Source organism: Micromonospora humida, from assembly GCF_016901255.1.
Taxonomy (GTDB): domain Bacteria; phylum Actinomycetota; class Actinomycetes; order Mycobacteriales; family Micromonosporaceae; genus Micromonospora; species Micromonospora wenchangensis.
On the sequence record NZ_JAFEUC010000010.1, the window covers coordinates 171,647 to 284,948 of the forward strand.

Annotated in this window: 108 protein-coding genes (2 of these 108 cut by a window edge); 48 read left to right on the forward strand and 60 right to left on the reverse strand. The window is 72.4% G+C overall.

Going from position 1 to position 113,302, the window contains the following annotated elements:
* On the reverse strand, positions 1-5,498 hold the 5' portion of the coding sequence (locus tag JQX11_RS20785) for a type I polyketide synthase (protein WP_204926630.1). Its footprint begins 952 nt before the window's first position; only the first 5,498 of its 6,450 coding nucleotides appear in the window; the start codon lies at positions 5,496-5,498; the stop codon falls past the left edge of the window.
* Between the two features lie 346 nt (positions 5,499-5,844).
* On the opposite strand from JQX11_RS20785, the gene JQX11_RS20790 reads away from it, so the two are divergent.
* Genes JQX11_RS20790 through JQX11_RS20800 form a run of 3 tightly spaced genes read left to right on the forward strand, consistent with a single transcriptional unit; the run spans position 5,845 to position 8,365 of the window.
* The gene (locus JQX11_RS20790) at positions 5,845-6,666 is read left to right on the forward strand and encodes a glycosyltransferase domain-containing protein (RefSeq protein WP_204926631.1); all 822 of its coding nucleotides are present in this window, start codon (positions 5,845-5,847) and stop codon (positions 6,664-6,666) included.
* Positions 6,663-7,361 carry a class I SAM-dependent methyltransferase gene (locus tag JQX11_RS20795; protein WP_204926632.1) on the forward strand — a complete coding sequence of 233 codons (699 nt, stop codon included), beginning with the start codon at positions 6,663-6,665 and terminating at the stop codon, positions 7,359-7,361. The genes JQX11_RS20790 and JQX11_RS20795 overlap by 4 nt, the downstream gene beginning before the upstream one ends.
* 53 nt (positions 7,362-7,414) lie before the next feature.
* Entirely contained in the window at positions 7,415-8,365 is a 951-nt protein-coding gene (locus JQX11_RS20800; protein ID WP_204926633.1) for a hypothetical protein, read from the forward strand.
* A gap of 118 nt (positions 8,366-8,483) precedes the next feature.
* Here the strand turns inward: JQX11_RS20800 and JQX11_RS20805 are convergent, their stop codons facing one another.
* The 5 genes from JQX11_RS20805 to JQX11_RS20825 all read right to left on the reverse strand — a co-directional run bounded on the left by JQX11_RS20805 (position 8,484) and on the right by JQX11_RS20825 (position 12,422).
* Entirely contained in the window at positions 8,484-8,744 is a 261-nt protein-coding gene (locus tag JQX11_RS20805) for a hypothetical protein (protein WP_204926634.1), read from the reverse strand.
* Positions 8,745-8,881: 137 nt separating this feature from the next.
* On the reverse strand, positions 8,882-9,292 hold the full coding sequence (locus tag JQX11_RS20810; protein ID WP_204926635.1) for a hypothetical protein: 411 nt from the start codon (positions 9,290-9,292) through the stop codon (positions 8,882-8,884).
* A gap of 216 nt (positions 9,293-9,508) precedes the next feature.
* Positions 9,509-10,183: a hypothetical protein gene (locus tag JQX11_RS20815; RefSeq protein WP_204926636.1), complete on the reverse strand. Its 675-nt coding sequence runs from the start codon at positions 10,181-10,183 to the stop codon at positions 9,509-9,511.
* A 135-nt stretch (positions 10,184-10,318) separates the two neighbouring features.
* Positions 10,319-10,900 carry a TetR/AcrR family transcriptional regulator gene (locus JQX11_RS20820; RefSeq protein ID WP_204926637.1) on the reverse strand — a complete coding sequence of 194 codons (582 nt, stop codon included), beginning with the start codon at positions 10,898-10,900 and terminating at the stop codon, positions 10,319-10,321.
* A gap of 13 nt (positions 10,901-10,913) precedes the next feature.
* Positions 10,914-12,422: an MFS transporter gene (locus tag JQX11_RS20825; protein ID WP_307826279.1), complete on the reverse strand. Its 1,509-nt coding sequence runs from the start codon at positions 12,420-12,422 to the stop codon at positions 10,914-10,916.
* Between the two features lie 121 nt (positions 12,423-12,543).
* Here JQX11_RS20825 and JQX11_RS20830 point away from each other — a divergent pair, with 121 nt between their 5' ends.
* Complete coding sequence (locus JQX11_RS20830) at positions 12,544-12,933, forward strand: YybH family protein (RefSeq protein ID WP_204926638.1); 390 nt, start codon at positions 12,544-12,546, stop codon at positions 12,931-12,933.
* A 24-nt stretch (positions 12,934-12,957) separates the two neighbouring features.
* Here the strand turns inward: JQX11_RS20830 and JQX11_RS20835 are convergent, their stop codons facing one another.
* From JQX11_RS20835 to JQX11_RS20845, 3 genes are all read right to left on the reverse strand, one after another.
* Complete coding sequence (locus tag JQX11_RS20835; protein ID WP_204926639.1) at positions 12,958-13,842, reverse strand: fructosamine kinase family protein; 885 nt, start codon at positions 13,840-13,842, stop codon at positions 12,958-12,960.
* The gene (locus tag JQX11_RS20840) at positions 13,839-14,483 is read right to left on the reverse strand and encodes a hypothetical protein (protein ID WP_204926640.1); all 645 of its coding nucleotides are present in this window, start codon (positions 14,481-14,483) and stop codon (positions 13,839-13,841) included. The genes JQX11_RS20835 and JQX11_RS20840 overlap by 4 nt, the downstream gene beginning before the upstream one ends.
* An 84-nt stretch (positions 14,484-14,567) precedes the next feature.
* The gene (locus JQX11_RS20845) at positions 14,568-15,806 is read right to left on the reverse strand and encodes a hypothetical protein (protein ID WP_204926641.1); all 1,239 of its coding nucleotides are present in this window, start codon (positions 15,804-15,806) and stop codon (positions 14,568-14,570) included.
* A 118-nt stretch (positions 15,807-15,924) separates the two neighbouring features.
* Here JQX11_RS20845 and JQX11_RS20850 point away from each other — a divergent pair, with 118 nt between their 5' ends.
* On the forward strand, positions 15,925-16,389 hold the full coding sequence (locus tag JQX11_RS20850) for a DIP1984 family protein (protein WP_204926642.1): 465 nt from the start codon (positions 15,925-15,927) through the stop codon (positions 16,387-16,389).
* Between the two features lie 223 nt (positions 16,390-16,612).
* On the opposite strand, the gene JQX11_RS20855 is transcribed toward JQX11_RS20850, so the two are convergent.
* A complete protein-coding gene (locus tag JQX11_RS20855; protein WP_204926643.1) occupies positions 16,613-17,200 on the reverse strand; it encodes a nucleotidyltransferase family protein in 588 nt (195 codons plus the stop codon).
* Between the two features lie 43 nt (positions 17,201-17,243).
* The gene (locus JQX11_RS20860) at positions 17,244-17,810 is read right to left on the reverse strand and encodes a kinase (protein ID WP_204926644.1); all 567 of its coding nucleotides are present in this window, start codon (positions 17,808-17,810) and stop codon (positions 17,244-17,246) included.
* A gap of 124 nt (positions 17,811-17,934) precedes the next feature.
* Between JQX11_RS20860 and JQX11_RS20865 the strand changes: the two genes are divergently transcribed.
* The 3 genes from JQX11_RS20865 to JQX11_RS20875 all read left to right on the forward strand — a co-directional run bounded on the left by JQX11_RS20865 (position 17,935) and on the right by JQX11_RS20875 (position 20,271).
* Positions 17,935-18,375, forward strand: a complete 441-nt coding sequence (locus tag JQX11_RS20865; protein WP_204926645.1) for a YkvA family protein — start codon at positions 17,935-17,937, stop codon at positions 18,373-18,375.
* Positions 18,376-18,765: 390 nt separating this feature from the next.
* A complete protein-coding gene (locus JQX11_RS20870) occupies positions 18,766-19,341 on the forward strand; it encodes a hypothetical protein (RefSeq protein ID WP_204926646.1) in 576 nt (191 codons plus the stop codon).
* Between the two features lie 354 nt (positions 19,342-19,695).
* Positions 19,696-20,271: a lytic polysaccharide monooxygenase gene (locus JQX11_RS20875; protein ID WP_232378257.1), complete on the forward strand. Its 576-nt coding sequence runs from the start codon at positions 19,696-19,698 to the stop codon at positions 20,269-20,271.
* A gap of 88 nt (positions 20,272-20,359) precedes the next feature.
* Here JQX11_RS20875 and JQX11_RS20880 read toward each other — a convergent pair whose 3' ends face one another.
* From JQX11_RS20880 to JQX11_RS20890, 3 genes are all read right to left on the reverse strand, one after another.
* Complete coding sequence (locus JQX11_RS20880; RefSeq protein ID WP_204926648.1) at positions 20,360-20,881, reverse strand: PspC domain-containing protein; 522 nt, start codon at positions 20,879-20,881, stop codon at positions 20,360-20,362.
* Entirely contained in the window at positions 20,878-21,201 is a 324-nt protein-coding gene (locus JQX11_RS20885; protein ID WP_204926649.1) for a PadR family transcriptional regulator, read from the reverse strand. Before JQX11_RS20885 ends, JQX11_RS20880 begins: the two co-directional genes overlap by 4 nt.
* Before the next feature lie 92 nt (positions 21,202-21,293).
* A complete protein-coding gene (locus JQX11_RS20890) occupies positions 21,294-21,983 on the reverse strand; it encodes a FadR/GntR family transcriptional regulator (RefSeq protein WP_204926650.1) in 690 nt (229 codons plus the stop codon).
* Positions 21,984-22,171: 188 nt separating this feature from the next.
* Here JQX11_RS20890 and JQX11_RS33155 point away from each other — a divergent pair, with 188 nt between their 5' ends.
* Both JQX11_RS33155 and JQX11_RS20895 read left to right on the forward strand, forming a co-directional pair.
* Positions 22,172-22,306, forward strand: a complete 135-nt coding sequence (locus JQX11_RS33155; protein ID WP_269756914.1) for a hypothetical protein — start codon at positions 22,172-22,174, stop codon at positions 22,304-22,306.
* Positions 22,303-23,103, forward strand: coding sequence for an ABC transporter ATP-binding protein (locus tag JQX11_RS20895; RefSeq protein ID WP_307826280.1), 801 nt, complete (start codon positions 22,303-22,305; stop codon positions 23,101-23,103). Before JQX11_RS33155 ends, JQX11_RS20895 begins: the two co-directional genes overlap by 4 nt.
* Positions 23,104-23,159: 56 nt before the next feature.
* On the opposite strand, the gene JQX11_RS20900 is transcribed toward JQX11_RS20895, so the two are convergent.
* Complete coding sequence (locus JQX11_RS20900; protein ID WP_204926651.1) at positions 23,160-24,017, reverse strand: class-II aminoacyl-tRNA synthetase family protein; 858 nt, start codon at positions 24,015-24,017, stop codon at positions 23,160-23,162.
* A gap of 250 nt (positions 24,018-24,267) precedes the next feature.
* On the opposite strand from JQX11_RS20900, the gene JQX11_RS20905 reads away from it, so the two are divergent.
* The 10 genes from JQX11_RS20905 (at position 24,268) to JQX11_RS20950 (ending at position 35,577) form a co-directional block, all read left to right on the forward strand.
* The gene (locus JQX11_RS20905; protein WP_204926652.1) at positions 24,268-25,509 is read left to right on the forward strand and encodes an MFS transporter; all 1,242 of its coding nucleotides are present in this window, start codon (positions 24,268-24,270) and stop codon (positions 25,507-25,509) included.
* A gap of 806 nt (positions 25,510-26,315) precedes the next feature.
* A complete protein-coding gene (locus tag JQX11_RS20910; protein WP_204926653.1) occupies positions 26,316-26,762 on the forward strand; it encodes a hypothetical protein in 447 nt (148 codons plus the stop codon).
* The gene (locus tag JQX11_RS20915; RefSeq protein WP_204926654.1) at positions 26,759-27,922 is read left to right on the forward strand and encodes a cytochrome P450; all 1,164 of its coding nucleotides are present in this window, start codon (positions 26,759-26,761) and stop codon (positions 27,920-27,922) included. Before JQX11_RS20910 ends, JQX11_RS20915 begins: the two co-directional genes overlap by 4 nt.
* The gene (locus JQX11_RS20920) at positions 27,922-28,158 is read left to right on the forward strand and encodes a phosphopantetheine-binding protein (protein ID WP_204926655.1); all 237 of its coding nucleotides are present in this window, start codon (positions 27,922-27,924) and stop codon (positions 28,156-28,158) included. The genes JQX11_RS20915 and JQX11_RS20920 overlap by 1 nt, the downstream gene beginning before the upstream one ends.
* Entirely contained in the window at positions 28,158-28,898 is a 741-nt protein-coding gene (locus JQX11_RS20925) for an SDR family NAD(P)-dependent oxidoreductase (RefSeq protein WP_204926656.1), read from the forward strand. The genes JQX11_RS20920 and JQX11_RS20925 overlap by 1 nt, the downstream gene beginning before the upstream one ends.
* A 22-nt stretch (positions 28,899-28,920) precedes the next feature.
* A complete protein-coding gene (locus JQX11_RS20930; protein WP_204926657.1) occupies positions 28,921-29,742 on the forward strand; it encodes a PAS domain-containing protein in 822 nt (273 codons plus the stop codon).
* Between the two features lie 256 nt (positions 29,743-29,998).
* On the forward strand, positions 29,999-32,086 hold the full coding sequence (locus JQX11_RS20935) for a molybdopterin oxidoreductase family protein (RefSeq protein ID WP_204926658.1): 2,088 nt from the start codon (positions 29,999-30,001) through the stop codon (positions 32,084-32,086).
* 4 nt (positions 32,087-32,090) lie between these two features.
* Complete coding sequence (locus JQX11_RS20940; RefSeq protein ID WP_204926659.1) at positions 32,091-33,464, forward strand: FAD-dependent oxidoreductase; 1,374 nt, start codon at positions 32,091-32,093, stop codon at positions 33,462-33,464.
* The gene (locus JQX11_RS20945; protein WP_204926660.1) at positions 33,461-34,663 is read left to right on the forward strand and encodes an NAD(P)/FAD-dependent oxidoreductase; all 1,203 of its coding nucleotides are present in this window, start codon (positions 33,461-33,463) and stop codon (positions 34,661-34,663) included. Before JQX11_RS20940 ends, JQX11_RS20945 begins: the two co-directional genes overlap by 4 nt.
* Before the next feature lie 29 nt (positions 34,664-34,692).
* A complete protein-coding gene (locus JQX11_RS20950) occupies positions 34,693-35,577 on the forward strand; it encodes a 2-hydroxy-3-oxopropionate reductase (protein ID WP_204926661.1) in 885 nt (294 codons plus the stop codon).
* Here the strand turns inward: JQX11_RS20950 and JQX11_RS20955 are convergent.
* Genes JQX11_RS20955 through JQX11_RS20970 form a run of 4 tightly spaced genes read right to left on the reverse strand, consistent with a single transcriptional unit; the run spans position 35,562 to position 39,548 of the window.
* On the reverse strand, positions 35,562-36,443 hold the full coding sequence (locus JQX11_RS20955) for an ABC transporter ATP-binding protein (protein WP_204926662.1): 882 nt from the start codon (positions 36,441-36,443) through the stop codon (positions 35,562-35,564). The two genes, JQX11_RS20950 and JQX11_RS20955, sit on opposite strands and share 16 nt — an antisense overlap.
* Positions 36,440-37,474 (reverse strand): FecCD family ABC transporter permease, encoded by a 1,035-nt coding sequence (locus JQX11_RS20960; protein WP_204926663.1) that lies wholly within the window; start codon positions 37,472-37,474, stop codon positions 36,440-36,442. Before JQX11_RS20960 ends, JQX11_RS20955 begins: the two co-directional genes overlap by 4 nt.
* On the reverse strand, positions 37,471-38,511 hold the full coding sequence (locus JQX11_RS20965) for a FecCD family ABC transporter permease (protein ID WP_204926664.1): 1,041 nt from the start codon (positions 38,509-38,511) through the stop codon (positions 37,471-37,473). Before JQX11_RS20965 ends, JQX11_RS20960 begins: the two co-directional genes overlap by 4 nt.
* Entirely contained in the window at positions 38,511-39,548 is a 1,038-nt protein-coding gene (locus tag JQX11_RS20970; protein WP_204926665.1) for an iron-siderophore ABC transporter substrate-binding protein, read from the reverse strand. Before JQX11_RS20970 ends, JQX11_RS20965 begins: the two co-directional genes overlap by 1 nt.
* Before the next feature lie 99 nt (positions 39,549-39,647).
* On the opposite strand from JQX11_RS20970, the gene JQX11_RS20975 reads away from it, so the two are divergent.
* Positions 39,648-41,336 carry an ABC transporter ATP-binding protein gene (locus JQX11_RS20975; protein WP_204926666.1) on the forward strand — a complete coding sequence of 563 codons (1,689 nt, stop codon included), beginning with the start codon at positions 39,648-39,650 and terminating at the stop codon, positions 41,334-41,336.
* Positions 41,333-43,186, forward strand: coding sequence for an ABC transporter ATP-binding protein (locus JQX11_RS20980; protein ID WP_204926667.1), 1,854 nt, complete (start codon positions 41,333-41,335; stop codon positions 43,184-43,186). Before JQX11_RS20975 ends, JQX11_RS20980 begins: the two co-directional genes overlap by 4 nt.
* Here the strand turns inward: JQX11_RS20980 and rpsD are convergent.
* Positions 43,174-43,782 carry a 30S ribosomal protein S4 gene (gene rpsD / locus JQX11_RS20985; RefSeq protein ID WP_204926668.1) on the reverse strand — a complete coding sequence of 203 codons (609 nt, stop codon included), beginning with the start codon at positions 43,780-43,782 and terminating at the stop codon, positions 43,174-43,176. The genes JQX11_RS20980 and rpsD overlap by 13 nt on opposite strands.
* Before the next feature lie 73 nt (positions 43,783-43,855).
* On the opposite strand from rpsD, the gene JQX11_RS20990 reads away from it, so the two are divergent.
* Both JQX11_RS20990 and JQX11_RS20995 read left to right on the forward strand, forming a co-directional pair.
* Entirely contained in the window at positions 43,856-44,590 is a 735-nt protein-coding gene (locus JQX11_RS20990; protein ID WP_204926669.1) for a DUF2470 domain-containing protein, read from the forward strand.
* 283 nt (positions 44,591-44,873) lie between these two features.
* On the forward strand, positions 44,874-45,479 hold the full coding sequence (locus JQX11_RS20995; protein ID WP_307826281.1) for a TetR/AcrR family transcriptional regulator: 606 nt from the start codon (positions 44,874-44,876) through the stop codon (positions 45,477-45,479).
* A 132-nt stretch (positions 45,480-45,611) separates the two neighbouring features.
* On the opposite strand, the gene JQX11_RS21000 is transcribed toward JQX11_RS20995, so the two are convergent.
* From JQX11_RS21000 to JQX11_RS21015, 4 genes are all read right to left on the reverse strand, one after another.
* Positions 45,612-46,208, reverse strand: coding sequence for a toll/interleukin-1 receptor domain-containing protein (locus JQX11_RS21000; protein WP_204926670.1), 597 nt, complete (start codon positions 46,206-46,208; stop codon positions 45,612-45,614).
* Positions 46,205-46,624 (reverse strand): hypothetical protein, encoded by a 420-nt coding sequence (locus tag JQX11_RS21005; RefSeq protein WP_204926671.1) that lies wholly within the window; start codon positions 46,622-46,624, stop codon positions 46,205-46,207. Before JQX11_RS21005 ends, JQX11_RS21000 begins: the two co-directional genes overlap by 4 nt.
* 80 nt (positions 46,625-46,704) lie before the next feature.
* Positions 46,705-47,262 (reverse strand): RipA family octameric membrane protein, encoded by a 558-nt coding sequence (locus JQX11_RS21010; RefSeq protein WP_204926672.1) that lies wholly within the window; start codon positions 47,260-47,262, stop codon positions 46,705-46,707.
* A gap of 183 nt (positions 47,263-47,445) precedes the next feature.
* Positions 47,446-48,963, reverse strand: coding sequence for an MFS transporter (locus tag JQX11_RS21015; RefSeq protein ID WP_204926673.1), 1,518 nt, complete (start codon positions 48,961-48,963; stop codon positions 47,446-47,448).
* A gap of 232 nt (positions 48,964-49,195) precedes the next feature.
* Between JQX11_RS21015 and JQX11_RS21020 the strand changes: the two genes are divergently transcribed.
* A complete protein-coding gene (locus JQX11_RS21020) occupies positions 49,196-49,744 on the forward strand; it encodes a hypothetical protein (protein ID WP_204926674.1) in 549 nt (182 codons plus the stop codon).
* Between the two features lie 83 nt (positions 49,745-49,827).
* Entirely contained in the window at positions 49,828-50,364 is a 537-nt protein-coding gene (locus tag JQX11_RS21025; RefSeq protein WP_204926675.1) for a P-loop nucleotide/nucleoside kinase family protein, read from the forward strand.
* 34 nt (positions 50,365-50,398) lie between these two features.
* On the opposite strand, the gene JQX11_RS21030 is transcribed toward JQX11_RS21025, so the two are convergent.
* From JQX11_RS21030 to idi, 11 genes are all read right to left on the reverse strand, one after another.
* Positions 50,399-50,896: a cellulose binding domain-containing protein gene (locus tag JQX11_RS21030; RefSeq protein ID WP_204926676.1), complete on the reverse strand. Its 498-nt coding sequence runs from the start codon at positions 50,894-50,896 to the stop codon at positions 50,399-50,401.
* A 215-nt stretch (positions 50,897-51,111) separates the two neighbouring features.
* Positions 51,112-52,413, reverse strand: a complete 1,302-nt coding sequence (locus JQX11_RS21035) for an FAD-binding oxidoreductase (protein WP_204926677.1) — start codon at positions 52,411-52,413, stop codon at positions 51,112-51,114.
* Positions 52,413-53,219 (reverse strand): polyprenyl synthetase family protein, encoded by an 807-nt coding sequence (locus JQX11_RS21040; protein WP_204926678.1) that lies wholly within the window; start codon positions 53,217-53,219, stop codon positions 52,413-52,415. Before JQX11_RS21040 ends, JQX11_RS21035 begins: the two co-directional genes overlap by 1 nt.
* The gene (locus JQX11_RS21045; RefSeq protein ID WP_204926679.1) at positions 53,206-54,021 is read right to left on the reverse strand and encodes an isoprenoid biosynthesis enzyme family protein; all 816 of its coding nucleotides are present in this window, start codon (positions 54,019-54,021) and stop codon (positions 53,206-53,208) included. The genes JQX11_RS21040 and JQX11_RS21045 overlap by 14 nt, the downstream gene beginning before the upstream one ends.
* Positions 54,006-55,274, reverse strand: coding sequence for a glycosyltransferase family protein (locus JQX11_RS21050; RefSeq protein WP_204926680.1), 1,269 nt, complete (start codon positions 55,272-55,274; stop codon positions 54,006-54,008). The genes JQX11_RS21045 and JQX11_RS21050 overlap by 16 nt, the downstream gene beginning before the upstream one ends.
* 28 nt (positions 55,275-55,302) lie before the next feature.
* Positions 55,303-57,441 (reverse strand): geranylgeranylglyceryl/heptaprenylglyceryl phosphate synthase, encoded by a 2,139-nt coding sequence (locus JQX11_RS21055; protein ID WP_204926681.1) that lies wholly within the window; start codon positions 57,439-57,441, stop codon positions 55,303-55,305.
* Entirely contained in the window at positions 57,411-58,247 is an 837-nt protein-coding gene (locus tag JQX11_RS21060) for a radical SAM/SPASM domain-containing protein (RefSeq protein WP_204926682.1), read from the reverse strand. The genes JQX11_RS21055 and JQX11_RS21060 overlap by 31 nt, the downstream gene beginning before the upstream one ends.
* The gene (locus JQX11_RS21065; RefSeq protein WP_204926683.1) at positions 58,244-59,440 is read right to left on the reverse strand and encodes a glycosyltransferase; all 1,197 of its coding nucleotides are present in this window, start codon (positions 59,438-59,440) and stop codon (positions 58,244-58,246) included. Before JQX11_RS21065 ends, JQX11_RS21060 begins: the two co-directional genes overlap by 4 nt.
* 18 nt (positions 59,441-59,458) lie before the next feature.
* Entirely contained in the window at positions 59,459-61,231 is a 1,773-nt protein-coding gene (locus JQX11_RS21070) for an ATP-binding cassette domain-containing protein (RefSeq protein ID WP_204926684.1), read from the reverse strand.
* Positions 61,231-62,970, reverse strand: coding sequence for an ABC transporter ATP-binding protein (locus JQX11_RS21075; RefSeq protein WP_204926685.1), 1,740 nt, complete (start codon positions 62,968-62,970; stop codon positions 61,231-61,233). Before JQX11_RS21075 ends, JQX11_RS21070 begins: the two co-directional genes overlap by 1 nt.
* 4 nt (positions 62,971-62,974) lie before the next feature.
* Positions 62,975-63,562 (reverse strand): isopentenyl-diphosphate Delta-isomerase, encoded by a 588-nt coding sequence (idi, locus tag JQX11_RS21080; RefSeq protein ID WP_204926686.1) that lies wholly within the window; start codon positions 63,560-63,562, stop codon positions 62,975-62,977.
* 345 nt (positions 63,563-63,907) lie between these two features.
* Between idi and JQX11_RS21085 the strand changes: the two genes are divergently transcribed.
* The 3 genes from JQX11_RS21085 to JQX11_RS21095 are packed head-to-tail and all read left to right on the forward strand — an operon-like array spanning position 63,908 to position 66,769.
* The gene (locus JQX11_RS21085; protein WP_204926687.1) at positions 63,908-64,993 is read left to right on the forward strand and encodes a polyprenyl synthetase family protein; all 1,086 of its coding nucleotides are present in this window, start codon (positions 63,908-63,910) and stop codon (positions 64,991-64,993) included.
* Between the two features lie 43 nt (positions 64,994-65,036).
* The gene (locus JQX11_RS21090) at positions 65,037-65,972 is read left to right on the forward strand and encodes an NAD-dependent epimerase/dehydratase family protein (protein ID WP_204926688.1); all 936 of its coding nucleotides are present in this window, start codon (positions 65,037-65,039) and stop codon (positions 65,970-65,972) included.
* A complete protein-coding gene (locus JQX11_RS21095) occupies positions 65,972-66,769 on the forward strand; it encodes a glycosyltransferase family 2 protein (protein ID WP_204926689.1) in 798 nt (265 codons plus the stop codon). Before JQX11_RS21090 ends, JQX11_RS21095 begins: the two co-directional genes overlap by 1 nt.
* A gap of 41 nt (positions 66,770-66,810) precedes the next feature.
* Here JQX11_RS21095 and JQX11_RS21100 read toward each other — a convergent pair whose 3' ends face one another.
* Both JQX11_RS21100 and JQX11_RS21105 read right to left on the reverse strand, forming a co-directional pair.
* The gene (locus tag JQX11_RS21100) at positions 66,811-67,509 is read right to left on the reverse strand and encodes a hypothetical protein (protein ID WP_204926690.1); all 699 of its coding nucleotides are present in this window, start codon (positions 67,507-67,509) and stop codon (positions 66,811-66,813) included.
* Positions 67,506-68,186, reverse strand: a complete 681-nt coding sequence (locus JQX11_RS21105; protein ID WP_204926691.1) for an ABC transporter ATP-binding protein — start codon at positions 68,184-68,186, stop codon at positions 67,506-67,508. The genes JQX11_RS21100 and JQX11_RS21105 overlap by 4 nt, the downstream gene beginning before the upstream one ends.
* Before the next feature lie 262 nt (positions 68,187-68,448).
* Between JQX11_RS21105 and JQX11_RS21110 the strand changes: the two genes are divergently transcribed.
* Positions 68,449-69,477 (forward strand): hypothetical protein, encoded by a 1,029-nt coding sequence (locus JQX11_RS21110; RefSeq protein ID WP_204926692.1) that lies wholly within the window; start codon positions 68,449-68,451, stop codon positions 69,475-69,477.
* 144 nt (positions 69,478-69,621) lie between these two features.
* Here the strand turns inward: JQX11_RS21110 and JQX11_RS21115 are convergent, their stop codons facing one another.
* From JQX11_RS21115 to JQX11_RS21125, 3 genes are read right to left on the reverse strand one after another with little or no spacing between them, the layout of a single operon-like run.
* Positions 69,622-70,086 carry a hypothetical protein gene (locus JQX11_RS21115; protein WP_204926693.1) on the reverse strand — a complete coding sequence of 155 codons (465 nt, stop codon included), beginning with the start codon at positions 70,084-70,086 and terminating at the stop codon, positions 69,622-69,624.
* 5 nt (positions 70,087-70,091) lie between these two features.
* Entirely contained in the window at positions 70,092-70,736 is a 645-nt protein-coding gene (locus JQX11_RS21120; RefSeq protein ID WP_232378258.1) for an RNA polymerase sigma factor, read from the reverse strand.
* Positions 70,733-72,046: a S8 family peptidase gene (locus tag JQX11_RS21125; protein ID WP_307826282.1), complete on the reverse strand. Its 1,314-nt coding sequence runs from the start codon at positions 72,044-72,046 to the stop codon at positions 70,733-70,735. The genes JQX11_RS21120 and JQX11_RS21125 overlap by 4 nt, the downstream gene beginning before the upstream one ends.
* A gap of 188 nt (positions 72,047-72,234) precedes the next feature.
* Between JQX11_RS21125 and JQX11_RS21130 the strand changes: the two genes are divergently transcribed.
* Positions 72,235-74,847, forward strand: a complete 2,613-nt coding sequence (locus JQX11_RS21130; RefSeq protein WP_204926694.1) for a CHAT domain-containing protein — start codon at positions 72,235-72,237, stop codon at positions 74,845-74,847.
* Between the two features lie 30 nt (positions 74,848-74,877).
* On the opposite strand, the gene JQX11_RS21135 is transcribed toward JQX11_RS21130, so the two are convergent.
* Positions 74,878-75,660 (reverse strand): inositol monophosphatase family protein, encoded by a 783-nt coding sequence (locus JQX11_RS21135; RefSeq protein ID WP_204926695.1) that lies wholly within the window; start codon positions 75,658-75,660, stop codon positions 74,878-74,880.
* Positions 75,661-75,915: 255 nt separating this feature from the next.
* Between JQX11_RS21135 and JQX11_RS21140 the strand changes: the two genes are divergently transcribed.
* The gene (locus JQX11_RS21140; RefSeq protein ID WP_204926696.1) at positions 75,916-77,616 is read left to right on the forward strand and encodes an aminotransferase class V-fold PLP-dependent enzyme; all 1,701 of its coding nucleotides are present in this window, start codon (positions 75,916-75,918) and stop codon (positions 77,614-77,616) included.
* 77 nt (positions 77,617-77,693) lie between these two features.
* Here the strand turns inward: JQX11_RS21140 and JQX11_RS21145 are convergent, their stop codons facing one another.
* The 7 genes from JQX11_RS21145 to JQX11_RS21175 all read right to left on the reverse strand — a co-directional run bounded on the left by JQX11_RS21145 (position 77,694) and on the right by JQX11_RS21175 (position 84,753).
* Entirely contained in the window at positions 77,694-78,284 is a 591-nt protein-coding gene (locus tag JQX11_RS21145; protein ID WP_204926697.1) for a hypothetical protein, read from the reverse strand.
* Positions 78,281-79,687 (reverse strand): MFS transporter, encoded by a 1,407-nt coding sequence (locus JQX11_RS21150; RefSeq protein ID WP_232378259.1) that lies wholly within the window; start codon positions 79,685-79,687, stop codon positions 78,281-78,283. Before JQX11_RS21150 ends, JQX11_RS21145 begins: the two co-directional genes overlap by 4 nt.
* Positions 79,684-80,484, reverse strand: a complete 801-nt coding sequence (locus JQX11_RS21155; RefSeq protein WP_204926698.1) for an ABC transporter ATP-binding protein — start codon at positions 80,482-80,484, stop codon at positions 79,684-79,686. The genes JQX11_RS21150 and JQX11_RS21155 overlap by 4 nt, the downstream gene beginning before the upstream one ends.
* Positions 80,485-80,591: 107 nt before the next feature.
* Positions 80,592-81,395, reverse strand: a complete 804-nt coding sequence (locus JQX11_RS21160) for a cupin domain-containing protein (RefSeq protein ID WP_204926699.1) — start codon at positions 81,393-81,395, stop codon at positions 80,592-80,594.
* Positions 81,392-81,949 carry an RNA polymerase sigma factor gene (locus JQX11_RS21165; RefSeq protein ID WP_204926700.1) on the reverse strand — a complete coding sequence of 186 codons (558 nt, stop codon included), beginning with the start codon at positions 81,947-81,949 and terminating at the stop codon, positions 81,392-81,394. The genes JQX11_RS21160 and JQX11_RS21165 overlap by 4 nt, the downstream gene beginning before the upstream one ends.
* Before the next feature lie 150 nt (positions 81,950-82,099).
* A complete protein-coding gene (locus JQX11_RS21170) occupies positions 82,100-83,950 on the reverse strand; it encodes a putative bifunctional diguanylate cyclase/phosphodiesterase (protein ID WP_307826283.1) in 1,851 nt (616 codons plus the stop codon).
* Positions 83,947-84,753 carry an SAM-dependent methyltransferase gene (locus JQX11_RS21175; RefSeq protein WP_145920586.1) on the reverse strand — a complete coding sequence of 269 codons (807 nt, stop codon included), beginning with the start codon at positions 84,751-84,753 and terminating at the stop codon, positions 83,947-83,949. The genes JQX11_RS21170 and JQX11_RS21175 overlap by 4 nt, the downstream gene beginning before the upstream one ends.
* A 373-nt stretch (positions 84,754-85,126) precedes the next feature.
* Here JQX11_RS21175 and JQX11_RS21180 point away from each other — a divergent pair, with 373 nt between their 5' ends.
* The 3 genes from JQX11_RS21180 (at position 85,127) to JQX11_RS21190 (ending at position 86,891) form a co-directional block, all read left to right on the forward strand.
* The gene (locus JQX11_RS21180) at positions 85,127-86,230 is read left to right on the forward strand and encodes a sporulation protein (RefSeq protein WP_204926701.1); all 1,104 of its coding nucleotides are present in this window, start codon (positions 85,127-85,129) and stop codon (positions 86,228-86,230) included.
* Positions 86,231-86,335: 105 nt separating this feature from the next.
* Positions 86,336-86,557 carry a hypothetical protein gene (locus JQX11_RS21185; RefSeq protein ID WP_204926702.1) on the forward strand — a complete coding sequence of 74 codons (222 nt, stop codon included), beginning with the start codon at positions 86,336-86,338 and terminating at the stop codon, positions 86,555-86,557.
* Positions 86,558-86,720: 163 nt separating this feature from the next.
* The gene (locus JQX11_RS21190) at positions 86,721-86,891 is read left to right on the forward strand and encodes a hypothetical protein (protein WP_168222526.1); all 171 of its coding nucleotides are present in this window, start codon (positions 86,721-86,723) and stop codon (positions 86,889-86,891) included.
* Positions 86,892-87,003: 112 nt separating this feature from the next.
* On the opposite strand, the gene sigJ is transcribed toward JQX11_RS21190, so the two are convergent.
* Positions 87,004-87,903: an RNA polymerase sigma factor SigJ gene (sigJ, locus tag JQX11_RS21195; RefSeq protein ID WP_307826284.1), complete on the reverse strand. Its 900-nt coding sequence runs from the start codon at positions 87,901-87,903 to the stop codon at positions 87,004-87,006.
* A 265-nt stretch (positions 87,904-88,168) separates the two neighbouring features.
* Here sigJ and JQX11_RS21200 point away from each other — a divergent pair, with 265 nt between their 5' ends.
* From JQX11_RS21200 to JQX11_RS21210, 3 genes are all read left to right on the forward strand, one after another.
* Positions 88,169-88,471: an antibiotic biosynthesis monooxygenase gene (locus tag JQX11_RS21200; protein WP_204926704.1), complete on the forward strand. Its 303-nt coding sequence runs from the start codon at positions 88,169-88,171 to the stop codon at positions 88,469-88,471.
* A 282-nt stretch (positions 88,472-88,753) separates the two neighbouring features.
* A complete protein-coding gene (locus JQX11_RS21205; protein WP_204926705.1) occupies positions 88,754-89,521 on the forward strand; it encodes a hypothetical protein in 768 nt (255 codons plus the stop codon).
* An 81-nt stretch (positions 89,522-89,602) separates the two neighbouring features.
* A complete protein-coding gene (locus JQX11_RS21210; protein ID WP_204926706.1) occupies positions 89,603-89,965 on the forward strand; it encodes a hypothetical protein in 363 nt (120 codons plus the stop codon).
* Positions 89,966-90,016: 51 nt separating this feature from the next.
* On the opposite strand, the gene JQX11_RS21215 is transcribed toward JQX11_RS21210, so the two are convergent.
* A complete protein-coding gene (locus JQX11_RS21215) occupies positions 90,017-90,691 on the reverse strand; it encodes a hypothetical protein (protein ID WP_204926707.1) in 675 nt (224 codons plus the stop codon).
* A gap of 163 nt (positions 90,692-90,854) precedes the next feature.
* On the opposite strand from JQX11_RS21215, the gene JQX11_RS21220 reads away from it, so the two are divergent.
* The gene (locus JQX11_RS21220) at positions 90,855-91,484 is read left to right on the forward strand and encodes a DUF4291 domain-containing protein (protein WP_204926708.1); all 630 of its coding nucleotides are present in this window, start codon (positions 90,855-90,857) and stop codon (positions 91,482-91,484) included.
* A gap of 130 nt (positions 91,485-91,614) precedes the next feature.
* On the opposite strand, the gene JQX11_RS21225 is transcribed toward JQX11_RS21220, so the two are convergent.
* From JQX11_RS21225 to JQX11_RS21240, 4 genes are all read right to left on the reverse strand, one after another.
* Positions 91,615-93,141 carry a hypothetical protein gene (locus tag JQX11_RS21225; RefSeq protein ID WP_204926709.1) on the reverse strand — a complete coding sequence of 509 codons (1,527 nt, stop codon included), beginning with the start codon at positions 93,139-93,141 and terminating at the stop codon, positions 91,615-91,617.
* Entirely contained in the window at positions 93,138-93,662 is a 525-nt protein-coding gene (locus JQX11_RS21230; RefSeq protein WP_204926710.1) for a hypothetical protein, read from the reverse strand. The genes JQX11_RS21225 and JQX11_RS21230 overlap by 4 nt, the downstream gene beginning before the upstream one ends.
* 236 nt (positions 93,663-93,898) lie before the next feature.
* Positions 93,899-95,899 carry an ABC transporter permease gene (locus JQX11_RS21235; RefSeq protein ID WP_204926711.1) on the reverse strand — a complete coding sequence of 667 codons (2,001 nt, stop codon included), beginning with the start codon at positions 95,897-95,899 and terminating at the stop codon, positions 93,899-93,901.
* Entirely contained in the window at positions 95,896-97,332 is a 1,437-nt protein-coding gene (locus tag JQX11_RS21240) for an extracellular solute-binding protein (protein ID WP_232378261.1), read from the reverse strand. Before JQX11_RS21240 ends, JQX11_RS21235 begins: the two co-directional genes overlap by 4 nt.
* A gap of 662 nt (positions 97,333-97,994) precedes the next feature.
* On the opposite strand from JQX11_RS21240, the gene JQX11_RS21245 reads away from it, so the two are divergent.
* Positions 97,995-99,605: a cellulase family glycosylhydrolase gene (locus JQX11_RS21245; RefSeq protein WP_204926712.1), complete on the forward strand. Its 1,611-nt coding sequence runs from the start codon at positions 97,995-97,997 to the stop codon at positions 99,603-99,605.
* 28 nt (positions 99,606-99,633) lie between these two features.
* On the opposite strand, the gene JQX11_RS21250 is transcribed toward JQX11_RS21245, so the two are convergent.
* Positions 99,634-100,227, reverse strand: coding sequence for an ATP-binding protein (locus JQX11_RS21250; RefSeq protein ID WP_204926713.1), 594 nt, complete (start codon positions 100,225-100,227; stop codon positions 99,634-99,636).
* On the reverse strand, positions 100,215-100,808 hold the full coding sequence (locus JQX11_RS21255; protein WP_204926714.1) for a hypothetical protein: 594 nt from the start codon (positions 100,806-100,808) through the stop codon (positions 100,215-100,217). The genes JQX11_RS21250 and JQX11_RS21255 overlap by 13 nt, the downstream gene beginning before the upstream one ends.
* 399 nt (positions 100,809-101,207) lie before the next feature.
* Between JQX11_RS21255 and JQX11_RS21260 the strand changes: the two genes are divergently transcribed.
* Positions 101,208-103,562, forward strand: coding sequence for an AbfB domain-containing protein (locus tag JQX11_RS21260; RefSeq protein ID WP_204926715.1), 2,355 nt, complete (start codon positions 101,208-101,210; stop codon positions 103,560-103,562).
* A gap of 51 nt (positions 103,563-103,613) precedes the next feature.
* On the opposite strand, the gene JQX11_RS21265 is transcribed toward JQX11_RS21260, so the two are convergent.
* The 4 genes from JQX11_RS21265 to JQX11_RS21280 form a co-directional block, all read right to left on the reverse strand.
* On the reverse strand, positions 103,614-104,822 hold the full coding sequence (locus JQX11_RS21265; RefSeq protein WP_372444618.1) for a chitosanase: 1,209 nt from the start codon (positions 104,820-104,822) through the stop codon (positions 103,614-103,616).
* Between the two features lie 238 nt (positions 104,823-105,060).
* Positions 105,061-105,882: an alpha/beta fold hydrolase gene (locus JQX11_RS21270; protein WP_204926717.1), complete on the reverse strand. Its 822-nt coding sequence runs from the start codon at positions 105,880-105,882 to the stop codon at positions 105,061-105,063.
* A gap of 19 nt (positions 105,883-105,901) precedes the next feature.
* Positions 105,902-106,471 carry a DJ-1/PfpI family protein gene (locus tag JQX11_RS21275; RefSeq protein ID WP_204926718.1) on the reverse strand — a complete coding sequence of 190 codons (570 nt, stop codon included), beginning with the start codon at positions 106,469-106,471 and terminating at the stop codon, positions 105,902-105,904.
* A gap of 89 nt (positions 106,472-106,560) precedes the next feature.
* The gene (locus JQX11_RS21280) at positions 106,561-107,304 is read right to left on the reverse strand and encodes a GntR family transcriptional regulator (protein WP_232378262.1); all 744 of its coding nucleotides are present in this window, start codon (positions 107,302-107,304) and stop codon (positions 106,561-106,563) included.
* Between the two features lie 170 nt (positions 107,305-107,474).
* Here JQX11_RS21280 and JQX11_RS21285 point away from each other — a divergent pair, with 170 nt between their 5' ends.
* From JQX11_RS21285 to JQX11_RS21315, 7 genes are all read left to right on the forward strand, one after another.
* On the forward strand, positions 107,475-107,642 hold the full coding sequence (locus tag JQX11_RS21285) for a hypothetical protein (protein ID WP_204926720.1): 168 nt from the start codon (positions 107,475-107,477) through the stop codon (positions 107,640-107,642).
* A 125-nt stretch (positions 107,643-107,767) separates the two neighbouring features.
* On the forward strand, positions 107,768-109,153 hold the full coding sequence (locus JQX11_RS21290) for an extracellular solute-binding protein (RefSeq protein WP_307826285.1): 1,386 nt from the start codon (positions 107,768-107,770) through the stop codon (positions 109,151-109,153).
* A 104-nt stretch (positions 109,154-109,257) separates the two neighbouring features.
* Entirely contained in the window at positions 109,258-110,103 is an 846-nt protein-coding gene (locus JQX11_RS21295) for a carbohydrate ABC transporter permease (RefSeq protein ID WP_307826286.1), read from the forward strand.
* Complete coding sequence (locus JQX11_RS21300; RefSeq protein ID WP_204926723.1) at positions 110,103-111,020, forward strand: carbohydrate ABC transporter permease; 918 nt, start codon at positions 110,103-110,105, stop codon at positions 111,018-111,020. Before JQX11_RS21295 ends, JQX11_RS21300 begins: the two co-directional genes overlap by 1 nt.
* Positions 111,020-112,087 carry an ABC transporter ATP-binding protein gene (locus JQX11_RS21305; protein WP_204926724.1) on the forward strand — a complete coding sequence of 356 codons (1,068 nt, stop codon included), beginning with the start codon at positions 111,020-111,022 and terminating at the stop codon, positions 112,085-112,087. Before JQX11_RS21300 ends, JQX11_RS21305 begins: the two co-directional genes overlap by 1 nt.
* Positions 112,087-113,163, forward strand: a complete 1,077-nt coding sequence (locus tag JQX11_RS21310) for an ABC transporter ATP-binding protein (protein ID WP_204926725.1) — start codon at positions 112,087-112,089, stop codon at positions 113,161-113,163. The genes JQX11_RS21305 and JQX11_RS21310 overlap by 1 nt, the downstream gene beginning before the upstream one ends.
* Before the next feature lie 99 nt (positions 113,164-113,262).
* Positions 113,263-113,302: the 5' portion of an NAD-dependent succinate-semialdehyde dehydrogenase gene (locus JQX11_RS21315; RefSeq protein WP_204926726.1), read on the forward strand. It continues 1,421 nt past the right edge of the window; only the first 40 of its 1,461 coding nucleotides appear in the window; it begins with the start codon at positions 113,263-113,265; its stop codon lies off the right edge, out of view.

Genomic DNA, 113,302 nt, shown 5'->3' on the forward strand with positions numbered 1-113,302 from the left:
GTCACGCCGTCGGTCCCGTACCGCCCCACGACCGCCCGCATCGCCTCCTCGTCGGCCACGTCGACCGCCTCGTACGCCACCCGCACCCCGTGCCGCCGCAGCTCCGCCAACCAGTCCGCGCCGCCGACGCCCGACAGCGGGGTACGCCCGGTGAGCACGATGTACCGGGCCCCCTCGCGGACCAGCCAGTCGGTGACCACCCGGCCGAGGTCGCCGAGCCCGCCGGTCACCAGATAACCGGCGGTCGGGTCGATCCGGACCGGGCGGTGCGGGGCCGGTGCCGGGGCGGACTGCGGCGCGGTCAGCTCCCCGACCGACACCAGCACCTTGCCGACGTGCCGGGCCTGGGCCATGTGCCGGAACGCGCCGACCAGGTCGGTCGCGGGGAAGACGCGGTACGGCAGCGGTTCGAGCAGACCGGCCTGCACCAGGGCCAGGGTCTCGTCGAGGATCGCGCCGAGCCGGCGTGGTTCGTTGAGCCCGAGGTCCACCACGTCGACCACGAAGAACGACGCCCCGCGCGCCAGCAGCCGCAGGTCCAGCCGGGTGCCGTCGACCAGGTCGCGCCGGCTCAGCTCGACGTAGCGTCCCCGGTCGGCCAGCAGCTCCACACTCTTGAGCAGGCCCTCCCCCGCCTGCGTGTTGAGCACCACGTCGACGCCCTCGCCCCGGGTGGCGTCCCGGATCTCGTCGGCGAACCCGGTGCTCCGCGAGTCGGACACGTGCGCGACGCCCATCATCCGCAGCAGCGCGCGCTTGTCCGGGCTGCCGGCGGTGGCGTACACCTCGGCGCCGCGCCAGCGGGCCACCTGCACCGCGGCCAGCCCCACCCCGCCAGTGGCGTGGTGGATCAGCACCCGTTCGCCGGGCCGCACCTGCGCCAGCTGGACCAGCGAGTGGTACGCGGTGACCAGGGCCACCGGCACGGTGGCGGCCTCCTGCGCGGTGAGCCGGGACGGCCGCCGGCGCACCAGGTGCGCGTCGACGCAGAGGTGACTGGCGGCGGGTGCGCGCAGCGAGATCGCCACCACCTCGTCGCCGGGCCGCAGTCCGGCCACGCCCGGTCCGACCCGGGTGACCGTGCCGGCGCACTCGCCGATCACGCTCGCGGGCTGGTCGGACAGGCGCGGATACAGGTCCATGGCGATCAGCACGTCGCGGTAGTTCAGGGCGAGGTGGTCGGCGCGGACCTCCACCTCACCCGGCCCCGGCGGCCGGCGCGGCACCGGCACCAGGCGCACCCCGTCGAGCAGGCCGGGCGAGGTGACCTGGAGCTGGTGGGTGACGTCGGCGTCGTCCGGCCGGGCGGTGGGCATGGGCAGCAGGCGGGCGGCGTACCGCTGGCCGTCGCGCAGCGCCACCTGGTCCTCCGGCCCGGCACCGGCCAGTTCGCGGTCCAACGCGGCGGCGAGTTCGGCGGGTGGGTCCGCCGGGTCCAGGTCGACGAGCACGCAGCGCAGTTCCCGGTGCTCGTGGGCGACGACCCGGCCCAGGCCCCAGAGCGCGCCCTGCCACATCGACACGGTCCGGTCGGCGTCGCGCACCCGGTGCCCGCCCCGGCTCACCAGCGACATCCGGGGCGGCTCGGGCAGGCCGGCGTCGGCGAGCGCCCGCAGCAGCCGCAGGACGCTGCCGCAGCCGAGGCGTTCGGCGTCCCCGGCCGCCTGCTGCGCCGACTGGGAGCCGTCGGGCTCGTCAAGCGTCCAGAGGTGCACCACCTCGGCCGGTGCGAGGCCGTCGAACCCGGCCCGGACGTCGGCGAGCAGCCGCCGGTACTGCGCCGGTGCCGTCGGGTCGATCTCGTACCGGTCGGCCGCCAGCCGTTGGTACCCGCCGCCCGCGAACACCCGGACGTCGGCGGGCAGCGCGTCGCCGACGCCGGACCGGTCGGCGAAGACCAGCCGGCGGTCGGCCGGCCGGGGTGCGTCGGGCAGCGCCGGCAGCGGCTGCCACCGCAGCTCGTGGAACCACCCGTCGGGGTCGCGTACCGAGTCCGGGGGTTGCAGGTACTGCAGGCGCAGTCCATCGATCTCGACGATCACCCGGCCGTCGGCGTCGGCCACCACGAGGTCGCCACAGACCGAGTCGGACCGCCAGGCGGTGACCCCGACGGCGTGCGCCCAGCCGGGGACGCCCGGGTCGGGGTGGATCGTCACCGCGTCGATGCCGCCCAGGACGAACGCCGACGACCGGTCCTCGGCCGGGATCAGCGACGCGAGGACCTGCCCGCACGCGTCCAGCAGCGCCGGGTGGCAGGTGTACCCGGCCGGGTCGACCCCGGCGGGCACCTGGATGCGGCCGAGGGCCTGACCGTCGCCCGTCCAGAGTTCCGCGACGCCCTGGAACGCGCCCTGCCACTCGTTGCCCCGCGCGGCGAAACGGCGGTAGAAGTCGACCCCGGTGAGGTGGTCGGGGCAGGCGGCGCGGATCGCCTCCACCGGCAGCCGGCGTCGCTCCGGCGGCGGGGTGCGGGTGACCGTCGCGGTGACGTGGGTCGTCTCCGCCCCGGTCACCGCCACGTCCCAGGTGTCGGGCCCGCGCGGGGTGAACGTGGTGGACAGCGCGGGCGGCGGCTGGTCCGGACGCAGGAACAGCGCGTCGAGGTAGCGGATGTCGCCCAGCACGGGTGTCTGCCCGGCGCAGATCCCGGCGGCGGCGGTGTGCAGCAGCTCGACGTACGCGGTGCCCGGCACGACCACGGTGCCCTGCACCCGGTGGTCGAGCAGGTACGGCTCGCGGGCCGGGTCGACGACCCGGTCCACGCGGTGCTGGGCCGGTTGTCCGGCCGGGGCCGGGGCGAGCCAGTACCGCTGGCGCTGCCACGGGTAGGACGGGAGCCGCACGTAGCGGGGCGGCGGCCCGCCGACCACCCGGTGCCAGTCGACCGGGCAGCCGGCGCGGTGCAGGGCCGCGACGGTGTCGAGCAGGCTGGCCCGTTCCGGCTCGTCGCGGCGCAGGCAGCCGACGGCGGCGCCGTCGGTCCCGGTCGCCGCCAGGGTCTCCTGGATGGCCGGCAGCAGGATGGGGTGCGGGCTGATCTCGACGAACACCGTGTCGCCCGCTCCGGCGAGGTGTGCCACCGCGGCCCCGAACCGCACCGGTTCGCGCAGGTTGCGGATCCAGTAGGCGGCGTCCCATCCGGACCCGTCGCAGGGGGCGTCGTCCACGGTGGAGTACAGCGGGACGTGACCCGCGTGGGGGGTGACGTCGCCGAGGTCGGCCAGCAGGTCATCGCGGAGCTGGTCCATCTGTGGGCTGTGCGAGGCGACGTCGACCCTGACCTGCCGGCAGAACACGCCGCGTTCGTCGAGGTCCGCGACGATGGCGGCCAGCGCCAGCGGGTCGCCGGAGAGGACCGTCGAGGTGGGGCTGTTGCTGACCGCCACGGACACGAGGTGTTCGTGGCCGGCCAGCGCGGCCTGGGCGTCGGCGGCGGACAGCTCCACCGAGTACATGACGCCCTGCCCGGCGACGCTGCGCAGCAGCCTGCTGCGCCGGCAGATGACCGCACCGGCGTCGGCGAGGCTGAGCGCACCCGCCGCGCCGGCCGCCGCCACCTCGCCCATGCTGTGCCCGACCACGTGGTCGGGCTCGATGCCCCAGTCACGCAGCACCGCGCAGAGCGCGGTCTGCATCGCCCACAGGGTCGGCTGGACGGTGTCGATGGACGCCGGGGCGTCCGTCTCGCCGGTCAGCCGGGCCAGCAGCGACCAGCCGACCTCGGCGCGGATCACCTCGTCGCAGCGGGTGAGGGTGTCGCGGAAGACCGGTGAGCGGGCCAGCAGTTCGCGGCCCATGCCGTCCCACTGCGAGCCCTGTCCGGGGAAGACGAAGACGACCGTGGGCCGGTCGCCGTCCACCGGTGCGGACGCGGTGACGCCCAGCCGGGGGCGGGACTCACCGGCGGCGTACGCCAGCAGCCGCTCGACCAGGTCGTCGGGTGACGCGCCGACGGCGGTCAGCCGGTTCTCGTGGTGGTCCCGGCGGGTGGCCGCGCTGAAACACACGTCGCGCAACGGCAGGTCCCGCCCGTCGCCGCCCGGCCCGAGGAACCGCGCGTAGTCGGCGGCGAGGGCGGTGAGCGCCTCCCGCTCGGGTGCGGAGAGCACCAGGAGCTGCGCGTCGTCCCCGTCGGATGTGTCCCCGTCGGCGGGCGCGGGTGCCGGTGCGGGCCCGGTGTACTCGCCGAGCACCACGTGCGCGTTGGTTCCGGAGATGCCGAACGAGCTGACCCCGACCAGGCCCGGCCGGTCGGTCTGCGGCCAGGGGGTGCGCTCCCGCACCAGCCGTAGCCGCAGCCCCGCCCAGTCGACCGCGCCGGTCAGCTCGGCGGCGTGCAGGCTCGGCGGGATCTCCCGGTGCTGGAGCGCGAGCACCGCCTTGATGACCCCGGCCAGCCCGGCGGCCGCCTCGGTGTGGCCGATGTTCGTCTTGACCGAGCCGACCAGGCAGTGCCCGTCCCGGCCCGCGCCGGCCACCGCGCCGAGGGCGCCCAGCTCCACCGGGTCACCGGCCGGCGTCCCGGTGCCGTGCGCCTCGACGTAGTCCACCAGCGTGGCGGGTACGCCCGCGTCGGCGTACGCCGCGCGCAGCGTCTCCTCCTGGCCGGGCTGGGAGGGTGTGAGCAGGTAGCCGCCGGACTGGCCGTCGTTGCCGACCGCGGACCCCCAGATCACCGCGTGGACGGCGTCGCCGTCGGCCTCGGCCCGGTCCAGCGGTTTGAGCACCAGCACGGCGACCCCCTCGCTGCGGACGAAGCCGTCGCCGTGGGCGCTGCCGAACTTGCACCGGCCGTCGGCGGCGAGCATCCGGGCCGCCGAGAACGGGATCGTCTCCTCGGGGGCGATCACCAGGTTCACCCCGGCGGCCAGCGCCAGTTGGGTCTCCCCGTTGCGCACACTCTGGTAGGCCAGGTGCAGCGCCGCCAGGCTGGAGGAGCAGGCGCAGTCCACCGCCATGCTGGGGCCGCGCAGGTCGAAGGCGAAGGACACCCGGCCGGCCAGGAAGCTGCGCGCGCCGCCGGTCGCCGCGTGCAGGTCCAGCACCGACGCGTCGCTGAGCAGCTGCCCGTACGCCGAGGACATGCCGCCGACGTAGACGCCGGTGCGGGTGGTGGACAGCCGGTCGCGGGTCAGGCCGGCGTCGGCCAGCGCCTCGGCCGCGGTCTCCAGCAGCAGCCGCTGCTGGGGGTCCATCCGTTCCGCCTCCCGGGGGGCCACCCCGAAGTAGCCGGCGTCGAACTGGTCGATCTGGTCGAGGAAGCCGCCCCGGCGGCTGACGATCCGGTTCGGCGTGCCCGGTCGCGGGTCGTGGTAGGCGTCGATGTCGTACCGGCTGGCCGGCACGTCGGTGGTCGCGTCGCCGCAGTCGCTGAGCAGACGCCAGAACTGCGCCAACCCGTTGGCGCCGGGAAACCGGCAGCCGATGCCCACCACGGCGACCGGTGTCCCGCCCGGTGTCCCGGCCCGTGTGTGCGCCGACTCGTCCCGTCCGGTCATCCGCCCCGCCTCTCTCGGCGTCGTGTGCTGGCTGCGCCCCGAGTCTCCCGGCCACCGCTTGGGAACGGCTCGAGAAACCACGGACGCCGGTGGGCAGACCCGCTCGCCTTCCGGTCGGGACCGCCCGGCGCGGGGTTCCGACCGGCGGTGCCCGGCGGTGGCCCCGTCCTTGAGAACGGCTCGACGACAGCTCTCGGACAGGGGCGGGAACGGTGCCGCGGGTCGACAACGACGGTCGTGGATCGATAGTTTGGCAGCCGGTCCGACCCCGGCCCACCGGTCGGGCACCAGGGCGCATCCGGTGCGGTCCAACGGCACGAACCGTCAGCACGATTGGACGCCGACCATGAGGGTCATCACCATCGCCACCGACCTCGAACACCCCTTCCTGCAGCGGCTGCTGGCGCCGTCCTGCGCGGCGGTGGGGCTCGACCTGGTCGTCCTGGAGGGCCGGCAGAGGGGGTTCCGGCCCCGGGACAAGCGGGCGCTGCTCACCGATCATCTGGCCCGGCACGTCCCACCGGACGAGCTGGTGCTGTTCACCGACGCGTACGACACGCTCCTGCTGCGTGGTGAGGAGTACATCCGCACGGCGTACGCGGGCTTCGCGCAGCGGGTCGTGTTCAGCGCCGAGCCGAACAGCTGGCCGATGGGCCCCGTCGGTCTCGCGTTGCACGAGGACCCGCCCGTCGGCCCGTACCCATATCTCAACAGCGGCGGTTTCCTCGGGCCCGCCGGTGACCTCCTCGCCCTGTGCGCGGCGTATCCGGACCCCCCGAGCGGGCGTTTCCCGCTGCTGAACCGGCTGCGGGCGCACCAGGTCGACACGGACCGGCTGCACGGCACGAGCGACCAGTACTACTGGACCCTCGTCCAGCTCCTCGAACCGGACACCGTCGGGCTCGACCACAGGGCCGTCCTGTTCGAGAACTTCGCGCCGAGGGTCACCAACTTCTGCGAGCTGAACCGCTGGACGGACGACTTCCGCACCCACGGCAGGCAGTCGGCAAGCTACCGGCGGGAACGCTCCCGGCTCCTGTCGCGGTTGCGCACGCCCAGCGGGGCGGCCCAGGTGCACTTCGCCTCCGCCCTGGCCAAGACGGTGGTCCTGGACCTGCTCGACGAGGGTCTGCTGCCCTCCTGGCTGGTGGGGATGGTGCCACGGTGACCGCGCGACCGGAGTACGAGCAGCGCCACCGTCCGTCGCTGCAACGCAACGAGCTGCAGCGCAACGACCTGCTGGCCATGCAGGCGCTGGCCCCGCTGTCGCTGACGTACCTGCCGTGGAGCGCGAGCGCCATGCGACCGAGCGGGGTGGTCGCGGTGCTCAACGAGATCATGGTCAACCGTCGGCGGTGCGTCGTCGAGCTGGGCAGTGGAGTCTCCACCTTCTACATAGGAAGGCTGCTACGGCAGCGGGGCGGACACCTGTGGACCGTGGAGCACGACGGGCGCTGGGCGGAACTGCTCGGTCAGGAGCTGGCGCGCGAGGGCCTCGGCGACGTGGTGACCGTGGTGCACGCCCCCCTGACGCCTGTCGAGTCCCGCTGGCCGGACGAGGAGTCGACCTGGTACGAGCAGCACCGCCTCGCGGAGATGACCGCGGGCCGGGCCGTCGACCTGCTCGTCGTCGACGGGCCTCCCGCCTACCAGGCGGCGAACGCGCACGCCCGCCATCCCGCCGGGCCCTTCTTCGGCGCGCGGTTCGCCGGGGACTTCGCCGTCGTGCTCGACGACATCGACCGGGAGGGTGAACAGGACATCATGCGGTGCTGGGAGGAGGAGCTGGGGGTGACGTTCGAGCACCGCCCGACCAATGGCCGGATCGGCATCGGCCGCCCCGGCCCCGCGTTCACGGTGTGAACAGGGCCGGTGTCCCTGCGACGGGCCGGGTCCCGGATGGCTAGCATCGCCCCGTGATCGAGGAGCTGGTCCGGCAGGTGTCCGCCGGTGACGACGAGGCGGTCGAGGAGTTGTCCCTGGTGGCGGACGCCGAGCCGGGCAGGCTGACGCCACACCTGGGCTCACTGCTCGACCACGACGTGCTGTGGCCGGGAAAGCTGTACCGGGCGGCGGACGCCGACGTGGTGCGTCGGATCGTCGCGCGCGTCGACGGAGGGCGGACACCGGAGCAGCTCAACCACCTGCTGGTCGCCCTGGCGCACACCGCCCACCCGCTGGCCGAGGACGCCCTGCGTCGCTGGTCGGCACAGCCCCCGCCCGGCGCGGACACGCTGCACGTCGACATCCTGGACTACGCGCCCGAGGGCGGCTGGACGGTCGACCCGCAGGGCCACCGGCGCGACCTGTGCGGTGACACCGCGTACCGGTGGCTCATGTGTGAGGCACCACGGCGGCCGGACGGGGCGATCTGCCCGTGGTGCGCGTCGCCGCTGTGGACGGCTGCGGACCTCGACCCCGCGGACCCCGCCGTCGGCGTCGCGTTGGCGCACACCGGCTGGTCCGGCCGCCTGGTGATCGAGACGTGCCACTTCTGCGCCTGTTACACGACGCTGTACAGCCGGGTCACCCCGGACGGCGGCACCGGCTGGTGGGCCGGTAACACCCGCCCCGACTATCTCGGCCCCGCCGGGACGGAGGATCCGCCGGCGCTGCTGCCCGTCCCCGGGGAGGTCCGGCAGAGCCCCTACCAGGCCAGCGCGTGGGAGCAGGGCGGCTCGACGCTGGGTGGCCGGCCCGACTGGATCCAGGACGCCGCCCACCCCGACTGCCCCGGGTGCCGGCAGCCGATGGACTACGTCGGTCTGGTCGGCGGCGCGGATCTGGACGAGTACGGCGAGGGCGCCTACTACCTGCACCTGCACCGGCCGTGCGGGTTCGCCGCCGTCAACTACCAGCAGAGCTGACCCGCGCGGTGCCCCGGGGCGGCCACCCGCACCGGGGTGACCGCCCGTTCGGCGTACCGGAGGCGGTGGCCTGCGACGGGCGATGGTCGGGGGTGGACGGTCCGCTCGTCGTCGGGGCTCAGCCCGCGATCGCGGCCCGGAAGTACCAGCCGTTGTACTGGCTGTCGGGCAGGGTGCGGTAGACGCAGCTGTTGGCCACCTCACCCCAGTAGCTGGCGTCGATGCGGTACTGCTCGCACTCCTCCCACGTGGCGAAGGCCCCGTTCCAGTCGAACGGCACGGCGGCGGCCGGGGCCGGCTGGACGGTGAAACTGACGGCGGCCGCCGCGGTGGCGACCACCGCGAGTCGGGTGAGCCGGCGACGCATCGGCTGGGGCATGGGGGGTCCTTCCGCAGGGGTGACGGGACTGTGACCGATCGTAGATCCACAGTGGCCGATCACCGATCCACCGTTCGGGCAGGCCCCGGGAGGCGGGCGCGGGGCGGCCGGGCCGCCCCGCGCCGGCACGGGAGGTGTCAGTCGTGGACTCCGACGTGGAAGTTGAAGACCGCACCGTTGCGGGTGAGGATGAGGTTCCACTTCCCGCCGTTCTTCAACACCACCGGGTTGGAGTTCGGATACCGCTGGAGGAACCAGTCCTCCAACCGCTGCGCCTGCGCGGCGGCGAGCACCCCGACCTCCCCGATCGCCGCCGCGTGGTGCGGTTCCTGGTTGCAGCCGGCGTTGAACCGGTAGCTGGTGTCGCGGTTCCACCGGCCGCTGCCGAGCATCGTGACCGTCACCGGGCCGGATTGCTGGAACGCCAACTGCGGGACCGCGGGGTCGGCGACGACCACGTCGGGTGGCGTCTCCAGGGACGGGAACGGCACGGCCACCGTCTCGATGACGGCCTGCGATGCCCAGTTGAAGTCGACCTCGAACGGCATGCCCATCCTCCTGACCGGGGTGTCCCGTCCGCCGGCCTGTCGCGACGGCACGTCGACGTGACCCATCATGGGTGGTGCCCGGCGTCACATGACGGCCACTGTCCGTGCCCGGACACTGCCGACCAACCGACAGCGTCCGGGCACGGACCCGGTCCCGGCGGGCGGTGGCGACGTCGACCCTCGGTGACGGACCGGTCGTCGCGCCACCGGTCGTCGTCAGCAGGCGGCGCGCTGGCCGGAGTAGTGGACGCCGATCCGGCCGACCACGGTCAGGTCGGTCAGGGCGGTGTCGGCGGCGCGGCTGACGTAGCAGGAGTACCGGTGCTGGTTGATCACCTCAAGGTGGATGTGCGCGCCACTGTCCCCGTTGACCTGGTAGCAGCTGGAGTACCGGAACCGGCCGGTCTCACCGAGCTTGGTCCACGGGCCGACCGAGGCGCCGACGACCACACCGCCGGGCTTGTTGTTCACGTGCATCACGTCCGCCCGGCCGACGACCCCGCCGGTCGTGGTGTCCCGGGCCTCCAGCCCGATCCGGTAGCCGCCGTCGGCGAGGTTGCCGGTCGCGCAGCCCGGACGGACGGTGACCACGGTGACCGCGACCGGGTGCCCGGCCGCCGTCTTGGTGCCGAACGGGGAGACGACGGTGGCCCCCGGGTTGCGGTAGATGTCGACCGCCCAGTCGTTGGTGTAGCCCCAGTTGCCGAACACGATGTGGTGGTCGGCCGGCCCGGACCCGCCGAACCTGTTCCAGGTGGACGAGTCCTGGATCGGCGGGTACACCGCGATCGCGTCGGCGGTGTCGTGCGCGGCGGCCGGGGTCGCCGGTACGGCGACGGCTCCCAGTACGAGCGTGAGTGCGCCGAGCGTACGGGCGATGCGGAACCTCATCGTGCCTCCGAAGGGTGTGCGGAGCGGAACGAAACCACCTCGCCGATCGACGAGAGTGGATGAGGATACCGTCTGCGGCGGGACGTCGACAGCCGCCGACGTCGCGACCGTGACGGGCCGCGCGGGTCGCCCGGCTCAGGGCGTGAGCGTCTCCCACAGGTGCGGGTGCCGGGTCAGGTGCAGCAGCCGTTCCAGCAGTCGTCGGTGGGCCGGGGTGTGCGTCGGGGCCCCCCACAGGGGCGCGCTTCCCATGCCGTCCGCCGCCGCGACCACGAGCGCCAGCACGTCGGCGGGCAGCCCGTCGGCGGCGAGGGCCGCCGCCAGCCGTTCCGCGTCGGCGCGGGCGAGTTCGGCGACCGCGGGCAGCGTCATGAGCTGGGTGACCAGCGCCATCGAGGCGCGTACGGCGGCGTCGTCGTCGGCGGGGGCGACCGACGCGCGCAGGTAGGCCCGGGTCAGCCGTCCCGGTGCGGTGTCCGTGGGGTCCAGCGCGGCGTCGATGCCGGCCTGGAAGGAGGCGAGCTGGTCGCGGGCCAGTTCCAGGATCAGGTCGTCCTTGCTGGCGAAGTGGTAGATCAGGCCGCCCTTGGACACGCCGGCGAAGCGGGCGATGTCGTCCAGCGAGGCGTGGATCCCCCGGGCGCGGACGGCGTCCGCGGCGGCGTCCAGCAGGGCACGTCGGGTGTCCTGCGGCGACCGGCCGGCTGTGCGTCCCACGGCGACACCGTACCTACGGCCGCGTGGGGCGTGGTGAGGGGATGAGCACCCAGGCCAGCACCGCCGCCCCGAGGGTCAGCGCCGCGGCGAGCGACGAGGTGACCTGCACGCCGGTGATGAACGCGTCCCGCGCCCCGGCGGCGGCCTGCGGCGGCAGCACCTGCAACGCCGAGCCCAGCGAGTCACGGACCCGGGCCGCGTCGGCGGCCGGCAGCCCGGACGGAACGCTCACCGCGTGCCGGTAGACCAGCGACAGCAGGGAGCCCAGCACCGCGATGCCCAGCACCACGCCGAGTTCGTTGGCGGTCTCGGTGATCGCCGAGACGGAACCGGCCTTGCGCGGGGGCGCGGCCGAGATGATGGCGTCGCCGGTCAGGGTCATCGCCAGCCCGATGCCGAGGCCGATGGGCACGAGCGCCAACCCCAGCCACAGGTACGGCGCGTGCGCGGCGACCGCCACCCCGGCCAGCCCCGCGGCGGCCAGGCCCAGGCCGAGCGCGATGGCCCGGCCCCGGCCGAACCGGGCCACGACCGCAGCGATGATCACGACGACGACGATCGAGGCCAGGGTCGCGGGCAACTCGGCCAGGCCCGCCTGCAACGGGCCGAACCCCCTGGCGAACTGGAGGTACTGCGAGAAGAAGAACAGCATGCCGACCAGCGCGAAGATGGCGATGACGTTGGCGACGACCGCCCCGAGGAAGGCCGGGTTGCCGAACAGCTCGACGTCGAGCATGGGCTGTTCCAGCCGCCGCTGCCGCCGCACGAACAGCACCCCGGCGGTCACGCCGACCAGCAGGCAGGACACCGTCACGCCGTCGACGCCGGCCCCGACCACGTGCTTGACCGCGTACACCAGCGGCACGACCGCCGCCATGGACAGCACCGCGGAGAGCACGTCGAAGCGGCCCGGTCGCGGGTCGCGGGACTCCGGGAGCAGCAGCAGGCCGGAGACCACCACCAGGACCATCACCGGGACGTTGATGAGGAACACCGAGCCCCACCAGAAGTGCTCCAGCAGGAACCCGCCCACCAGCGGCCCGACCGCCGACCCGGCACCGAAGGCGGTGGACCAGATGGCGATCGCCCGGGTCCGTTCCCCGCTGTCGGTGAAGATGTTGCGGATCAGCGACAGGGTGGACGGCATCAGCGTCGCGCCGGCCACACCGAGCAGCAGCCGGGCCCCGATCAGCGCCGGTGCGCTGGGAGCGAACGCCGCCAGCAGCGACGCCGCGCCGAACGCCACCGAACCGACCAGCAGGACCCGTTTGCGCCCGAACCGGTCGGCCAGGTTGCCCATCAGCACCAGCAGCCCCGCCAGGGTCAGCGAGTAGACGTCACCGATCCAGAGGACCTGTTCCGCGGTCGGTGCCAGGCTCGCGGTCAGCGCCGGAACCGCCAGCGAGAGCACCGTCCCGTCGACGGCGAGCAGCAGCACCGCCGCGGCCAACACGGCCAGCGCCGCCCACCGGCGGCGGGTGGACAGCACCGGAGCGGGAACCGGGGTCGAGGACGTGATCACGCCGGAACTGTACCGACCAGCCGGTACAGTTCGTCAGGGTGACCTGCCACACTCCGGCTGCCGGCCCACCGGAGCGCCGGCAACCCGGGTACGGGGGCCGGTCGGATGGCAGGGTGGGCACATGGACAGCAGGCACGTCGACGACTGGCTCGTCGCCTACGAGCAGGCCTGGCGCACGCCGGGTACGGACACCCTGGTCACGCTCTTCACCGAGGACGCGAGCTACCAGCAGGGGCCCTATCTGACCCCCGTGGTGGGCCTGCCGGCCATCGCCCGGATGTGGGAGGAACAGCGCGACGGCCCCGACGAGGTCTTCCGGATGACCAGCACGGTCGTCGCGGTCGACGGCGACACCGCCGTGTCCCGCCACGAGGTGCACTACGGCGACCCGGTCACGCAGGAGTACCGCGACCTGTGGGTGATGCGCTTCGCCGACGACGGCAGGTGCCGGTCGTTCGAGGAATGGCCGTTCTGGCCGGACCGGCAGCCGCCCGGGGTGCCGCAGCCGTGACGGGATCGCCGGGCCCCGCGCCGGTCAGGCCCGCGACCGGAACGGGGCCAGGGTGGCCCGGATCGTGTCGGCGGCACCCCAGTCGTCGTCGAACTGGGCCAGCACCGCCAGGTGCTGCCGCAGCTGGATGATCGGCATGCGGTCCCGCCAGTCGGCGTCGAGGCCGGTCAGCTCGGCGTAGACGGCGAAGAACCGACCCGACTCCGGTGGGGCCGCCGTGGTCCACAGGTGCGCCAGGTCCACCTCGGCCCACAGGTACGACACCGCCGGGTCGATCAACGCCGCCCGTCCGTCCCCGGTGGACAACACGTTCTGCGACCACAGGTCGCCGTGCGTCAGGCAGGCCGGCCGGTCCGGCAGCAGCTCGGGCAGCCGGGCACACAACCGTTGCACCGCGGCCCGGTCGGCGGCGTCGAGCGCGGCCCGCACCCTCGGCTCACCCAGCCAGCGCAGCAGGCGGTGCTCGGCGAAGAAGGCGAAGCCGTCGTCGGCCCAGGTGTTGACCTGCCGGCGACGCCCCAACCAGTTGTCCCGGTGCCAGCCGAAGCGGGGGTGGACGGTGCTGGTGTGCAGGTGGGCCAGCGCGTGCGCGAACCGCTCCCAGAACGCCCCGTCCTGCGGCCTCGGCGACAGCAGCGACAGCACCAGCAGTTCGTGGTTCGCCACGAGCACGTCGGGGGTGGCCAGCCCGCCCTGCTCCCGCAGGGCCGTCAGCCCCTCTGCCTCCGCGCCGAAGGCGTCGCCGTCGGGCGCTTCGGCGAAGGTCTTGACGAAGACCGGCGGCGCGTGCCTGCGGTGGGCGATCCCGGCGAGCGCGGCGAGGCCACCGCTCACCGGCTCGACGGTGACGACGTCACCGATCCCGGCCCGCAGCAACCGTCCGGCGAGCAGTTCCGTCGCTCCGGTCACCCGCCGGTGCCCTCCTCGGCGCCGTCGTGCTGGTCGCCCTCCAGATAGACGTGCTGGTGGCCGTGGCCGGCGTCGACGTTGACCTGATCGAGTTGGGTGGCGGCGACGGACCAGGCGGCGGCGGCCTGCTCCGCCTGCCGTTTCGCCAGCGCCGTCAGCGTCGCCCGCTGCGCGGGTGGCCCGGTGACCGCGAGGAGGTACGACTCGACGGCCAGCGCCGTCTGCTCCACCGCGCCGCGCAGGCTACCGCGCGCCACGTTGGTCGCCGTGCTGCCCGACGGCGGGTTGGCGAACGGCTCCGCCGCCCGCAGCAGGGTCTGCTGCCACTGACGCGCCTGCTGCGGGTCGGCGGTCGGCTCGGCCCGCAGGGCGTCGAGCACGGGGGCGATCTCCTCGCGGAGGCGTCGGGCGGTGGCCGTCAGCTCGGTGATCTGCTGGGCGTCCCGCGTCGCCTCCGCCCGGCGCAGGTCGGCGATGGTCGACTCGGTGGCGTCCGGTCGACCGACCGCGTAGCCGATGCCGCCGCCGACGAGAGCGACGACGAGGCCGATCGCGGCGACGACGGCGAGCCGGGACAGCCGGCGGCGGGGTGGTGGCGACGCGGCCAACAGATACGAGGGCCTACCGGTACGACGCGACACGTCATCTCCCTGCTCGACGGGGACTGGTCGCAGCATAGTGCCGTCCGGCGGGCGGCGGGTCGACCGTTTGTCGACCCGCCGGGGTCACCGCAGCGCCACCACGGCGTCGGTATCCCCGAGGTGGCGCAGCACGGTCTCCGGCGCCGGATCATGGCGCAGCAGCGTGTGCCGGACGAGGTCGGTGCCGGCGGCGAGATCGTCGAAGACCGCGATGTCCACGCTGACGGCGTGGGTGACGTAGCCGCCGGAGGCGTCCCGGCGCATGCTGCTGCCGCTCTGCCCGGCGTGGCCCAGTCCCCGCTCGCGCAGCGCCCGGTCGAGGTCGCGGGTCACCGTGGTGGCGTACCCGCGTGGATCGGGCCGTCCGCCGACCTCCAGATGCAGGCCCAGCCGGTAGCGGCGGGCCGCGCGCAGCGCGCTCGGGCCGAACCACCTGGCGACGAGGGAGCCCTGCGGCGCGCCGGTGACCGTTTCGAGGATCCAGCAGACCTCGGCGGGGTGCGCGGGTTCGGCGAGTCCGCGCAGGAGCACCGGATGCCCGACGCCGACGGCGGCGAGCGTCCGGCCGGTCTGCGCGGCCAGGCTCAGGTCACGGTCGGCGACGGCCCGGGCCGGCAGGCCGCCGAGGGCGTCCCGCGCCGGCGCGGGCACGGCGTCGGCGACGGTACGCCCGGCGGCGGCCAGCAGGTCACGCCAGGCGTCGAACGGGAACTCCGACCCCGGGCCGCGCAGGCTGTAGAGCGTGAAGTCGCCGCCCTGGTCCTCGTCCTGCTCGACGGTCCAGTTGCCGGCGTCGTCGCGCTGCCAGGTGACGCCTCTGTCACGCCCATCGCACCGGTACAGCCGGGAGCGGGCCGTCGGCCAGTAGCCGGCGTCGTCGGGACCGGTTCCGAAGGCGGCGGCCAGCAGCGGGGTGACCGCGTCGAGGTCGTCGTGCTCGCCGAGCAGCACGAACCGGCTGGCCAGCGCCAGCAGCGGGCCGGGATGCGGCAGGTCCGGATCCCGCAACGCGACGGCCCGGGCGATCAGGTCCAGTTCGTCCCAGCGCAGGGCGTGCGGGAAGGGGTGCGCGTCGTCGTCCCAGCCGAGCTGCAGCGGCTCGGTCACGCCGGGCGGGCACACCCCGAGGTTGAGCATGCCGAGATCGATGTCGATCTCCAGGACGAGGGTGTGACCGTCGCCGACGTCGGCGGTCAGCGTCCACCCGGGATGGTCCTCCCAGCGCTCGTCGTCGTCATCACCGTCGTCGCCCTCAGGACGCTCGTAGGCCGACCAGAACGACGGGTCTTTCAGCAGGTCACGCAGGTCCGCGGGGAGAGGCACGCCGGGCATCGTACCCAGCCACCCCGACGTTCCCCCCGGGGCCGGTGGGCGTCGCGGTCTGCCCCGGCGGCGGTGAAATGGGCGGCGGCGCTGATCTTCGCCGGTCATACTGGCGGGCATGAAGCTTGCCGAGGCCCTGGCGTTGCGCGCGGATGCGGCGCGCCGCGCCGAACAACTCCGTGCCCGCATCGTGGCCAGCGCCCGGTTCCAGGAGGGCGAGACACCGGCGGAGGACGCGGCGGCGCTGCTGACCGAGGCCGGCGGGGTGCTCGGTGAGCTGGAGACGCTGATCCGGCGGATCAACCGCACCAACGCCGCCACCGTGGTCGACGGCGGCACGCTCACCGATGCCCTGGCCCGCCGTGACGTGCTCCGGCTGCGGCACAGCCTGGTCACCTCCGCGGCCAACGCCGCCGCCGGTGAGGGTCAGCGGGGGTTCCGACAGCTACGCTCGGAGCTGAGGATGATCCCGGCGCTGCCGGTGGCGCAACTGCGTGGCCAGGCCGACGACCTCGCCCGGCAGATCCGCGAGGTCGACACGCTGATCCAACGGGCCAACTGGGAGGTCGACCTGCTGGACTGACGGATTGCGGAGCAGGTAGCCGACGTGGAGGCGTGCACCGACCCGAGAGCCGGCGGTATCCCGGCTCACTCCTGGCGCGCCGGGGGCAGGCGCGGGGGTTCGATTCCCCGGTCATACACCGCATGCCCAGCACAGCACACAGGTGACGGCGCACAGGGCACGGCACACCACCGGGTGCAGATCCACGACGGCGAGGGTGGGACAGGGGACCTCCGCAACCCGCTCACCGGTCGTCGGCGGCCGGGTCGACCACCCGTACGCCGGGCCAGCGTGCCGCCGGGCGGTGGCGGGCGAGTCGACGTCGGGACACCTCGCGGCCGGCCCGGGTCGGGTTGTGCCGCCACACCCCGTCGAGCAGGTCGTCCAGGCCGTACGGCGCGCAGACCGCGACCCGGTCGTCGGCGTGCAGGCGTACCGCCACGGCGGTGGCGTACTCGGGCCAGGTGGCGACCGCCTCGGCGATCGTCCGCAGCGGGGCCACCGGGTCGCCGCCGAACGTCGCCGGGTACCAGGTGTGCACAGCGGCCTGGTTCTTCGCCTCCCACGGCGGCTGCGGCCAGGCCGTCGCCAGTCGCGCGGTGGCCCGGTCGTCGTTGGCCCGGGTCAGGTCCGTCGGGTCGAGGAAGACGACGTCGACGTCCCGTACCGCCGACGGGTCGAAGCCGTGGCCGTACCGTCGGCCCCAGACCAGGTCCCGCACGACCCCCGCCCCGATCCACGCGTCCGGCAGGCCGGTGTCCCGGACCACCCCCAGGGCCCGCATCAACCATCCGTCGCCCCGGACCAGGTCCCGTAGTTCGTCCTCGCGCACCCGACCAGCCTAGGAGCAGCGCGTGGACGGGGACGGTGGGTGGTCAGGGCCGCACCGGGAGGAAATCGGCATCGCCCCCGGTCAGGGGCAGGCCGGCGGTGGCGGCGATCCGCCGGACCGCCTCCTGAAGCGGGGTCGTCTCGGGCAGGACCACCTCGTCGTCGTACCCGAGCAGGTCACGCGGGGCGTACCAGCCCCGCATGTCGTCCGCGGTGAACTCCGTGGCCTGCGGACGCGTCGCGTGTCGTCGCAGGGTCTCGGGCAACGACACGTCGAGATAGACGAACACCGTCCGGCCACGGTGGCCGTCGCGCAGCGCGGTGAGCATCCGCCGGTACCGGGCGGTGTACAGGATGCCTTCGAGGATCACGTGGTAGCCGTGGTCGAGGGCCAGCCGGACCGTCTGCCCGATGAGGGTGGGCGCGAGGCCACCGGGTCGGTCCCGTTCCCGCAACACGACCCGGCGCAGGTAGTCCTGCTCGACCAGGGCGCAGCCGCGACCGTGCCGCAGCCGCAACTGCCGGGCGATGCTGCTCTTGCCCGCCCCCGAGTTCCCCCGGACGACGATCAGGATCGTCCGGTCGCTGCCGGTCGGGATCGCCTCGTCCATCGCGGTGGCCCTCCCCAGGTGTCGGCCGGTCCGGCCACCGGTGCCGCGTCGAGCGACGGGCCCGGCGGGACTCTGCGACGATGCCCTGGCCACGCGGACGGTACGGCGGAAGGGGGCGGCGCGGATGGTCGCGGACATCCTGGTCGGTGGCGCGGTCGCGGTGGCGGTCTCGTGGGTGGCGTTGCTGGTCGGTCTGCTGATCGTACGACCGCAGGGCCCGTTGCTGGCCGAGGCGCTGCGTATCCTGCCTGACCTGGTGCGGATGCTGCGGCGGCTGGCCGGTGACACCACCCTGCCGCGCGGCGTCCGGGTGCGCCTGGGCCTGCTGCTGGCGTACCTGGTCATCCCGATCGACCTGGTCCCGGACTTCGTCCCGGTCCTCGGGTACGCCGACGACGCGATCCTCGTCGTCGCGGTGCTGCGCTCGGTGGTCCGCAGGGCGGGTGTCGGGGCGCTGCGCCGGCACTGGCCGGGCACACCGGACGGTTTCGCCGCGCTGTGCCGGCTGACGGGCGTCCGCTACGCCGGCAGCGACCACGGCCCGGGCGACGCCGGCCCCGGATGACGGGCGCGGTCGTGCACCGGACGCCGGGGCGTGGAGAATCGATTCCGGCGTCCTCACCTGCGGAGACGATCGGGCCGAACCCCCACTGACACCCGTCAATGTTGCCAGAGCGACGCCAGACGTGTTGGAATGGCTCATATCGCCGCAGCACGGGGGCAACCGTGCTGAGCACGGCCAGCACGGGAGCACCGCGGTACGGGTGGCGCGCCACCCTGGCGGACGTCCGCACGTCACCGCGCCGGGCCATCGTCCTGACGACGGGCATCCCGCAGGCAGGCACCCGCGCCTGCCACACGCACCCCTGGCACGCGTCCCCGACGACCGGCGCGTTCGACGCCCCGGGCCACGGTCGGTCCGCCAGCACCAGAACCGGCGACGAGGTGAGAAGCGATGAGTTCCCCAGAGAGTTCCGCGTGGTACCGGCACCGCCTGGTGTGGGTGGCGGTGGTCCTGCTGGTGGTGTCGGTCGGCACGGTCGTGCTAACCAACCGGAGCAGCACGAGGGCGGAGCCGGCGGATCTGCCGGCGCAGATCGTGGCCCGGATGCGTACCACGCTCGAACGGGCGGACCCGGCCCAGCACCAGCACGCCGGGCACGACGCCCAGCAGGGTGCCGGCGCGGAGAAGCCGCCGGTGATCTGCGGGGTCCGCGTCTACGGCTTCGAGCCGGCCGGGGCCACCACGTTCGCCGACGTCCGGACGGTCTACGGCTTCCACCTGTGCGGGATCGCCGAGCAGAAGCGCCCCTGGGACGTGGCGGTCAAGCTGGCCGGCCCGCTGATCATGGACATGTCCACCGATCCTCCGGGCATCAAGGTCGTCGAGGCGACGGCGGAGGTCAGGTTCGTCGACCGGCTCCGGGAGATGTTCCCGCCCGCGTACGCGACGATGGCGCAACAGGAGTCGCTCGGCGCGACCGAGATGGCCGACCTGCGCCGCCGCTACGACGCCGCCGCCAAGCTGTGACGCGCCGGGCGTCGTAGCGGCCGTTGTCGGCCGCCGGACCCGGCACCCGATCCGCGGTGATGCCGTGTCCCCGGTCCGCCGTGCCCGTCGTCGATCCGGTGATCTCGGACAGCTCGACCACATCCGACAGCTCGATCCAATCCGACTAAACATCGATCAACGTTGATATTTTGCGTCATTGGTGCCACAGTGGATTCGGGAGCATTCGTCTCCCGATGTCTCGTACCGACGAATGGAGGATGAACAGTGCGCTCACACCAGTCCGACCAATCCGGTGGACGTCCCCGGTCAACCGTCCGCCGGTCCCTCCAGGCGCTCGTCCTGATGTTCGCCATGGTGGTCGGTACGCTGCCCATGACGAGCCCCGCCCAGGCGCACGGGACGATCATCAACCCGGCGACCCGGGCGTACCAGTGCTGGCAGACCTGGGGCAGCCAGCACACCAACCCGGCCATGCAGCAGCAGGACCCGATGTGCTGGCAGGCGTGGCAGGCCAACCCGGACACCATGTGGAACTGGATGAGCGCGTTGCGCGACGGCCTGGCCGGCCAGTACCAGCCCAGCACCCCGGACGGGCAGCTGTGCAGCAACGCCCTGTCCCGGAACAACTCGCTGAACAAGGCCGGGGCGTGGAAGGCGACCACCGTCAACCGCAACCTGACCGTCCAGATGTACGACCAGGCCAGCCACGGTGCTGACTTCTTCCGGGTCTACGTCACCAAGCAGGGGTTCAACCCGGCCACCCAGACGGTCGGGTGGGGCAACCTGGACCTGATCACCACGACCGGGCGGTACGCGCCGGCACAGAACATCTCGTTCAACGTCTCGATCCCGTCGTCGCGCTCCGGAAGCCACGTCCTGTTCTTCATCTGGAAGGCGTCGCACGCGGACCAGACCTACATGTGGTGCAGCGACATCAAGATCGCCTGATCGACGACGCGCCACTCATCCGGCCCAGGGCTTCCCGCCCTGGGCCGGAGTCCGTTGCCGGGCCGGGCCTCGACCGCCCGCCTGTCACTCAGCCGGCCCGGGGGGCGTCCCGTCGGCGTTCGTAGTCGGCGACGGTCGGGACGACGGGGAGCACGAGCAGCAGGGCGAGGTACGCCACGGCGAGCAGCCCACCGGTGACCAGGGTCAGCAGCAGCACGACGGTGCGCACCCAGTCGACGCGGAACCCGCCGTACGCCGCGAGGCCGAGACAGACGCCGCCGAACCACCCGCCCTCGCTGATCCGGCACCAGAACCGGCCGCGTACCGCTCCCCCGACCTCGGACGGCACGGGGTGCGCCGGCCGCACCGGCCCGAGTTCGGACAGGATCGCGGTCATCCGGGCACCGGTCACCGGGTCGCCGCCCGGATCCAGCCGGTCGCCGACGGCGGCCTCCAGGTCACGCACGATCTCGTCGGCGTCCGGGTCGCCGCGCAGCGCACGTCGGGCGTCGTCGAGATACCCCCGCAGGGCGTCGTACGCCTCGCGGGTGGCGGGATAGGCCGCGGTGTGCCCGGTGAGGCGGATGGCGGTGGGATCGTCCATGGTCATCGTCCAACCGAATCGATCATGCGGGTCAGGTCGTCCCAGTGCTCCCGGAACGCGGCGAGCCGCTGCCTGCCGGCGTCAGTGAGCAGGACGTACTTGCGGGGCGGTCCGGACGGCGACTCCCGCCACTCGTGGTGCACCAGCCCGTCCCGCCGGAGCTTGCTCAGCAGGGGATACAGCGTGCCCTCCTGAGCGGGGAAGTTCACCTCCCGCAACGCGGCGAGGATCTCCGCCGCGTACCGCTGGCGGGACTCGACGGCGGCGAGCACGAGCGGTTCGAGCAGGCCGCGCCGCAACGCGACGAGCATCGGGTCGGCCTGCATGCCACTACCTTGCCACAACAAGGTACCTGCTCGCATCCGGAGCTCCTCCGGACCGGTTTCCCCGGGCACCGGTCGTTCGGCTGCTCCGGGGGTCAGAGCGACTGGAGCATGGCGAGGGTCTGCCGGAGTTCGTCCCGCAGCGCCCGCCCGGCCGCCTCCGCGTCCCCCGCCGCGACGGCGTCCACCAGAGCGGCATGCCCCTCGTCGCCGTGGTTCGGGTCCGCGGAACGCAGGCTGAGCAGTTCCACCATGTCGAGCAGCCGCCGCTGCAGCACCGGCACGAACTCGGTGAACAGGCTGCTGAGCACCGGGTTGTGCGCCGCGGCGACCACCGCCACGTGCAGCGCGATGTCGGCCGCGACGAATGCGGCGTCGTCGGCGTGCGCGGCGTGCCGACGCCCGGCCAGGGCTCCGCGCAGGGCGGTGACGTCGTCGTCGGTCCGCCGCCGCGCGGCCAACTGCGCGGCTTCGACCTCGACGACCATCCGCACCTCGTAGACGTCGGTGATCGCCGCCTGGCGCAGCCGGGTGGACCAGTCCTGGCGGGGGCTGGTCGCGATGACGAAGACGCCCGATCCCTGCCGCGCCTGCACCAGCCCCGCTCCCGCGAGCGCCCGCAGTGCCTCCCGGACGGTCGACCGTCCCACACCGAGGGACTCGGCCAGGGCGACCTCACCGGGGAGCTTCGTCCCCACGGCCCAGGCGCCACCGGTGATCTGCTCGCGCAGACGGTCGGTGGCCTGCTCGACCAACGGGGACGGCCGCAAGGCACCTAGCGACATGTCAGATTCATCCTTCCGAGCAGGCGGACAAGTTGTCTGAGGAGCTGAGCGGTTGTTAGAGTACTCCGCATGCTGCCGCACGGGCTTCTTCTCCTCGGCTGCCGCTGCGGGGCCTGACACGACCGGCACCCCGTAGCGGGTTCCCGGGTTGCGCCGGTCACCGGACGGCTGACCGAAAGAAGTTCCGCATGTTAGCTTGCTGCCCACCCGCCGGCGTCGCGTGCCGCGGCGACGACTCCACCCGCCGACTCGCCGGCTGGAACACCTCCACCCTCGCCGCACCGGCGACGGCGGTCGCCGTCGACCGGGGGGTGTCCTCGTGACCGCGCCGCCGGTGCTGCGCGTGACGGACGCGGCGGTCGTCCGCGACGGCAAGCCGATCCTGTACGAGGTGTCGCTGACGGTACGGGCCGGCGAGCACTGGGCGCTGCTCGGCGCCAACGGGGCGGGCAAGAGCACCCTGCTCAGCCTGCTCGGGGCGGTCACCCATCCCACCCGGGGCACCGTCGAGGTGCTGGGCCACCGGCTGGGGCGGGTCGACCTGCGGGAGCTGCGCTCCTACGTCGGCCACGTCAATCCGCGGCACGATCCACGTTCGCCCCTGACCGTGCAGGACGTCGTGCTGACGGGCCTGACCAACACCAACGAACGCGTTCCCCGCTGGGAGCCGACGCCGGACCAGGTCGCCGAGGCCGACCGGCTGATCGGCCTGCTCGGCCTCAGCGAGCGGCACGGGGCGCGGTGGCCGACCCTGTCGCAGGGGGAACGGGGCCGGGCGCTCATCGCCCGCGCGCTGATGCCCAGGCCACGGCTCCTGCTGCTCGACGAGCCCGCGACCGGCCTCGACGTCGCCGGCCGGGAACAGCTCATCGAACGACTCGACACGCTACAGCACACCCACCCGGAACTCGCGTCCGTCCTGGTCACCCACCACCTGGAGGAGCTTCCCCCCGGGACGACCCACGTCATGCTGCTGCGGGACGGTTGCTGCCTGGCGGCGGGCCCCGCCGACGAGGTCCTCACCAGCGACCAGGTCAGCAAGTGCTTCGACCATCCCATCCGCATCACCCGCACGGACGGACGGTGGAGCGTGCGGGCGAGCCGCCCGGCCAGAGGATGAGGTGGGCTGCGGTCGCGGTGGTACGCCCACCGGCGTGCGCCACCGCGACCGTAGCCTCAGGCCAGTGACTCCCCGGCCTTCTCGACGGCGGCCCGGGCCTGGTCCCAGTCCCCGTCGAAGTGGTCCGCCAGAGCGTGGAGCCACCGCTCGACGCCGAAGCCGACACAGCTGGTGGAGACCGGGCCGCCGTCGGCCAGCGCGATGGAGCACCGTTCACCGAAGAACTTGTGGTGGGTGTTGACGGAGGCGATCGCCAGGCCCTGATAGACGTACTCGTGCTTGACCGGCACGAGCTGCTGGAAGGTGACGCGGTGGTCGGACTGGTCGTAGAAGGGGTCGGCGGCCGCGCGGCGGTGCAGGGGCAGACCGATCTCACCGGCCAGCGTGGTCAGGAACCGCGCCGAATGATCGAGGTGGGCCGCAGCCTGTTCGGGGGTGCCCAGGGCCACGACCTCGCGCATCCGGAACGCCCTGAGGCGGCGGAGCCCGTCGAAGTGGTCCTCGTTGCGGAAGCACTGTCCCAGCAGGGTCACCAGCCTTCCGTCCCCGGGCACCTGTCGGTCCCGGTAGTGGAGGTAGACGCCATAGCAGGCGCTGGACGGCAGCGCGAGCCCCGCCGCACGCAGCGAGCCGGGGTCGAACGCCCCCGAGTCGGCCTCGCGGGCGAGCCGGTCGGCCCCCGCCGCGGCGACGTCCAGGGCCGAGGAGACGAGAGCGAGGTGCGGAAAGTTCCGGTAGACGTCGAGCACGGCGAGGTCGCTGACCGGCAGCAACGGCGGAACGGTCAGCGCGACGGCGCCGGACTCCCCGGCCCACCGGGCCCAGAGGCGGTCCAGCGCCTCGGCGAGCCGGGTCGGCTCCTCGTCCAGCACGGCGAGGCCCCCCGACACCCGGATCCCTGTCGTGACGCTCATCAGCAGCTCCTCACGTGAATTCCGCACCTGACCGGAGACCGGTCGACGGCACCGCGACGGCGGGTGGTCACCGGTCCCGCTGCGGTCCCTGACGGCAGCGGCGGGTGGTCTCGCGCGGTGGATGGCCGGCGTTCGCCCCTGAGGGGTAGGGGACCCGCTGCCTTCATGACACTCGATAAGGTAACACCTCAGAGGACCTGAGCACCTGAGTGAATCAGGAGCTCATCGAGAGATAGGAACGGACTTTTAGATGAAAAAAGGGCAACTCGGCTTCCTGACCGGCACCCATGCGGTCAACGACCTGTACCAGGGGGCGATCCCCGCGATGCTGCCGTTCCTGATGGCCGAGCGTCACTACAGCTACGCCGCCGTCTCCGGCCTGGCGTTCGCGGCGAGCGGGGTCTCCAGCCTGCTGCAACCGCTGTTCGGCATCCTCTCCGACCGCAGGCCGCGCACCTGGCTGGTGCCGACGGGGTTCGTCACCGCCGCCCTGGGGGTGGTCGCCGCCGGCCTGGCCGGGAACTACGTCGCCACCTGGCTCTGTGTCGCGCTGGCAGGGATCGGCATCGCCGCCTACCACCCGGCGGCAACGAGTCAGGCCCGCGCCGCCGGCGGCTCCTCGCAGCGGGCCATGAGCGTCTTCTCCGTCGGTGGGACGATCGGCGGCGCCGCCGCACCGTCGCTGGTCACCGTCGTGATCGGGTCGGCGGGATTCGCCGCGGGTTACCTGCTGGCGATCCCCGCCCTGACCATGGCGTTGCTCTGGGTCCTCAAGGGCCCGTGGATGCGGTGGCGGGGCCTGCGGGAGACGCCTGCGTCCGCGGCCGGCGCGTCGGCGCGGTCCGCGGCCGGCACCGCACGGACCGACGACTGGCCGTCCTTCGGCCGCCTGGCGGCGGTCGTCATCGGATGGTCGATCCCCTTCGTCACCGTCACCTCGCTGGTGTCCCTGCACGCGCAGCGCGATCTCGGCCGGTCCGAGGCGGCGGGGGCGGTGGTGCTCACCGCCTTCACCGCCGCCGGGGCGGCGGGGACCCTGCTGGGCGGCTGGGTCGGCGACCGGTACGGCCGGATGACCTCGGTCCGCGTCGGCTACCTGGTGGCACTTCCCGCGCTGGCCGGCGTGGCCTGGGCTCCGTCGTTCCCGGTCCTGGTGCTCAGCGCCACCGTGTTCGGCGCGGCCATGTTCCTCCCGTTCGCCGCCCAGGTCACGCTCGCCCAGGACTACCTGCCCCACCGCCCCGGCACGGCGAGCGGACTGACCCTGGGGCTGGCCATGGCAGCGGGCGGCCTGTGCTCCCCCGCGTTCGGGTGGCTGGCCGACGCCAGCGGCCTGCGCGCCACCTTCTTCACCCTGCTTCTCGTGTTCACCGTCCCCGTCGTGCTGGCGCTCCGTCTCCCCGACCGCGTCCTCGACTCAGCCGAGACGCCCCGTCCGGACCCGGTAGGGGCAGCGAATATCAGCGGAGCAAATATCGGCGGCGGACAGTAGATATTGCTGCCGGTCCACGAAAGTTGGTCATCGTCCTAACATTCGGAAGCCGCCCATAGTATGAGATGGGCATTGAGAGTAATCACAGCGTTACGTACCGTCTGGTCTGGCCCAGAATTCACTTCATCCACGCCATGCGTAGCGCGGTTCCACACGGACCGACGCTGTCGGATCCGTATGTCGAGAAGGAGATCTTCGATGAAGACCGACAGAACGGGAACCAGAATCCCCAGAACGGGTGGATCGCACCGCCGCGGCGTTCGGCGGGTGGTGGACAGAAGCCCTTCATCCGGGTTGTCACCAACCATTACAGCGGGCTCGGTCCGCCACCCACCCCGGCCACGCACCCGGTTCGGACGCCCCGGCGTCGACGACATCCGCCCGACCTATCCGGTCTGAACTGGGGATTCTGCGGAACCACACCGGCCCAGAGCGGTCGCGCCAGACCGGGTCGGGACCGCCGGTGCCACCGCGAACCTGCGGAGACCGGGTCGGTCACCCGCGCGCCGAGAGAATGCCGTAGACCAATTCCCCTCCCGACCGCAGCGGCACGCACACATCATTCTGTTCGCCGGGCGGCCCGGCACCGGAAGTGCGGAGCGGAAACTCCGGGGATGCTCCCGGAGAAACGCCGTCCACCCACCCGGCACCCGCCGAGACGGACTTCTCCCCCACGATTCCGCTACCCAGGCACACCCTGATGGACGGGAGGGGTTTCGACTCGTTTCCACCACGGGCCCGAGGCGCCTGGCCGGATTCCCGAACCCCAGGCGCCGCACCCCCGCGCGCCGGAAAGGAATCAACAGTTGGACACGAACAACCACACGGAGGAGAAATTCTCCGTCGCGCTGGAATCCATCCAGAGTAAGCGTCGGATCGAAAGGGTTCAGGAAGCGGCGAACGCCCTGCTCGACCGCTACGCGACGCAGGAGGGCCCCGAAGAGCGGCTGAGGCTCACCTTCGAACTCGTACGCCGGAACTTCGCCCCGGACGTGGTCGCCGTCTTCGGGAGTCTGGCGCTCGGCATCGCCGACGGGGGCCGGACCGGGACACCCGCGCCGTCCGGGGATCCACGGCAGGTGGTCTTCCACTGCGACATCCACGGCTCGCAGGGCAGGAGCGGTTCGCTCACCGCGTCCTACACCGAACCCGGCCCGCTGGGACTGACCACCACCGAATGGCTGGCGGCGATGCGGCTGCTGGCCGGCATCACCGGGCTCGGCGTCGGCGGGCGGGCGACATGCCGACAGTGACCGGCACGTCCTCTCCGGCCGGTCTCCTCGCCCAGCCGTACTGGTACCGGCACCTGCCGGCGGGCACCGACGTCCACCACCTGGACGAGGGGCTGTTCGCGGTGACCGGCAACGCGGCCGTTCAGGAGGCGCTCGTCCACCCCTCGGTCGTGGCCGAACACCCGCTCAAGGCCAGCGCTCGGGCCTTCGGTCCCAACGTGCTCGACGCCGACGGGCCCAGCCACCGGGCATTCCGCGCCCTCCTCGCACCGATCCTGTCCGCCGGGCGGATCGCGGAGTACCGGACGTCGCTGATGCCCGGACTCATCCGGGAACTCGTCGACAGCATCGTCGGCGTCGAGACCGACGACTTCTACAACTCCTTCGCCCACCGGGTGCCGTACGGGATCGTCTGCACGATCCTCGGGATCGACGTCGCCCTGGTGGACCGGTTCCACGAGCTGACCCGTCCGCTGGCACGGCTGCTGGACTACCCCACCCGGGAGACCGACGAGACCCACGCCAACGTCGCCGAGCTGCTGCGGCTGATCGAGGAGCAGCGAGCGGCGGGAACCAGCGGCGAGCAGTCCCTGCTGGAGACGATCGAGCGGACCCGGGACCGCAAGGGCATCTCGCTGACCGACGACGAGGTGCGCTCGACGGCACTGCTGTTCTTCCTGGCCGGCACCGAGACCAGCAGCGCGTTCATCACGTCGCTCGTGTACTGCCTGGGGCGTGGCCTCTTCGGGCTGGACGAGCTGCGCGACGACGCGGTCCGCGACGACTACCTCGAGGAGGTCCTCAGGCTCTACCCGCCCGTGCAGACGATCGTCAGGTTCGCCGGTGACGACCTGACCATCCAGGGGGTGCGAGTGCCGCGGCACTCGGCGGTGCTGGCCTCGATCGCCGGCGCCAACCGGGATCCGCGGGTCTTCGACCACCCCGACCGGTTCCAGACCGGCAGACCCATGCGGGGTTCGCTCCCCTTCGCGGTGGGAGCGCACGCCTGCCCGGGGGCCATGCTCGCGAAGACGGAGTTCTCCCTGCTCGTCGCGGAGATCGTCGAGCGCTGCTCGGACGTGGTCATCACCCGCGACCGCCTCGGCATGGAGAGCCAGTCGTTCTCGCACCCCACCGACTTCTCCATCGAGTTCAGGACGAGACAGGGAAAGAGGTCATAGTGGAAAGCAAGCTCGCCTCGCTGCGCAGGTGGCTCGACGGTCTGCACGAGGAGCCGTTCGACATCCAGGACGACACCGACCTGATCCAGTCGGGGGCGGTGACCAGCCTCCAGTTCGTCCAGATGGTGATCGAGATCGAGCGTCTGCACGGGCGCAAGCTCGACCCGGGTGTGATCACCATCGAGTCGATGCGCACCCTCAAGGCCATCGACACGGCCGTCTTCCAGGCTGCCTGATGGCAGCGGAACCCACCCGGGCGGTAGTGGTCTCGGGCACGTCGTCCGGGATCGGCGCAGCCGTGGCGGCGGAGTTCCTGCGCCGGGGTTACACCGTCGTCGGGCTGTCCCGACGCGGCAACCCCGGGCTCGCGGAGCCCAGCGGCTACCTCGACCGGGTCGCCGACCTGCGTGACCCCGACGCCGTGCGGGCCGCGCTCCGCTCCGTCGCCGACGTCACCGCGCACGGGGTCAGGGCCGTGGTCCTCAACGCCGGAGTCGCACCGGACCCGGTCGATCTGATCAAGACAGAATGGCAGGTGGTGGCCGACACCTACGAGACCAACATCCGCACGGCACTGAACCTCGTCCAGGAAACGGCACCGTTGCTCGCCCGCGGCGGCGGTGGCTCCCTGACGTTCGTCGGGGCGAGCCTGGCGAACGGCTACCAGCCGGACCGCTGGGCCTACGCGGCCAGCAAGGCCGCGCTGACCACCCTGATGCGGGCGTGCTCCGTCGAGTTCGCCGACGACGGCATCGTGGCGAACGAGGTCCGTCCCGGCCCGGTGGCGACCGCCATGACGATGACCGGGCTGGACGCCGAGGTGAACGAACAGATCCTCCGCGCCGTCAACGCGGGATTCGGCACGGACTGGCTCAAGTCCGCGCGCACCGTGGCGCAGTGGATCGTCGCCCTCGCCGAGTTCCCGTCCAACGGACCCACCGGTCAGGTCTTCAACTACAGCCGCAAGGTGCTGTAACCCACCCGAAAGGCAGGCAGCCATGTCGCACCACCCTGCTTCCGAGCAGCTCCTCGACCTGTTCAACTGGGCCTCTCCCGGCATGCTGGTCACCGATGCGAACGGCGCCGTGGTGCTGGCCAACAAGGCCGCCACCGAACTGCTGAGGAACGACGCCGCAGCCGGTACCGTGGTCGCCACCGCACTGGGCGTGCCCGACTACGCCGCGCTCCTGGCGGCCGGGACGCCGGTGGAGAACCGGGAGGCCACCTTCGCGAACCCCGACTTCGCCTCCGGTTACGCCAACCTCGGCTTCGGTCAGGTCGACGGCCGGACCTACGGCTTCTGGGCCCTGCGGCCGGTCACCACCCATCCGACGCCCTCCCCCGCTCCGGCGGAAGGGTCCTCCACCGCCCAGGCGTGGATCGACCAGGTGAACCGGTCCCGCGAGTCGTACGTGCCGGTCGACGCGGAGGCCGTCCCGTTCCTCCAGGCGTACTACGACAACTGCCCGGTCGCCATCCACCTGATCGAGGAGGACGGCACGGTCGCCTACGCCAACTGGAAGGACATCGCGATCGTCGGGGCGAGCGCGCAACCCGACGCCTACGTCGGCCACCACATCCGCCGCATCTATGCCGACCAGGACGTCGTCGACGACTTCCTCGGCCGCTGGGGCGAGGACGCCCCGATCATCGACTTCCGGGCGGACTTCCTCAACGGCGGGAAGCGGGTCCCGGTGGTGATCTTCTCCACGGCCAAGGTCGAGGACGACAAGCTGAAGAACACCCGCTGCTTCGTCTTCCCCGACAGCCACCCGCACCTCAAGCGGGACAGGGTCACGGTGCTGGACCTCGACTTCTGAGTCGACGCCGCACGTCACGGCGGTGCGCACCGGGACGCCGGGCCCCGGCGGGCGACCCCCGCCGGGGCCCGGTCACGCCCACCGACCCCCTCGTACGCCGTCCCGTACCCGGGGAACACGGCCCGCGCCCCTGCCCGCCACGGCGGTCGGCCACCGGCCCACCACCTGCTGTGTCCGGACGTGATCCGCGCCGGGTACCCACACCGGACCCCGAGCGCGGTCTGGACGTCCGCTGCCCTCGTGAAGGAGACCGACCGTGTCTGAAACGCCCGCGCCGCGATCCGGGGTGGACACCCACTGCCCGTACTGTTCCCTGCAGTGCGGCACCCGGCTGCACGGTGATTCCCCCGCCCGGGTCACGGTGCGGCCGACCGGCTTCCCGGTCAACCAGGGTCGGCTCTGCCAGAAGGGCTGGACCGCGGCCGAGGTCCTGCGGGCCACCGACCGGCTGTCCCGGCCGCTCGTCCGCGGTGCGGACGGCCGGCTCCGGGAAGCCTCCTGGGACACCGCGCTGGACGCCGTAGCGGCGGGCGTGCGTCGGATCCACGCCCGACACGGCCGGGACGCCGTGGCGGTCTTCGGCGGCGGTGGCCTGACCAACGAGAAGGCGTACCTGCTGGGCAAGTTCGCCCGCGTCGCCCTGCGCACCAGCCACATCGACTACAACGGCCGGTTCTGCATGTCGTCCGCGGCGGCGGCCGGCAACGCGGCGTTCGGGCTGGACCGGGGGCTGCCCTTCCCCGTCACCGATCTGCGCACCGCGCGGACCGTGCTGCTGGCAGGGGCGAACGTCGCCGAGACCATGCCGCCGTTGCTCCAGCACCTCGACCGGGCCGAACTGATCGTCATGGACCCCCGACGCACCGCCACGGCACAGCGCGCGGCGCTGCACCTGCAACCCGCACCGGGCACCGACCTCGCGCTGGCGCTCGGCCTGCTGCACGTCGCCCTCGTGGAGGGACTGGTCGACCGGGCCTACGTCCGCGAACGCACGCGCGGCTTCGACCCGGCGGCGCAGCGGGCGACGGCGTGGTGGCCGGAGCGGGTCGAGGAGGTCACCGGGGTCCCGGCGGGCGCACAGCGTCGCGCGGTCCGGATGCTCGCCCGCGCCGGCGGGACGTACCTGCTCACCGGTCGGGGGGTCGAGCAGCACAGCACGGGCACCGACACCGTCTCCGGGTTCATCAACCTGGCGCTCGCCCTCGGTCTGCCGGGCCGGGCGGGCAGCGGCTACGGGTGCCTGACCGGGCAGGGCAACGGCCAGGGCGGCCGGGAGCACGGGCAGAAGGCCGACCAGTTGCCCGGCTACCGGTCCATCACGGACCCCGCGGCGCGCGCCCACGTCGCCCGGGTGTGGGGCGTGACGCCCGACGACCTGCCCGGCCCCGGCCGCAGCGCCTACGAACTCCTGGACGCGCTGGGCACCGAACAGGGCCCCCGGGGGCTGTTCGTCTTCGGCTCGAACCCCGCGGTCTCCGCACCACACGCAGCGCACGTGACCGGGCGGCTCGCCTCCCTCGACCTCCTGGTCGTGGCGGACTTCGTCCCCTCGGAGACGGCCCGACTGGCCGACGTGGTCCTGCCGGTGACCCAGTGGGCCGAGGAGGAGGGCACCCTGACCAACCTCGAAGGGCGGTTGCTGCGCCGTCGACGCCTGCTCTCCCCTCCCGCGCAGGCCCGCAGCGACCTCCGGGTGCTGCGCGACCTCGCCGTACGTCTGGGCGAGCCGGCGGGCCGCTACCCGGACGATCCGCGGGAGGTGTTCGAGGAACTGCGGGTCGCCTCCCGTGGCGGCCCGGCCGACTACTCGGGCATCTCCTACCAGCGGCTGGACGCCGGGGAGGCCCTGCACTGGCCGTGCCCGGACACGTCGGACGCCCACCCGGGCACCCCACGGCTCTTCCTCGACCGGTTCGCGCACCCCGACGGCCGGGCCCGGTTCGTGGCGGTGGACCACCGGGGGCCGGCAGAGGAGACCAGTGCCGCCTACCCCTTCTACGCCACGACGGGCAGGGTTCTCTCGCACTACCAGTCGGGTGCGCAGACCCGCCGGGTCCGGGAACTCACCGAGGCGGTTCCCGAGCCGTTCCTGCAGATCCATCCCGACAGCGCGGCGCGGTGCGGGCTGGTCGAGCATGGTCTCGCCGTGGTCAGCTCCGCGCGCGGCAGCATGACGGCCCGGGTCAGGCTGGACCCGACGATGCGCCCGGACACCGTGTTCGTGCCCTTCCACTTTCCCGGCGACGGGCGGGCGAACCGGTTCACCCATCCGGCCCTGGACCCCCGCAGCGGCATGCCCGAGTTCAAGGTGTGCGCCGTACGGATCACCCCTCGGAAGGAGTGACAGGATGAGCGACGTCGTCGTGGTCGGTGCCGGACCGTCGGCCCACCGGCTCGTGGAGCGCCTGCGCCACCACGGTTTCGTGGGAACCCTCACCCTGCTGGGGAGCACACCGGACGGTCGGCCTCCGTCGCCGTTCGGTGCCCGGGACACCGAGGACGCCGACGGGACGGGCCCGCCGTCCCCGTTCACGGTCCGGGGCCGGGTCGCCGGGGTGCGCCGCATCGATCGGGTCCGCCGCCGGGTGCTGGCGTACGCCGCCGGGACGGAAACTGCGTACCCGTACGACGTTCTGGTCCTCGCCACGCCCGCCCGACCGCTGATCCCCGACGTCGCGGGCCTGGTCGGCGTCGACGGAGGTCCGGCGGAGGGCGTCGTCGCACCGGGTCCGGCCGCCACCGTGGCCGGGGCCACCGGGGACACCGTGGTCGTCCTCGGCGACGGTCCGTCCGCGGTGGAGACCGCGAGCGCCCTGACCGCCCGGGGCACCGCCACCACCCTGGTCTGCACCACCCCCCACCCGCTCCACGGACAGCTGGGCGCAACCTGCAGCGCCATGCTCGCCGAGGAGCTGGAACGGGCCGGGATCACGGTGGTCGGTGGGGCGACCGTGGTGGGCCGCTCGGCGGGCCGGCTCCGGTTGGCCGACGGGACCACCCTGCGTGCCGACCCGCTCGTCCTCGCCGCCGGCACCACCCCCGACACCGCGCTCGCCCGACGGGCCCGGCTGGACGTCCACACCGGGATCGTGGTCGACGACCGGCTGCGGACCAGCGACCCGCTGATCCACGCCTTCGGGGACGGCACCGAACACGACGGCCACGTCGTGGACAACCCCGTCGACACCTGGGAGCAGGCCGAGGTCCTGGCCGAGATCCTCACCGGCCGCACCGCCCGTTACCTGCCCCGCCCGCGGGCACTGCGCCTGCGTACCGACCTGGTGGACGTGGCCACGATCGGCTCCCCCGCCGAGCTGCGCCGGCCCGGCACCCGTCTGGTCGGCCTCACCGACCGGCCGCGCCGACGCTATGCGCGGCTGGCCCTGCGTGACGGGCACGTCGTCGCCGCCGTGCTGCTCGGCCTGCCGCAGGCCATCGCCACGATCGGGTTCCTGCACCGACGCGGACAGCCCCTTCCCTCGGACCGGCTCGGTCTGCTGCTGGGCCTGCCGCCCCGACCGGCCTCGGACGGTGCCCCGGCGGACGAGGACGGGCCGGTCTGTCTCTGCAACGACGTCCGGGAGCGGACGCTGTTGCGGGCGTGGCGGGCGGGTTCCCGCACGGTGGCGGCGCTCGCCGAGGCGACCCGGGCGACCACCGGGTGCGGCGGCTGCGGCCGGGCCGTGGCGGAACTCTGCGGCGTCTGGGAGCGGGCGTCATGACGCGGACGCTCGTCGTCGTCGGGCACGGCATGGTCGGTCACCGGCTCGTCGAACGACTCGGGGTTCTCGACGGTGGGCGGCGCTGGCGAGTCGTCGTCCTGGCCGAGGAGCACCACCCCGCCTACGACCGGGTGAGCCTCTCGTCCTACCTGGACGGCAAGAGCAGGAGTGACCTCACCCTCCCGGGGGTCGACTTCCGCAACGACCCCCGGATGGACCTCCTGCTGGGCTGCCCCGCCGTCGCGGTGGACCGGGCCGCCCGTGCGGTGTCGACGGGCCGGGGCGACCGGATCGGCTACGACGCCCTGGTGCTGGCCACCGGGTCCCGCCCGTTCGTCCCTCCGGTTCCCGGCCACGACCTGCCCGGCTGCTTCGTGTACCGCACCTTCGACGACCTCGACGCCCTGCGCGCCGCGGCACGCCCCGGCCGCGCCGGTGTCGTCGTCGGGGGCGGGCTGCTCGGGCTGGAGGCGGCGAACGCCCTGCGGCTGCTCGGCATGCGCCCGCACGTCGTGGAGACCGCCCCGCACCTGATGCCGGCGCAACTCGACCCGGGTGCCGCCGGGGTCCTCCACCGCCACGTCACCGGGCTCGGCCTGCGGGTGCACTGTGCCACCGCCACCACGTCGATCGACGCCGGGGCCGACGGCACGGTCGCCAGCGTCACGCTGTCGGACGGAACAGTGCTGGATGCGGCGCTGGTGGTCTTCGCGGCGGGTGTCCGGCCACGGGACGAGCTGGCCGAGGCCATGGGCCTCGAACGCGGCGGACGCGGCGGCATCCTCGTCGACGGCCTCTGTCGTACCGGTGACGAGCGGGTCTGGGCCGTCGGTGACTGCGCGGCCGTGCGCGGACGCTGCTACGGCCTGGCCGCCCCCGGTTACCGGATGGCCGACAGTGTGGCCCGCCAGCTGACCGGAGAGCACCCCGAGCCGTTCGACGACGCCGGCACCGCGACCACCCTCAAGCTTCTCGGTGTGCGGGTCGCCGCCTTCGGCGCCACGGGCACCGACGGCGGTGCCGTGGTGGAGGTCGTCTTCGCGGAGGGGGCCGACCGCTACGCCAAGGTGCTGCTGAGCCCGGACGGCGGCCACCTGCTGGGCGGAATCCTCGCCGGCGACACCGGCTCCTGTGCGGCGGTCCGGTCCTTCGTCGGCCGCCCGCCACCCGCCGACCTGGAGCAACTGCTCCTGCCCTGAGTCCTCCCGCCAAGGAAAGGAACACCGCTGTGCAGACCATCGCCTTTCTCGGCCTCGGCACCATGGGCAGCCCGATGGCTGTCAACCTGTGCAAGGCAGGGTTCACCGTGTACGGCTGGAACCGCAGCGCCGGAAAGGCGGAGCCGCTGCTCGCGGCGGGCGGCCGGTCCGCGGCGTCGGTGCCCGACGCGGTCCGGGACGCCGACGTGGTGATCACCATGCTCCCGGACGCCCCCCAGGTCGAGGAGATCGCCTACGGCCCCGACGGTGTCCTGGCCCATGCCCGTCGGGGGAGCCTGCTGATCGACATGTCCACCATCGCCCCGCACAGCTCGATCACGCTGGCCCGCGTCGCCGCCGAGCACGGCATCCGTGTCCTGGACGCTCCGGTGGCCGGCGGTGAGGCCGGAGCGGTCGACGGCATCCTGTCGATCATGGTTGGTGGGGACACCGGCGACGTCGAGGAGGCGCGGCCCGTCTTCGAGGCCCTCGGCAGGACCGTCACGCACTGCGGAACCCACGGTCTCGGCCAGACCGTGAAGGCCGCCAACCAGCTGGTCCTCGCGATCAACATGCAGGCGTGCGCGGAGGCCGTGGTCTTCCTCGAGAAGGCGGGTGTGGATCTCGAAGCCGCGCTCGACGTGCTCAGCGGTGGTCTCGCCGGCTCCAACGTGCTCACCCGTAAGAAGCCGAACTTCCTGCGGCGCGACTACACGCCCAGCTTCACCATGGGTCTGCACCACAAGGACATGGGCATCGTCGTCGACACCGCACGCGCCGTCGGCGTCGCCCTCCCCCTCGGGGGCATCGCCGCGCAGCTCGTGGCGTCGGCGGTGGCCCGGGGCGAGGCGGGCCTCGACCACTCGGCCCTGCTCCGGGGCGTCGAGCTGCTCAGCGGCTACGACCGTGGGTAGGGAACCGTCCCCCGACCCGTACCGGGAATCGCCGACCCGGGTTCGCCATGCGGCCGGGCGCGCTCGACCGAGACGTGGTGGCGACCGATCGGCAGCATCAGCGGCCGGCCGGAGACCGGGTCGACGATGACCAGGCTGTCCAGGCCGAAGACGGCCCGTACGCACTCCTCGGTCAGCACCTCGGTCGGCGGTCCGGCCGCGTGCAGGCCACCGTCGGCGAGCGCGATGAGGTGGCCCGCGTAGCGGGCCGCCATGTTCAGGTCGTGCAGCACCATCACGATGGTGGTGCCGCGCGTGGCGTTCAGGTCGGTGAGCAGGTCCAGCACCTCGACCTGGTGGCTGACGTCGAGGAAGGTGGTCGGCTCGTCGAGCAGCAGCAGGTCGGTCTGCTGGGCCAGCGCCATCGCGATCCACACCCGTTGGCGCTGGCCGCCGGAGAGTTCGTCGACCGACCGGTCGGCCAGGTCGGCGGTGTGGGTGGCGTCGAGGGCGGCGGCGACCGCGCGGTCGTCGTCCCGGCTCCAGCGGGACAGCAGCCGCTGGTGCGGGTTGCGGCCCCGGCCCACCAGGTCGGCCACGGTGATGCCCTCCGGCGCGACAGGTGACTGGGGCAGCAGGCCGAGGGTGCGGGCCAGTTCCTTGGCCGGCGTCCGGTGCACCTGGCGGCCGTCGAGCATGACGTGGCCGGTGCGCGGGGCGAGCAGCCGCGACATCGACCGCAGCAGCGTCGACTTCCCGCACGCGTTGGCGCCGACGATCGCGGTGATCCGGCCGGGCGGCACGAGCAGGTCGAGCGATTCGATGACGACGCGGTCGCCGTAGCCGACTGTCAGTTTGTCGGTCGTCAGTGCGTGGTCGGTGGTCACAACGATCCTCCGGCGCGGTTCGTGCGGACGAGCAGGTAGATGAGGTACGGGGCGCCGAGCACCCCGGTGATCACCCCCACCGGGAAGCGGATGTCGAAGGCGAACTGGCCGATGAAGTCGGCGACCAGCACCAGCAGCGCGCCGACGAGGGCGGACGGCAGCAGCGGCGAGCCGCCGGCCCCGACGAGCCGGGCGGCGATCGGCCCGGCCAGGAAGGCCACGAACGCGATCGGCCCGGTGGCCGAGGTGGCGAACGCGATCAGACCGACGGCCGCGACGATCGAGACCAGCCGGGTACGTTCCAGCCGGGTGCCCAGCGCCGCCGCGGTGTCGTCGCCGAGTTGCAGCATGGTCAGGCTGCGGGCCTGACTCAGCAGCACCGGACCGAACAGGGCCAGCGCGACCAGCACCGGCACCGTCTCGTCCCAGGTGGAGCCGTTGAGGCTGCCGTTGAGCCAGCGGGTCGCCGCCTGCAGGTCCCACTGGCCGGCCTGGTTGAGGATGTACGCGGTGGCGCTGTTGAGCATGGCGGCGATGCCGATGCCGATCAGCACCAGCCTGGTGCCGGCCACGCCATCTTTGAACGACAGCAGGTAGATGAGCACGGCGACGCCGAGCGCGGCGGCAATGGCGAAGACCGCGACGCCGGTCTCGTCCAGGCCGAGCACGATGATGGCGAAGGCCGCGGCGGCGCTCGCCGCCGAGCTGATGCCGATGATGTCGGGGCTGGCGAGCGGGTTGCGCATCATGGTCTGGAAGGTGACCCCGCCCATGCCGAAGCAGAGGCCGGTCGCCAGGGCCAGGACCGTGCGGGGCAGCCGGAGTTCACCCACGGTGAACGACGCGCCGGGCACGGTCTCGCCGAGGATCACCCGCAGCACGTCGCCGGCCGGGTAGAAGGTCCGCCCGACCATCAGCGAGACGACGACCATGGCGGCCACCGCCAGGGTGAGCGCGGCGAGCACGGCGCGGCGTCGGCGGTTGCGCCGGACCCGGCCGCGGGTGACGGCCTCCAGGGTCGTGGTGCTCACAGTTCGCGTACCTTCTGCCGGCGGACGATGTAGATGAAGAAGGGGGCGCCGATCAGAGCGGTGATGATGCCGGCCTCGATCTCGTCGGGGCGGTTCACCACCCGTCCGGCGACGTCCGCGACGGTCAGCAGCGCCGCGCCGACCAGGGTCACGAACGGCAGCAGCCAGCGGTGGTCGAGCCCGACGAGCAGTCGGCACAGGTGCGGCACGATCAGGCCGACGAAGGCGATCGGCCCGGCGACCGCGGTGGCCGCGCCGCAGAGCACCACCGCACCGGCGGCGGCGATCCCCCGCACCAGGGCGACGCGTTCGCCGAGGCCGGCGGCGAGGTCGTCGCCGAGCGCGAGGGAGTTCAGGGCCCGGGCACACAGCAGGCAGACGGCCAGCCCGGCGGCCAGGAACGGCAGGACCTGGCCGATGCTGTCCCAGCTGGCCCCGCCGACGCCGCCGACCTGCCAGGACTGGAAGTTCTCGGCGATGTCGCCGCGCGGCAGCACGACGGCGGCCACCAGCGACGCGAGGGCGGCGGAGGTGGCCGCCCCGGCCAGGGCGATCTTGAGCGGGGTCGCGCCGCCGCGACCGAGCGAGCCGACCGCGTAGACGAACAGCGCGGACACCGCCGCCCCGGCGATGGCGACCCAGATGTACGCGGTGGCGGTGTACAGGCCGACGGTGGCCAGGCCGACCGCGATGGCCAGCATCGCGCCCATGTTCACCCCGAGGATGCCCGGGTCGGCGAGCGGGTTGCGGGTGACGCCCTGCATCACCGCGCCGGACAGGGCCAGGGCCGCGCCGACCAGGGCGGCGAGCACCGTACGGGGCAGGCGTTTGACCACGGCCGCCTGGTCGAGGGTGTCCTGGGTGCCGCCGAGCGCGGCGGTGATGTCGGCCCAGCCGACGATCCGGGAGCCGAAGGCCACCGACGCGACCAGGGTCAGGGCCAGCACGCCGAGGACGACCAGGAGCCAGGTCAGCCGGGTCCGGGCCGAACGTCGCCGCAGGGCGACGTCCGGCCCGGAGGTGGTTGCACCGGTCATCAGAGCTTGTCGGCGGCTTTGCCGAGCAGGTCGACGTAGTCCTTGAGGACGTACGACACGCCGAGCGGCGTCGGGTTGGCGGCGGTCGCGACGGGGGTGCTGCCGGGCAGGGAGACGAACGAGCCGCGCCTGATCGCGGGGATCTTGGACAGCAGCGGGTCCTTCTGCAGGGTGGCCAGGGTGGTGCCGTCGGCGTCACCGTAGGTCACGATGATGTCCACGTCGCTGAGGTTCTGCACCTGCTCGGCGCTCTGGGTGAGGCTGAACTCCTTGGTCGTCGCGGAGGCCTTCGCGATGCTCTGCGGGTGCGTCATGCCGAGGTCGGTGAAGAACTGGGCCCGGGTGTCGTTCGTGGTGTAGAAGCTGATCTTGCTGAGGTCGGTCGGGTCGAGGTGGGTCAGGAACATCGCCGACCGGCCGGCCAGTTTCGGGTAGCGGGCGGCCTCGTCCTTCATCTGCTTCTCGATCTTCGCGATCAGCGCGTCGCCTTCGGCGGCCAGGCCGAGGGCCTTGCTCTCCAGCGTGATGCTGTCACGCCAGGACGTCGCCCAGGGTGCCTGCGGGTACGCGACGACCGGTGCGATCTTGCTCAGCGTGTCGTAGTCCTGCCTGGTCAGGCCGGAGTAGGCGGCCAGGATGACGTCCGGCCTGGTGTCCGCCACCGCCTCGAAGTCGATGCCGTCGGTCTCGTCGAACAGCACCGGGGTCGACGCGCCGAGTTCCTTGAGCCGCGCGGCGTCCCAGGGCAGCAGCCCGTCGCCGTCCTCGTCGCCGAAGTTGGCCTTGGCGTAGCCGACCGGGACGACGCCCAGGGCGAGGGGGACCTCGTGGTTGGCCCAGTTGACGGTGGCGACCCGCTCGGGCTTCTTCGCGATCGTGGTGGTGCCCAGCGCGTGGGTGACGGTCAGCGGGAAGGTCGCCGTCGCGGACCCGGACGCGGCGGGCTTCTCGTCGGCGCCGGAGGACCCGCCGCAGGCGGCGAGGGCGAGCGTGGTGGCGACCGCGACGATTCCGGTGAGCAGCCGGGTGGGACGCATACGGAGTACTCCAACTCACATAGTAAGGACAGGCTTACCTAAAACTTGATCGGTAAAGTACTCCCCGTTCCTGAGCCGTTGACCAGGGGGTACTACGTAGTGAGCAAGGTCAGTACCGGCTCTGCGGTCCTGCGCCGGGCGGTCGCCCGCAACGGGCGACGCCTCTGGACCGGCACGGCGCTGGCCGGCGTCTACCAACTCTGCGCGGCCCTGGTGCCGATCCTCGTCGGCGTCATCGTCGACCGGGCCGTCGCCACCGGTGCAGTGACCGCGCTGCTCGCCTGGACTGCGGCCCTGGCGCTGGTCTATCTCGTCCTGGTGGTGACGTACCGCTTCGGCGCGCGCAACCTGCAACGGGCCATCGCCGAGGAGGGCCACCAGCTACGGGTCGAACTGGCGGCGAAGATCCTCCACCCGCGGGTGCTGCGCACCGGCCGGCACACCGGCGACCTGCTCGCGGTCACCACCACCGACGCCGAGTACACCTCCTACCTGCTCGACCACATCCCACGGGTCACCAGCGCCCTGGTGGCGGTCACGGTCAGCGCGGTCGCGCTGCTGCTGATCTCGACGCCACTCGGGCTGACCGTGCTGATCGCCATCCCGGTCGTGCTGGCGGTCCTCACCCTCACCGCCCCGCTGATCGCCAGGCGCGTCAAGGAACAGCAGGACCAGGCGGGTCGGGCCAGCGCGCTCGCCACCGACCTGGTCACCGGGCTACGCCCGCTGCGCGGCATCGGCGCGCAGGACGCCGGGACCGGGCGGTACCGCCGGGTGAGCCGCCACAGCCTGGCCGCCACCCTGCGCGCCTCCCGGACCCAGAACGCGTACCTGGGCGCGTCCACCATGCTGAGCAGCCTGCTGGCCGGGGGCATCGCACTGATGGCGGGCTGGTTCGCACTGACCGGCCGCATCACCGTCGGTCAGTTCATCACGGTGATCGGCTCCGCGCAGTTCCTCGTCGAACCGTTCGGCGTGCTCGCGGTCGTACCCGGCTGGACGGCTGCCGCCCGCGCGGCGGCGGACCGGGTCGCCGCCGTCCTGCGGGCCGACGTGGTCCTGCCGCCGGGCACCGCCGTGCCCGACGGGTGCGAGCTGCGCCTGACCGACGTGACGTACGGCCCGCTGGCCGGCCTGCACCTGCACGTGCACGCCGGGGAGTTCGTCGGCGTGGTGGCTCCCCGGTCGGCGGACGCCGAGGCGCTGGCGCGGCTGCTGGCGGTGCCCGACGGCCATACGGGTGACGTCCTGCTCGGCGGCGAACGGCTGGAGACCGTCGACCGGGACCGGGCGCGTCACCTGCTGCACAGCGAACCGCACCGCACCGACCTGTTCACCGGCACCCTCGCCACGAACGTCACCCTGCACGACGACGACGGTGGACGGCTCGACGAGGCCCTGCGCGCCGCTGCCGCCGACGAGGTGGCGCACCTGCATCCGGCGGGCCTGCGGATGCCGGTCACCGAACGCGGCGCGAACCTCTCCGGCGGCCAACGGCAACGCGTCGCGCTCGCCCGCGCGCTGCTCGCCGGGCCGCCGCTGCTGGTCCTGCACGACCCGACCACCGCCGTCGACGCGGTCACCGAACAGGCTGTCGCCGACGGCATCCGGTCGCTGCGGCACGGGTCGGACGGCGGTTACGGCACCGTCGTCATCACCAGCAGTCCGACGTTGCTCGCCGCCACCGACCGGGTCGTGTTCGTCGCCGACGGGGTCGTCGCCGCCGAGGGGACACACGCCGAACTCGTCGCCGACGACGACAGCTACCGCCGGGCGGTGCTGCGGTGACGTCCCCGACCCTGCCCGTGGCCAGCCCGCGCGAGAGCAGGGCGTGGCTCGGCGCGCAACTGCGGGCCCGCCGGGGGGCCGCCTCCGGCACGCTGGTCGTCGGGCTGCTCGCCGCCGCCACCGCGATCGTCCCCGCCTACGCCTTCGGCCTGCTGGTCGACCGGGTCCGCGCCGGCGGCGGCACCGAGGTGCTCGTTCCGGTCGCCGTGCTCATCGCGACCGCCGCCGTCGTCGGTGGTGCGGCCACCGGTGTCAGCGCCCACCTGATCCGCCGGTTGGGTGCGGGCATCCTCGCCGACCTGCGCGAACGCGCCCTGGACGTCGCGTTGCGGTTGCCTGTGGCGGTGCTCGACCGGGCGGGCCGCGGCGACCTGGTCTCGCGGGTCGGCGCGGACGTCAGCGCCATCGACCGGGCCGTCACCGAGGTCCTGCCCACCCTGGTCTCGGCCCTGTTGCTGGCGGCGATCAGCCTCGGCACGATCGTCGGCATCGACTGGCGGCTCGGGCTGGCCGGCGCGGTCGCCGTCCCGCTCTACGTGCTCGGTGCGCGGTGGTATCTCCCCCGGGCCGCGCCGGCCTACGCGGCCGAGCGGGTCGCCATCGCCCAGCGGTCCCAACGGTTCGTCGAGAGCGTTCAGGGCATCAGCACGGTGCACGCCTACCGGCTGGAGGACCGGCACCTCGGCGGCATCGCGGACGCCTCCGCCCGCGCCCGGGACCTCTCGACGAGCGTGTTCGCCCTCTACACCCGGTTCGTGGGACGGATCAACGCAGCGGAGCTGGCCGGGCTCGGCGCGGTGCTGGTGGTGGGGTTCCTGCTCGTACGCCGGGAAGCCGTCACCCTCGGCGAGGTGTCGGCGGCCGCGTTGCTGCTGCACCGGCTGTTCGGCCCGGTCCTGCAACTGATGGTCACCTTCGACAAGGCCCAGGACGCGGGGGCCAGCCTGGCCCGCCTCGTCGGGGTGCTGAGCACGGACCCGGACCGTCGCGCGGGCGGCACCAAGCCCGCGACGCACGACCTCGTGCTGGACGGCGTCAGCTTCAGCTACGACGGGGTGACGCCGGTGCTGCGCGACGTCTCGCTGCGGGTCGGGGCGGGCCGGGTGGTCGCGCTGGTCGGCTCCACCGGCGCCGGGAAGACCACCGTCGCGTCGATCGCCGCCGGGGTGCTGCGCCCCGGCAACGGCGTGGCCACCCTGGGCGGTGTTCCCGTCCCCGAGCTGCCCGCCCGGACGATCGCCCTGGTCAGCCAGGAGACCCACGTGTTCGCCGGGCCGCTCACCGAGGACCTGCGGTTGGCCCGGCCGCAGGCCCCGCCGGAGGAACTCACCGCAGCCCTGGCCCGGGTCGGCGCCCTGACCTGGGCGCTCGCCCTCCCCGACGGGCTGGACACCGTGGTCGGCGAGGGCGGCCACCCACTGACCGCCGCGCAGGCGCAGCAGTTGGCGCTCGCCCGGGTGGTCCTGCTCGACCCGGCGGTCGTGGTGCTGGACGAGGCGACCGCGGAAGCCGGCAGCGCGGGGGCGCGCGACCTCGAACAGGCCGCCGCCGCGGCGTTGGCGGGACGCACCGCCCTGGTCGTCGCCCACCGCCTCACCCAGGCCGTGACCGCGGACCACATCGTCGTCATGGACCGTGGCGAGATCGTCGAGAGCGGCCCGCACGCCGAGCTGATCGGGGCGGACGGCAGCTACGCCCGGCTGTGGGCGGCGTGGACCGCCCGCGCCGACGGCACGCCGACCCGGGCCGGCGACGCGCCGGGATCGGCGGTGGTCGGCGGCGACCCGCCCGTACCGCGACCACGGCACGGGCGGTGGACCGGGCCGCCGCTGACCGCTCAGCGGGAGTAGAACTCCACCACGAGCTGCTCGTCGCAGATCACCGGCACCTCGTGCCGGGCGGGCTCGCGCAGCAGCGTGGCGCGCAGCCCGGTCAGCTCCACCGACAGGTAGGGCCGGGGTCGGTCGTCGGCGTGCGCGCCGGCGGCGGCGAGCTGGAACGGCGGCAGGGTGCGGCTGCGCTCGCGTACCGCGACCACCTGGCCGGGCCGCAGCCGGTACGAGGGCCGGTCGACCTTGCCTCCGTCCACCGTGAAGTGGCCGTGCCCGACGAGCTGGCGCGCCTGGTAGATGCTGCGGGCCAGCCCGGCCCGGAGCACCAGCGCGTCGAGTCGCCGTTCCAGGAGGGCGACCAGCGACTCGCCGGTCTTCCCGACGCCCCGGGCGGCCTCGTCGAACGTGCGGCGCAACTGGGCCTCGCTGACGTTGTACTGATGGCGCAGCCGCTGCTTCTCCAGCAGCCGTACCTGGTAGTCGGAGGTCTTGCGCCGGTTGCGGCCGTGCACGCCCGGCGGGTAGGGACGCCGCTCGAAGTAGCGCACGCACTTGCGGGTCAGCGGAATGCCGAGGGCACGGGAGAGCCGGGCCTTGGGACGGGGGTGGTTCACGTTCGACGTCTCCGATCGGATGGTCTAGCCTGCGAGTTAGGTAAGGCTAACCTATGTTGAGGAGATCGGGATCATGCGACCCAGCCCGGCGGAGATCGTGCGTACCCTCGTCGCGGGACGACTGCCCGCCCTCGCCCACCTGGCCGGCAGCACCGGCCCGCACCAGGTCAGGCACGCCACCGATCCGGCCGGCCGGGTGCTGCTGCTGGTGCCGGCGTCCGGCGACCTCGCCACGGCACTCGCGCCGCCGGCCGGGGACACCGACGTCGCCACCGTCCTCGACGTGCTCGACCTGCCACCCACCGCCGACGCCCCCTCGCTCGGCCGGGCCTGGGTCTCCGGCTGGGCCGAACGCCTCGACGGCGACGCGGCGCGACAGGCCGCGATGGACTTCGCCGCCACCCGGCCCACCGGCGACCTGCTCGACGTGGGCAGCAGGTTCCAGCTGCACCGGTTCGCGGTGACCGAGGCCCGCTGGGAACGCACCGACGGCATGCGCCCGATCGACCCGCAGGCGTACGCGCAGGCCGAGCCCGACCCGTTGCACGCGGCCGAGGCGGACCTGGTGGCCGACCTCGCTGACCACCACGCCGAGCAGGTCGCGGTCCACCTGCGCCGGCAGTTGAAGCTCTCCGGTGCCGAGTCGCCACGGGTGGTCCGGATCGACAGGTACGGCCTGACGGTCGCGTACGGCCGGCCCGGTGCGGTCCGACGGGCGAGGGTGAGCTTCGGACGACCCGTCACCGACGTCGACGAGCTGTCCCGGCTGCTGCACCCGATGCTCTGCCCCCGGCAGGCGGCGGCCTGAACCCGCCGCGACGGCGCTGACGCCCGCCGCCACCCTGACCACCGGCCGGATCCGGCCGGGGTCGGTACCCCCCGACGTCCTCGACGCGACGGCTCCTGGCGCGCGGTCGACCCGGTCCGCCGGATACGGTGGTGCGGTTCACCGGGAACGTCCCCTGCGCGAAGGCGGCGACGCCGCAGGTCGAGGCTCCCCGTACCAGTGAGGGTCCGGAGCCGTTATGCAGTCTTCCTCGTCGCAGGCCGGTCGGATGGGACGCCCCGCACGCCTGTCCAGGGAAGCCATCGTGGCGGCGGCCCGACGGATCCTCGGTACGGAGGGCGTCGGGAGCCTGTCGATGCGTCGCCTCGCCAAGGATCTGGACAGCACGCCGATGGCGCTCTACCACCACGTGAAGGACAAGGACGAGCTGCTGCTCCTGCTGCTGGAGGAGCACGCCGCGCAGTTCCCGCGCCCGGACCTGCCGCCGGAGCCCCGGGACCAGCTGATCACGGCGGCCCAGCTGCTGCACGACATCCTGGCCGAGTGCCCGTGGATCGTCGAGGTGCTCGCCTCCGACGACCTGATGGCGGTCTCCGCCCTGTGGATCGTCGAGAACATCATCGACGGTGCCGTCCGCTGTGGCATGACTCCCGAGCAGGCCGTCTACGCCTACCGGGTGATCTGGTACTACACCGCCGGCGAGCTGATGCTGCGGGCTTCCCGCGGGAAGCACTACTCCCGGCCGGACGCGGGAGCACACCGGGAGAAGGCGTTCGCCAACCTCGACCCCGCGCAGTTTCCGCGGCTGTCCGCCCTCGCCGGCCGGTGGCCGACACTCACCGCACGCGACACGCACCGGTCGGGGCTGATCGCGGTCATCGACGGGTTGCTGAGGCAGACCGTGGGCTGACCCGGCTGGCCTCCCACGGTCGCCTCGATCGCCCCCAGCAGGTTGTCACGTCGGCAACCCTGATCGTGCAAGCCATCCTCGTTCTGCGGTACGTCGCAACCAACCGGTCCTCAGCATGCGGAGGGCACACGTTCAGAAGAAGCTTCCGTCACCCCCTCCGATGAGGTCGTTGCCGGCCCCTTCGCCACCGTCTTGACCGTTTCCACCAGGATCCGGAATGAAGACACCGCTGGTGAAGATGCCAAGAATGGCAGCACCGATCGCCACGCGTTTCCATCGACCAAGCATCCGTTGCGCGAGTTGGTCCACGTGCGTTGCCGGAATTTCGGTGCCGGCGGCGGGATCACGCAACCCACGGAGTAGCAAGTCACGGCAAGCCGTCTTCGATTTTCCAGCGAGGTTGACGCGAGTGATGCCCCTCAGAATGATAGGTATGTCGCACGGTTCAACCTGCACGGGCACCATTCTGCGGCGATTCAGAGCGCTTGTCCACTCGGTAGTGCACCACGGTGACACGAAGTAGTGCCTCGAAAATATGGGCAGCACGATGTCAGCCCGGTCCAGCTCACGCGAAATCCACAGCGGGAAGTTCTCTCCTGGCGGAGAATCCAACTCCTGGAACACTGCCGTGTTGCCCGACTCCTTTATCACCTCGGCGATCCAGCGGGCCCACCCGAGGTCGGCTTTGTTGTACGAGAGGAAAATCCTCATTCCCGCCGGGCCGCTCATGACAGGCGGATCGTTCCTTCGATTACGATCTGGCCAGTATGGTCATAGTAGCCGAGCTCTGCGTCAGTGACGTGCGGCAGCAGGTTGATCAGGCGTTTGCTGATTCCTTTGAACACGAACATCGTCGGCATGTTCAATCGTTGCCCCGTCCTGCGATAAAGCACGCCGTTGGCGGCAACGGCCAAGCCGGCGCTCGCCAGATGCGCGAGGATCCCGCGGACGCGCTCCTCGCGCGCGTTGTGTTTCTTGTCGAGGGCGAAGTGACGCCCGAGGGGGTAGCCGTCCGCAAGAAGAGTGAAGGAGGTCACGATCCCGCTGTCGGTCAACTCGGCGAACCCCGGCGGAACTACACCCTTAATCGATGCCCCGGACTTGGCCTTCACATTGACCGTGAATCCATCTTCATTGGTTCTCATCCAGCAACTCCCGGGGAGAGGCGATGTAAGATCAGTTGCGCGCCATCGTTGTCAGGCACGAAAGAGACTTTCATACACTTTCAGCCCACCAAAATCGTTATAAGCACCAAGAGATAGGCGAGCGCGAAGGTGCTGGGCACCCACTGCTCAAGCTGCGCCATCGGCCAGTAGAGAGAGCGGTCCCGGCCAGAACCCAGCCCCTTCCACTCCGCCCGCCAGTAGGGGGAGGCAGGGAGGCGCTCCTCCATCGCGCCAACGACACGAAATTTGGCCGAGGAAAGCTGCCGGTAGGACCGCAGCATCCAGAACCAGGCGACGCATTGAACGATCAGTACAACCAACGGTAGGAGCAACACCCACCGGGACGATTGACTGCTCAACGACCACGCGACGTTGAGCGCAGTGAAGACAGCGGTGTTCGCGGTTAAGAAGAAGGTGTTGGCCACACTGCGGCGGGCGCTGACCCGGTCCGCCATCTCAACGCATATCCGGTACTGCTCAAGTATAGCCGCCTGGTATTTCTCGCCCGCCCCGGCATAGGCGTCAGCGCCAATCTCGTTCGTCCACAGCGCAGAACGAATGTCGTCGAACTCCGCTTGGCTACGCCCAAGGTATCGTCGCGCCGCGCCGACAATCATCGTTCGATTATCGACAGCACCTGCCGGTTGGGGAACCACTGTGGACGATGCCGCGCTGTCGCGATCTCGACACTGAGCCCTCTCCACCGTGACCAAGGGGCCTGACCAGGTGGGCAGGGGCGTATCGGTGGTACTGGGGGCGCAGTAGCTGCCACAGCCGGGGCTGCCCAGCCATCGGGGTCGTCACCTCGATTCGCGGAGGGGCGGGGCAGCACGGTCCGGGCGCGGCTCGGCGGGCGCGGTGGTCGTTCTGGAGGAAGGCGATCCCGCACCGCGCCGGGCCATCGGTCCGGCGGCCCACTTACCGGGGAGGACGAACAGTGCCACGAGGGCGGCGACGAACAGCAGCGCGCCCGACAGCGTCAGGCCGACGCCGAATCCATCGGTCAGCGCGTCCAGGGGCGGGTCACCGGCGGCACGGCGGTGGGCCGTGTACGTGGTCTGCGCGGTGACCAGGGCGGCCAGGCCGAGAGAACCGCCGATCTGGCGGGAGCTGTTGAGCACGGCCGAGGCCATGCCGGCCTCGTGCCGGGGCAGACCACCGACTGCGGCTCCGGTGAGCGGCACGAACGAGATGCCCATGCCCAGGCCGGTGAGGATCGAGGGGCCCAGCAGGTCGGCCACGAAGCTGCCGTCGACGTCGAGCGCCCCGAACCAGGCGAAGCCCACCGCGGCGAGCAGGCCGCCGGCCACCAGCAGCACCCTGGGGCCGGTCCGGGGAAGGAGCCGGGTCGAGATGTTGATCGCCACCACCACGGTGAGCGTCAGCGGTAGGAAGGCGGCCCCGGCGCGCGCCGCGTCGAAGCGCAGCACCTCCTGCAGATAGAGCGAGATGAAGTAGAAGGCCGCGAACTGACCCGCGCAGAGCAGCAGGATGAAGAGGTTGGCACCGGCGACATTGCGCTTGGTGAGCAGGCCGAGGCGTACGAGCGGGTCGCCCTTGACGCCTCGGGTCTCCCACAGTACGAAAAGCACGAGCAGCAGCACTGCCGCACCGAGGGTGAGCAGGGTCGTGGTCGAACCCCAGCCCTGCTGTTCGGTGCCGACGAGCCCGAGCACCAGGGTGCCCACACCACCGGTGACCAGCACCGCGCCACCGACGTCCAGCTTCCGACCGAGCGGAGCGCTGAGCAGCCCGCCCGGCACGCTCGCCAGGGCGAGCAGGACAACACAGGCGGCCATCGGAACGTTGACCAGCATCACCCATCGCCAACCCGCGTACTGGGTGAGCAGACCGCCACTGAGCACCCCGGCCGCACCGCCCACAGCCGAGACCGCAGCGTAGACGCCCAGGGCACGGATGCGTTCCCGGCCCTCGCGCTGGGTCAGCGTGAGCACGGCGAGCGCGGCCGGCGCCATCATGGCGGCGCCCGCGCCCTGCAGGGCGCGGGCCACGATCAGCTGCCACGGCGCCTGCGCCTGTCCACCCAACAGCGACGCGAACGCGAAGAGCACCGTGCCACTCAGCAGCAGGCGGCGCTGGCCGAACAGATCGGCCGCACGGCCGCCGAGCATGAGGAAACCGCCGAACAGCAGGGCGTAGATGTTGACGACCCAGGGCAGCTGAGCCTCTCCGAGACCGAGCTCGGCATCGAGCGACGGCAGGGCGACATTAACGATTGTCATGTCCAGGGTGACCATGAACTGTGCCAGGGCCACCGCGACCAGTGCGCAACGCCTGCTCGGCTCCAGCTGGGCCATGCGTACTCCTCATCGTTTTCTTACACATAAACTATACGCGTACGATAACTATGCGCCACGCGGTGGGACTACCGCCACCCCTTAGCCGCCGCGACGTCGGCCGGCTGCGTGGTCGACCCCGTCACCCGGCGGCCCGACCGACGGTGTCCGGTAGGACCAGCGGAGGCAACGGCCGACGAGGCGGACTGGCCCTGGGGTTTCGCCCGTTGCCCGTTGCGGGTAGCGGAGGGCCGTGAACCGCGATCTCGTGACGGCCTTGCAGGCGGCCTGGGGCCTACCGGAGTTCCGCGACGGGGTGCGCCACGTCATCGACCTCGACGAGGTGGCGCTGCTGCTGGCCGCGCTCTCCGTCCCGGACCACGACCGCGAGGTGGAACGCAGCCTGCTGCGGCTGCTGCGGTCCAGCCTGGACACCACCGAGATCCGGGAGGCGGTGTTGCTGCTGCTGGAACGCGACGAGGTACGCCGGCCCCTCCTCGCGGCGGTGGTGCGACCGCGTGTCGACCGGCCGGGTCTGGCTGCCGCCTTCACCTCGGCGGCCGAGGACCCCCGGGTGCGGCGTGAGGTACGCGCGGTGCTGGACGACGCCCGGGTGCGCGAACTGGTCTGGCAGGTGGTCGAGAACCAGGTGGACGCCGACCGGGTCGGCCTGGCCCGCCGGGCCGCCGTGCTGTTCATCCGGCACCCGAGCGTGCCCCGCCTCGCCTGGGCCCTGCGCCGCCACGGCGTCCTGCGCGAACTGCGCCGCACCGCTGCGTCGGATGACGGCGCCGCGGCCTGAGCGGCCGGCTCCCACCCTCCGAACCGCGAGCGGCAGGCGCGGAGATGAGCGATGATGGGGCGCGCGCCGACCGGAGGGTGACGATGGGGCGACCGACACTGTTCCTGACCGTGGGACTCCCCTGCACCGGGAAGACGACGGCGGCGCGGCGTATCGAGGTCGAACACAACGCCCTTCGCCTGACGAAGGACGAGTGGGTGAAGGCGCTCTACGGGCCCGGGAACCCTCCCCTGGCGGGGGCCGTCATCGAGGGGCGGCTCATCGGGATCGGACTGCGCGCCCTCGAACTCGGCACCAACGTGGTGATCGACTACGGCCTGTGGTGCCGCGACGAGCGTTCCGCCCTGCGCCGGGCCGCAGCGGACCTCGGCGCGAGGGTGGAGCTGCACTACTTCACGCTCACCCCGGCCGAGCAGCGCAGACGGCGTGACCGACGCCAGGCCGACGCGCCGCACACGACCTGGCCCATGGCGGATGAGGAACTCGCCGGGTGGGCCACCCGCCTCGACGTCCCCACACCGGGGGAACTCGACGGCAGTGAACCCATCGATGCTCCCCCGGCGGGATTCCCGACCTGGCACGCGTGGCGCACGTACCGCTGGCCGCCGTCGGCCCACTGAGACCTGCGGATCGGCCCCCCGCCTGACCGCCCGCTCAGCCGAGCGCGCAGGGTGTCCCGTTGAGGGTGAACGAGGACGGGCTCCCGGTGTCACCGGTGTGGTCGGCCACGAACCCGATGGCGATCGCCCCGCCCGGCCCGATGGTGACGTGGTCGTCGTGGCCACGGGCCGTGACGGTGCCACTCGACGGCGAGTACACCGCGTTCCAGCCGGTGGTGATGCGTTGCCCGGGAGGCAGCGGGAACGTCAGCCGCCAGGAGGTGATCGTGGTGACGCCGGTATTGGTGATGGTGATGCTGCTCGTCAGGTAGGTGTCCCAGGTGTAGGCCGAGTACCGGACGGTGCAGGCGGCCCCGCTCGGCGGCGGGCTGGCCGGCACAGGACTGCTCGGCGGCGGGCTGGCCGGCACCGCGGTGCCTGAGGGCGGGGTCGTGCCGGCCGAGGCGGTGCCGGGGGCGCTGACCCCGGCCAGGGCGGCGGCCAGTGTCAGGGCCGCCGCGGCGACGCCGAGAAGGCTGCTCGTCGGTCTCATGGCGGTGGCGGTTCCTCCGGGGGACGGCGCACGGCTGCGCGGCGGAGCGGGGACGCCGGTCGACACCGGGTGTCGGCGCACCTCGCTGGAATCGATGATAGTCGATCGAAATCGTTCGCGCGGCGGATCGGACCGACGCCCTCGACCCGAGCCGGTTCGACCCGACCGGCACCGCGCGGGCGGACGCGGGCCGGCGGGCCGGGCCACGGAACGGTTCAGATCGGAAGCCGGGGGCCGAGCACGGTTCCCGGGTCGTAGCGGCGCTTCACCTCCCGCCACCTGTCGACGATCGGCCCACCGAACTGGGCCCGGTAGAAGTCCCGCTCCACCCGGTGGTAGCCGTGCAGGTAGACCCGGCCGCCGAGGTCGTGACAGAGCGCTCCCGCCGCGTCGAAGTGCTCCCGGTAGGCGTCCACCCGTTCCGGGGGCACGATGCAGTAGAAGCCGAACGTGCGTACCCGGTCGGCGTCGGGCAGCGGGCTCAGCGGTGGTCGGGGCCGGTCCCCGGGGCGCAGGAACGTGCCGTTGACCACCGGGATCACGGCGGGGTCGGCGAACCTGTCGCGGACGGCGGCGAAGAAGGCGTCAGCCTTCTCCATCGGCAGGAAGAAGTCGCTCCACAGCCGACGCGCCTCGGCGTCGTCGGCCAGCAGACCCGCGGCGACCTGGGCGCGGGCGATGCCGACCGAGAATCCCGCCTCCGCCTCGAACAGCCGCTGGTGGTAGTCGGCGACCAGGGTCTCGTCCGACCCGTCCGCCGCGTCACTCGCCGCCCGCCCGACCTCGACCTTCCACCGGCCGGCGGCGGTGGAGTACACCGTGCGACAGATCCGCAGCCGCTCGTCGCCCCACACCTGCTCCGCCACCGTGGCGAGGTCGTCGCCACCGAGCCGGCGGACCAGGACGGCCGGTTCCGCCGGGACCACCCGCAGGTCGGCCCGGACGATCACCGCCACCTGGCCGAGGCCGCAGAGCGCGTACCGGAACAACTCCGGGTGCGGACCGTCGGCGGTCGCGTGCACGAGCGTGCCGTCACCCGTGACGACATCCAGCGCCGTCACCTGGTCGACGACCGAGCCGACGAAGGGTGACGTCGGCCCGAACCCGCCGACCGACAGCGTCCCGCCGACTGTGGCGTGCTCGTTGCTGGTCACCACCGGCAGGGCGAGGCCGTGCTCGTGCAGCCAGCGGTGCAGGGTTCCCCAGCGCACCCCCGACTCGACGCGCACCGTCGCCGCCCCGAGAAGTTCGATCCGGTCCAACGCGGCGGTGTCCAGTTGCAGGCTGTCGGTGAGGCTCTGCCCGTTGCTGCTGCACCCGTTACCTCGTGCGACGACCGCCAGCCCGCCGGCGAGGGCGTACCGCACCGTCTCCTGCACGTCGGCGACACCTGCGGGGAAGACGACCGCCTGTGGCTGCCGGCAGTGCAGCCGGCTGAAGTCCCGCTGACAGCCCTCGGGTGCCGGATCCACCAGTTTCCCGGCCAGTAGCCGGGCGAGCGGTTGGTGCGGCGTCATCAGACGGTCGCCGCCGGCCGGCTGAGCAGGCCCTTGAGCTTCACCGCGAAGTGGTCGAAGAACGGCACCAGGTCGCACACCGGGTCGCCCTGCCGCACCGCCGCGACGGCCCGGTCGCGCCACTCGTCGATCGCGGCGGCGACGTCGGTGAGGTCGACCGCGCCCGAGGCGACCAGGTGGGCGAGGTTCCCGTCGCGCTCCCGGATCTCGTCGAAGTCGACCGCGTCGTCGCCGATCATGTAGAGCACGCCCAGTGCCTCACCGAACTCCCGGGCCGGCCCCACCAGCTCGGGAACCCCGCCCGCGAGACAGTTGACCGCGGCGTAGTTGGCGAGCATCACCCCGGCCTTGATCCGGGCCGCCGCGATCCACGACTCGACGGTGGTCGGCCGGGGCGCGGCGACCTCGACGATCTCCTGCCGCCAGATGTCCCGGTAGTCGTCCTCGAGGGTCTTCAGCACCTCGACCGGGCGCTGGTGGCTGGCCAGCAGCGTCGTGCCGACCGAGAGCAACTGGACGCCGAAGATCTGGTCGCGCGGTGAGAGCGGCTGGTCGTCGTCGATGAGGTCGTCGATCAGCTTCACGCCGACCGCGTGGATCGACACCCCCGCGCCGAGGTCGGCGCGCACCTGCGGGTCGTGCACCCACAGCGTCGTGTAGTACGGCGTACGCGGGTAGCCGGGGAGTTCGCGCACGAAATCCAGCCCTTGTCGGGACATGCCCAGGCTGGTGAGTTCGGTGAGACACCGCTGGACCACCCGCGCCTGGCTGGCGTCCATCTCGGCCTTGAACTCAGGAAATGTCAACACGGTCGTCCTCCAGAAGAAAGGTGATCAGACGGTCGGCGAAGTCGGCCATGAAGCCGGCGATCGGGAACTCGGGTGGGAACTCCGCCAGGGCGCGCAGCGCCTCCGCGCGCCACCAGCGGGTTGCGGCGACGGCCGCGTCGCGGCTCACCCGCCCGCTACGGATCAGGTGGCACAGGTTGCCACCGGCCTCTCCGAGGTCGCGGTGGTCGCGGATGTCGTCACCGATCATGAACAGGACGCCGAACGCCTCGCAGAAGGCGCGCGCGGCGGGCAGCCGGTCCGCGACGTCGGCGGCGAGGCAGGCGGCGGAGGCGTAGCACATCATCATCCGACCCGACTTGATGCTGGCGTAGTGGATCCAGCTGTCCAGGTCGTGTGCCGGGCGTTCCGCCTCGTTGATCTGCTCCCGCCAGATCACCCCGTAGTCCTCGTCGAAGACGCGCAGCACCTCGGCCGGCCGGTGGTGGGCACCGAAGGTCGCCGTGCTGCTCTGGGTGAGGAACATGCCGAGGATCTGGTCCCAGGGCCGGATCGGCTGGTCGCCGTCCATCAGGTCGTCGACGAGCTTGATCCCCATCGCGTGGGTGCAGATCGCGATCCCCAACTCCTGCCGCAGTGCCGGGTCCGGCACCCAGAGCGCGGCGAAGTAGGGGATCCGCGGATAGCCCTTCATCTGCCGGACGTACTCCAGCCCCTGCGGCGTCATGCCGGTCCCGGCGAGCCGGTCGGTGACCCGCTCCAGCAGGACGCGCTGTGCGACCGCCCACTCGTCGTCCAGGCCGCTCACTCCGGAGAGCACGGGGCCTCCTCGTCGATCCGCGCCGGCCCGCCGTCGAGCACCGCGGCGACGGCGGCCACGGTGCGCCGCCGGGCCCGGTCCGGGTCGAGCAGCGTACGGGCCAGGGTGGTGGCCAGGTGGCGGCGTCGGGGCAGCTCGTCGGGGTCGCCCAGCCAGCGCACGGCGACGTCGACCAGATCCTCCATCCGGTCGAAGCCCTGGCCGACGCCGTGCTCGGCGAGGAACGGACCGACCCACTCCTCCATCGGCAGGCCGGAGCGCACCAGTAGCTGCGGGATGCCGAAGTAGAGCCCCTCCAGCATCGAGTTCGGTCCGGTCTTGGAGATGAACAGTGGCGCGTCGGCGGCGTGCAGCCAGGACAGATACCGCAGGTAGTCGCCCTGCGCCAGCCGGTCGAAGGTCTGCCAGGCCGGCACCTTCAACTCGGTCAGCAGCTCGGCGGCCTCGGTGGCGAGCGTCGGATTGTTGTACGCGATGAAGACCAGCGCCGCGTCCGGATGGGCGGTGGCGATCCGCTCGACGGCGGCGAGATACTCCCGACCGCCCCGGTTGGACAGGATCAGGACCCGGGTACGCGCCTCGGCCAGTGCCGACTCCATGGCGTCGGCGTCGGTGCCGCCGATGCGGCCGCCCTGACCGGCACCCTCGAAGACCTGGGCGGCCTGGGCCTGCGCGAGCAACCGGCCGACCGGTACGACCCGCTCGGGGCGGTAGCCGTGCTCGCGGACGAGATAGTCCCGGGCCCGGTCGAACTGCACCAGGTGGACGGGCAGGTGGGGTGCCCGGTGCACCGGCAGCCGGAGCAGCCCCTCGTTCGTCACGTAGTTGACCACCGGGGTCGGCAGGTCCGCGATCCGCAGCGCGGCACGGCTCAGCCGGGAGATCACCCCCTTGGTGCCGATCACCAGGTCCGGCTTCGTCGTGGCGAAGTGCTCGACGACGGCGGCCAGCCGGTCGGCGGTCGCCGCCGGCACCGGGTCGTCGTCCAGGCCGCCCGGCAGCCGGCCGGTGAAGTCGGCCATCAGGCTCAGGTAGCCGGCCCGGACCTCGTCGGCGGGCAGCCGGGCCGCCACCAGCTCGCGGATGGCGGCCCCGGCCTCGGCGAACTGCGGGAAGATCGTCTCGGCCTCGACGACGGTGACGTCGACGTCGTCGAGGCCGGCGGCCAGGGTCGCGGCGAGTGTCCGGCCGGCCAGGAGGTTCCCCAGCTCTCCCCAGGTGCGCATCGAGATGACCTGCACGCTGCGGGTCATGCCCACTCCCTCCGTCGCGCTCGCGGTGTCATGCCAGCAGTCCCGGGTTGAACAGACCCTGCGGGTCCAGCTCCCGGCGTAGCCGGCGCAGGGTGGTGAGGTCGTCGCCGTACATCGACTGCAGGTCCGCCTCGGTCAGGTCGTACCAGCCGGCGAGGTAGGGCCGCCCGCCGAGCGCGAGGCACTGCGCCAGCACCCGACGGTGCAGGCCCTGCACCCGGTCGACGGCGGGCCGGTCCCCGCGCGGGACGCTGAAGTACAGCCCGAAGCCGAGCGCCAGGCCCCGCAGGCCGGCCGCCGGGGTGAACGGCACGCCCGGACGCTGCTCCGGCCGGTGCACGCCGAGCATGAGCAGCCGGCCACCGCCCTCCCGGTAGCCCGGGGTCGCCAGGATCTCCGCGTCGAGGAAGCGGGCGAACTCGGCCGCGGCCGGCAACGACAGGCAGTAGTCGGCCCAGATGAAGTGCACCGACGGGTCGGCCGGGTTGCGCCGGGACTCGCGCATGGACCGCAGCGGCCAGTCGGCCTCGACCCGGGTCTCGGCCCGCCCCGCCAGTCGCCGCGGCAGCGGGCCACCACCGCGCATCCCGTATGTGGCGACGAAACCTCCCTCGTAGTGCTGGGCGGAGAAGAGGTCGACCGGCGAGCGCTGCTCCTGTGCCAGCCAACCGACCTCCGCCACCAGGGCGGTCAGGGACGGATGCCGCTGCGTGGCGATGGTGGTGTGCCGCTGGTGCTCGACCGTGCGCAGCACCACCCGGTCCAGCACGCCCAGGGTGCCCAGCGCGCCGATGCCGTAGCGGAACAGCTCCGGCGACTCGGTGGGCGAGCACCACCGCGGCTGCCCGTCGGGCAGGACCAGCCGGAACCGTTCGACCAGGTCGACCTGGCCGCCGTGGGTGATCGTGCCCTCGCCGTAGCCGCCGACCGACAGGGTGCCGCCGATCGAGACCGTCAGGTGGTTGGTCAGCACCGGGATGCTGCGTCCCTGGGCGTTCAGGGCCAGCTCGGCGGCGTACCAGGGAGCCCGGGCGGACACCTCGGCGGTGCCGTCGTCGAGCACCCGGACGGCGGGGTCCCCCGGCTCGCCGACGATCAGCACCCCGCCGTCGGACAGGCCCTGCCGGCCGAACGAGTGTCCACTGCCCCGCACCGCGACGGATGTACCGGCCGCCCGGGTGGTCCGCAGGACGTGCGCGACCTCCTCCGCCGAGGTCACCGGGGTCACCACGGCCGGCAGCAGCTCGTGCAGCCGGCCGACGTTCGTGGCGTAGACCTGCCGACCGGCCGGATCGGACCGTACGGGCCGGCGCAGCCCGCGCTGCAACTCGGCGGCGATCCCCGGGGGGACGGCGGGGTCGCCGACGCTGCCGGGCCGTCCACCCGGACGGCCGGACATGCCGCGCAGGGTGTCCCGCCAGTCGGCGGTCTCCAGCCCGTTGCCGACGACGACCCAGTCGACGCCGCAGTCGTGGTATTCGCGGACCTGACGGTACGAGCTGACCCCGCCGCCGACGAAGAGCAACTGCTGGGGTGCCAGGCCACGCCGGTAGGCACGCAGGACCCGGTCGGGGACCCGGCCGTGCCGGTAGAGCAGATAGGCGAGATCGAAGTCGGCGGCGGCGACCTCGGCCACGAGCCGGGGCAGTTCCAGGCCGTCCTCGGCCGCCGGCCGGGCGCCGACCGCCTCGTGGGTCTTGCCGTCGGTGCCGAAGGCGAACGACGCCGAGCGCAGCAGCTCGGGTCCGTCCTGCCCGAGCGCGGTCGCGGTGCGGGCGGTGGCGGCCAGACCACCGGTGACGAAGAAGGACCGCACCGAGTTCAGCACCGCGTGCACGAGCACGGCGTCGGCGCCCGGACACAGCGGGGCGCCCCGCCCGGGTATCGACGGGAAGTGCAGGATGAGCGGCAGGTCGGTCCGCTCGCGCAGCTCGGCGACGTAGGGGGCGACCTGCTGGTCGAACGCGGGGTTGTCGGTGCTGCCGACCAGCAGCGCGGGATGACCCACATCGGCCATCGCCCGTGCCTTCTCGACCGCCTCGGCCAGCGGCACCTTGTACGGGTCAACGACGTGCAGGAGCCCGGGGGCCTGCGCCCGCAGCGCCGTCAGCACCGGGGCGGTAGTCGGGACCGTGCTCAGATTCCCGGAAAGTCGCACTTCGCGCATAGGTCGGTCCGCTCCTTTCGCAGCAGGCTCGCGCGGCGGGCGGTGTACTTCTCGTTGTTCCAGATCTCCTCGATGGTGTTGTCGTTGACGTTGCCCATGACCTCCTGCACGCTCCAGTCCTGGCAGCACAGGACGACGCGGCCGTCATGGGTGATGTAGAACTCGTTGAACGGCCGTACGCAGAACTGGTTGAGCAGCACGGTCGGCCGCCCCAGCACGTTGCCGGCCCGGTTGGTGAGGGTGGCGTCCGGGTCGCGGTCGACCAGCACCAGCTCGGGTCGTGCCGGATACCGGCGGACCTTCTCCAGCACCGACAGGTCGGTGGTGTAGTCGTTGACGACGACTGTGGCGTACTTCGTCAGCTCGTCGGCCAGCTCCTCGGTGAGCTTGGAGCCGTTGGTCTGGATGGAGATCGACGCTCTGGTGCGCTCCTTGGCCATCCGCACCATCTCGGGCAGCCGCCGGTCCAGCAGCGGCTCGTTGAACAGGTACGGGTGGATGACGCCGGTGAAGTCGGCGAGCTGGTCGAGCAGCGACTCGTAGAGTTCCATCGACATCCGGCCGGACGGCATCTTGATGGTGCCGATCGGGCAGAACGAGCAGCGGTAGTTGCAGCCGCTCATCGTCTCGATCGCGATCATGCTGAACTGCGGTGGCGTGCGGCTGGACTTCTGCTTGAGCCAGGCGGCGTCGCTGAGCGTCTTGGTTCCGGTGCCGTTGAGGTAGGTGCGGGACACCCCGCTGAGCACGTTCAGGACGCCTTTGCCCTGTGCACGCTGTTTGATGTATTTCGCGATGTCTGTCATGCGCGTTCCCCTCCGGAGATCGTGGGAGACAACGGGACCGACGAGGCCGTTGGCTTGGCGTGCTTCGTGTATGCCGACCAGGGGATCTCGCGTCGGGGCCGACCGGCGACGCCGCGTACGGCCAGCCCCAGCGCCACCGTCGAGAACCAGCCGAAGTGGACCGACTTGAGCAGCCACTTCTTCGCCGCGAAGCGGAAACCCTGGCCCCGGGCGGCGGGGGCCAGCGGCCACAGTCCGTAGAAGTACATGCGCCAGTACCGCCCGGCGACGTCGGCGGGAAAGTCGGCCATCAGCACCGCCGCGGTCAGCAGCGAACGGTTGACGCGCTGTCTGATCTCGCCCGCCGGGCCGCCGGTCAGGTGGTAGCTCACGGCGTCCGCGACGATGTGCGTACGGTGCAGCGGGTTCTCGTCGCGTGGGTCGAGCAGCGCGAAGCAGAAGTAGTCGTCCTCGCAGGTGTAGCGGTCGGGGATGCCCCGGGCCGCCAGGTCGGCGTCGACCACCATGCAGCACCCGTGCGGGTAGCTGAACTTCGGCGTCTTGGTGATCCCCTTGCCCCGGTGCAGCAACCGGGCCGCCGCGTACGGGTTGGGTTGGGGGACCTTGCTCGCCCCGACCGAGCCCCGGGCGCCACGGTCGAGGAAGTCCTCGAACAGCCGGCCGATGCAGCCGGTGCTGAACGTGACGTCGTCGTCGACCCAGGCCACGCCGGCCAGGCCGAGGCCGGTGGCCATGGCGAAGGCGGCGTTGAGCATGCGGCTCTTCCCGGCCTGGGGCATCGCGATGCCGACGAAGGTCGGCCCGCCCGGGGAAGCGGCGACCTCGCTGAGCCGGCGCAGCCGCTCGACCGCCTCGTCGTGCTGGTCGTCGCGGTACTGCATGCCGACGACCAGCACCAACGGGCGGGCGGCGACCGTCGGGGGGAGGTCGGTGAGCTGGCTGACGAGTTCCTCGACGCTCTCGCGGTGGCTCGACAGCGGTGCGCGACCCACGTAGGTCGGCAGGACCAGGGCCAGCCCACCGGCGAAGCCGTCGCCGAGCGTCGCGGCGACATCCCGGACCGGGATTCCGGACCGCACGACTGTCGGTCCGGGGCGGACCACGAGGCACCCGGTGGGCGGCGGATCACCCTCGGCGGGCTGGTAGCCGCGCCGGATCGCCCACCTGACGGGCCGGGTCACTAGCTCGAACATCGGTGCCTCCGCATGGGGTCAGTCGTGGGCCACGGCGGACCAGAGCCGGCGTATCTCGTCGGAGCTGTCGAGCAGGTCCGCCGGGGCCCCGACCGCCGTCAGCCGGCCGTCGTGCAGGACGACGACGAGGGCGGCCCGGCGGAGCACCTCGGGCCGGTGGGACACCGCCAGGACCGTGCTCCCGCCGTCGCGGAGGATCCCCTCCCACAGGGCGTCGCTCGTCTCGGGATCGAGGGCGCTGGAGACGTCGTCGCACAGCACCAACGGGGTGCGGCGCACGAGCATCCGCGCCACGGCCACCCGTTGTGCCTGGCCACCGGAGAGGCGTAGGCCGCGCGGCCCGATCACCGTGTCGAGCCCGTCGGGCATCGTCGTGAGGTCGGCGTCGAGCGCCGACCGGGACACCGCCTCGGCCAGCCGGTCCGCCGGCAGCCCGAGCAGGATGTTCTCCCGGATCGTGCCGGTGAACAGTCGCGGCACCTGCGGCGTGTACGCGCACCGGGGCGGCACGAGCACCGCGCGGCGGTCGGCGGGCAGCGGGACGTCGTCCCAGCGCACCTCACCGGTCGCCCCCGGCACCTGGCCGAGCAGGGTGCGCAGCAGGGTGGTCTTGCCGGATCCGACCTGGCCCATCACCACCGTCAGTTGCCCGGCCGGCATCGTGAAGCCGACGCCGACCAGTCCGTGGGCCGCGCCGTCGTGCCGGGCGGTGAGGTCCGTGACCGTGATCGTGGGCGGACCCGGGGCGGGGGGCGGGGGCGGCTGCCGCGGTGGGACGCCCGTCATCGCACCGGGTCGGCCGCGGTCGAGGTCCATCCCGTGCCGGGGCTGCAGCCGACCGCCCGTGATCGCCGTCATCCGGCGCAGCGCGACGAGCACGCGCTGCAACTGGACGGTCAGCACGCCGAGGGAGGCGAGCGTGTCGACGAGCAGTTGCAGGTAGAACGTGAACAGCACCATGTCGCCGATGGACAGCTCGTTGCTGCTGATGGCCGGCGCGGCGATCAGCAGCACGATCCCGGTGCCGAGCGGAGCGGCGTTCAGCAGGGTGCTGCGCTGCACGGCGACGGCGAGTTCCTCGGCGATGGCGATCCTGGCCCGGTCGGCGTTGAGCCGGTCGAGGTGCCGGGTGACCGCCTCCTCGGCCCGCGCGGCCTGTACGCCCAGCGCCGCGCCCGTCACCTCGCGCAGCGCCTCGGTGACCCGTGCGGTCTGGGCGCGACTCTGCTCGCGGTAGGCCACCATCCGCCCGTGCACCAGGCGCATCAGCGCCACGATCAGCACGAAGAGCCCGAGGATGCTCAATGTGATGAGCACGTCGATGCGCATCATGATGGTGATCGCGGCGACCGCGAAGAGCCAGCGGGCGATGTTGATCGGTGACCACACCACGAAGAAGCCGGCGTCGGCGGCGTCGGTGCCGACGGTCGCGACCGCCTCGCCCACGCTGCCGCCTCCGGCCTGCGGTGGCGGTTCGAGCAGCGACTCGAACAGCGACATCCGCAACGCGCCGACCGTGTGGTACTGCATGCGCGGTTCGAGCCAGGGCACGACCGTGCTGAACTGCAGCGAGATGCGCGCGGCCTCGATGCCGGCGACGAGGGCGACGACACTCCACAGGTTCAGGCCGGCGGCCGACTCGCCGCTGAGGGAGTCGAACGCCGTCTGCATCAACAGTCCCAGGGCGAGCATGCCCAGGCGCAGCACCGCCCACACGGCGGCGAGCACGGCGTACCGGCGTCCGCGACCGGCCAACAACAGGCGTGCCCGGCCACCGCTCGTCGTGGTCATCAGGACCGCCCTACGAAGAACCGCTGGTCGACCGGCCCGTCGGTGCCGTCGGTCGGGTCGGGGCGGGGCGTCAGGCTCACGACCCGGCCCTCCTCGACCACCATCACGTCGTCGACGATGGTGAGCGTCTCGGGCCGGTGGGCGATGACGAGCGCCGTACGGCCCTCGATGAACCGCTCCATCGTGCGGCGCAGCCGCCGCTCCGCATGCGGGTCCAGGCGGGCCGACGGCTCGTCGAGGAGCACGATGTCGGGGTCGGTCAGCAGTGCGCGGGCCAGCGCGAGCAGTTGCTCCTCACCGGCCGACAGCCCGGCTGCACCCGGCCCGATCCGGGTGTCGAGGCCGTCGGGCAGGGCGGCGTACCAGGTGCCCAGCCCGACCTCCTCCACCGAGCGGAGCAGTTGCTCGTCGGGCCACCGGTCGTCGTAGAAGGTCAGGTTGTCGCGCAGCGTGCCGGCGATGACGTGCACGTCCTGGGTGACGAGCGTGATGCGGGAGCGCAGCGCGCCGACGTCCAACCGCCGGACGTCCACCCCACCGACCGACACCGTCCCGGCCTGCGGGTCGTACTGGCGGAACAGCATCCGCAGGATGGTCGACTTCCCGCCGCCACTGCGTCCGACCAGCGCCACCCGTCGGCCGGCCGGGATCGTGAACGAGACGTCCGACAGCACCGGACGGTCCTCGTAGGCGAAGGTGACGCCGGTGAAGCTCACCGAGCCGCGTCCGGGCGCAAGGGTGCCGCCACCGTCGGGGACGATGTGGGCCTCGCCGAACAGTTCCTCGACGCGGCGGACGCTGCCCAGGACGTTCTGCACGTCCTGGAACCGCGAGGTGATGCTGACCAGGGGCATCCGCAGCAGGATCGCGTACGACAGCCCGGCGAAGACGGTGCCGACGCTGACTCCCCGGTTCTGGCTGAGCCACACACCGGTGGCCAGTGCCGCGCAGAGGTTGACGGCGGTGAGCACCTGGACGGCCGCCGGCCAGGTGACCGTGGCGCGGGCGGCCCGCCGGGCGAGCCGGTAGTGGTGCGTGATCCGGTCCCAGGCGGTCTCCAAGGCGTGGGTCGTCCCGCCGTTGGCGTTCAGGTCCTCCCGCCCGGTCAGGTTCTCCTCGAGGTAACCGAGCAGGCCCGCCTCCGCCCGTTGCCGGTCGGCGATGAGCGGCACCGCGCGGCCGAGCAGCCGCCGCAGGAGCAGCAGCATCACCAGGGCGAGCGGGGTGAAGAGCGCGCCGTACCGCCAGTCGAGCAGGAACAGCGCCACGACGATCCCGATGATCATCAGCAGTTGGACGGCGATGTCGAGCACCAGTTCGGACAGCAGCTTGGCCAACCGGGTGACGTCGCCGTCCATCCGGTCGACCAGTTCCCCGGGCGGGTGTCGGAGGAAGAACGTCGGCCCCTGCCGCAGGACGTGCGCGAGCAGGTCACGACGCACCTCGTTGGTCGTACGCCAGGCGACCCGGCCGGAGACCCAGCCGGTGCCTGTCGACAGCACCTGCCGGACGACCGCGAGCGCCACGAAGACCACGGCGTACCCGGCCAGTTCGGTCTGCGACCGGCCGCCCACCGCCGCGTCGATGAACCGGCGTACGACCTGCGGCGCCACCAACTGGGTGCCGACGTCGAGCGGGATGAGCGCGGCCAGGAGCAGGAACCAGCGGCGGTGGCCGCCGACGTAGGCCACATAGCGTGACCAGTTCGTCGCAGCCGTCCGCGGCTCGTGAGACGCCATCTGGTCAGCCGTGCCCGGCGACCGCGACCCTGGCTGCGGGAGGCAGTTCGGCGGCGTCGCCGGTGGGCCAGTCACCCGGCACGGGGCCGAGCCCCGCCAGTTCGTCGACCTGCAACCGGCACCACGGGGACAGGGCCGGGTCGGTTCGGGCCCGCTCCCGGAACGAGTCCCAGTCGACCCATTCGACCCGGTCGACCTCGTCCGGGTTCGGCACCGGGTCGCCCACCGCGCGGGCCACGTACACCGGGCACATCTCGTTCTCGACCACACCGTCGAGTTCGGCGCGGTAGCGGAAACGGGGCAGCACCAGACGAAGGTTGCTCAGCGTGAGGCCCAGCTCAGCGGACGCCCGTCGGTGAACGGCGTCAGTCATCGCCTCACCTGGGGCGGGATGGCCACAGAAGCTGTTGGTCCATATACCTGGCCACGTCTTTTTCCGCAACGATCGGCGCGACATCAAGAAATACCCACTATTGCTGAACACGTAACAAGAGAATGCTAGGTGAAGCGGGGTGCCTCCATCATGGACGGCGTATTTGTCCTGCTCACCAACGACTTGGCCATCCTGGTCGAGTAGCACGACCTGCTCCATACCGCTCCCCCACCATCCGGATCGGTCAATTTCGCTCGCACAACAATCCACGGTAAATCGACTCCAGTCAACCCCCCTACAAGAACAAAACGCCCACACGGGAAATTGCGGATAAGCAAAGTAGGGGGTTCCGGATGCCCATCGATCGGCTACAGTGGATACCCAGCCAGCCACGAGGGGTCACGTAAGCGCAGGCCACCCCACCCAGGCCGTCACTGACCGTGATCCCTTCACATCGAGGGTCGGCCCCACTCTGCCGCATTCAGCCTGCGCGATCGTTCACCCCGGCGGGACCGGACACCGGTTACCTGCCGTCGACATCGCCTGCGACCGGACGGGGGACAGATGACCGCCACCAGCGAGACCGCCCGAGGCGCGCCCGGCCTCCCCGGGCCCGCGCTCAGGGTCGAGGTGGAACGCACGATCGACAGTTTCCTGACCGCCCGACGGGACATGAACGCCAACCCCGAGTGGCGCGACGGAGTCGACGCCCTACGCGCCCTGGCACTCGCCGGGGGCAAACGCACCCGGCCGACGTTCTGCTGCCTGGGTTGGCGCGCGTTCGGCGGTGACGAGGATCCCGGCATCATCATGGCCGCCACGGCGCTGGAACTGTTCCACCTCTTCGCCCTGGTGCACGACGACATCATGGACGACAGCGACGTCCGGCGGGGCAATCCGACCATGCACGTCACCATGGCCCAGGCGCACCGCCGGCTCGGTTGGCGCGGCGACCCCGAACACTACGGTCGCAACGCGGCGATCCTCTGGGGCGACCTCTGTCTGACCTGGTCCGACGAGGCGTTCCACGGTTGCGGCCTGCCTGCCGAGCGGGTGGCGGCGGCGGCCGGACTGCTGCAGAGCATGCGCGTCGAGGTACTGCTCGGGCAGTATCTCGACGTCCGTGGCGAGGCCGTCCGGGCCGACCTGGCCGACTGCCTGACGATCCTGCTCTACAAGTCGGCGAAGTACACCGTGGAGCGTCCGCTGCAGATCGGCGCGATGCTGGCCGGCGCGCCCCGGGCGGAGGTGGACCGGCTCTCCCGGTTCGGTGTTCCGATCGGTGAGGCGTTCCAGCTGCGTGACGACATCCTCGGCGTGTTCGGCGACGACGCGGTCACCGGCAAGTCGACCCTGAGCGATCTGCGCAGCGGGAAGTCCACCGCGCTCATGGCACTGACCAGGCAACGGGCGGATGCCACCCAGGCCGCCGAGATATCCCGGTGGCACGGCAACCCGCGCCTCGGCGAGCGGGAGGCACTGCGGCTGCGGCACATCGTGCGGGACACCGGCGCGTTGCGGACGGTCGAAGAGATGATCCACGCCCGCACCGAGCAGGCGGTGGCGGCGCTCGACTCCCTGCCCATCGCCGCGCAGGTGCGCACGGCGCTGACCGACCTGGCCCACACGCTGTCGGTCCGGCGCAGCTGAGAGTCCACCGCCAGGCACGTCCCAGACCAGGGAGGGCACGGAAATGACGGTTCACGACCCACGGCGTACGGTGCTGGTGACCGGTGCCGCCGGGTTCATCGGGCGACACCTGGTGGAGCACCTGGCCGACCGTGGCCAGCCGGTGATCGGTGTCGACCTGCGGCCCCGGCCGGCCGGCGCGGCCGGCAGGCACGTCGTCGCCGATCTGCGCACCACGGACATCCGTCCGTTGCTCGACGGGGTGTCCGCGGTGGTCCATCTCGCCGCGCTGCCCGGGGTCCGGCCCTCGTGGGACCGCTTCGACGACTACGTCGAGTCGAACGTGATCGTCACCCGGCGGCTCCTGGAGGCGGGGGTGCAGACCGGACTACGACGACTGGTGATCGCCTCGTCGTCCAGTGTCTACGGCAACCAGCGCGACGGGGCGATGAACGAGGACCAACCGCCCGCGCCGATCTCCCCGTACGCGGTCACCAAACTGGCGGCCGAGCACCTCGCGCTGGCCTACGCGGCGCGTCCCGCCTCCGTGCTGACCAGTGTGGCCCTGCGGTTCTTCACTGTGTACGGCCCACGACAACGACCCGACATGCTGATCTCCCGGATCATCTCCGCGGTCCGCGACGGCCGGGAGATCCGGGTCTTCGGCGACGGCTCGCAGCGTCGCGACTTCGTCTTCGTCAAGGACGCGGTACGCGCCGTGGCGGCGGCCGTCGACGCGCCGGGTCCGAGCCGGGTGTGCAACGTCGGCACCGGTGAGCAGATCTCGGTCACCGGGATCATCGACCTGATCAGTGAGCTGATGGGACGCCCGGCGAACGTCCGTGTCGAGCCCCACCGGGCGGGCGACGTGGTGTCCACCCGCGCCGACGTCACCCGTACGGCAGAGGCGCTGGGCTTCCGCGCGTCGGTCTCCCTGCGGGAGGGGCTGCGGGCGCACATCGACGCGGTACGCAGCGAGTCGATGCCGGTCGGCGCCTGATGGGTGGGCAACCCCTGCTGACCGTCATCGTGCCGCACTTCCGCTGCGCCACCTACCTGCCGGAGTCGGTCGCCTCCGTACTCGGGCAGACCCATCGGGACCTGCGGCTCGTGGTCGCGGACGACCACTCGCCGGACGACGACTGGATCACCGCGCTCGCACCCTGGCGGGACGACCCACGGCTCACGCTGCTGCGCGCGTCCCGCAACGTCGGGCCGCTGCGGCTGAAGAACGCGGTGGTCGCATCGGTGTCCACGAAGTACATCGGCTTCCAGGACGCCGACGACGTCAGCGAGCCCGACCGCTTCGCCCGTCAACTGGCCGTGCTCGAACGGGGCCGGGCCGATCTCGTCGGCTGCGGGTACCGCGTCATCGACGCGTCGGGCAACCCTCAGGGCGTACGGCACATGCCGCGCAACGGGAACCTGGTGCACCGGTTCGGCCGTAAGACGGTCGCGCTGCACCCGGCGACGGTCGTCCGGCGGGAGGTCTTCACCCGGCTCAACGGCTTCGACGGCACTGCGGCCTTCGGTTCCGACACGGACTTCCAACTGCGGGTCGCCTGGCTGTACCGCATCCGCAACCTGCGTCGGCCGCTCTACCGCTACCGGGCCTGGGCGGCCTCGCTGACCGCGGCGCCGGAGACCGGCTTCGGGTCACCCGCTCGTGCCGCGTGCATGCGACGCATGGCCGAGCTGGAGCAACGCCGCCGGCAGGCCCGCACCCCCGCAGAACGGCTGCCGTTGCTGGTCGCACCGCCGAACGACGTGTCGTTCGCCCTGCAGGAGGTGGGGTGAGCGCCGGGCGGGCGCGGCGCGCCACACCCGCCCGGCTGCTCCTACCGGACGGCCGCCCGGATCCGCAGGTGCCTGCGCTGCCGTAGCCGCACGCTGGCCAGCACCGCCGTGACCAGAATGAGGCCCACGCAGTACAGGGCGCCGTGCAGGAGGCCCTTGCGGAGGTACTCCGGGTCGCCGCCGTCGAGACCGAAGGTCCCGACCTGTTGGGTCGACCAGAACGGCAGGGCCTTGCCGAGTTTCTGGTCCGGCTCGACGAGGAACTGCAATCCGGTGATCGAGATCAGGACGAGGGTGCCCTCCAGATCGTGCGGGGCGACGGCGCTGATCAGCAGGCCCAGCGGGGCGGCGACCACCACCGTGAGCCCGAACTCGATGGCGACCGCGCCGGGCCGGGCCAGGTTGTCCTGGTCGAGATAGATGAGCACCCAGTAGACCGTGGCGAGTACGGCACCCAGGGCCAGCAGCGCGGTGAGCGTGCCGAGGTAGAGGTGCGCCGGCCGGTAGCCGATCTGGCGCAGCCGCCGCTCCACGGCTTTCGTGGTGTTGCTCAGGAAGAGGCCGGCCGTACTCACCGCCCAGGCCAGGCCGAGACCGGCGAAGCGGATCGCCTTCTCGGGATTGCCGTCGTGCCGGGCCATGTAGAACAGCAGGGGAACGAATGCGAGCAGCGCGAGGGCCACCCGCCGCCGGGCGAGATCCCGACCCATCATCTCCGCGACGGTGAGCAGCTTGGTCATGAGTCGGCGGCCGCCTTCGCTCCGAGGTCGAGAACGGCGTCGACCCGATCGAGGGAATTCAACATGTGGGTAATGACGAGCGTCGACTTTCCGGCGTCGCGGCGCTGCAGAACCCAGTCCCAGAAATCGATGTAGCTGCCCCGGTCGAAACCCTGGTAGGGCTCGTCGAGCAGCAGGATGTCGGGATCGGTCAGCGCGGCGAGAATAAGGTTGAGTTTCTGCTGGGTGCCGCCGGAGAGATGCCTGGCCTGCGTTGCCATGCCGCCGTCCCAGGCCAGGCTTTTCGCGAGCTGCCGGCCGGTGGCCTGGGCCTCGCTCCGACCCATTCCGTGCCCGGCACCGAACAACGCGAAATGCTCGTCGGCGGTCAGGTAACCCATGAGTCCTGCCTGCTGAGGGCAGTAGGCCATGCTCTCGTCGACCTCCACCACACCACTGGACGGGCTGACCAGACCGGCGCAGATCCTCATGAGCGTCGACTTTCCGCAGCCATTGGCGCCGATAATGGCGACCACCTCGCCGGCACGGACCGTCAGATCGACGCCATTCAGGACATGGTTCTTGCCGTACCGCTTGTGAATGTTCGCCGCACGGAGCCGGATCGGTGTCGACGAGTCGCCCTCCGTTGGACCGTGCCGGGTGGCTGTCACCGGTGAGGCGCTGTCACTCAGATCCATGGGAGCACCCTAGTACACCCTTACGTCCGGCAGTGGTCGCGATCACGCCCGGATGACCGTGTCGTTCCGGTGGCACCCGGCCGGGGCACATGCGCGTCAGACATCGATGAGTGTCTTATTTGCCGGTCCTGGCGTCATCTGACGGCCAACCCCGCGACGGTATTTCCCGGCACGTTCACGGCTCTTCAACGACGTCATCGCGTCGACACGGCACCGCAACACGCCGGACTCGACGTCCCCCGCCGATGGGAGAAAACCTGTCATGGGCAAGGTAGGAAAGCGCGTCCGCCGCTCGACGCTGGCCGTCCTCACGGGCGCGGCGCTGGCCGGGCTGCTGGCGGTCACCGCCGCCGCCGCGGCACCCGGCGAGGCACCGCAGGGCAAGGCCGCCGCGGCGGCCCGCACCGACGTCTACATGAAGGACGTCACCGCCGACACCGGCATCCAGCCGCACTCGTACAGCCCGCTGTGGGCCAGCCCCGACATCAAGGTCTGCCCGACGGCCGTGGAGTGCTCCACCAGCCAGAACCCGAGGGTCGGGGTCACCAACTACCTCTTCATCAAGCTGCGCAACAACGGACCGTACGGCTCGGGCATCGACAACGGGGTGCTGCGCGTCTACCGGACGACCCCGGGCGGCGGCGCCACCTGGCCGACCCACTGGACCCAGATCGGCGCGGTCAGCGTGCCCGTCTACCCGGGCGTCACCACCGTGACGATCCCGTGGACCGGGGTACCCGGACCGGGGCACTTCTGCCTGCTGGCGCGCTGGGTCTCGCCCACCGACCCGATGACCTTCGAGGGGCCGAGCACCAGCGTCAACACCCAGTACAACAACAACGTCGCCTGGCGCAACGTCGACTCGGTCCGACTCGTCTCGGGCGGGCCCCGGGTCGTCCGGCCGTTCGCCATCGGCAACGTGACCGCCGCGGAGACCAAGAACGACCTGGTTTTCACCCAGCCGGCCGAGCAGGCCCAGGGTGCCCGGGTCTTCGTCGACCTCGGCCCGACCCTGTTCGAGCGCTGGCAGTCCACCGGCAAGGTCGCCACGGGAGTCCGCCAGGTCGGCAAGACCGAGCTGGAGATCGTCGATCCGGGGCGGGCCAGCATCAGCGGGCTGCTGTTGAAGCCCGGTGAGCGCCTCGAGTTCTCCCTGTCCTTCTCGGCCGACACCACCCTGGCCAAGGAGACCGCGCTCAACGTGACCCAGTTCGGGCCCGACGCGGACGGCACCGAACGGGCCGACCTCGGCGGGGTGCAGTACCTGCTGGCGGGCGAGCAGCGGGGGTAACGCCGTCACCACCGCAGGACGGTGGGGCGCGGGCCGAGCGGCCGGCGCCCCACCGTCCTGGGTCGCGGGCCACGACCGGGCACGGGACGCCGACGGCACGCTCGGACGCCGTCGAGAGGGCGGCGCACCGCCACCGGACCGAGGTCAGCGCAGACAGACCCAGGCGGTGGACACCGCGTACCCGACGGTGCGCGCGCACAGCTGGACCGGGCCCGGCGGTGGGACACCCAGCGAGAAGAAGCCCACGGCGTCCACCGACGCCTCGTCGTAGGTGCCGGCGGCCGTCCGGGCACTGACCCGCCCGCCACCGGACGGGGAGAGCTGGCCGACGATCCCGGCGTCGGTCACCTCGATCTCCACCAGCACCGACCCGGTCCGGAACGACAGCGTCCGCGCGGACGCCACGGAACGGGTCATGCCGGCCAACTCGGCGTCGACCGCCGAGTCGAACGTCAGCTCGGCGACGGCCAGTTCCGCGTCGGCGGTCCGCCAGGTGAACGCGGCCAGGGCCGCGCTCAGGTACGCCTCCGAGACCGGCCCGGTGTCCCACAGGGCCGCACCCAGCTCCGTCGTCAGCGCCTCGTCATCCGCAGGCGGCCACGGCTCCATCCGGTTCACCCCCGTTTCGTACCGATGGTGGAAGCTCCGAGAAACTCGACGATCGCCGGGCACTCCCGCAGCCTACGCAGGCATCGTGCCTGGGTCGGGCCGATGCTGCCGATCGGCACGCCCAGCCGTTCGGCGACCTCCCGGTAGCTCACCGGCGGGTCGGCCGTCAGCAGCGCCAGCAACGCCTGGCAGCGCGACGGGAGCTGCACGAAACCCGCCCGCAACGCCTGCCGGCGCTCCGCGCGCAGCAACTCGTCGTCCGGCGCGGGTGCCATCGCAGCCAGCTCCCGGGAGAGCCCGTACTGGCCCTCCAGCGTCTGGTCGTACGGGTCGACGGGGTGGGAGCGGCGGCTCACCCGGGACAGCCGGTAGCACTCCCGGCGGGTGGTGGTGGCCAGCCAGCCCGGTAGCGCCTCGGGTTCGCGTACCCGACCCAGCTGCTCCACCAGACGCAGCCAGACGGTCTGGTTGACGTCGGCCGCGTCGGAGCGGCTGAGGTCGTAGGCGCGGATGACCGCGTACACGATCGGGGTGTACCGGCGGACCAGCTCGGCCCAGGCCGACTCGTCGCCGCGGGCGGCGGCGGACAGCAGGCTGGTCGCGCTGGCACCGGTCGCCGGGTCACCGCCCGGGGCGTCGACGCGGCTCATCCGACGAGCACCCCGTAGTCGGGATGCCAACGGGGGGCGGCGAGCAGGCTCGCACGCGCCGCGTCCGCGCTGAGGCCCCCGGCGGTCATCATCGCGGCGAGCCGCCCGGAGACGTGCCCGGTGGCGAACGAGGTGCCGGCCCAGACGGCGAACCCGTGGAACTGCCGTGCCGGCCTGCCGGGCAGGGGAAGCTGCCCCTCGACGTAGGTGCTGTGCCGCTCGCCGACGGCGCAGGCGTCCACCCAGGGTCCGTAGCAGCTGTCGGCCGCCGGCACCGGGCCGCCGGTCGTCTGGCTGACCGCCGCGACCGCCACCACCCGGTCCAGGGCGGCCGGCCAGAGTGGTCGGCTGGTGCCGGCGTTGCCGGCCGCCGCGACCACGGCGCTTGTCGCCGGCAACGCCGCCACCGCGTTGGCCAGTGGCAGCGACGGCTGATCGTCCAGGGTGTAGCCGCCCAGCGAGAGGTTGAACACGGCGACCTGCGGCGCGAGCCGGCTCAGGGCGGCCACCACCGTCGACTCGTCGCCCACCCCGGTCGGGTCCAGGGCCAGTTCCGGGTCGACGCGTACGCCCGGGGCCGCCTGCCGGACCACCCCTGCGACGAAGGTGCCGTGCCCACCCTGCGCGGCGAGCACGTCGGTGTGGACGTAGAGCGGGTCCTCGTCGTCGAGTTGCGGCAGGTACGCCCCGCCGAGCCACTGCGGGTGGCATGCGCCGGCCTGCTGCCAGATCCCGGTGTCACAGATGCCGACGGTGACGCCGGCGCCCGCACCGAGCCGGGTCGGGTCGGGGGGCGGCAGCGCCGGGGCGGGGCGGGGCGGGGTGCCCGGGTTCCCCATGATGTTGCCCAGCCCGAGCAGCACGTGGTGGGGCTGCACCGCCGGCACCGGTTGGCCGGGCCACTGCTGGGGGTCGCGCAGTTTTCGCACGACGCCGGGGATGTCGGTCTCCCGGTCGAACAGCAGCCGGGTGACACCGGCGAATCCGGCGCCGACGGTCACCGGATAATCGTGGGCGCGCAGCCAGGTGGCGACCCGTTTGGCGTCGGCGGCGGCGGCGAGCAGTTGCCGGGGGCGGTAGAGGATCTCCCGGCCGGGGGCGGTGTAGCGGCGGACGTTCTGGTCGGCGGCCAGGGCGGCCTCGAACGCCCTCTGGTAGGCGTCGGCATCCGCGTCGCCGGCGGCGGCCGGGGCCGGACGCGGCAGCACACCGAACGGCGCCGCCACGGCCAGCGCGGACAGCGTCAGGATCCGCCGTCGGGACAGTGGGCCGCCCGGACCCGGCACGGTGGGGTGGTCAGACGGCGGCACGGATCCTCCATGCTCGTGAAAGAAGCGTGCCCACCGAGGGCGGGCGCGGTGAATTCCCCGACCGCCAATTATTCCGCACCATCGCCGCTTGTCAATTAGGGGCAACCGAGCAGGACACCCATTGACGACATTCCCGCGATGGATTCTCGACGTTGACTCGCGGCTGTTCGTCGTGGACTCTCTAGGGCATGCCCGACAGCACCGGTTGCGGTGCCGCGGCGGCCCAGGCGGCGCTCGACGCCGTCCAGCGATACCCACCCGAGGCGATCAGCATCGCCCAGCGGGTGCTCGCCAGCCAGACCGCCGACGACGACGAGCGCTCCACCGCCGAGCGGGCCATCGGGCTGGCCCTGCGCGAACTCAACGACCTGCCCGGCGCGCTGCGCCACCTGCGCCGGGCGGTACGGGTGTCCGGCACCCCGCGTACCCGGGCGCTGGCCCGGATGAGCCTCGGGTACGTGCTGGCCAACGCCGGCCGTACCGCTGCCGCGCTGCGGGCGGTGACCGCCGCGCTGCCCCAGCTCACCGGTGCCGACGCCGGCCGGGCCCGGATGCAGCGGGGGGTGGTGCTGCACTACCGTGGGCGCTACGCCGAGGCGGTGCGCGACTACGGCATCGCCATCGACATCGCCCAACGCGAGAACGATCCGCTGCTGGAGGCCCGCGCCCGCAACAACCGGGGACTGCTCAACGCGCACCGGGGTTCCTCCGGTGGCCCCGGCGACGACCTCTCCCGGGCGGCGGCGGTCTTCCACCGGCTCGGGCTCGACCTCGCCGCGGCCGACGCCAGGTGGAACAGCGGCATCGCCGCCGGGCAACGCGGCGAGATCGCCGTCGCGCTGCGCTGCTTCGCCGACGTCGACGAGGAGTACCGCCGGCTCGCCGTCCCGCGTCCGGCGCTGCTGCTGGACCGGTTCGAGCTGCTGCTGTCGGTGCCGTTGCTCGACGAGGCGGTCGGGGTGGCCGCCGCCGCGGTACGGGAGCTGCACCGCCGGGGCATGGCCTCGGACCTCGCCGAGGCGCTGCTGGCCCAGGCCCGCGCCGCGCTGCTCGCCGACGACCTGGACACCGCGACCGCGGCCGCAGCCCAGGCCCGGGTCAGGTTCCGGCGTCAGGGCCGGCGCACCTGGGCCGCCTTCGCCCGGCACGTCGAGCTGCGCGCGGAGTTCCGCCGGGGCACCCGGACGGCGGCCCTGCTCACCGCGATGGTGCGCACGGCCGACGAACTCGACGCCACCGGGTGGCCGGGGCCGGCGCTGACCACCCGCCTCGAAGCCGGCCTGCTGGCCGCCGCCTCGGGCCGGGTCGACCGGGCCGTGACCCTGCTCGACGTGGCCGCGCAGGCCCGCCGTCGGGGCACCGCCTCCCGCCGCGCCCAGGGCTGGTACGCCCTGGCCCGGTCGCGTCGACTCACCGGTGACGACGCCGGGGCGGCCCGGGCGCTGCGGCGGGGGCTGGCCGTGCTGGACCGGCACCGCACGTCCCTCGGCGCCACGGAGCTGCGCGCCCACAGCGGCACGTACGGTCGGGAACTGGCCGCCGAGGGTCTCGACATCGCGGTGCGGGCCGGCTCCCCGGCCCGCACCCTGGCCTGGGCCGAACGCTGGCGGGCCAACACCCTGCGGATGCGTCCGGCGCTGCCCCCGGACGACCCGGACCTGTTCGCGGCGCTCACCGAACTGCGGCTCGTCAGCAGCCTGCTGGAGGACGAGGTGCTGGCGGGCCGGCCGGCGCACGCCCTGCGGGGTCGGCAGGCGCGGCTGGAGCAGCGCATCCGGGACCTGGCCCGCCGGGTGCCCGGTGGGACCGGTGTGGTGAACCCGCCCGGCGTGGGCGTGCTCGCCGGTCGACTCGGTGCCCGGGTGCTGGTCGAGCTGGTCGCCCACGGCGACCGGCTGCGCGCGGTGCTGGTCCGCGACGGGCGGGCCAGCCTGCACGACCTCGGTCCGCTGGCCGAGGCGGTGCACCTGACCCGGTGGCACCGGTTCGCGCTGCGCCGGCTGGTCACCACCGGCGACACGGCGACCGCGCGGGCCGGGGCCGGGCACGCCGCCGCCGCACTGGACCGGCAGCTCTTCGATCCGCTGCGCCGGCACCTCGGCGACCGCCCCCTGGTGATCGTGCCGGTCGGGGCCCTGCACGCGGTGGCGTGGTCGGGTCTGCCGACCTGCGCCGGACGCGCCGTGACGGTCGCCCCGTCGGCCACGGCCTGGCTGCGGGCGGACGACGGCGAACCCTCGGCCGGACCGTCGGTGCTGGCCTGTGGGCCGCGCCTGCCGGCGGGTCAGGCCGAGGTGGGCCGGCTCGCGCAGGTGCTGCCGGGGGCGACCCTGCTCACCGGCGCGGACGCCACCGCCGACGCGTTGACCGCGGCGCTCGACGGGGCCGGCCTGGTGCACATCGCCGCGCACGGCACCTTCCGCGCCGACAATCCGCAGTTCTCCACCCTGGAGCTGGCCGACGGACCGCTGTTCGCCTACGAGTGGGAGCGGGTCACCCGTCCGCCCGGCTGTGTGGTGCTGTCCGCGTGCGACTCGGGGCTGACCGGGGTCCGCCCCGGCGACGAGGTCATGGGTTTCACCGCCGTGCTGCTCGGACTGGGTGCCCGGTGCCTGGTCGCCACCGTGCTGCCGGTGCCGGCCGACCCCACCACCGCGCTGATGCTCGACCTGCACCGACGGATGCGGGCGGGGCTGCGACCGGCGCAGGCGCTCGCCGACGCCCAACGGGCCTTCGTCGCCTCCGGCGACGGCACCGCCGGGGCCACGGCGGCGGCGTTCGTCTGTCTCGGCGCCGGGTGACGCCCCGACCGGCAGCGCGGCCGGCGCGGGTCAGCCCAGCGCCGCGACCCGGGGACGCAGGCCGTCGATCAGCTCCGGTGGCGCGGCGAGCACCCGGCTGCCGCTCACCTCGACCGCGACGCCGGCCTCGACGGCGATCACCTGACCGGCCGCCCAGTCCCAGCGGAACGTGCGGTCCTCGACGTAGGCGTCGCAGCGGCCCGCCGCGATCCAGGCCAACGCCAGCGCCGTCGAGCCCAGCATCCGCACCCCACGTACGTCACCGGCCAGGTCGGTGACCACGGCCGCCTGCACCCGCCGGTGGGCGACGTCGTAGGCGTAGCCGGCGGCGAGGACGACCTCGCCGAGGGTGACACCGGCGCGCCGGGTCAGCGGTGTGCCGTTCAGGGCCGCGCCGCTGCCCCGGACGCCGCAGAAGGTCTCGTCGTGAACCGGGTCGTGGACCACCCCGACGACGGGCCGCCAGCCGTCCGGGGTCTGCTGCTCGCAGGCGACGCTGACGCACCAGAGCGGTATCCCCGAGACGTAGTTGACGGTGCCGTCGAGGGGGTCGAGGACCCAGCGCAGCCCGGAGTCGCCGACGTGGTCGCTGCCCTCCTCGGCGAGGATGCCGTCGCCGGGGCGGCGGGCACGCAGCAGCTCGACGATGCGCGTCTCGCTGGCCCGGTCCGCCTCGCTGACCAGGTCGGTGGGGGCGGTCTTGTAGTCGACGCGGCCGTGGTCGCCGAAGCGCCGCAGCAGTTCCCGGCCACCGAGGCGGGCCGCCTCCTCGGCGACCCGCCGGCAGTCGTCCAGCTCGGCAGCGGTCGCCATCGCGTCCTCCTCGGGTCGTCGGCAGGGCCGGTGGAGATCGTCGCACCCGCACGGGCGCGGGCACCAGATGACCCGGCGGACGCCGGTGGTGACCGTGCCGCCCGGGGCCGGGTGGCGGCGTCGGGCCCCGGACACCGGGCGGCGAGCGGCGGGGCCGGCCGGTCGGGCACACTGTGGACAGCGGTCGGGGAACCGACGCTCGCCGACATCCCGTCGACCCGCCCCGTCGCCATCGCCGTGGGGAGGCAGCGCGACATGGGTACGGTCGACACAGAGCGGCTGCTGGCGCGGATCCGCGACGGGGTCGTCGGCGAGGGCGAGGTGCTGGACGGCCCGTACGGGCCACGCCGGATCACCTACGCCGACTACACCGCCTCCGGTCGGGCGCTGGACTTCGTGGAGGACACCGTCCGGGACTGGGTCCTCCCCCGCTACGCCAACACCCACACCGAGAGTTCCGCCACCGGCCGGGCGACGGGACGGTTGCGGGAGGACGCCCGGCGGACGATCCTCGACGCCGTCGGCGGCACCGACGACCATGCGGTGATCTTCTGCGGTGCGGGGGCCACGGCGGCGGTCGACAAGCTGGTGGGCGTGCTCGAACTGCGGCTGCCCGACGGGCCGACGCGCCGCCACGGCCTGCTGGACGCCATCGCCCCGCACCAGCGCCCGGTGGTCTTCGTGGGCCCCTACGAGCACCACTCCAACGAGCTGCCGTGGCGGGAGACGTACGCCGACGTGGTCGTCATCGGCGCGGACGCCGACGGGCACATCGACCGGGCCGAGCTGGCCGAGCGGCTGGTCCGGTACGCGGACCGCCCGCTGCGGATCGGCAGTTTCTCCGCCGCCTCGAACGTCACCGGCATCCTGTCCGACACCGACGCGGTCGCGGCGTTGCTGCACGCCCACGGGGCGCTGTCGTGCTGGGACTACGCGGCCGCCGGCCCGTACGTGCCGATCCGGATGGGCGAGTCGACGCCGGGTGCCGCAGACGGCAAGGACGCGGTGTTCCTGTCCCCGCACAAGTTCGTCGGCGGCCCGCAGACCCCCGGCGTGCTGGTGGTGCGGCGGGATCTGATGCGCAACCGGGTTCCGGTGGTCCCCGGTGGCGGCACCGTGGCGTTCGTCGACCCGGTGGGGCACCGGTATCTCGACGATCCGGTGGCCCGTGAGGAGGGTGGCACCCCGGCGATCGTCGAGTCGATCCGGGCGGGCCTGGTGTTCGCCCTCAAGCAGTCCGTCGGCACCGACGTCATCGCCGACCGCGAGGAGCGGCTGTGGTCGCGGGCGCTACGCCGCTGGTCGACGAACCCGGGGATCGTGGTGCTGGGCAACCCCCGGGCGCGGCGGCTGCCCATCGTGTCGGTGCAGATCCGCCACGGTGCCCGCCACCTGCACCACAACTTCGTCGTGGCGCTGCTCAACGACCTGTTCGGCATCCAGGCCCGCGGCGGGTGCTCCTGCGCGGGCCCGTACGGGCACCGCCTGCTCGGCATCGACGAGGAACGGTCCCGGGCGTTCCGGGTGGAGATCGCCCGGGGGTGCGAGGGGATCAAGCCGGGGTGGACCCGGATCACCTTCGGCTACTTCCTGTCCGACCAGGTCGCCGACTACCTGATCGACGCCGTCGACCTGGTCGCCCGGCAGGGGCACCGGCTGCTGGCCGACTACCGCTTCGACGCCCGTACCGGCCTGTGGCAGCACCACCGGGGGCCGGGCCGGTCGGTGGGCCTGGCCGACCTGGCCCGGCTGGTGACCGGCGGGGAGCAGCCGGCGGCACGTCGGCGTCGGGCCGGGGAGGATGCCCTGGCCGGCTACCTGCACGAGGCACGGGAGATCCTGGCCGGCCGCCGGGACCAGGTCGACGAGGGACCCACCGGCCTGCCGGCCGGTGTGGAGGCGTTGCGCTGGTTCCACCTCCCGCCGGCCTGCACCGCTGCCGCGTCACCGCGCTGACCGGGCGCCGCGCCCCGCCCGGTCATCCCCCGCCGCGTCCGGCGGCGGTTCCTGCCCGCCGCCGGACGCCCGAGCCACTACTCCGCCGGGTCGGTGCGGGCGGGACCGGCGACCGCGTAGACGACCAGCCCGGCGAGGGCGAACGCCACCGCGATCACCGTGGCGGCCCGACTGTCGGTCGGCTGGCCCTGCCAGGTGGCGACCGCTCCCCAGGCGCCTTCCTGCGGGTACATGGCCGCGATGGTGGTCCAGCCCACCGGCAGGAACCAGGACCGGGCGGCGCCGACCACGCTCGTGCACAGCGCGGTCAGGCCGAGCAGCCCGGCGGTGTCGCGGACCACCAGTGCGGCCGGCCCGAACCGGGCTCCCGTGTGCAACGTGGCGAGCAGTACCGCGAGGACGATCGCCCCGCCGGCGATCAGGTGCGCGCCGCGTCGCCAGGACCACCGCAGTGACGCCGTCCGGTCCAGGTTCGCGTCCGGGCCGACGAGGGTGGGGGCAAGCACCGCGACCATCATCAGGACGGTCAGCACGACCAGCAGCGGGGTAGCGTCGCGGTCCTTGGCCAGGGTCCGGTAGAGCACCCAGGCCACCGCGGCGCCGCCGACCGCCGCGGCCAGGGCCACGGGTACCCGGCGTGAGCGCAGGTAGAGCAGCGTCCCGGTCACCTGGCGCTCCGGGACAGCAGGCCCTCGGAGTCCCGGCAGGCCCGCACGGCGTCGCGGACGGCCGTGACCCGGGCCACCGCCTCCGCCTCGGGCAGCGCCCGCAGGCCCTGCCACAGGGTCTTCGCCCCGGTGGTGATCGCCGGGTCCTCCTCGATCATGCCGGGAACCAGCCCGACGTCCGAGCGCGGCTCACGGCCCATGAGCCAGTACGCCGCCGCCCGTTCGACCGTCTCGTTGCGGTTCTGGCAGTCGTAGTCGTACGGGACGCCCAGGCCCCTGACGACGTCGAGGACCACGAGGTCGGGGTGGGCGAGCCGGCCCCGCTTGTCGATCCGGACCTCGATCGTGACGACCCCGTCCCGGGCTGCCGGCTGCTCCTGGCGGTACCCGATCGTGCGGGTGTCCTCGTGCACGACGGTCGGCGAGTCCGGTAGTTTCGCCAGCGCCGCGAGGCCCTCCCGGGCCCGCGGGGTGATCGTGTCGAGCACGTTGGCGTGGACCCGGCTGACGCACACCGTCGGGGTGTCGTCGGTGCAGACCAGTTCCCGCGCGACCGGGTCGACCGGCCAGGTGAGCACGTCCCGGTCGGTGGGGAGGATCGTCGTCGCCACCCCGACCCCGAGCAGCACCGGCAGCACCGCCATCGCCCGCAGCCGCCAGCCGTCGGCGACGAACAGCAGCAGGCCGGTGACAGCGAGCGTGATCATCGAGATCGCCAGCGCGCCGCTGACCCGGTTGTCGATGGTCTGGTACTCGTGGAAGCCGCCGGAGCCGTGCGCCGGGGAGATCGCCGCGGCCAGCCGCTCCGGGGTCGAGACGGTGCTGAAGAAGACCAGCAGCACACCGCCCACCGCCAGCGCCGGGGCGGTCACCAGGGCGGGCAGCAACCGCCCGATGCCCAGTCCGAGCCACCCCGCGGCGACCAGGGACAGCGCGCCGACTGCGGTGACGACGACGAAGTTCGGCAGCGGCACGTACGAGGCGGTGTTGACGATCCAGGCGATGCCCGCCGCGGTCACCACGAGGTAGGCGACCACGAGGGTGAGGGCCATCGTGCCGAGCACCGGCAGCATCCGGGCGGTGCGGGGGCGGGCGGTGGTGGCGAACAGCTCGCCGACCTTCGCCCGGTGTTCCCGGCGGCCCTGCCAGGCCCCGGCCGCGAGGGCGAGCGGCCACATCAGGAGCAGGTACTCCCGGATGGCCAGGGCCAGGGCCATCCAGCCGGTCGACCAGCGGCCGGTCGCCACGTACAGCGACCCGACCCCGACCACCACCGTGATCACCGCGGCTCCGAGCGCGGCGGAGCGGCGCAGTTCGATCCCCATGACGCCCACCCGGGCACCCCGCTTCCCGTCGGGCCGCCGGGCGGCGGCGGTGTGCGCGGCGATGGTCCGCCCGCTCATCGGGTGGCCTCCGCACGGTGCTGACGCAGCAGCGCCGAGTAGCCCCGCTCGGCCGGGCTGTCACCGGCGTGACCCGCGTCGCCCTGCGCGGCCAGCACCTCGGGCGTGCCCCGCCACACCAGGCGGCCCTCGTTGACCAGGACGACGTCGGTGCAGGCCGCCACCACGTCCTCGACCAGGTGGGTGGAGACCAGCACGCAGGTGTCGCCGCCGAGGTCGCGCAGCAGCTCCCGGAAGTCGAGCCGTTGTTCCGGGTCGAGGCCGACGGTCGGCTCGTCGAGCAGCAGGAGCCGTGGGTCGTTGACGATGGCCTGGGCGATGCCCGCCCGGCGCAGCATGCCGCCGGAGAGCGTCTTCATCCGGGCATCGGCCCTGGCGGTGAGCCCGACCCGGTCGATGGCCCGCTGCACCGCCTCGGCGACGCCCGCCTTGGGCATCTCCTTGAGCCAGGCCATGTAGCCGACGAACTCCCGCACGGTGAACCGGGGGTAGTAGCCGAAGTGCTGCGGCAGGTAGCCCAGGTCACGACGGACCGCCCGCAGCTCGGAACGGCCGTCGACGGGGTGTCCGAGCAGGGTCAGCCGGCCGCCGGCCGGGGACACGACGGTCGCCAGGGCGCGCATCAGGGTGGTCTTGCCCGCGCCGTTGGGGCCGAGCAGTCCGTGCACGCCGGTGGGCAGGGCCAGGTCGAGGCCGTTGACGGCGAGGTACCGGCCGGCCCGGACCTGGAGGCCCTCGGCGTGGATCGCCCAGGGATGGGTGGTGGTGGTCGTTTCGACCGCGCTCACCGCACGCATCGTCGCTGTCTCCTTCGATAATTGCCAGGGCAGGGTGGCGGTCCGGCCCGGTGGCCGTACCGCTGCGTCAGGTCAGGGGTGGGGGTCAGTCAGGTCAGGGGTGGGGATCAGTCGCGGTGGGACAGCCGCCGGAAACCGTCGACCCGGAGCAGGGCGACGACGGTCAGGACGGCCGTGACGAGCGCCCAGGTGCGGGCGCTGTCCGCGGACAGCACCACCGGCATCCGGGCGGCGAGCAGGCTGGGGGCGATCACCGCGAGCGTCCAGGCCGTCATGAGGCCGAGCGCGGCGCGGCGTACGCCGACGAGGGTACCCAGCAGCAGGGTGGCGGCGGTGAACGCCAGGCAGGGCAGCAGCAGCAGCGCCATCGACGCCCCGGTCCCGGCGCCGACCACGGCGAGCGCGGGGATGACGAACGCCAGCACCGCAGCCGTGCGCCGCAGCAGCATCGTCAGGCCGGCGGCGGGCGTCGCGGCGATCAGCTCCCAGGCCGGGTCAGCCCGACGGTGCCAGGCGACCGCCACGCCGGGCAGCGGCGCCAGAGGCGCGATCAGCAGCACCACGGAGGGCAGGCCGACCCACAGCGCGCCGAGCAGCGCGGCGCAGCCCAGCACCGTCACCGTCATGACCAGCCAGGGCAGCAGGGTGCCGACGAACCAGCGGTGCCGGGCCACCGACCAGGACCGGCTGCGACGGGCCGGGGCCGGGGTGGCCGCGATCTCCCGGTCCAGCGCCGTCGCGACCAGGTCGATCACGGCCCGGCTCTCCGCCGTGGTGCTGCCGGCCAGGCGGGCACGGCAGTCGGCGCAGTCTTCGAGGTGGACCTCGATCGCCCAGACGCTGGCCTCGTCGAGACCGGGGTCGCCTGTGGCATAGCGGTCGATCTGGGTCAGGTTGGGGTGGGTGGTCATGACAATGCCTCCCGTAGCGCGACCCGGGCCCGGCGGACGCGGGACTTCACCGTGTTTTCCGGTACGCCGAGCAGCACCGACGCCTCGCGCGCCGAGAGCCCGTCGAGGACGGTGGCCCGCAGGGCGGCCCGGACCCCGGGTGGCAGGGTGAGCAGGGCCTGCTCCAGTTCCTGGCCGATCCGGGCGGCCATCACCTCGTCCTCGGCGGCGGGGGCGGTGGCCGGCGTCAGCTCCACCTGCGGCACCTGACTGCGGCGGGCGCGGCGGCGGAACGCGTCGACCAGCCGGTGCGCGGCGATGGTCCACAGCCAGCCCACGGCGCTGCCCTGCGCCTCGCCGCCGGTGCGCGCCCGGGTGCCGGCGAAGCTGCCCGCCGCCCGCCAGACCGCCAGGTAGGTGTCCTGGAGCACCTCGGCCACCACGTCCGGGTCGGCGCAGCGGCGCCGCAGGCGCACCTCCAACCACGGGGCAGTACGACGGTAGAGCTCGTCGAACGCCTGGCGGTCGCCACGGGCGACGCGGCGTACGAGTTCACCCTCGTCGTCTGCTTCCATGTCTGTCCTCACACCTGGTAAGACGACGGCCGCACCGGATCGGGTCCCCAATCGGAGTGACCGGCGTCACATCGTCGCCGGATCGGGCTACACCCATCCTGACGCACCCGCCCGGGTGGGTCGGCGGGCCGCCTGCCGCGCCGCCGCAGGTCAGCGCTGCGGGGCCGGGAACGCCGGCAGGGCGGTGTCCCGGGACACCGTCTCGAGGTCGCGCTGCGCGAGGATGCTGGCGGTGATCTCCTCGGGCGGCACCGGACGGCCGAAGTGCCAGCCCTGCCCGTTGTCACAGCCGGTCGCGGTAAGCCGGTGGGCCTGCTGGGCGGTCTCGATGCCCTCGGCGGTCACCACCAGGCCGAGCCGGTGCCCGAGGGACACGACGATACGCAGGAAGTCGTCGTCCGTGGCGGGGCGGCGGGCCCCCGGCCGCCGGACCGGCTGCGCCGACGGGCGGGTCAGGCTGGCGTCGAGCTTGAGTCCGTGCAGCGGGAGGGAACGGAGGTTGGCCAGGTTCGCGTAGCCGATGCCGAAGTCGTCGATGACGACCCGGACACCGAGGGCCATCAGCGCCGCCAGGGATTCCGTCACCACGCCGGTCAGGTCGATCACGGTCTGTTCGGTGACCTCCAGCTGGAGCAGGTGGGGTGGCAGGCCGGTCCGGTCGAGGATCTGCGCCACCTCCCCGGCCAGGCCGTTGCGGCGGAGTTGGCGTACCGACACGTTCACGCTGACGTACAGCCCGGGTTGGATCCGCTGCCACTCGCCGGCCTGCCGGCACGCCTGCTCCAGCAGGTGGCGGCCGAGCGCCACCACGAGACCGGTGTGTTCGGCGAGGTCGATGAACCGGGCGGCGGTCAGCAGGCCGAGCCGGGGATGCCGCCAACGGGCCAGGGCCTCCACCCCGGCCAGCCGCCCGGAGCGCAGCGCGGCGATGGGTTGGTAGGCGGCGGTGAACTCGCCACGGTGCAGCGCCGCGGGCATGGCCGCCGACAGGCGGTAGCGGGCCGCGTCCGCGGCGCTGCGGTCCTGGTCGAAGCGGCGCAGGGTGGCCTTCCCGTCGGCCTTGGCCCAGTGCAGCGCGATCTCACTGTCCCGCAGCAGAGTGGCGCCGTCGTCGGCGACGCTGCCCTCGGCGACACCCGCGCTCGCCGTCAGGGGTACTTCGGTGTCGTTGACGTGGAACGGGGCGGCGAGCGTGGCCAGGGCCCGGTCGGCGATCTTGATGGCGTCCTCGGCGCAGGTGGTGTCGCGGACCAGGATCGCGAACCGGTCGCTGTCCAGCCGGGCCACCAGGTCGACCCGCGGGTCGGTGAGGGCGGCGAGGCGGTGGGCGATCTCGCGGAGCAGGAGGTCACCCACCTGGTGCCCGAGGACGTCGTTGACCGCCGCGAAGTCGTCGACGTCGAGGCAGCAGACCCCGACCCGGTCGACCGGCACGGCGGCGGAACAGAGGCGTCCCAGTTCCTCGGTGAACCGGGTCAGATTGGGCAGGCCGGTCAGCTGGTCGTGGGTGGCGAAGCGGCGGAACCGGGCCTCGCTGACCCGCAACGCCTCCTCGGCCTGGGTGCGGGCGGCCAGCGCGGCCAGCCGGACGGTGTCCTGTTCCCGCAGGCTGCGGTCGTGCGCGGCGGACGCGAAGCCCGCCGCGAGTTCCGCCAGCAGGTCGTTGAGGCGGGTGGCGCGGGTGGGGTCGGCGGCGATGCCCAGCGCGACGGGCAGCCGTGCGCCGATGACCGCGATCGTCCCGCCGAGCGCCTCCGGCGAGCCGAAGCCGGCCGCCACCAGATCGGCGCCGATCCGCTGGCCGTCACCGGGCCGGGCCGGGTCGGCGAGGACGGCGGTGACCAGCCGGGCGGCCAGTGCGCTGACGATCCGGTGCCGCTGCCCGGCGGTGATCGGCACGTAGTGGGCGCGGTGCAGGGCGGTGGCCCACGCCGTGACGAACCCCTCGACGCCGGGCCGGTACCGGTCGTCGATTCTGTCGGCGTCGGGCCGATCGCTCACCTGCGGCGTCCGACTCCGACGTAGAAGCTCATCCGCTCCGGGTGCTCGCCGACCTCGGCCGGCGACTCGGGACGCCACAGCGGTGACCACACCACGCCGGGCTCCACCAGGTCGAGGCCGGCGAAGAAGTCCTCCACCTGGGCGCGGGTGCGAGCGGTGACAGGCGTGTTGGTCCGGCCGCTGAGCCGGGTGCCCTCCCCCATCTCGTCCGGTCGGCTGTCGGTGGTGACGTGGCTGATCGCCACGCAACTGCCGGGGGCCAGGGCCGTCCACAGTCGCTTGATCAGACCGTACGGGTCGTCGTGGTCGGGGACCGCGTGCACCACCGAGACGAGCAGCAGGCCGACGGGCCGGTCGAGATCGAGCAGCCGGCGGGTCTCCGGATGCTCGAGGATGGCCTCCGGGTGGCGGAGGTCCTCGAGCAGGGCGACCGCGTTGGGCTGGCCGGCGAGGATGTGTGTACTGTGCGTCACCGCCACCGGGTCGATGTCCACGTAGACCACCCGGGCGTCCGGGTCGACCTGCTGGGCGATCTCGTGCACGTTGCCGACGGTGGGGATGCCGGACCCGATGTCGAGGAACTGCCGGACGCCCTGGTCGAGCATGAACCGCACCGCGCGGTGCAGGAACTCCCGGTTCGCCCGCGCGACCAGGCGGAGATCGGGCACCGCGGCCAGGGCCTGGCGGGCGAACTCCCGGTCGACCTCGAAGTTGTGCGAGCCGCCGAGCCAGTAGTCGTAGGCTCGCGCCACGCTCGGCCGGCTGAGATCGACATCCGCTGGCGCCCACTCCGGCCGTTCCATCGCCACCCTTCCCACCACCACCGTGACGTGACCGCCGCCACTATAGTCGGATATCTTCCACTCCCGTACCGCACCGCGATCACGGTGCGGGGCCACGGCGCCCAGCCGCCGACCGTGTGTCCACACGGTACAGACATCGGCCGTCGCGCGCCCGAATCGGGTCGGGAGCGGACGACGGCCCCACGCGGAGGCGACGGACCGTGGCGGCCACGGGCCCGTCGCACTCAGCCACCGTCCAGGTTGCGTTGGTAACTTGCCGGCCCGGCGGCTTCCACAGTGGCTGCCGCTGAAGCCGTTGTCGGACAACGGTTTCGTGCACATGACGTCGGGTCTGCGGTCACCGTTTGCCCGACGGTCGTCGAGGGAGAGGTTCGTGGTGTTCAAGAAGATGCTGGGTGCGTTCGGGGTGGGCGGCCCCAGCGTCGATACGGTCCTGTCCAATCCGAGCACCCGACCGGGGCTGACGCTCGCCGGCCAGGTGAACCTGACCGGTGGCAGCCACGACGTGGAGATCGACCAGATCACCGTCGGTCTGGTCACCCGGGTCGAGATGGAGGGCGCGGAGGAGGAGTACGACGCGCTCGTGGAGTTCCACCGGGTGCCGGTCGCCGGTGGCCTGTTCCTGCGCGAGGGGCAGCAGCTCAGCCTGCCGTTCCAGGTGGCGGTGCCGTGGGAGACGCCGGTGACCGAGCTGAACGGTCAGCACCTGCCCGGCATGACGATGGGTCTGCGTACCGAGGTGGCCGTCCGGGGTGCGGTCGACAAGGGCGACCTCGACCCGGTGTATGTGCATCCGCTGCCCGCCCAGGAGCGCGTCCTAGAGGCGTTCGGCCGACTCGGCTTCACGGTGAAGGCGGCCGACCTCGAACGGGGCCACCTCGCGGGGCTGCACCAGACGCTGCCATTCTACCAGGAGATCGAGTACTACGCGGCACCGCAGTACGCCCATGCCGTCACCGAGGTCGAGCTGACCTTCGTCGCCAACGAGCACGGCGTGGACGTCGTACTGGAGTTGGACAAGCACGGTGGCCTGTTCACCGGCGGACACGACTCGTACGGCCGGCACCACGTCGCCCACGGCGACGCGCACGGCGACTGGACCGCGCAGGTCGACGGCTGGCTCCGGCAGGCCGTCGACGGCCGGCAGGCTCCGCACGTCGGCTACGGCTACGCCCCGCCCGCCCCGGCCTACGGGACGCCCGGCTACCCGCCGCCGCCCCCGCCGCCCGGCTACGGAGCACCGGGCTACGGTGCGCCCGCCTACGGACAACCGGCTTACGGACAGCCCGCGTACGGGCACGCGGGGTACGGGCATCCCGGCGGCCACCACAAGGAGGGGCACCACGACCACGACGGGCCCGGCATGGGTGCGGTCGCCGCCGGTGTGGTCGGTGGCGCGGCTCTCGGCTTCGCCGGCGGCATGATCGCCGACGAGATCTTCGACGACGCGGACGAGGGCGGCGACGAGGACGCCTGACCCATCGCCCGGTTCCACTGTGGATCGGGTAGCGCAACCATGATCTAATTGATGCAGTTCGTCCGAGTATGGTCGGAATTTCCGATCACGAGTCAAGGAGTGTGCATGCCCGCAAGCGCCGACCTCACCAAGCTGGTTGACAAGGCATACCAGGACAAGGCCCTCACCGAGATCGTCGACGCCCCGGTGTCCGCCCTCGCCGGGGTCAGCGACGGCGACGCCAAGCTGCTCAAGGAGGCCTTCGGCATCACCACCGTGGGCGACCTCGGCCGCAACCCGTACTTCCAGACCGCCAACGCCCTGGTCGCCCTCACCGGCGCCAGCTGATCCGACCCGGTGGCCCGGGACTCCCCCGGGCCACCCGGGCCCCCCGCCCGCGTCGACCCGCCGCCCGACCGTCGAGGTGCCCGGCCTGCCTGGCGGACCGCGGCGACGCCGGCACGACCGCCGCCGACAGGCGCACCCGGGCGTTGTGCCGGATAATTGTCCGATGACAAATCCTGACCTCGACCCGGACGTGTACCCGCCCCTCGACCCCCGTGAGCCGGTGCCGGACGACGTCGGTGAGCTTCTTCCCGACACGCCCGGCGAGCTGCCGGAGGCACCTGTCGAGCCGATGCCCGACGACGGCGATCCGGGAGGCGTGCCCGAGCCGGCCTGACGGCGGGCCCGTACGGCCGGCCGCCCTCCGGTCACGCCCCGGTCGGCGCGGGTGACGGTCGAGACACCATGACGTCGACGCAACCATCCCCCGCGCCCGCCCGGAGCGTCGATCAGCGGGCGCGTCCGGCGGGAACGTGCCGCCACCGGGCGAGCTTGCCGGGGTTGCGGACCACCCACAGGTGCCCGACCCGGCCGGTGCCGGTCGCGGCGAGCGCGAGCACGGCGAGGGTACGGCCGAGCCGGTCGGTGGCGACCAGACCCGGCTCCCCGTTGACGGGCGTCTCGTCGACGACCAGGTCGGGTTGCCGGTCCCGCACGCCCAGCAGGAAACCGGCGACCGCCTGCGCCCCGTGCAGCGGTACGACGGAAGCCGAGACGAGGCCGCCGCCGTCGGTGATCGCGGTGGCGTCCGGATCGAGCACGTCGACCAGAGCGGCGAGGTCGCCGGTCTGCCAGGCGGCCCGGAACGCCCGTACGGCCGCGGCGTGCTCGGCCGGACGCACCGGTGCGCGGCGTTGCTCACGGACCCGACGCCGGGCAGACGAGGCGAGTTGCCGGCACGCGGCAGGGGTACGGCCGACGATCCCGGCGATCTCGGGGTAGGTGAACCGGAACACGTCGTGCAGCACGAACGCGACCCGCTCGGCCGGGGTCATCGCCTCCAGCACCACCAGCAGGGCCATCGACACGGAGTCCTCCAGGCTCACCCGGTCGGCGGGGTCGACCACCGTCGCGGCTTGCAGGCTGCTCCAGCCGGTCGCCGGGAGGGGTTCGGGAAGCCACTCGCCGACGTACCGCTCCCGGCGGGCCCGTGCCGTCGTGAGCATGTCGAGCCCGATGCGGCTGGCGGTCCTGATCAGCCAGGCGCGGGGGTTGACGACGGCGTCGCGTTCCCCGTCGCTGAGCCGGTGCCAGCGCAGGTAGGTCTCCTGCACGGCGTCCTCGGCGTCGGCGAGCGAACCGAGCAGGCGGTAGCTGAGCCCCAGCAGGACCCCACGATCGCGGGTCACCGGGTCTGACGGCCCCGGGTGGCCCGGCACGGCGTCAGGCGGCACCTCTGCTCCCTCCCCCGGCCGGCGCGACGACCGTCGCGCGCCGCCCACGGCTATCGGATCACGTCCGGCGCGGCGGGCACCGCCTGACAGTTCGCCGACCGGCGTCGTCTACCTCACAGAGCGGCCGGTCCCGTCCGCTCACCCGGCAGCTCCACGCGGCGTCGGGTGCGGCCCGCCGTGGCGGCACCACCCGTGGGGAGCGCGTGCGAAGGAGAAGGCGATGTCCGACCCCGTCACGTTCGTCAACGTCATCGACGTCGACCCGTCCCGGCAGCAGGAGGTGATCGACCTGCTGGTCGAGGGCACCGAGAAGGTGGTGTCCCGGCGGCCCGGTCTCGTCTCGGTCACCCTGCTCGCCAGCCTCGACCGGACCCGCGTCGTCAACGTCGCCCGGTGGCGCAGCGCCGACGACGTCCGGGCCACCCAGGCCGACCCCGAGGCGGCCGAGTACGCCCGGCGGACGGCCGCGCTGGCCCAGGCCAGCCCCGGTCTCTACACCGTCGTCGGCGAGTTCACCCCGTGACCCCGACGGCAGCGGGCCCCGGCCACCCCCGGAGCCGGAGTGGGGCTGCGCCGGCGGCCGGGCCGTCCCCGGCCAGCGCCGACGTCCGCCCGGTCGGATAGTCGGCACCGGTGGTGCCCGGCCCAGCCGGCCGGGCACCACCGGTGGCGATCGCGCTCGCGCGAGCCGGACGACGTGTCGGGTGCGAGCCGTACGAGGACCTGACCGCCACCCTCGTCGTCACCCGGCTGGCCGCAACGCGCCCGACACCGGCGAATGGTGCGCTGCTGGGACACTGCACTCATGAGTCAGGGTCTGCCCGGCGTGGCATCCGCCCGGTGGTGGGGTGCGGTGCGGATCACCCTGGTCCTGCTGTGGCTGCTCGGGGCCGCGACGACCTGGTGGACCGCCCCGCGCCAAGGGGACTACGACCGGGCCGGGGCGGACGTCGCCGCGGGCCGCGTGGTCGCCTACCAGTGGGGTGGCCGGTGGGAGGTGGATCGTTCACCGCCCTGGTTCGGTTCTGCCACCCTGTCGGCCTCCGGCAGCCACGGGCCGCTGTTCGCGTGGCGAACACCCGACGGCCGGGTGCACTGGACGGACACCGACCGGTTCGCAGAGGTGACCACCACCGGTGCCGTCGAGCAGGAGAGCTACTCCGGACCCGGCGCCGTCGGTATCGCGCAGGAGCTGCGGGCCGCCGGGCTCGAACACCGCGCCGGTGACCTCGACGCATCGGTGTCCGTCCTCGGCGGAACCGGTGTCCTCCTCGCCGTCGTCGCCCTCGTCGTCGTGGTCACCGGACCGGCACCGGTCCGGGGCACCCGGTGGTACTGGTTCTGGTTGATCTTCCTCAGCCCGTACGGTCTCGGGCTGCTGCTCTGGACGGCCCGGGAGCGGCCGTGGTCACGGTCCGCGGCGGCGGTGGCCGCGCGGAACCCGACGTACCCGCGGGACCGGGGCGTTCTCGGCTTCGGCTTCGGCATACTCGCGTCGGTTCTGCTCGGTGGCGTCCTGTTGATCCTCCATGACGTGCTGGGCGACGGGTGGGTGCCGCGACCTGACGGCTAGCAGCGCGCGGTCTGCCCGGGTGCCGGCCGACGCAGGTCCGATCGGCACCCCGAAGCGACCGGAGTGCGGCACAATGCGCCCATGTCCTCCACCGGATCGTCGCGGCTGTCGTTGTGGTCCACCGACTCGGTGTTGTCGATCGGGTCGCGGGGCTCGGTGCTGTCCATCGGCAGCGTCGGCTCGATCGCCTCCGTCGGCAGCGTCGGCTCCGCCGGCTCGGTGCTGTCCATCGGGTCGGCACTGTCGGTCGGGTCGGCCCTGGCGTGGCGGTCCCGCTGGTCGTTGCTGGCCGACCGGTCCTCGGGGGTCGCGATGGGTTCCCGCGCGAGCGCCCACGCCCTGGTAGGTCCGTCGGCGACGGTGGCGGCCGTGGCGCTGGCCGCCTATGCCGGCTACCTGCTGACGCGCAGCCGCCGACCGGACGACGGCCGTCGGGGACGGTGACGTCACCCGGGCCAGCGGGGCCGCGTCGCCGCTGTCCGCTCCCGGGCCGGGTCAGCAGTTGCCGATCTCGTCGGTGCGCGTCACCACCGCCGACGTGAGCGGCTCGCCCGGTACATCGGGGACCGAGTAGGGCGCTCCGTCGTGCTTCGCGAGTTCCCTGGCGTACGCATTGCTGACGAGGAAGACGTGCAGTTCGAAGCGCCGCCCCGGCGACGTCTGGTCGCCGACGACGACCCGCCTGGCCTGGCAGCTGTGCGGGGTGGGGAAGTGCAGCGGTTTCTCGTAGAAGTAGCTCGCACCGGCCGGGCGGACGAACAGCACGGCGGTTCGGCCGGCCGGCGGCTCGTCCCCCGTGCCGGAGATGTCCAGGCAGTTCGGCACCACCGTCGCGACGCTGATCGCGAACCGCACCAGCGGCGTCCTGGTCACGGTAGGAGCGACCGTGGGCGGCGGTGTCCGGGTGGGAGGTGGGCTGCTCGGTGTCGTCGATGCGGTGGGGGTGGCCGGTGGGGTCGGTGGCTCGGTCGGCTCCGGCGTACCGGGTGGACGTGTCGTCGGATCCGGCGGTGGGGTGGAGCTGGCCGCAGAATCGGCCACCGCCGGAGTCTCCTTGGTGACGGTGAGGTACGCCGGCACCGCCGCGATGACACCCGTGACCAGTGTGACGACCAGGCCGAGCCACCCCACCTGCTCAGCGGGCTTCAGCGCCCGCCACCATCGCCGCATACCCGCCCGCCTGGCTCGCCACCATCGCCGCATGCCACCCTCCTACGTCGACAGACACCTTGCAGTGAACACCGCACGGGCAACACGGGCCCTCGTCCAGATGGGGTCGACGGGCGCGGAATCCGGGTGGACCGGTCGGGTCCTGATCGTCGAGGATCGGCGGGTGTCCGTTCCCGTACGTCAGATCCGTGCCCGCCACTCGGCCACGACCGTCACCGTGTACCAGGCGTACCCGCCGGACATCGCGGTGCCGGCGGTGGCCGCCGGCCGTTTCGTGGCCCCCTTCAAGCGGGAGCGGATGACGTGGATCAAGCCGTCGTTCCTGTGGATGATGTACCGCTGCGGCTGGGCGACGAAGCCTGGGCAGGAGCGCGTGCTGTCCATCGAGATCACGCGGGCGGGGTTCGAGTGGGCGCTGGCCCGGGCCTGCCTGAGTCACTACGACCGTGACCTGCACGGCGACCGGGAGAACTGGTCACGGCAGTTGCGGACCAGTCCGGTCCGGGTGCAGTGGGACCCGGAGCGCTCGCTGCGGCTGGCCGCGCTGCCGTACCGCTCGTTGCAGGTCGGACTGTCCGGCGAGGCGGTCGACCGGTACGTCGACGACTGGATCGTCGCGGTCGAGGACGTCACCGCCACCGTCGAGCAGATCCGGGACCTGCTGCGCCGGGGTGACGAGCGGGCGGCGGCGGCACGCCTGCCCGTCGAACACGTCTATCCCCTTCCGGACGGGATCGCGGACGGCCTCGCCGCCAGTCCCGCCGAAAATCCCGACCGGCGGCACCGGCAGTGACAGCCGACCTGCCGCGACCCTGACCGCAACAGGTCGACCCACCCCACCCGCGCTCCGGCGCCCCCGGCCACCGCCGCACCGTGTGCCCCTGGGCCCGGGGCACACGGTGGACGCCAGGATCGCGCCCGGCTCAGGGCGGGAAGCCCGGTGGTCGGGGCCACTGCTCAGCCTCCGGGTCGGGTCGGTAGCCGGGTGGGGGTTGCCCGGTAGGCGGGCGTACCGGGGCCGGTGGCGCGGCGGACGGACCCGGAGGGTGTGCCCCGGCGGTGGGTGCAACAGGGGTGCCGGCCACCGGCTGGCCGCCGCCCGGCGGGGGCGCAGCCGCCACGCCGACCACGGGCCGGGCCGCACCGGACCCGCCCGGAACACCGGGCGCGGAGGCCGACGGGGTCGCGGGCCGTGGTGCCGGTGGCAGGGGGCCGTCGGGCTGCGGTCCCGGGAGCGCCGCCACGGCGGTCCGGGGCCGCCAGACCGGTTCCGCGCCGATCAGGCTACGGAAGTCGAACTGGCACTTCGGGCAGGTACGCAGCGCCGTCTCGGCACGGCGGTCCCCGCACTTCTGGCAGTAGGTCACCACCGTCTCGTCGGCGTCCATACCCTGGCAGCGGGGGCAGGCGAACGCGGGGCCCTTGTTGTTGAGCTGCACCAGCCGACCGGCGAGCACGTAGGGCGTGACGAGGCCGCTGATGCTGCTGGCCAGGTCCCGGGTCCGCCGGGTGCGCTCCTGCATGCGTTCCATCTCCGGGTTGGCGACCTTCTCCAGCCGGCAGGTGGTGCAGGTACGCAGGGTCCGTACCGGCAGCAGGCCGCGCAGCCGCGCCTGCTGGTGCAGGAAGGTCACCGCCGGCACGTCCGCCGGCTCGACGGTGATCCGGTCCGTCCCGCCCGCCGCGAGGCGTTCCTCGACCCGGAACACCAGCGACTGCACCTGCCCGACCAGCTTCGGCGGCATGCCACCCGGCCGGCTGACGATCAGCGTGCCGACCATCAACATGCCGTCGGCCAGCTCGGCGGGGACCTCGGCGACGGTGTCGGCCGTCTCGAAGGTGAAGGTCGCACCGCCGGTACGGGCGACCACCGCCTGCCGCTGCGCCGGCCCGTCGCCGTCGAGCAGCCGACCCGCGTGCCGGGAGAGCGCGGCCTGCGCCCGGTTGGCCAGGCCGGCGGCGTGCTGCATCATCGCCACGTCACCCGGGCCCGTCTGCCGCCACCACGGGCCGAACGCGGCTGCGGCGGACGGGTCGAGCCGGCCGAGCACGGCGTCGAAGGTGCTCAGCACCGACTCGAAGAGGCCGACGTACACCGAGGTCACACCCCAGTTCCGCCCCAGCCTGCCCGGCCAGCGGTCGACCAGCAGCACGCCGACCCGCACCCCGGGGCCATCGGCCTCCAGGGTGACCCGCAGCAGCACAGGCACCTGCGTCGGCGAGAGGGTGACCCCGCCGAGACGGGAGCCGCGTACCGCCTCCAGGAGGCTGAGCTGCTCGACCTTCAGGTCGAAGGCGAGATCACGGATGCTGCGCAGCAGGTGCTGGCGGGCCACGCTCGGCGGTGCGCCGAGCCGACGGTGGACGCCGGCCGCCAGCCGGCCGGGCTCCAGCCCGGCCGCGACGGCCGGCGGCACGGCACCGGGTCCGCCGGGGTCAGCCCAGCTCATTCCGCTGCGTCGTAGGAGATGCTGGTGTCGAAGCTGGACGCCGCGTCGTACCCCCCGGCGTCGTACGAGGTGCTGGTGTCGTAGGACGTGCTGGTGTCGTAGGACGTCGTGTCGTACGAGGTGCTGGTGTCGGTGCCGCTGGCGGCCCAGTCGACCTCGGCGGCGGCGGTCTCCACGTGGTCGGCGACGGCGTCGGAGTACTCGTCGGAGACCGTGTAGTTGTTCTCCGCGATGCTCGCGTGGTCGGCCGCCCGCGCCATGGCGCTCTCGGCGACCTCGACGTTGCCGGCCGCCGCGTTCTCCACGGCGTAGTCGGCCCAGTCCTGCGCGGAGTCGGCCCAGTCGTCACCGCTGTCCGCGTGCCAGTTCGACCAGTCCTGGTCACTGACCGCGCCGCTGATCTCGCTGTCCACGATGGACGCGGACGGTTCCGGCAGCGTCGGAACCGCCTCGGTCAGGGTGGTGTCCCCGATCGGCGTGTCGGTGGTCAGGAAGTCGCCCCAGTCCGAGTCGGCACTCATGCTCTGATTCCCCAGATTCTGATGAACGGTGCGGTCAGCGGTCGTCGCCGGGTGGCCCGGCCGAACGACCAGAACTGTCCCACGCCCACGCCAGGGGCCGCGCGGTCGCGACGGCGGGGCCGCAGGGCGTCGACCGAGGTCACGACGGGTGCCCGCCGCCGGGATGGCGATGGTGTCAACATGCCGACAGACCCGCTGGACGCCGTGCCGGCTCACCCGGTGGTCGGTGGTGGTGGTCAGCCCTTGACCGCTCCGGCGGTGAGCCCCTCGGTGAGGAATCGCTGCCCGAAGGCGTACATGATCACCACGGGGATGCTGACCAGCAGTGACGCGGCGGCGAGTTGTCCCTGCGGTACGACGTCCCCGGTGATCATCGACTGCATGCCCACCGGGAGGGTCTTGTACTCGTCCTTGGTGATGAACACGAAGGCGAAGAGGAACTCGTTCCAGGCGTTGGTCAGGGTGAACAGGGCGACCGCCAGCAGTCCCGGCTTGGCCAGGGGCAGCACCACCCGACCGAACGCCTGGAGCCGGGTGCAGCCGTCGACCAGCGCGGCCTCCTCCAACTCGATGGGGATCGACGCGAAGTATCCCGCCAGCAGCCAGGTGGCGAACGGCAGCGTGAAGGTCGGGTACGTCACGACCAGCGACCACAACGAGTCGGTGAGCCGGACCCCGATGAGCAGTTGGTACAGCGGGATGAACAGCAGCGCGCCGGGCATCACGTAGGTGACCAGGACCGTGACGGTGAAGCCCTGTGCACCGCGGAACCGCAGCCGGGCCAGCGCGTAGCCGGCCAGCGCGGCGCAGACCAGCGCCACCACGGTGGACGCCGCGGACACCAGCACCGTGTTGAGGTACCAGCGGCCGAACGGTTTGGTGGTGAACAGGTCGGTGAACTGTTGCAGCGTCCATGGTGTGGGCCACAGGTCGCGCTCGTGCAGGACGATCTGGCCGTCGGACTTGAAGGCAGTGACGACGATCCAGTACAGCGGGGCCAGGACGAAGACGAGCAGCGCGGCCAGGGCGACGCCGGAGGCCAGGCCCGACACCAGGGCGGACGTCCTGCGCCGTCCCCACGACTGCAACGCCGACAGGACCCGGCCGACCGCCGCCGCGACCAGCAGGATCACCCCGAGGACCAGCGCCGCCTTCCAGAATATCTGCGGTGACGCCCAGGCCAGCGCGCCGGTGACCACCACGGCGGCGGCCCACGGCAGGGACCGGCGCACCGGCCCGGCGGGTCGGGTCGGCGCGGTGTCGGCGTCCCGCCGCAGCAGCCGGACCAGCACGTACACCAGCACGCCGATGACCGGCAGCATGACGAGCGTGACGGCCGCTCCGGCACCGTACTGGAGTTGGAGGATCGCCTTGGAGTACGCGACCAGCACGTACGGTGCGGTCGCGTCGCCGGGGCCGCCCTGGGTCAGCAACCAGATGAGGTCGAAGTTGTTGAACGTCCAGATCGACGACAGGGTGACCGTGACGGTGATGACGTGGCGCAGTCCGGGCAGCGTCACGTGGACGAACCGCCGCCACGCCGACGCCCCGTCGACGGTCGCCGCCTCGTACAGATCGGTGGGGATGGCCTTCAGCCCGGCGAGGAAGGCGACGGTGAAGAACGGCACCCCCTTCCACACGTTCACCATGATCACCGACGGCATGGCCAGGGACGCCTCGGACAGCCAGCCCGCCGGCCAACTGTCGACCAGGTGCGCGTCGACCAGCAGCGGCCCGATCCCCGACTCGGTGAGCAGCAGGTTGACGCTGCCGAAGATCGGGTCGAGCAGCGAGCGCCAACTGAACGCGGTGACGACCGTCGGCACCACCCACGGCAGCAGGAGCAGGCCGGCCAGCACGGCCCGTCCCCGGCGTCGGTGGTGCAGCAGCAGGGCCGCGGACAGGCCCAGCACCGCCTTGAACACCTCGGCGTACGCGGTGAAGACGAACGAGTTCACCACGCCGGTGTGGAACTGCTCGTCGTCGGTCAGGGCGAGGTAGTTGGCCAGTCCGACGAACACGCTGTGCTGGCCGTGCCGTTCGGTGGTGCTGGTGACGACCGCCCAGCCGATCGGGACGAGCACGAGGGCGCCGACGAGCACGGCGGTGGGAGCCAGGAACAGCGCCGCCAGCCGCCAGTCGCGTCCCAGCCGTCGTCGGGTCGCGGGACGCGCGCCGGGCCTCGACCGTGGGGATCCTCCTGACGCCGGGGCCGGCGCCGGGCGGACCGACGTCACTGCGGCAGACCCTGCTGGGTGAAGATCTGCACCATCTTGGCGTGGGCGGCCTGCACGGCCCGCGCGGGCGACGTGCCCTGGATGACCTGCTGCATCATGTCGGTCAGCACGTAGGCGCCGACGGCGGCCTGCTGCCCGGCGCTGGCCTTCTGCGGGAAGTCCAGGCCGTTCTTCGTCGACAGCGGCAGTTTCTGTTGGGTGATCCTGCGCATGATGGGGAACGCCGGGTCGCCGCTGGTGAAGAACGGATCGGCGTCCCAGACCCGGTCCCAGGCCGGCAGGGCCAGCCCCGGAGCCTCCTTCGCCACGCCGACGAGCGCGGGGGCGCTGACCAGGTACTGCGTCAGGAGCTTGGCGAGTTCGGCGTTCTTGGCGCCCTTGAAGATGACGAAGCACTGGGACTGGCCCAGCAGCAGGGAGGTGTCGGTGGCCGGGCCGGTGCAGTCGGGGAAGACGTGGGTGCGTTCGTAGACCGGGTTCTTCTTGGTCTTGGAGTCCGCGTAGACGCTGAACTGGTTGCGGGTGTAGCCGAGGATCCCGGCGAGCCAGTTCTCGTTGTTGCTGGAGTCGGTCCAGGCCGCGACCCCCGGCGGCAGCATCGGCTTGTACGTCGGGTTGGTGTAGATGTCGCCGAGGAAGGTCACCGCCTGGACGGTCTCGGGAGAGTCGAAGGTGACCTTCCGGCCGTCGTTGGAGGCGATCGCCCCGCCGTAGGAGTTGATCAGAGCCTCGATCATGCCGTTGGCGTCACCGGAGCGGTTGACGGTCATGCCCCAGCCGAACCGCCGTTTGCCGGGGTCGGAGATCGCCAGGCAGAGGTCCCGCAGTTCCTCCCACGTGTAGCTGTCCTTCGGGCTGATGCCCTTGTCCTGCATCCAGTCCTTGCGCAGGAACGACCCGATCCCGATGAAGTGGTACGGGATGGCGAACCACCTGCCGTCGAAGACGCAGAAGTTCTTGGACTCGGCGGTGGGTTCGCCGTACTTCGCCGTCAACGCCTGGACGACGTCCGTCACGTCCTCCAGGTCGCCGAGCGCCTGGAACTGGGCGACGAACCGCGAGTCGGTCATGAACGCGAGGTCACGCGCGACGCCGCCCTTTACCTCGGCATCGATCTTGGCGACGACGTCCCCGGCGTCGGCTTGGACCAGGCTGTTTCCGATCTTCGTGCCGGTGGTGTCGGCGAACTTCCTGATCGAGCTGTCGAGGGCCGCGTTCGCCGCCTCCGAGTACAGCTTCTGCGACAGCATCCCCATCGAGGAGCCCTTCAACGCCGCCGCGGCGTCGACGAGTTCCTGCGGGACCTCGGCCTGCACCCTGGGCGTCGACGGTCCACTTCCCCCGCAGGCGGCGAGGCCGGCCGCACCGAGCAGCCCCACCCCCATTCCCAGGAAGCCGCGCCGGGTCCGTAACGAGCCGTCCTCCGTGGACATCTGTCTCCTCCGTTCCGCCTCACCGCAACTCACCGAAGGTCGGGAAGGGTTACCCTCCCTTGTAGACGTCGGTACCGTTCGCCATCGAGGACGGTCATTCGTCCTGGTGCAATGACCGCAGCCTGCTTTCGGCGCGTGGTCATCGGGGTCCGCCCCGCCGACGGCGGAGCCTCCCCGGCCCGTCCGAGATGCTCGCGCCCCGAGCGGCGGGATGTCGATCAGGGCGGCGCTGCGCTCACTCTACACATATCGGAAAGTCGCGACCAGACCTTCCTTCCCACCGGAAGATACTCTCAACAATTCACTATGATCAATAGCGTTAACGGCGACCCCCGACGGCGGGCACCCACACCCGACGCCACCCCGCCGGTCGGGGCCGACGGGGCCACGCCCGACGCGAGCGCCCCTGCGGCACGGTGGGCCACCCGCACGACGGGCACCGGTCGCGGTCGGGCCGCGCGACGTCGACGCGACCACCGCCCGCCGCCCCGACGGCACGCGGCGCACGCGCCCGCCCGCCCGCGACAGCCTTCCCGTTGCCGATCGATGCACGTGCATCTATTCTTTGGCAGCCCATCGATTGCCGGAACAGGCAGTCGAAATACTGTCGAAACGCTTCGACAACCATCGTGCGACGGTTGACTCGAAGACGGGAGATGCTGATGAAATCCACACTGAGGAGGGTTCAGTTCGCCGTGCTTTCCGGCGTACTGGCGCTGGCCGGGTCGACGGCCGTGATGACGAGTTCCGCGTCGGCCGACAGCATGACCCAACTGAACGCCACCCAACTCGTCGCCAACATGGGGGCGGGCTGGAACCTGGGTAACGCCCTGGAAGCCAACGCCAACGGAATCCCCAGCGAGACGGCCTGGGGCAACCCGGTCGTGACGCAGGCATTCATCGACCGGGTGCGGGCGGCGGGATTCAAGACGATCCGCATTCCGGTCTCCTATCTGGGAAACATCGGGGCCGCCCCGAACTACACGATCAGCTCCGCCTGGCTGAACCGCATCCAGGAAATCGTCGACTACGCCTATGGCCGCGGACTGTACGTGCTGATCAACATGCACGGCGACGGCTACAAGACCATCAACGGTTCGTGGCTGATCTGCGACTCGTCGAACCAGACGACGATCAGGGACAAGTACCAGAAGGTCTGGCAGCAGGTAGCGACCAAATTCCAGAGCTACGGCGAACGCCTCGTCCTGGAATCCATGAACGAGGAGTTCGACGGGCAGTACGGCAATCCCACCCAGCCGTGCTACTCGAACATCAACGCCTACAACCAGATCTTCGTGGACACGGTCCGGCGGACCGGCGGGAACAACACCTCGCGCTGGCTGCTCATCCCCGGCTGGAACACCAACATCGACTACACCGTCGGCAACTACGGCTTCGTGCTGCCGACCGACCAGTACCGCTCGTCGTCCGTGCCGGCCAACGAACAGCGGCTCATGATCTCCGTGCACTACTACGACCCCTGGGACTTCGCCGGTGAGGAGAACGGCACCATCACCCAGTGGGGGCCGGCCGCCACCAACCCGGCACGCAAGTCGACCTGGGGACAGCAGGACTTCATGGACGGGCAACTGAAGAAGGTGCGCGACACCTTCGTCGCGCGTGGATACCCCGTGTTCGTCGGTGAGTACGGTTCGGTCGACAAGACCTCGGCCGACTCGACGAACAACCGGTACCGGGCGGACTACGCGCGCACCCTGGTCGCCACCGCCAAGAAGTACGGGGCGGCCACCGCCTACTGGGACAACGGCTACAACGGCGCGTACGGGTTCGGGCTGTTCAACCGCAGCAGCGGCGTGGTCACCCAGCAGGGCATCATCGACGCCATCATGAGCGCCGTCGGCGGCACCACCCCGACCACGCCGCCGACCACCACGCCGCCGCCGACCACCGCTCCCCCGACCACCACGCCGCCCCCGACCACCGTCCCGCCGACGACCCCGCCCCCGGGCGGGCGCTCCTGCTCGGCGACGTACACGGTGACCGGTCAGTGGCAGGGCGGCTTCCAGGCCGAGGTGCGGGTCACCGCCGGCAACTCGGCGATCAGCGGCTGGACGGTGACCTGGACGTTCGGCAACGGGCAGCAGGTGTCGCAGGCGTGGAGCGCGACGCTGACCACCAGCGGCGCGACGGTGACCGCCCGCAACGTCAGCTACAACGGCGCGCTCGGTGCCGGCGGCAGCACGACCTTCGGTTTCCTGGGCTCGTCGGGCGGCACCAACGCCGTACCGGCGGTCTCCTGCGCGGCGAACTGAGCCGGCGGTGACCGACGCGGGCCGGGGGTCACCGACCCCCGGCCCGCGCGAATCCCGGCCGGCCGGAGCCGGGGCGGTCCAGCGCGCCCACCAGCAGGTCGTAGGTGGCCTGCACCGCCCCCGCCGCGCTGGGCACCAGCACCGCCCCGGCGCGTAGGCGGACCACCCGCATCAGGTCGTCGTACATGGCGCCGAGCACGGCCGATCCGCCGGCGCGCGCGATGAGCTGACGGTGGTGGTGGACCCACTCGTCGTCGGAGTCGCGGGCGCGACGGTGGAACCGCTCGATCGCGGTCTCCCGCCCGTCGACCAGGACGACCTCGTGGAAACCCGCCCCCTGCTCGCGCGCGAGCGCCGCGAGACCGTCGATCTCGTCGACCGTCGCGAGGTACTGCGGCAGGACGACGTCACCTCCGCCGGCCAACCGGACCGTCACCATCGCCCGCACCAGGGACCACACGACCGGCCAGGTGTCGAATTCCTCGTCGCGCCATCCGCCGACGAGGCGGTGCAGCGCGTCGACGTCGAGATTCAGGGTGCCGGGGTGGCGGTCGGCGTAGCGCGCCGAGAGGGTGGACTTTCCGATGCCCGGCGGGCCGTTCAGATGGATCAGTCGTGCCATCGCGCACCCTCGGCGTGGCGGCCACCCGCGCCGTCCAGGCCGTCGACCAGCAGTTCCGCCTCGTCCGCTGAAATGGCCATGGTGGCGCCGAGCAGCTCGACGGCCTGCTCGCGCTGGCCGGCTTCCACGAGCGCCGCGATCCGGAGCCAGGCGAACGCGTCAGCCATCGCGTCGCTGTCACCTCCGGCCGTCGACGGCCACCCGGCCGGCGGGTCGGTCGGGTCCTGGACCGGCCGGGCCCCCGCCGTACCGTCCGGGGTTTCCGCGCCGGGTGACGTCGCGTCCGCAGCAGGCGTGCCGGCGACCGGCGGGTCGACAGGGCCGGGGGCGCGGTCAGTGCCGGTGGCTTCGTGACTGCGGGCGGCGGCGATCCGGGTGGCCGCGTCCCACGCGCGGGTGTCCGCGTCCGGGGACGCGGCGGCGGCGACCCGCGCCTCCAGGTCGCGGACCTGGGTGCCCGGCAGGTCCCGGCGGTCACCTCGGCGGCGCAGGGCCACCGTGATCACCGCGATGAGCGAGACCGCGACGACGAGGCCCACCGCCAGTGCCAGCAGGCTCGCGTCGGTGCCGCCGGGGCTCACCGGGTCGGACGGCCCCGGCCGGGCCGGTGCCGGTCGGCGACGGCGTGGAGCGGTACCCGGGCCAGGCGGGATGCGGTCGGGACCCGGCACGCGGCGGCCGGCGACACCGTCGCCGTGCTCGTCGCGGCCCCCCACCCCATGCCTGGCATCGTACCGGCGGGAAGGTCGCCCGCCGGGATGCGCCCGGTCCGTATGCGGTCCCTTTGTCCCCCAGGGTCCGATACCGTGGGGCGGCCAGCAGGCACCTCATGACGACCGCCACCGATCGCCCCGGAGATCCCTTCGACGTCCGCGCCCGACCGGTCGGGCGCGGACGTGACCTGACCCGCCGCCCCACACCCCCACCGCCAGCCGCCGGCGGCGCAGCCCGGCCCCGGCGGCACGTCCGATGGAGACGGCATGACACGTCCCGATCCCGTCCGCCTCGCCGCACCCCTCCTGCTCGTCCTCACCCTGGTCGCCGGACTGCTCACCGCGCCGGCCGGCCCGGCGCACGCCGCACCGGCCAAGAACCCGCCGCTGACCACCCCCTGGACCGCCCAGGCGCTCGACGGCACGCCCCTGCCGGAGTACCCGCGACCCCAGATGACCCGGGCGGACTGGCTCACCCTCAACGGCGAGTGGCAGTTGCGCCAGTCCGCCACCGACGACGCCCCGGCGTTCGGCACCGACCTGCCCGAGCGGATCAACGTGCCGTTCCCGGTGGAGAGCGCCCTGTCCGGGGTGCAGCGCGCCGCCGGCGACACCCGCAACTACCTGTTCTACCGGCGGGTCGTGACGGTGCCCGGGAGTTGGAACGGACGTCGGGTGCTGCTGCACTTCGGCGCCGTCGACTGGCAGAGCACCGTCTGGGTCAACGGCGTGGCGGTCGGTGGGCACACCGGCGGCTACGACGCCTTCAGCTTCGACGTCACCGCCCAGTTGCGGGGCGGCGCGAACGAGATCGTGGTGAAGGTGTGGGACCCGACGGACAGCCGGCAGAACGGCAGCCTGCCGCCGATCGGCAAGCAGACCAAGCAGCCCGGCGGGATCTTCTACACCCCCAGCTCGGGCATCTGGCAGACGGTGTGGCTGGAACCGGTGCCGACGGCCTCGATCAGCAGGGCCGACCTCTCGCCGCGCCTGGCCGACAACACCCTGCGCGTCCGGGTTCTCACCCGGGGCAACGTCAGCGGGCACAGCGTCCTGGCCGAAGCGCTCGACGGCACCACCGTGGTCGGTTCCGCCACCGGCGGTTTCACCGAGTTCACGGTGCCCGTGCCGAACGCCCGCCGCTGGTCGCCCGACACCCCGTTCCTCTACCAGCTACGCGTCACCCTGCGTAATGCCGCGGGCGTCCAGGTGGACCGGACCACCCACTACTTCGGCATGCGCGAGATCAGCACCGGCGTCGTCAACGGTGTCCTGCGGCCCAAGCTCAACGGCCAGTTCGTCTTCCAGGTCGGCACGCTCGACCAGGGGTTCTGGCCGGACGGGCTCTACACCGCGCCCACCGACGCCGCGCTCGCGTTCGACCTGCAGAAGCACAAGGACCTGGGCTTCAACATGGTGCGCAAGCACATCAAGGTCGAACCGCAGCGCTGGTTCTACCACGCCGACCGGCTCGGCCTGCTGGTGTGGCAGGACGTCCCGTCGCTGACCGCGCAGGACATCGACGCCACCGACGCGCAGCAGGCGCAGCTCGAAGCCGAGGCCCGCGAGATCGTCGACGAGCACCGCAGCTCGCCGGCCGTCGTCACCTGGACCGTCTACAACGAGGGGTGGGGGGAACGGGCGCTGGCCGACACCCGCCGGGTCGCCCAGGCCGTCAAGGCCCAGGACCCGACCCGGTTGGTCAACGCGCACAGCGGCCACAACTGCTGCCAGTCGCTGGGCGACCCCGGCGTCGGCGACATCGACGACTGGCACGTCTACCTGGGACCGGACTCGCCGGTGCCGTCGAGCAGCCGGATCGCCGTGCTCGGCGAGTTCGGCGGCCTCGGCCTGCACACACCAGGGCACGAGTGGAGCCCGAACGGCAGCTTCTTCGCCTACGAGTGGCAACCGAACTCCACCGCGCTGACCGACCGCTACATCGGCCTCGTGCAGGGCACGCAGAACCTCATGCTCGGCAAGGGGCTGAGCGCCTCGGTCTACACCGAGATCACCGACCAGGAGGGTGAGCTGAACGGGTTCCTCACCTACGACCGGCAGGTGGTCAAGATGGACCAGGCCCGGGTGAGGGCCGCCAACCTGGCCCTGATCACCGCGTCGCGGTCCGTCGGCAGCTCGGTGCCGGTGGCGTTGCCGCTGAACACCCGGCGGTCGTTGCAGGTGACGACCCCCGGGTACACCGACCGGTTCCTGCGGCACCGGGACAGCCTCGCCTACACCGAGGTGGTGAACGCGGACAGCTCGGCGCTGCTCAGGAACGACGCGACGTACACGGTCCGGGCCGGGCTGGCCGATCCGGCGTGCTACTCGTTCGAGTCGGTCAACTTCCCCGGGCAGTTCCTGCGCCACCAGGAGTCGCGGGTACGCAACTCCCCGAACGACGGTTCGGCGCTGCTGCGCGCGGACGCCACCTGGTGCGCCCGGGTCGGGGTCGGCGGGAGCGGGGTCTCGTTGGAGTCGTACAACTTCCGTGGCAGGTACCTGCGGCACTACGCCTCGGAGGTGTGGCTGAGCAACGGCACGGGCGGCGAGGCGTGGAACTCACCCGCCCTGTGGGCCGCGGACAGCACCTGGAACGTCACGACCCCCTGGGCACCCTGAGCGGGGCCGCCATCTCCCGCCGGGGCAGCGTGGCTGCCCCGGCGGTGGGGGTCAGCCGATGCGGAACTGGTCGCCGTAGACGGCGAACACCAGTGGCGTGTTCAGGTCGAAGTTGCCGTTGTCGAGGAACACCCGCTGGGCGGTGTCGACCCGGGAGGTGTCCGAGTGGGCCTCCTCCTTCTTCATCTCGACGACCCGCTCGTCGAGGAACGCGCTGAGCCAGGTCCGCTCGTTGCCGCCCTGCGCCGGGGGCTTCGCCCGGAGCAGGGCGCGGCTGCGGATCTGGCGCATGCCCTCGTACCCGTGCATGACCGCCGCGTCGTAGTAGGCGAACTGGCCGAGCGCCCGGACCCCGTCGTTCTTCCCGTCCCGCACCGACGGGGTGAAGTAGACCCGGTCCCGCTCGGACTCCTGCGCGGCCCGGAACACCTGGTCGTTGGCGGCGGTGCGCCAGTCCCGGGGGTAGTTGGGGTCGAGGCCGGCGTGCGAGGCGGTGCCGTTGACGGCGCGCAACGCGGGCAGGTATCCGGCCAGCACGTTGCCGGGCTTGGTGTTCGTGTACGCCTGGACCAGTTCGAGCATGTCGCCGGTGCCGGAGCAGAAACCGATGATGCCGGCGGTGTAGCCCCGGCCGTCGCCGATGTCCTCGATGTAGGAGAACTGGGCGCGCCAGTCGAGCGAGGAGTTCTCGGCCGCCGAGACGAGCTGCATGGCGACGTCCTTCTTCGCCGGGTCGTCGAGGTTGGTGCCGGCCGGGGCGGTGGCGGTCGGGGTGGGGGTGCCGCCGCCGGGCAGGGTCCACTGCTGGTTGGTGGTGCCGCCACAGGTCCAGATCTGCAGTCGGGTGCCGTTGGCGGTGCTCCGGTCGGTCACGTCGAGGCACTTGCCCGAGGCGGGGTTGACCAGGGCGCCACCGCTTGCGGTGGTCCACTTCTGGGCGCCGGTGCCGTTGCAGTCGTACAGCTGGATCTTGGCGCCGTTGGTGGTCGACGCGGCGGTGACGTCGAGGCACTTGCCGAGCGCGCGGATCGAGTTGTCGCTGTTGCCCACCGTCCAGGTCTGGGCGGCGGTGCCGTTGCAGTCGTAGAGCTGCACGGCGGTGCCGTTGGCCGGGTTGGCGCCGGCCACGTCGACGCACTTGCCGGCCAGACCGGTGATCGGGCCGGCGGTGGCGGCGCTGGCCGACGGCAGGCCGTAGCCGACCGACGCGATGCCGGCCAGCAGGGTGCCCACGGCGTAGGCGAGTGTTCTTCTGCGCACCATGGCGTTCCTCGGGGATGGGGCGGCGGGCCGCCGGCCGGTCGGTGCCCGGACGCGACGTGCGCCCGGGCGGGCACCGCAGCAATCAGTAAGGTCTATTTACTGATAGCAGTACGTCGATCAACTGTCAATCGCGCACCCGGCGATCATGGCAGGTCAGGGCGGAGCCGGGTGCACCGGCCGCGCCGTAACCGGGTACAGCGCGCCCGCGATGTAGGCCGGGCCGGGTCACCCATGGTCAGGGACAGCGCTCCGGGCGCAGGAAACCTGACAGCAGGTGCCGGAACTCGCGCGGATGTTCGACCGCCGGCACGTGCCCGCACCTGCCGAACACGTGCAGCCGGACGTCGGCCAGGTGCTCGAGCAGGGGCCGGGTGGCCGGGTCGAGCGGGGTGACCCGGTCGTCGGCGCCGTGCACGAGCAGCACGGGCGCGCGGATCGCGGCCAGCGTCCGCGCCGGGAGGGTCAGGTCGTCGACCCATCGTCGCCGGGGCGGCGGGAACAACGACGCGTACGCGGCGGCCCCGGCCAGCATCGCGTCCGCGCGGGCGGCGACCGCAGCATCGGTCACGAGCGCCTGGTCGAGGAAGAGCCGGCTCAGCATGTCCCGCGCCCCGGTCGGGCCGGCGGGGGCGGCCCAGAGCGCGTCGAGGTCGGCCGACAGCGGCGCTCCCGGGGCACCCATCGTCGAAACCGCCACGACCCGGGTGACCCGGCCGGGGTGCCCGGCCGCCAGGGCCAGCGCCACGGCCCCGCCCATGGAGTGACCCACCACGGCGTAGTCCCCGACGCCGAGCGCGTCCATCAGGCCCGCGGCCTGCCGGGTCCACAGGCGCAGGCCGCCCCGGGAGCCCGCCGGGACGGGGGTACGGCCGAACCCCGCGTGGTCGGGGGCCAGCACCCGCCAGGACGGGCCCAGCGCCTGCGCCGTCGCCGCCCAGGCTCCGGACCCGGTGGTGCCGGGTCCGGAGCCGTGCAGCATCAGCACCGCCGGCCCGGCACCGCTGTCGAGGACGTGGACGGGAGAGCCGTCGACGGTGACCGTCCGCGTGGTCGTCATCGGCACGGGCCGGGTGCGCTCAGGCCGAGGCGGCGTCGACGGACTTCGCGAAGAGTTCCATCATGGCCCGGCCGAACTGCGGCATGTCGGGCCAGCCCCGGCAGGAGACGAGGTTGCCGTCGACGACGTCGGGCGCGTCGATGACCGTCGCGCCGGCGTTCTCCATGTCGCCGGTGATGGGCGGGAAGCACGCCGTCTTGCGGCCCTTGAGCAGGCCGTAGACCGCCGGAACCTGAGCGCCGTGGCAGACCAGGGCGACCGGGAGGTTGCGCGCGAAGAAGTGCTCGGTGATGCGCCTGACGTCGGCGTCGACCCGGATCCACTCGGGCGCGCGTCCCCCGGGGATGATCAGGGCGTCGTAGCGTTCGACGTCGACCTCGGCCCAGGGCACGTCGACCGGCAGCTTGCGGCCGTTCTTCTCCACGTAGGCGTCGGAGTTCGGGTCGAACTCGTGGATGACCAGTTGCACGTCACGTCGCGTGCGGGACGCGACGTCGACCTCCCAGCCGCCCTCCTGGACGCGGTAGTAGGGGTACATCGTGTCGAGTTCCTCGGCGGCGTCGCCGGTCAGGAGCAGCGCTCGGGGCATCTGCTTCTCCTCGCAATGGTGGTGGCGGTGAGGTGGACGCGATCCAATCCGATCCGATTGAGCTAGCATTCCTTCGCCCCGCCCGCCCGTCAAGACCGCACGGTCAACGTGTCGCCGTCCTTGATCTCGTCGAACAGCCGACGGAAGCGCTCGCCGGAGCGCAGGATGTGCCGGCGCATCGCGTAGGCGGCGGCGTCGGGGTCCCGCGCGGCGATCGCGGCCACCACGTCCTCGTGCTCGGCCATCGCCAGGTGGGTGACCTGGGTGTCGTGGTGCAGCCGGAACAGGTGCACGTGGCTGTGCAGGCGGGCGAGCGTCTCCCGGATGACCTGATTCTCCGCGCTGCGGGCGACCAGGTCGTGGAAGGCGGCGTCGCGCAGCCCGAAGGCGCCGTAGGCGGTGGGCCCGACGCCCCCCTCCAGTTCCGCCATCTCCTCCAGCATCCGGCGCAGGCCGGCCACCTGCGAAAGCGAGGCGCGTTCGGCGGACCTGCGCGCCGCCGCCGGTTCCAGGAGCAGACGGACCTCCAGCATGTCCTCGAACCGCTGGCGGGTGATCTGGGGTGGGATGCGGTAGCCGGCGTGGGGCACCCGGACGACCAGGCCCTCGGCCTCCATCCGGTTGAGCGCGTCGCGGATCGGCGTCTGCGAGACGCCCAGCTCGCGCGCCAGCACGTCGATCGTGACGCGGGAGCCGGGCTCGATCCGTAGCGACATCAGCTGTCCGAGCAGCGTGTCGTACACCTCGTCGGCGAGCCGGCCGCGCGACCGCGCGGGTGACGTCGCACCCGGCGCGGCCGTGCGGCCCCGCGCGCTGATCGCTTCGTCGTCCATCGTGACGTGAGGTCCTTTCGTGCACCTTCGGGAACCTGTTGACATCAGTTACGACGCTGCGACATGCTGACGCCCCCCACCCGATCGTATAGGAAACGTGACGGGCGACCGTCATTCTGCACCGTCGCCGTAACGCCTGCCATCGCTCCACTCGATCAACCGGAGCTCCCATGAGCATGCTCGACGTCCCGCCCGGCCCGACACCGGGTCACCGCCGGGTCGGCGTGCCCGCCGACGGCACGACGACGAACCGGCACGACGACGAACCGGCAGGTCGCGGCGCGTCCGTGACACCGGTCCACGGGGCGGCCCCCGCGCCGGCCCGGCACCACGCCTGAAACGACCAAGCACCTGCTCGGCGAGGCACATAGCGAGGCTCTAGAAGTCCCCACCACCCCAGAAAGCAGGTACCACCATGCGGCATCCGGAGCGAATCGGTCGAACATCGGTCTCCCGGCGGAAGGTGCGGCTGGCGACGGCCGCCATGCTGCTGGTCGCCACGACCCTGGCGGCGTGCGGCGACGGCGGGGACGACGGCACGAAGGCCGGCGCCCCGAAGGCACCGGCGACGGTCCCCGAACTCACCAAGGACCCGCTGAACCTCAGCTTCATCTGGTTCGAGTGGCCCCCGGCCAAGGCGCTGGAGGACTTCGCGAACGCGGAGTACAAGAAGGAACGGCCGAACGTGACCATCAAGGTCAACACCGTGCCGAACGCGAACTGGCACGACGCGATGTTCACCCAGTTCGCCGCGCGCAAGACCGACTTCGACATCGCGATCCTGGACTCGCAGCACATCGGCGAGGCCGTGACCAACGGCAACATCCTCGACCTGACCGACTTCGTCAAGAAGAACATCGAGGTCGACGCCTACAACCCGTACCTGCTGGCGGCGTACGGCCAGTTCCCGCAGGCCGAGACCGGCAAGCGCGACGAGAACGCCAGCCTGTACGGGCTGCCGCTGCTCGGCGACACCTGGACGATGATCTACCGCAAGGACCTGATCGGCGACAAGCCCCCGCAGACCTGGGACGAGATGATCTCGGTCGCCGCGAAGTGCCAGGCGGACAACCCGGGCGTCAGCGGGCTCGCCTTCCACCAGGCCAACGGCTCCGACGCGGCGGCCGTCACCTACAACACGGTCAACGGCGTCTACGGCGGCAACCTCTGGGACGCCAAGAGCCGCAAGATCGACGGCGTCCTCAACGACACCGCCGGTCACGAGGCGATGGACGTCCTGGTCAACAAGATGAAGCCGCTGACCGCCAAGGGCTCCGGCAACTGGTTCATCGACGAGGTGAACGCCGCGGTAGCCCAGGGCAAGGCGTGTATCGCGTTCAACTGGATCGCCGCGAGCGGCGGCCTGCTCGACCCGAAGCAGTCCACGCTCGGCACCACCCGGGAGCAGATCCTCGGCAAGCTGGGGTTCGCCACCCTGCCGACCCAGAAGACGAACCTGGTCCCGCTCGGCGGGATGGGGATGCACGTGTCGGCCTACTCCCCGTCGGCGCAGCAGGCCGAGGCGCTGAACTTCATGCGGTGGTTCGAGCAGGCCGACGTGCAGAAGAAGTGGGCCGCGGCCGGTGGCGTGCCGTCGCGTACCGACGCCCTGCAGTCGCCCGAGTTCCTCAACGCCGGACCGTTCAACCAGGTGTACGCCGACTCGGTGCCACGGATGCGGGACATGTGGAACGTGCCCGAGTACGCGCGGCTCGTCGACATCGAGAACACGAACGTCAACGCGGCGCTCAACGGCGCGAAGAGCCCGAAGGCCGCGCTCGACGACATCGCCCGGGAGCAGCAGGGCGTACTCGACTCCAGCAACCGCAAGGGCGGCGGCGGGCTGTGAAAGACCCCGTCCCGCTGACGACCGATCGCCCCGGGCAGGTGGCGTCCGCGACGCCACCTGCACCGGGCCGGTCCCGCCGCCGGCTCAGCGACCGTGGCCTCGCCGTGGCCTTCATCTCCCCCGCGCTGCTGCTGTTGCTCGGCATGTCGGTGTTCCCGCTGCTGTGGGCGTTGTACCTGTCGTTCACCGACTACTCGGCCACCCGAGGGGGGCCCGCCCGGTTCGTCGGCTTCGGCAACTACACCGCCATCCTGACGTCGGCGCAGGTCCACCAACGGGCCCTGACCACGCTGATCTACGTGGTCGGTGCGGTCACCCTGCAGACCGTGCTCGGCTTCTCCATCGCCTACCTGATCTCCCGGCGCACCCACGGGCGGGGCGTGCTGACCACCCTGTTCCTGGTGCCGATGATGCTGTCGCCGGTCGTGGTGGGGCTGTTCTGGCGGTTCATGCTCGACGCGCAGTTCGGCGTGGTCAACAGCATGCTCGGCTCACTCGGCCTGGGGCAGGTGGAGTGGCTCACCCGGCAGCGGACGGCCCTGGTGTCCCTGATCGTGGTCGACACCTGGCAGTGGACGCCGTTCATCATGCTCATCGCCCTCGCCGGCCTCACCGCGGTCCCGAAGTACCTGTACGAGGCCGCCTCGATCGACCGGGCGTCCGAGTGGTTCCGGTTCCGCACCATCACCCTTCCGCTGGTGTGGCCGCTGCTGCTCATCGCCGTCCTGTTCCGGGCCATCGAGGCGTTCCGGCTGTTCGACCTCGTCTACATCCTCACCAACGGCGGTCCCGGGGTCTCCACCGAGACGTTGTCGTTCCACGTCTACAAGGTGGCGTTCCTGGGCTTCAACACCGGCACCGCCTCGGCGTACGGGATCCTCATGGTCCTCGTCGTCATCGTCCTCACGCAGCTCTACCTGCGCTACCTGAACAAACTCAAGGAGGGCTGATGGCCGTCTCCGTCGACGAGGCCGTGTCCGCAGGCCCGACCCCGGACCGCCCGTCCCCCGCACGCCGCGTGCGCCGCCGGGGCCGCGGCCGGTCGGTGCTGGAGGTCGTGCTGCTGACCGCGCTGGCCGTCGTGATGCTCTTCCCGGTGCTGTGGATGATCGAGACGTCCATCAAGGAGAACCGGGACGTCTATGCCGTGCCGGCCGAGTTCTTCGGCTTCACGGTCACCCTCGACCACTTCAGGGACGTCTTCGTCGGCGCCGACGGCGGCCGCTCGGCCCTGTCCGTGGCGTTCCTCAACTCCGTGGTCGTCGCCGGCGTGTCCACGGTGCTGGCCACCGTGCTGGGGGTGCCGGCGGCCTGGGCGTACTCCCGCTTCACCCTGAAAGCCAAGAAGGACCAGCTGTTCTTCATCCTGTCCACCCGGTTCATGCCGCCCGTGGTGGTCGTGGTGCCGATCTTCCTCATGTACCGCCAGGCCGGCCTCATCGACACCAAGCTCGGCCTGATCCTCATCTACGCCGCGTTCAACGTCCCGTTCACGATCTGGATGATGAAGGGGTTCGTCGACGAGGTGCCCGCCGAGTACGAGGACGCCGCCATGCTCGACGGCTACAGCCGCCTGCAGGCGTTCTGGAAGTTCACCCTCCCCCTGCTCGTGCCCGGCATCGCCGCGACGGCGGTGTTCGCGCTCATCTTCTCGTGGAACGAGTTCGTGTTCGCCATCTTCCTCACCTCCAGCGACGAGGTGCGTACGGCCCCACCGGCCATCGCCGGCCTGATCGGTGGCACCACCGTCGACTGGGGTCTGGTGGCCGCCGCCTCGGTGGTGTTCGCGCTGCCGGTGCTCGTCTTCGCCTACCTGGTACGCCGGCACCTCGTCGCCGGTGTGACCCTCGGGGCGGTGCGACGCTGATGGCGGGCATCGAGGTGAGCGCCCTGCACAAGCGCTACCCGGACGGCACGGTCGCCGTCGAGCACGTCGACCTGTCCATCGGCGACGGCGAACTGTTCGTGATGCTCGGCCCGTCGGGGTGCGGCAAGACGACCACGCTGCGGGCGATCGCCGGTCTGGAGCGGCAGACCAGCGGCGACATCCGCATCGGCGACACGCTGGTCAACGACCTGCCGCCGGCCGAACGCGACATCGCCATGGTGTTCCAGTTCTACGCGCTGTACCCGCACCTGAAGACCCGCGACAACCTGGCGTTCCCGCTGCGGGCCGAGGGGCTGCCCAAGCACGAGGTGCAGGCGCGGGTCGAGGAGGCGGCCCGGCTGATGCGGCTGGGTCCGCTGCTGGACCGGCGACCCCGTCAGCTCTCCGGCGGGGAGCAGCAGCGGGTCGCACTCGCCCGCGCCCTGGTACGCCGGCCGCGCGCCTTCCTGATGGACGAACCGCTCACCAACCTGGACGCGGAGCTGCGGGCGGACATGCGCACCGAGATCAAGCACCTGCAGGGGGAACTGGGGGCGACCATGGTCTACGTCACCCACGACCAGGTCGAGGCGATGTCGCTGGGTCACCGCATCGCCATCCTCAACAAGGGCCGCGTCGAGCAGATCGGGACCCCGCTTGAGGTGTACGACCGTCCGGCGAGCCTGTTCTGCGCGGCGTTCATCGGCTCCCCGCCGATGAACCTCATCGAGGTGGAGGTGGCCGACGGGAAGCTGCGCGGTCAGGGCGGACTGGTCCTCACACCACCGCCGGGCCTGCCCCGCGACCGCCCCCTGGTGGCGGGCGTACGGCCGGAGGCGCTGGAGGTCACCGCACCCGGCGCGGACCGGTCGGTGCCGGCCCGCGTGGTGTCGGCCGAGTGGCTCGGCGACGAGATCATCTACGTGGTCGACCACGACGGCGGACGCGACGTGCGGGTCCGGATGCCACCGACCGTACGGTTCGCCGCCGACGCGAAGGTCGGGCTGCGCCACACCGGCGGGACCCCGGCGGTCTACGACGTGCGCACGGAAGAGCTGGTGGCCTGATGGGAACCGTTGCGGTCAAGGGGCTGTGCAAGTCCTTCGGTAAGGTCCGGGCCCTGGACGGGGTAACGCTGGACGTGCCGGACGGCGCGTTCTTCGTCGTGCTCGGGCCGTCCGGTGCGGGCAAGACGACGACCCTGCGGGCGATCGCCGGCCTGGACAAGCCCGACGCCGGGTCGGTGCACCTGGACGGCCGGGACGCGACCGCCGACGCACCGGCCGTCCGCGACCTGGCCATGGTGTTCCAGAACTACGCCCTCTACCCCCGGCACACCGCGTACGAGAACATCGCCTCGCCGCTGCGGGCGCGTCGCCGCCCGGCGGGTGAGATCGCCGCGGCCGTCGAGCGGATGTCGGGCCTGCTGCACATCGAACGGCTGCTGCACCGTCGTCCCGCGCAGTTGTCGGGTGGTGAGATGCAGCGGGTCGCCCTGGCCCGGGCGCTGGTCCGCAGCCCCCGTGCGTTCCTCATGGACGAGCCGTTGACGAACCTTGACCTCAAGCTCCGGGTCGAGATGCGCACCGAGCTGACCCGCATCCACCGCAGCCTCGGGGCGACGTTCGTCTACGTGACCAACGACCAGGTCGAGGCGCTGTCCATGGCCGACCAGGTCGCGGTCCTCAGGGAGGGCACGGTGCAACAGGTCGGCACCCCGACCGAGGTGTACGAGCGGCCGGCCAACCAGTGGGTCGCAGGCTTCGTCGGCAGCCCGCCGATCAGCCTGCTCGCCTGCCACGCCGAGGGGGACCAACTGGTCGGCGCGGCCGGCTGGACGCTGCCCCGGCCCCGCTGGGCCACGGCCAGGGACGGTCAGGCGCTGATGCTGGGCCTGCGTGCGGAGGACCTGTCCGTGGAGCGGCGCGGGGACGCGTCGTTGCCCGGTGAGCTCTACGGGCTCGAACCCCTCGGTGACCGGACGGTGGTCGACGTGCGGGTGGGCACGGAGATCCTCAAGGTCAAGGCCCGACCCACCGTCACCGGTACGCCCGGCGAGCGGCTGCGGGTGACGGTCGACCTGGACCGGGCACACCTGTTCGACGCGGGCACCGGACTGTCGCTGTCGGCGGCCGGGCGGTAGCCGGGGCGGCGACGGTACGCCGGCCTGCGGGGTGCGGGCCGGTGAACCGTCCGTCGCCGCACGCCGGACATCACCACGAAGAGCACTGGAGGCGACGCAATGAGTGACCCGATGGACGTCCTGGCCCCCGAGCACCGGC

Coding starts and splice junctions, on each gene's coding strand:
- JQX11_RS21185 (WP_204926702.1), top strand. CDS start 86,336: ATGCCCGCAAGCGCCGACCTCACCAAGCTGGTTGACAAGGCATACCAG.
- JQX11_RS21305 (WP_204926724.1), top strand. CDS start 111,020: ATGGCGGGCATCGAGGTGAGCGCCCTGCACAAGCGCTACCCGGACGGC.
- JQX11_RS20865 (WP_204926645.1), top strand. CDS start 17,935: ATGGTCGCGGACATCCTGGTCGGTGGCGCGGTCGCGGTGGCGGTCTCG.
- JQX11_RS20890 (WP_204926650.1), bottom strand. CDS start 21,983: ATGTCGCTAGGTGCCTTGCGGCCGTCCCCGTTGGTCGAGCAGGCCACC.
- JQX11_RS20965 (WP_204926664.1), bottom strand. CDS start 38,511: ATGACCGGTGCAACCACCTCCGGGCCGGACGTCGCCCTGCGGCGACGT.
- JQX11_RS21190 (WP_168222526.1), top strand. CDS start 86,721: ATGACAAATCCTGACCTCGACCCGGACGTGTACCCGCCCCTCGACCCC.
- JQX11_RS20925 (WP_204926656.1), top strand. CDS start 28,158: ATGGCAGCGGAACCCACCCGGGCGGTAGTGGTCTCGGGCACGTCGTCC.
- JQX11_RS21160 (WP_204926699.1), bottom strand. CDS start 81,395: ATGACCACCCACCCCAACCTGACCCAGATCGACCGCTATGCCACAGGC.
- JQX11_RS20810 (WP_204926635.1), bottom strand. CDS start 9,292: ATGCCGTTCGAGGTCGACTTCAACTGGGCATCGCAGGCCGTCATCGAG.
- JQX11_RS21225 (WP_204926709.1), bottom strand. CDS start 93,141: ATGAGCTGGGCTGACCCCGGCGGACCCGGTGCCGTGCCGCCGGCCGTC.
- JQX11_RS20870 (WP_204926646.1), top strand. CDS start 18,766: ATGAGTTCCCCAGAGAGTTCCGCGTGGTACCGGCACCGCCTGGTGTGG.
- JQX11_RS21015 (WP_204926673.1), bottom strand. CDS start 48,963: ATGGCCCAGCTGGAGCCGAGCAGGCGTTGCGCACTGGTCGCGGTGGCC.
- JQX11_RS20850 (WP_204926642.1), top strand. CDS start 15,925: ATGAAGCTTGCCGAGGCCCTGGCGTTGCGCGCGGATGCGGCGCGCCGC.
- JQX11_RS20885 (WP_204926649.1), bottom strand. CDS start 21,201: ATGCAGGCCGACCCGATGCTCGTCGCGTTGCGGCGCGGCCTGCTCGAA.
- JQX11_RS21085 (WP_204926687.1), top strand. CDS start 63,908: ATGACCGCCACCAGCGAGACCGCCCGAGGCGCGCCCGGCCTCCCCGGG.
- JQX11_RS21140 (WP_204926696.1), top strand. CDS start 75,916: ATGGGTACGGTCGACACAGAGCGGCTGCTGGCGCGGATCCGCGACGGG.
- JQX11_RS21285 (WP_204926720.1), top strand. CDS start 107,475: ATGAGCATGCTCGACGTCCCGCCCGGCCCGACACCGGGTCACCGCCGG.
- JQX11_RS20805 (WP_204926634.1), bottom strand. CDS start 8,744: ATGCCCCAGCCGATGCGTCGCCGGCTCACCCGACTCGCGGTGGTCGCC.
- JQX11_RS20905 (WP_204926652.1), top strand. CDS start 24,268: ATGAAAAAAGGGCAACTCGGCTTCCTGACCGGCACCCATGCGGTCAAC.
- JQX11_RS21165 (WP_204926700.1), bottom strand. CDS start 81,949: ATGGAAGCAGACGACGAGGGTGAACTCGTACGCCGCGTCGCCCGTGGC.
- JQX11_RS21060 (WP_204926682.1), bottom strand. CDS start 58,247: ATGACAGACATCGCGAAATACATCAAACAGCGTGCACAGGGCAAAGGC.
- JQX11_RS21050 (WP_204926680.1), bottom strand. CDS start 55,274: ATGACCCGCAGCGTGCAGGTCATCTCGATGCGCACCTGGGGAGAGCTG.
- JQX11_RS21110 (WP_204926692.1), top strand. CDS start 68,449: ATGGGCAAGGTAGGAAAGCGCGTCCGCCGCTCGACGCTGGCCGTCCTC.
- JQX11_RS20815 (WP_204926636.1), bottom strand. CDS start 10,183: ATGAGGTTCCGCATCGCCCGTACGCTCGGCGCACTCACGCTCGTACTG.
- JQX11_RS20970 (WP_204926665.1), bottom strand. CDS start 39,548: ATGCGTCCCACCCGGCTGCTCACCGGAATCGTCGCGGTCGCCACCACG.
- JQX11_RS21100 (WP_204926690.1), bottom strand. CDS start 67,509: ATGACCAAGCTGCTCACCGTCGCGGAGATGATGGGTCGGGATCTCGCC.
- JQX11_RS20990 (WP_204926669.1), top strand. CDS start 43,856: ATGCGACCCAGCCCGGCGGAGATCGTGCGTACCCTCGTCGCGGGACGA.
- idi (WP_204926686.1), bottom strand. CDS start 63,562: ATGGAGCAGGTCGTGCTACTCGACCAGGATGGCCAAGTCGTTGGTGAG.
- JQX11_RS21205 (WP_204926705.1), top strand. CDS start 88,754: ATGAGTCAGGGTCTGCCCGGCGTGGCATCCGCCCGGTGGTGGGGTGCG.
- JQX11_RS21150 (WP_232378259.1), bottom strand. CDS start 79,687: ATGAGCGGGCGGACCATCGCCGCGCACACCGCCGCCGCCCGGCGGCCC.
- JQX11_RS21000 (WP_204926670.1), bottom strand. CDS start 46,208: ATGAGCGGCCCGGCGGGAATGAGGATTTTCCTCTCGTACAACAAAGCC.
- JQX11_RS20940 (WP_204926659.1), top strand. CDS start 32,091: ATGAGCGACGTCGTCGTGGTCGGTGCCGGACCGTCGGCCCACCGGCTC.
- JQX11_RS21250 (WP_204926713.1), bottom strand. CDS start 100,227: ATGGCACGACTGATCCATCTGAACGGCCCGCCGGGCATCGGAAAGTCC.
- JQX11_RS21090 (WP_204926688.1), top strand. CDS start 65,037: ATGACGGTTCACGACCCACGGCGTACGGTGCTGGTGACCGGTGCCGCC.
- JQX11_RS21130 (WP_204926694.1), top strand. CDS start 72,235: ATGCCCGACAGCACCGGTTGCGGTGCCGCGGCGGCCCAGGCGGCGCTC.
- JQX11_RS21155 (WP_204926698.1), bottom strand. CDS start 80,484: ATGCGTGCGGTGAGCGCGGTCGAAACGACCACCACCACCCATCCCTGG.
- JQX11_RS21135 (WP_204926695.1), bottom strand. CDS start 75,660: ATGGCGACCGCTGCCGAGCTGGACGACTGCCGGCGGGTCGCCGAGGAG.
- JQX11_RS20830 (WP_204926638.1), top strand. CDS start 12,544: ATGGACAGCAGGCACGTCGACGACTGGCTCGTCGCCTACGAGCAGGCC.
- JQX11_RS21025 (WP_204926675.1), top strand. CDS start 49,828: ATGGGGCGACCGACACTGTTCCTGACCGTGGGACTCCCCTGCACCGGG.
- JQX11_RS20880 (WP_204926648.1), bottom strand. CDS start 20,881: ATGACCATGGACGATCCCACCGCCATCCGCCTCACCGGGCACACCGCG.
- JQX11_RS21010 (WP_204926672.1), bottom strand. CDS start 47,262: ATGATTGTCGGCGCGGCGCGACGATACCTTGGGCGTAGCCAAGCGGAG.
- JQX11_RS21115 (WP_204926693.1), bottom strand. CDS start 70,086: ATGGAGCCGTGGCCGCCTGCGGATGACGAGGCGCTGACGACGGAGCTG.
- JQX11_RS21175 (WP_145920586.1), bottom strand. CDS start 84,753: ATGGAACGGCCGGAGTGGGCGCCAGCGGATGTCGATCTCAGCCGGCCG.
- JQX11_RS21310 (WP_204926725.1), top strand. CDS start 112,087: ATGGGAACCGTTGCGGTCAAGGGGCTGTGCAAGTCCTTCGGTAAGGTC.
- JQX11_RS21240 (WP_232378261.1), bottom strand. CDS start 97,332: ATGTCCACGGAGGACGGCTCGTTACGGACCCGGCGCGGCTTCCTGGGA.
- JQX11_RS20900 (WP_204926651.1), bottom strand. CDS start 24,017: ATGAGCGTCACGACAGGGATCCGGGTGTCGGGGGGCCTCGCCGTGCTG.
- JQX11_RS21065 (WP_204926683.1), bottom strand. CDS start 59,440: ATGTTCGAGCTAGTGACCCGGCCCGTCAGGTGGGCGATCCGGCGCGGC.
- JQX11_RS21300 (WP_204926723.1), top strand. CDS start 110,103: ATGGCCGTCTCCGTCGACGAGGCCGTGTCCGCAGGCCCGACCCCGGAC.
- JQX11_RS20930 (WP_204926657.1), top strand. CDS start 28,921: ATGTCGCACCACCCTGCTTCCGAGCAGCTCCTCGACCTGTTCAACTGG.
- JQX11_RS21070 (WP_204926684.1), bottom strand. CDS start 61,231: ATGACCACGACGAGCGGTGGCCGGGCACGCCTGTTGTTGGCCGGTCGC.
- JQX11_RS21200 (WP_204926704.1), top strand. CDS start 88,169: ATGTCCGACCCCGTCACGTTCGTCAACGTCATCGACGTCGACCCGTCC.
- JQX11_RS21005 (WP_204926671.1), bottom strand. CDS start 46,624: ATGAGAACCAATGAAGATGGATTCACGGTCAATGTGAAGGCCAAGTCC.
- JQX11_RS21260 (WP_204926715.1), top strand. CDS start 101,208: ATGACACGTCCCGATCCCGTCCGCCTCGCCGCACCCCTCCTGCTCGTC.
- JQX11_RS21280 (WP_232378262.1), bottom strand. CDS start 107,304: ATGGACGACGAAGCGATCAGCGCGCGGGGCCGCACGGCCGCGCCGGGT.
- JQX11_RS21030 (WP_204926676.1), bottom strand. CDS start 50,896: ATGAGACCGACGAGCAGCCTTCTCGGCGTCGCCGCGGCGGCCCTGACA.
- JQX11_RS21105 (WP_204926691.1), bottom strand. CDS start 68,186: ATGGATCTGAGTGACAGCGCCTCACCGGTGACAGCCACCCGGCACGGT.
- JQX11_RS21270 (WP_204926717.1), bottom strand. CDS start 105,882: ATGACGACCACGCGGACGGTCACCGTCGACGGCTCTCCCGTCCACGTC.
- JQX11_RS21035 (WP_204926677.1), bottom strand. CDS start 52,413: ATGACGCCGCACCAACCGCTCGCCCGGCTACTGGCCGGGAAACTGGTG.
- JQX11_RS20875 (WP_232378257.1), top strand. CDS start 19,696: ATGACGAGCCCCGCCCAGGCGCACGGGACGATCATCAACCCGGCGACC.
- JQX11_RS21275 (WP_204926718.1), bottom strand. CDS start 106,471: ATGCCCCGAGCGCTGCTCCTGACCGGCGACGCCGCCGAGGAACTCGAC.
- JQX11_RS20945 (WP_204926660.1), top strand. CDS start 33,461: ATGACGCGGACGCTCGTCGTCGTCGGGCACGGCATGGTCGGTCACCGG.
- JQX11_RS20860 (WP_204926644.1), bottom strand. CDS start 17,810: ATGGACGAGGCGATCCCGACCGGCAGCGACCGGACGATCCTGATCGTC.
- JQX11_RS21055 (WP_204926681.1), bottom strand. CDS start 57,441: ATGCGCGAAGTGCGACTTTCCGGGAATCTGAGCACGGTCCCGACTACC.
- JQX11_RS21215 (WP_204926707.1), bottom strand. CDS start 90,691: ATGCGGCGATGGTGGCGGGCGCTGAAGCCCGCTGAGCAGGTGGGGTGG.
- JQX11_RS21095 (WP_204926689.1), top strand. CDS start 65,972: ATGGGTGGGCAACCCCTGCTGACCGTCATCGTGCCGCACTTCCGCTGC.
- JQX11_RS21210 (WP_204926706.1), top strand. CDS start 89,603: ATGTCCTCCACCGGATCGTCGCGGCTGTCGTTGTGGTCCACCGACTCG.
- JQX11_RS21120 (WP_232378258.1), bottom strand. CDS start 70,736: ATGAGCCGCGTCGACGCCCCGGGCGGTGACCCGGCGACCGGTGCCAGC.
- JQX11_RS20790 (WP_204926631.1), top strand. CDS start 5,845: ATGAGGGTCATCACCATCGCCACCGACCTCGAACACCCCTTCCTGCAG.
- JQX11_RS33155 (WP_269756914.1), top strand. CDS start 22,172: ATGTTAGCTTGCTGCCCACCCGCCGGCGTCGCGTGCCGCGGCGACGAC.
- JQX11_RS21075 (WP_204926685.1), bottom strand. CDS start 62,970: ATGGCGTCTCACGAGCCGCGGACGGCTGCGACGAACTGGTCACGCTAT.
- JQX11_RS21230 (WP_204926710.1), bottom strand. CDS start 93,662: ATGAGTGCCGACTCGGACTGGGGCGACTTCCTGACCACCGACACGCCG.
- JQX11_RS21245 (WP_204926712.1), top strand. CDS start 97,995: ATGAAATCCACACTGAGGAGGGTTCAGTTCGCCGTGCTTTCCGGCGTA.